This window comes from Kitasatospora sp. NPDC041917 (genome assembly GCF_055589745.1).
In genome coordinates this window covers 284,478-396,967 of the sequence record NZ_JBVJBI010000003.1, presented here as the reverse complement: position 1 = coordinate 396,967, position 112,490 = coordinate 284,478, and the positions used below count along the sequence as shown (strand labels likewise).

99 protein-coding genes (1 of these 99 only partly in view) are annotated in these 112,490 nt (G+C 74.2%); 37 read left to right on the top strand and 62 right to left on the bottom strand.

Annotated features, from left to right (window positions below; genetic code table 11):
- The first annotated feature begins 27 nt into the window (after positions 1-27).
- Positions 28-1,020 carry an aldo/keto reductase gene (locus tag ACZ6EM_RS05485; protein ID WP_465771753.1) on the top strand — a complete coding sequence of 331 codons (993 nt, stop codon included), beginning with the start codon at positions 28-30 and terminating at the stop codon, positions 1,018-1,020.
- Between the two features lie 184 nt (positions 1,021-1,204).
- Here ACZ6EM_RS05485 and ACZ6EM_RS05480 read toward each other — a convergent pair whose 3' ends face one another.
- The 6 genes from ACZ6EM_RS05480 to ACZ6EM_RS05455 all read right to left on the bottom strand — a co-directional run bounded on the left by ACZ6EM_RS05480 (position 1,205) and on the right by ACZ6EM_RS05455 (position 7,240).
- Positions 1,205-2,293 (bottom strand): LLM class flavin-dependent oxidoreductase, encoded by a 1,089-nt coding sequence (locus ACZ6EM_RS05480; RefSeq protein WP_465771752.1) that lies wholly within the window; start codon positions 2,291-2,293, stop codon positions 1,205-1,207.
- 3 nt (positions 2,294-2,296) lie between these two features.
- Positions 2,297-3,202, bottom strand: a complete 906-nt coding sequence (locus ACZ6EM_RS05475; protein WP_465771751.1) for an ABC transporter substrate-binding protein — start codon at positions 3,200-3,202, stop codon at positions 2,297-2,299.
- 139 nt (positions 3,203-3,341) lie between these two features.
- Positions 3,342-4,208 carry an ABC transporter ATP-binding protein gene (locus ACZ6EM_RS05470; RefSeq protein WP_465771750.1) on the bottom strand — a complete coding sequence of 289 codons (867 nt, stop codon included), beginning with the start codon at positions 4,206-4,208 and terminating at the stop codon, positions 3,342-3,344.
- Positions 4,205-5,071, bottom strand: a complete 867-nt coding sequence (locus tag ACZ6EM_RS05465; protein WP_465771749.1) for an ABC transporter permease — start codon at positions 5,069-5,071, stop codon at positions 4,205-4,207. Before ACZ6EM_RS05465 ends, ACZ6EM_RS05470 begins: the two co-directional genes overlap by 4 nt.
- Positions 5,068-6,096 carry an NrtA/SsuA/CpmA family ABC transporter substrate-binding protein gene (locus ACZ6EM_RS05460; protein ID WP_465771748.1) on the bottom strand — a complete coding sequence of 343 codons (1,029 nt, stop codon included), beginning with the start codon at positions 6,094-6,096 and terminating at the stop codon, positions 5,068-5,070. Before ACZ6EM_RS05460 ends, ACZ6EM_RS05465 begins: the two co-directional genes overlap by 4 nt.
- 70 nt (positions 6,097-6,166) lie before the next feature.
- A complete protein-coding gene (locus tag ACZ6EM_RS05455; protein ID WP_465771746.1) occupies positions 6,167-7,240 on the bottom strand; it encodes an ABC transporter substrate-binding protein in 1,074 nt (357 codons plus the stop codon).
- A gap of 446 nt (positions 7,241-7,686) precedes the next feature.
- Between ACZ6EM_RS05455 and ACZ6EM_RS05450 the strand changes: the two genes are divergently transcribed.
- Positions 7,687-8,469 (top strand): IclR family transcriptional regulator, encoded by a 783-nt coding sequence (locus tag ACZ6EM_RS05450; RefSeq protein WP_359898563.1) that lies wholly within the window; start codon positions 7,687-7,689, stop codon positions 8,467-8,469.
- A 134-nt stretch (positions 8,470-8,603) separates the two neighbouring features.
- Here the strand turns inward: ACZ6EM_RS05450 and ACZ6EM_RS05445 are convergent, their stop codons facing one another.
- The 6 genes from ACZ6EM_RS05445 to ACZ6EM_RS05420 all read right to left on the bottom strand — a co-directional run bounded on the left by ACZ6EM_RS05445 (position 8,604) and on the right by ACZ6EM_RS05420 (position 15,400).
- Entirely contained in the window at positions 8,604-9,476 is an 873-nt protein-coding gene (locus tag ACZ6EM_RS05445; RefSeq protein ID WP_465771792.1) for a winged helix-turn-helix domain-containing protein, read from the bottom strand.
- 532 nt (positions 9,477-10,008) lie between these two features.
- On the bottom strand, positions 10,009-10,167 hold the full coding sequence (locus ACZ6EM_RS05440) for a hypothetical protein (protein ID WP_359898564.1): 159 nt from the start codon (positions 10,165-10,167) through the stop codon (positions 10,009-10,011).
- Positions 10,168-10,568: 401 nt separating this feature from the next.
- On the bottom strand, positions 10,569-11,120 hold the full coding sequence (locus ACZ6EM_RS05435) for a GTP-binding protein (RefSeq protein ID WP_465771791.1): 552 nt from the start codon (positions 11,118-11,120) through the stop codon (positions 10,569-10,571).
- Positions 11,121-11,223: 103 nt separating this feature from the next.
- Complete coding sequence (locus tag ACZ6EM_RS05430; RefSeq protein ID WP_452180463.1) at positions 11,224-11,673, bottom strand: DUF742 domain-containing protein; 450 nt, start codon at positions 11,671-11,673, stop codon at positions 11,224-11,226.
- A gap of 179 nt (positions 11,674-11,852) precedes the next feature.
- Positions 11,853-12,272 (bottom strand): roadblock/LC7 domain-containing protein, encoded by a 420-nt coding sequence (locus ACZ6EM_RS05425; RefSeq protein WP_449788872.1) that lies wholly within the window; start codon positions 12,270-12,272, stop codon positions 11,853-11,855.
- Positions 12,269-15,400 carry a sensor histidine kinase gene (locus ACZ6EM_RS05420; RefSeq protein WP_465771745.1) on the bottom strand — a complete coding sequence of 1,044 codons (3,132 nt, stop codon included), beginning with the start codon at positions 15,398-15,400 and terminating at the stop codon, positions 12,269-12,271. Before ACZ6EM_RS05420 ends, ACZ6EM_RS05425 begins: the two co-directional genes overlap by 4 nt.
- Positions 15,401-15,799: 399 nt before the next feature.
- Between ACZ6EM_RS05420 and ACZ6EM_RS05415 the strand changes: the two genes are divergently transcribed.
- The 3 genes from ACZ6EM_RS05415 to ACZ6EM_RS05405 all read left to right on the top strand — a co-directional run bounded on the left by ACZ6EM_RS05415 (position 15,800) and on the right by ACZ6EM_RS05405 (position 20,724).
- Complete coding sequence (locus tag ACZ6EM_RS05415) at positions 15,800-17,626, top strand: AMP-dependent synthetase/ligase (protein WP_452180459.1); 1,827 nt, start codon at positions 15,800-15,802, stop codon at positions 17,624-17,626.
- 279 nt (positions 17,627-17,905) lie between these two features.
- Positions 17,906-19,069, top strand: a complete 1,164-nt coding sequence (locus tag ACZ6EM_RS05410; protein WP_465771790.1) for a polysaccharide deacetylase family protein — start codon at positions 17,906-17,908, stop codon at positions 19,067-19,069.
- A gap of 656 nt (positions 19,070-19,725) precedes the next feature.
- Positions 19,726-20,724, top strand: coding sequence for a nitroreductase/quinone reductase family protein (locus ACZ6EM_RS05405; RefSeq protein ID WP_465771744.1), 999 nt, complete (start codon positions 19,726-19,728; stop codon positions 20,722-20,724).
- Positions 20,725-20,813: 89 nt separating this feature from the next.
- Here ACZ6EM_RS05405 and ACZ6EM_RS05400 read toward each other — a convergent pair whose 3' ends face one another.
- The 3 genes from ACZ6EM_RS05400 to ACZ6EM_RS05390 form a co-directional block, all read right to left on the bottom strand.
- On the bottom strand, positions 20,814-21,611 hold the full coding sequence (locus tag ACZ6EM_RS05400; RefSeq protein ID WP_465771743.1) for an SGNH/GDSL hydrolase family protein: 798 nt from the start codon (positions 21,609-21,611) through the stop codon (positions 20,814-20,816).
- 515 nt (positions 21,612-22,126) lie between these two features.
- On the bottom strand, positions 22,127-22,798 hold the full coding sequence (locus tag ACZ6EM_RS05395; protein WP_465771742.1) for a hypothetical protein: 672 nt from the start codon (positions 22,796-22,798) through the stop codon (positions 22,127-22,129).
- 306 nt (positions 22,799-23,104) lie between these two features.
- Positions 23,105-24,313, bottom strand: a complete 1,209-nt coding sequence (locus ACZ6EM_RS05390) for a hypothetical protein (protein ID WP_465771741.1) — start codon at positions 24,311-24,313, stop codon at positions 23,105-23,107.
- Positions 24,314-24,573: 260 nt separating this feature from the next.
- On the opposite strand from ACZ6EM_RS05390, the gene ACZ6EM_RS05385 reads away from it, so the two are divergent.
- Together ACZ6EM_RS05385 and ACZ6EM_RS05380 are read left to right on the top strand one after the other, a co-directional pair.
- Positions 24,574-25,743 (top strand): exonuclease SbcCD subunit D, encoded by a 1,170-nt coding sequence (locus ACZ6EM_RS05385; RefSeq protein ID WP_465771740.1) that lies wholly within the window; start codon positions 24,574-24,576, stop codon positions 25,741-25,743.
- Positions 25,740-28,775: an AAA family ATPase gene (locus ACZ6EM_RS05380; RefSeq protein ID WP_465771739.1), complete on the top strand. Its 3,036-nt coding sequence runs from the start codon at positions 25,740-25,742 to the stop codon at positions 28,773-28,775. The genes ACZ6EM_RS05385 and ACZ6EM_RS05380 overlap by 4 nt, the downstream gene beginning before the upstream one ends.
- Positions 28,776-28,810: 35 nt before the next feature.
- Here ACZ6EM_RS05380 and ACZ6EM_RS05375 read toward each other — a convergent pair whose 3' ends face one another.
- Positions 28,811-29,029 (bottom strand): hypothetical protein, encoded by a 219-nt coding sequence (locus ACZ6EM_RS05375; protein WP_401052735.1) that lies wholly within the window; start codon positions 29,027-29,029, stop codon positions 28,811-28,813.
- Between the two features lie 212 nt (positions 29,030-29,241).
- Here ACZ6EM_RS05375 and ACZ6EM_RS05370 point away from each other — a divergent pair, with 212 nt between their 5' ends.
- On the top strand, positions 29,242-29,796 hold the full coding sequence (locus ACZ6EM_RS05370; protein ID WP_465771738.1) for a DUF1990 family protein: 555 nt from the start codon (positions 29,242-29,244) through the stop codon (positions 29,794-29,796).
- Positions 29,797-29,870: 74 nt separating this feature from the next.
- Here ACZ6EM_RS05370 and ACZ6EM_RS05365 read toward each other — a convergent pair whose 3' ends face one another.
- Together ACZ6EM_RS05365 and ACZ6EM_RS05360 are read right to left on the bottom strand one after the other, a co-directional pair.
- Positions 29,871-30,332, bottom strand: coding sequence for a YjbQ family protein (locus ACZ6EM_RS05365; protein WP_401055951.1), 462 nt, complete (start codon positions 30,330-30,332; stop codon positions 29,871-29,873).
- A 273-nt stretch (positions 30,333-30,605) separates the two neighbouring features.
- Entirely contained in the window at positions 30,606-30,872 is a 267-nt protein-coding gene (locus ACZ6EM_RS05360; RefSeq protein WP_049650625.1) for a hypothetical protein, read from the bottom strand.
- 875 nt (positions 30,873-31,747) lie between these two features.
- Here ACZ6EM_RS05360 and ACZ6EM_RS05355 point away from each other — a divergent pair.
- Positions 31,748-33,949 (top strand): bifunctional glycosyltransferase/CDP-glycerol:glycerophosphate glycerophosphotransferase, encoded by a 2,202-nt coding sequence (locus tag ACZ6EM_RS05355; protein ID WP_465771736.1) that lies wholly within the window; start codon positions 31,748-31,750, stop codon positions 33,947-33,949.
- 115 nt (positions 33,950-34,064) lie between these two features.
- On the opposite strand, the gene ACZ6EM_RS05350 is transcribed toward ACZ6EM_RS05355, so the two are convergent.
- Entirely contained in the window at positions 34,065-34,277 is a 213-nt protein-coding gene (locus ACZ6EM_RS05350) for an EF-hand domain-containing protein (protein ID WP_359898577.1), read from the bottom strand.
- Between the two features lie 175 nt (positions 34,278-34,452).
- Between ACZ6EM_RS05350 and ACZ6EM_RS05345 the strand changes: the two genes are divergently transcribed.
- The gene (locus ACZ6EM_RS05345; RefSeq protein WP_359898578.1) at positions 34,453-35,121 is read left to right on the top strand and encodes a lysophospholipid acyltransferase family protein; all 669 of its coding nucleotides are present in this window, start codon (positions 34,453-34,455) and stop codon (positions 35,119-35,121) included.
- A gap of 55 nt (positions 35,122-35,176) precedes the next feature.
- On the opposite strand, the gene ACZ6EM_RS05340 is transcribed toward ACZ6EM_RS05345, so the two are convergent.
- Positions 35,177-37,015, bottom strand: a complete 1,839-nt coding sequence (locus ACZ6EM_RS05340) for an ABC transporter ATP-binding protein (RefSeq protein ID WP_401053558.1) — start codon at positions 37,013-37,015, stop codon at positions 35,177-35,179.
- A gap of 258 nt (positions 37,016-37,273) precedes the next feature.
- Entirely contained in the window at positions 37,274-38,047 is a 774-nt protein-coding gene (locus tag ACZ6EM_RS05335) for an SDR family NAD(P)-dependent oxidoreductase (protein ID WP_401053556.1), read from the bottom strand.
- Positions 38,048-38,202: 155 nt separating this feature from the next.
- Between ACZ6EM_RS05335 and ACZ6EM_RS05330 the strand changes: the two genes are divergently transcribed.
- From ACZ6EM_RS05330 to ACZ6EM_RS05315, 4 genes are all read left to right on the top strand, one after another.
- Complete coding sequence (locus ACZ6EM_RS05330) at positions 38,203-38,406, top strand: hypothetical protein (protein ID WP_401053554.1); 204 nt, start codon at positions 38,203-38,205, stop codon at positions 38,404-38,406.
- A gap of 82 nt (positions 38,407-38,488) precedes the next feature.
- The gene (locus tag ACZ6EM_RS05325; RefSeq protein WP_465771735.1) at positions 38,489-39,202 is read left to right on the top strand and encodes a hypothetical protein; all 714 of its coding nucleotides are present in this window, start codon (positions 38,489-38,491) and stop codon (positions 39,200-39,202) included.
- The gene (locus ACZ6EM_RS05320; protein ID WP_465771734.1) at positions 39,199-40,152 is read left to right on the top strand and encodes a DUF6895 family protein; all 954 of its coding nucleotides are present in this window, start codon (positions 39,199-39,201) and stop codon (positions 40,150-40,152) included. Before ACZ6EM_RS05325 ends, ACZ6EM_RS05320 begins: the two co-directional genes overlap by 4 nt.
- Entirely contained in the window at positions 40,149-41,195 is a 1,047-nt protein-coding gene (locus ACZ6EM_RS05315) for a serine hydrolase domain-containing protein (RefSeq protein ID WP_465771733.1), read from the top strand. The genes ACZ6EM_RS05320 and ACZ6EM_RS05315 overlap by 4 nt, the downstream gene beginning before the upstream one ends.
- 33 nt (positions 41,196-41,228) lie before the next feature.
- Here ACZ6EM_RS05315 and ACZ6EM_RS05310 read toward each other — a convergent pair whose 3' ends face one another.
- Positions 41,229-41,891: a LysE family translocator gene (locus ACZ6EM_RS05310; protein ID WP_401049022.1), complete on the bottom strand. Its 663-nt coding sequence runs from the start codon at positions 41,889-41,891 to the stop codon at positions 41,229-41,231.
- Positions 41,892-42,058: 167 nt separating this feature from the next.
- On the opposite strand from ACZ6EM_RS05310, the gene ACZ6EM_RS05305 reads away from it, so the two are divergent.
- Entirely contained in the window at positions 42,059-43,405 is a 1,347-nt protein-coding gene (locus ACZ6EM_RS05305; RefSeq protein WP_465771732.1) for an aminotransferase-like domain-containing protein, read from the top strand.
- A gap of 114 nt (positions 43,406-43,519) precedes the next feature.
- Here ACZ6EM_RS05305 and ACZ6EM_RS05300 read toward each other — a convergent pair whose 3' ends face one another.
- Genes ACZ6EM_RS05300 through ACZ6EM_RS05290 form a run of 3 tightly spaced genes read right to left on the bottom strand, consistent with a single transcriptional unit; the run spans position 43,520 to position 47,000 of the window.
- Positions 43,520-44,425, bottom strand: coding sequence for an SDR family oxidoreductase (locus tag ACZ6EM_RS05300; protein WP_452177914.1), 906 nt, complete (start codon positions 44,423-44,425; stop codon positions 43,520-43,522).
- Positions 44,422-45,429, bottom strand: coding sequence for an alpha/beta fold hydrolase (locus ACZ6EM_RS05295; RefSeq protein ID WP_465771731.1), 1,008 nt, complete (start codon positions 45,427-45,429; stop codon positions 44,422-44,424). The genes ACZ6EM_RS05300 and ACZ6EM_RS05295 overlap by 4 nt, the downstream gene beginning before the upstream one ends.
- A complete protein-coding gene (locus ACZ6EM_RS05290; RefSeq protein ID WP_401049030.1) occupies positions 45,426-47,000 on the bottom strand; it encodes a flavin-containing monooxygenase in 1,575 nt (524 codons plus the stop codon). The genes ACZ6EM_RS05295 and ACZ6EM_RS05290 overlap by 4 nt, the downstream gene beginning before the upstream one ends.
- A 213-nt stretch (positions 47,001-47,213) precedes the next feature.
- On the opposite strand from ACZ6EM_RS05290, the gene ACZ6EM_RS05285 reads away from it, so the two are divergent.
- Positions 47,214-47,990 carry a MerR family transcriptional regulator gene (locus ACZ6EM_RS05285; RefSeq protein ID WP_465771730.1) on the top strand — a complete coding sequence of 259 codons (777 nt, stop codon included), beginning with the start codon at positions 47,214-47,216 and terminating at the stop codon, positions 47,988-47,990.
- Positions 47,991-48,049: 59 nt separating this feature from the next.
- A complete protein-coding gene (locus tag ACZ6EM_RS05280) occupies positions 48,050-49,054 on the top strand; it encodes an ABC transporter substrate-binding protein (protein WP_465771729.1) in 1,005 nt (334 codons plus the stop codon).
- 88 nt (positions 49,055-49,142) lie between these two features.
- Here ACZ6EM_RS05280 and ACZ6EM_RS05275 read toward each other — a convergent pair whose 3' ends face one another.
- The 5 genes from ACZ6EM_RS05275 to ACZ6EM_RS05255 form a co-directional block, all read right to left on the bottom strand.
- Positions 49,143-50,075 (bottom strand): CPBP family intramembrane glutamic endopeptidase, encoded by a 933-nt coding sequence (locus ACZ6EM_RS05275; RefSeq protein ID WP_401053321.1) that lies wholly within the window; start codon positions 50,073-50,075, stop codon positions 49,143-49,145.
- Between the two features lie 430 nt (positions 50,076-50,505).
- Entirely contained in the window at positions 50,506-52,143 is a 1,638-nt protein-coding gene (locus tag ACZ6EM_RS05270) for a M4 family metallopeptidase (protein ID WP_452177917.1), read from the bottom strand.
- A gap of 501 nt (positions 52,144-52,644) precedes the next feature.
- Entirely contained in the window at positions 52,645-54,714 is a 2,070-nt protein-coding gene (locus ACZ6EM_RS05265) for a serine/threonine-protein kinase (protein ID WP_465771728.1), read from the bottom strand.
- A 115-nt stretch (positions 54,715-54,829) separates the two neighbouring features.
- Positions 54,830-55,807: an alpha/beta fold hydrolase gene (locus tag ACZ6EM_RS05260; protein WP_452177919.1), complete on the bottom strand. Its 978-nt coding sequence runs from the start codon at positions 55,805-55,807 to the stop codon at positions 54,830-54,832.
- Between the two features lie 178 nt (positions 55,808-55,985).
- Entirely contained in the window at positions 55,986-56,747 is a 762-nt protein-coding gene (locus tag ACZ6EM_RS05255; protein WP_465771789.1) for a dienelactone hydrolase family protein, read from the bottom strand.
- 225 nt (positions 56,748-56,972) lie between these two features.
- Between ACZ6EM_RS05255 and ACZ6EM_RS05250 the strand changes: the two genes are divergently transcribed.
- Positions 56,973-57,386, top strand: coding sequence for a DUF6191 domain-containing protein (locus tag ACZ6EM_RS05250; protein WP_465771726.1), 414 nt, complete (start codon positions 56,973-56,975; stop codon positions 57,384-57,386).
- Here ACZ6EM_RS05250 and ACZ6EM_RS05245 read toward each other — a convergent pair.
- Positions 57,347-57,748, bottom strand: coding sequence for a VOC family protein (locus ACZ6EM_RS05245; RefSeq protein WP_452177921.1), 402 nt, complete (start codon positions 57,746-57,748; stop codon positions 57,347-57,349). The two genes, ACZ6EM_RS05250 and ACZ6EM_RS05245, sit on opposite strands and share 40 nt — an antisense overlap.
- Positions 57,749-57,814: 66 nt before the next feature.
- Complete coding sequence (locus ACZ6EM_RS05240; RefSeq protein ID WP_465771725.1) at positions 57,815-58,666, bottom strand: (2Fe-2S)-binding protein; 852 nt, start codon at positions 58,664-58,666, stop codon at positions 57,815-57,817.
- 176 nt (positions 58,667-58,842) lie between these two features.
- On the opposite strand from ACZ6EM_RS05240, the gene ACZ6EM_RS05235 reads away from it, so the two are divergent.
- From ACZ6EM_RS05235 to ACZ6EM_RS05225, 3 genes are all read left to right on the top strand, one after another.
- Entirely contained in the window at positions 58,843-60,567 is a 1,725-nt protein-coding gene (locus ACZ6EM_RS05235) for an IucA/IucC family protein (protein WP_465771788.1), read from the top strand.
- Positions 60,564-61,811 (top strand): type III PLP-dependent enzyme, encoded by a 1,248-nt coding sequence (locus tag ACZ6EM_RS05230; protein ID WP_465771724.1) that lies wholly within the window; start codon positions 60,564-60,566, stop codon positions 61,809-61,811. The genes ACZ6EM_RS05235 and ACZ6EM_RS05230 overlap by 4 nt, the downstream gene beginning before the upstream one ends.
- A gap of 217 nt (positions 61,812-62,028) precedes the next feature.
- Entirely contained in the window at positions 62,029-62,826 is a 798-nt protein-coding gene (locus ACZ6EM_RS05225) for an inositol monophosphatase family protein (protein WP_401049986.1), read from the top strand.
- A gap of 85 nt (positions 62,827-62,911) precedes the next feature.
- On the opposite strand, the gene ACZ6EM_RS05220 is transcribed toward ACZ6EM_RS05225, so the two are convergent.
- The 4 genes from ACZ6EM_RS05220 to ACZ6EM_RS05205 all read right to left on the bottom strand — a co-directional run bounded on the left by ACZ6EM_RS05220 (position 62,912) and on the right by ACZ6EM_RS05205 (position 68,850).
- Positions 62,912-64,366 (bottom strand): pyridoxal phosphate-dependent decarboxylase family protein, encoded by a 1,455-nt coding sequence (locus ACZ6EM_RS05220; protein WP_359898658.1) that lies wholly within the window; start codon positions 64,364-64,366, stop codon positions 62,912-62,914.
- Positions 64,367-64,458: 92 nt separating this feature from the next.
- A complete protein-coding gene (locus ACZ6EM_RS05215) occupies positions 64,459-65,940 on the bottom strand; it encodes a diaminobutyrate--2-oxoglutarate transaminase (protein ID WP_465771723.1) in 1,482 nt (493 codons plus the stop codon).
- 208 nt (positions 65,941-66,148) lie between these two features.
- On the bottom strand, positions 66,149-66,877 hold the full coding sequence (locus ACZ6EM_RS05210) for a response regulator (protein WP_380537997.1): 729 nt from the start codon (positions 66,875-66,877) through the stop codon (positions 66,149-66,151).
- Positions 66,874-68,850, bottom strand: a complete 1,977-nt coding sequence (locus ACZ6EM_RS05205; RefSeq protein WP_465771722.1) for a sensor histidine kinase — start codon at positions 68,848-68,850, stop codon at positions 66,874-66,876. The genes ACZ6EM_RS05210 and ACZ6EM_RS05205 overlap by 4 nt, the downstream gene beginning before the upstream one ends.
- A 197-nt stretch (positions 68,851-69,047) precedes the next feature.
- On the opposite strand from ACZ6EM_RS05205, the gene ACZ6EM_RS05200 reads away from it, so the two are divergent.
- Positions 69,048-70,505 (top strand): cation:dicarboxylate symporter family transporter, encoded by a 1,458-nt coding sequence (locus ACZ6EM_RS05200; protein WP_465771721.1) that lies wholly within the window; start codon positions 69,048-69,050, stop codon positions 70,503-70,505.
- A 154-nt stretch (positions 70,506-70,659) separates the two neighbouring features.
- Here the strand turns inward: ACZ6EM_RS05200 and ACZ6EM_RS05195 are convergent, their stop codons facing one another.
- Positions 70,660-71,688 (bottom strand): hypothetical protein, encoded by a 1,029-nt coding sequence (locus ACZ6EM_RS05195; RefSeq protein WP_465771720.1) that lies wholly within the window; start codon positions 71,686-71,688, stop codon positions 70,660-70,662.
- Between the two features lie 97 nt (positions 71,689-71,785).
- Complete coding sequence (locus tag ACZ6EM_RS05190) at positions 71,786-72,340, bottom strand: RNA polymerase sigma factor (RefSeq protein ID WP_401048663.1); 555 nt, start codon at positions 72,338-72,340, stop codon at positions 71,786-71,788.
- 361 nt (positions 72,341-72,701) lie between these two features.
- Here ACZ6EM_RS05190 and ACZ6EM_RS05185 point away from each other — a divergent pair, with 361 nt between their 5' ends.
- Positions 72,702-73,073, top strand: coding sequence for a hypothetical protein (locus ACZ6EM_RS05185; RefSeq protein WP_401048662.1), 372 nt, complete (start codon positions 72,702-72,704; stop codon positions 73,071-73,073).
- A gap of 130 nt (positions 73,074-73,203) precedes the next feature.
- Here the strand turns inward: ACZ6EM_RS05185 and ACZ6EM_RS05180 are convergent, their stop codons facing one another.
- From ACZ6EM_RS05180 to ACZ6EM_RS05150, 7 genes are all read right to left on the bottom strand, one after another.
- Entirely contained in the window at positions 73,204-73,776 is a 573-nt protein-coding gene (locus ACZ6EM_RS05180; RefSeq protein WP_401048668.1) for a GTP-binding protein, read from the bottom strand.
- Between the two features lie 133 nt (positions 73,777-73,909).
- Positions 73,910-74,257, bottom strand: coding sequence for a DUF742 domain-containing protein (locus ACZ6EM_RS05175; protein WP_465771786.1), 348 nt, complete (start codon positions 74,255-74,257; stop codon positions 73,910-73,912).
- A gap of 125 nt (positions 74,258-74,382) precedes the next feature.
- Positions 74,383-74,793 (bottom strand): roadblock/LC7 domain-containing protein, encoded by a 411-nt coding sequence (locus ACZ6EM_RS05170; protein ID WP_387684924.1) that lies wholly within the window; start codon positions 74,791-74,793, stop codon positions 74,383-74,385.
- Entirely contained in the window at positions 74,790-77,903 is a 3,114-nt protein-coding gene (locus tag ACZ6EM_RS05165) for a sensor histidine kinase (RefSeq protein WP_465771719.1), read from the bottom strand. Before ACZ6EM_RS05165 ends, ACZ6EM_RS05170 begins: the two co-directional genes overlap by 4 nt.
- A gap of 131 nt (positions 77,904-78,034) precedes the next feature.
- Positions 78,035-78,898, bottom strand: coding sequence for an MHYT domain-containing protein (locus ACZ6EM_RS05160; protein ID WP_401055078.1), 864 nt, complete (start codon positions 78,896-78,898; stop codon positions 78,035-78,037).
- Positions 78,899-79,267: 369 nt separating this feature from the next.
- Positions 79,268-80,674 (bottom strand): cytochrome P450, encoded by a 1,407-nt coding sequence (locus ACZ6EM_RS05155; RefSeq protein WP_359898621.1) that lies wholly within the window; start codon positions 80,672-80,674, stop codon positions 79,268-79,270.
- A gap of 119 nt (positions 80,675-80,793) precedes the next feature.
- The gene (locus ACZ6EM_RS05150; protein WP_452177930.1) at positions 80,794-81,861 is read right to left on the bottom strand and encodes an RNA ligase (ATP); all 1,068 of its coding nucleotides are present in this window, start codon (positions 81,859-81,861) and stop codon (positions 80,794-80,796) included.
- A gap of 397 nt (positions 81,862-82,258) precedes the next feature.
- On the opposite strand from ACZ6EM_RS05150, the gene modA reads away from it, so the two are divergent.
- The 3 genes from modA to ACZ6EM_RS05135 all read left to right on the top strand — a co-directional run bounded on the left by modA (position 82,259) and on the right by ACZ6EM_RS05135 (position 85,315).
- Positions 82,259-83,107 (top strand): molybdate ABC transporter substrate-binding protein, encoded by an 849-nt coding sequence (modA, locus tag ACZ6EM_RS05145; RefSeq protein ID WP_401047615.1) that lies wholly within the window; start codon positions 82,259-82,261, stop codon positions 83,105-83,107.
- Between the two features lie 152 nt (positions 83,108-83,259).
- Positions 83,260-84,075, top strand: a complete 816-nt coding sequence (locus ACZ6EM_RS05140) for an ABC transporter permease (protein ID WP_380349367.1) — start codon at positions 83,260-83,262, stop codon at positions 84,073-84,075.
- Positions 84,076-84,238: 163 nt separating this feature from the next.
- On the top strand, positions 84,239-85,315 hold the full coding sequence (locus ACZ6EM_RS05135) for an ABC transporter ATP-binding protein (RefSeq protein ID WP_465771718.1): 1,077 nt from the start codon (positions 84,239-84,241) through the stop codon (positions 85,313-85,315).
- A 96-nt stretch (positions 85,316-85,411) separates the two neighbouring features.
- Here the strand turns inward: ACZ6EM_RS05135 and ACZ6EM_RS05130 are convergent, their stop codons facing one another.
- Positions 85,412-86,071: a response regulator gene (locus ACZ6EM_RS05130; RefSeq protein WP_380349370.1), complete on the bottom strand. Its 660-nt coding sequence runs from the start codon at positions 86,069-86,071 to the stop codon at positions 85,412-85,414.
- 44 nt (positions 86,072-86,115) lie between these two features.
- Entirely contained in the window at positions 86,116-87,525 is a 1,410-nt protein-coding gene (locus tag ACZ6EM_RS05125) for a sensor histidine kinase (protein WP_465771717.1), read from the bottom strand.
- Positions 87,526-87,726: 201 nt separating this feature from the next.
- On the opposite strand from ACZ6EM_RS05125, the gene ACZ6EM_RS05120 reads away from it, so the two are divergent.
- From ACZ6EM_RS05120 to ACZ6EM_RS05110, 3 genes are all read left to right on the top strand, one after another.
- The gene (locus tag ACZ6EM_RS05120) at positions 87,727-88,644 is read left to right on the top strand and encodes an ATP-binding cassette domain-containing protein (protein WP_465771716.1); all 918 of its coding nucleotides are present in this window, start codon (positions 87,727-87,729) and stop codon (positions 88,642-88,644) included.
- Positions 88,645-88,709: 65 nt separating this feature from the next.
- The gene (locus ACZ6EM_RS05115) at positions 88,710-89,459 is read left to right on the top strand and encodes an ABC transporter permease (protein WP_401047626.1); all 750 of its coding nucleotides are present in this window, start codon (positions 88,710-88,712) and stop codon (positions 89,457-89,459) included.
- A gap of 43 nt (positions 89,460-89,502) precedes the next feature.
- On the top strand, positions 89,503-90,246 hold the full coding sequence (locus ACZ6EM_RS05110) for a hypothetical protein (protein WP_465771715.1): 744 nt from the start codon (positions 89,503-89,505) through the stop codon (positions 90,244-90,246).
- Positions 90,247-90,391: 145 nt separating this feature from the next.
- On the opposite strand, the gene ACZ6EM_RS05105 is transcribed toward ACZ6EM_RS05110, so the two are convergent.
- From ACZ6EM_RS05105 to ACZ6EM_RS05095, 3 genes are all read right to left on the bottom strand, one after another.
- Positions 90,392-91,138: a peptidyl-tRNA hydrolase gene (locus ACZ6EM_RS05105; protein ID WP_465771714.1), complete on the bottom strand. Its 747-nt coding sequence runs from the start codon at positions 91,136-91,138 to the stop codon at positions 90,392-90,394.
- Between the two features lie 148 nt (positions 91,139-91,286).
- A complete protein-coding gene (locus tag ACZ6EM_RS05100) occupies positions 91,287-91,868 on the bottom strand; it encodes a hypothetical protein (RefSeq protein WP_465771712.1) in 582 nt (193 codons plus the stop codon).
- A 190-nt stretch (positions 91,869-92,058) separates the two neighbouring features.
- The gene (locus ACZ6EM_RS05095; protein ID WP_452177936.1) at positions 92,059-92,988 is read right to left on the bottom strand and encodes a beta/alpha barrel domain-containing protein; all 930 of its coding nucleotides are present in this window, start codon (positions 92,986-92,988) and stop codon (positions 92,059-92,061) included.
- A gap of 124 nt (positions 92,989-93,112) precedes the next feature.
- Between ACZ6EM_RS05095 and ACZ6EM_RS05090 the strand changes: the two genes are divergently transcribed.
- Together ACZ6EM_RS05090 and ACZ6EM_RS05085 are read left to right on the top strand one after the other, a co-directional pair.
- The gene (locus ACZ6EM_RS05090) at positions 93,113-93,484 is read left to right on the top strand and encodes a YbjQ family protein (RefSeq protein ID WP_359900518.1); all 372 of its coding nucleotides are present in this window, start codon (positions 93,113-93,115) and stop codon (positions 93,482-93,484) included.
- A gap of 183 nt (positions 93,485-93,667) precedes the next feature.
- On the top strand, positions 93,668-94,801 hold the full coding sequence (locus ACZ6EM_RS05085; protein ID WP_465771711.1) for an NAD(P)-binding domain-containing protein: 1,134 nt from the start codon (positions 93,668-93,670) through the stop codon (positions 94,799-94,801).
- Between the two features lie 6 nt (positions 94,802-94,807).
- On the opposite strand, the gene paaE is transcribed toward ACZ6EM_RS05085, so the two are convergent.
- The 8 genes from paaE to ACZ6EM_RS05045 all read right to left on the bottom strand — a co-directional run bounded on the left by paaE (position 94,808) and on the right by ACZ6EM_RS05045 (position 104,007).
- Positions 94,808-96,031, bottom strand: a complete 1,224-nt coding sequence (gene paaE / locus ACZ6EM_RS05080; protein WP_452177938.1) for a 1,2-phenylacetyl-CoA epoxidase subunit PaaE — start codon at positions 96,029-96,031, stop codon at positions 94,808-94,810.
- Positions 96,032-96,688, bottom strand: a complete 657-nt coding sequence (gene paaD / locus ACZ6EM_RS05075) for a 1,2-phenylacetyl-CoA epoxidase subunit PaaD (protein WP_465771710.1) — start codon at positions 96,686-96,688, stop codon at positions 96,032-96,034.
- Complete coding sequence (paaC, locus tag ACZ6EM_RS05070; RefSeq protein WP_380537955.1) at positions 96,682-97,620, bottom strand: 1,2-phenylacetyl-CoA epoxidase subunit PaaC; 939 nt, start codon at positions 97,618-97,620, stop codon at positions 96,682-96,684. Before paaC ends, paaD begins: the two co-directional genes overlap by 7 nt.
- Before the next feature lie 13 nt (positions 97,621-97,633).
- Positions 97,634-97,951: a 1,2-phenylacetyl-CoA epoxidase subunit PaaB gene (paaB, locus tag ACZ6EM_RS05065; RefSeq protein ID WP_359900510.1), complete on the bottom strand. Its 318-nt coding sequence runs from the start codon at positions 97,949-97,951 to the stop codon at positions 97,634-97,636.
- Positions 97,948-99,105 carry a 1,2-phenylacetyl-CoA epoxidase subunit PaaA gene (paaA, locus tag ACZ6EM_RS05060; RefSeq protein ID WP_465771709.1) on the bottom strand — a complete coding sequence of 386 codons (1,158 nt, stop codon included), beginning with the start codon at positions 99,103-99,105 and terminating at the stop codon, positions 97,948-97,950. The genes paaB and paaA overlap by 4 nt, the downstream gene beginning before the upstream one ends.
- Before the next feature lie 210 nt (positions 99,106-99,315).
- The gene (locus tag ACZ6EM_RS05055; protein WP_465771708.1) at positions 99,316-100,995 is read right to left on the bottom strand and encodes a M20 family metallopeptidase; all 1,680 of its coding nucleotides are present in this window, start codon (positions 100,993-100,995) and stop codon (positions 99,316-99,318) included.
- Positions 100,996-101,851: 856 nt separating this feature from the next.
- Positions 101,852-102,511, bottom strand: coding sequence for a response regulator transcription factor (locus ACZ6EM_RS05050; RefSeq protein WP_359900504.1), 660 nt, complete (start codon positions 102,509-102,511; stop codon positions 101,852-101,854).
- Complete coding sequence (locus ACZ6EM_RS05045) at positions 102,508-104,007, bottom strand: sensor histidine kinase (protein ID WP_452177942.1); 1,500 nt, start codon at positions 104,005-104,007, stop codon at positions 102,508-102,510. Before ACZ6EM_RS05045 ends, ACZ6EM_RS05050 begins: the two co-directional genes overlap by 4 nt.
- 197 nt (positions 104,008-104,204) lie before the next feature.
- Between ACZ6EM_RS05045 and ACZ6EM_RS05040 the strand changes: the two genes are divergently transcribed.
- The 5 genes from ACZ6EM_RS05040 (at position 104,205) to ACZ6EM_RS05020 (ending at position 108,398) form a co-directional block, all read left to right on the top strand.
- Positions 104,205-105,137, top strand: a complete 933-nt coding sequence (locus tag ACZ6EM_RS05040; protein WP_465771707.1) for a class I SAM-dependent methyltransferase — start codon at positions 104,205-104,207, stop codon at positions 105,135-105,137.
- Between the two features lie 9 nt (positions 105,138-105,146).
- Positions 105,147-105,449, top strand: coding sequence for a GNAT family N-acetyltransferase (locus tag ACZ6EM_RS05035; protein WP_465771706.1), 303 nt, complete (start codon positions 105,147-105,149; stop codon positions 105,447-105,449).
- Positions 105,450-105,745: 296 nt separating this feature from the next.
- Positions 105,746-106,681, top strand: coding sequence for an aldo/keto reductase (locus ACZ6EM_RS05030; RefSeq protein WP_465771785.1), 936 nt, complete (start codon positions 105,746-105,748; stop codon positions 106,679-106,681).
- Between the two features lie 68 nt (positions 106,682-106,749).
- Positions 106,750-107,337: a TetR/AcrR family transcriptional regulator gene (locus tag ACZ6EM_RS05025; RefSeq protein ID WP_465771705.1), complete on the top strand. Its 588-nt coding sequence runs from the start codon at positions 106,750-106,752 to the stop codon at positions 107,335-107,337.
- Between the two features lie 107 nt (positions 107,338-107,444).
- Positions 107,445-108,398 carry an ADP-ribosylglycohydrolase family protein gene (locus tag ACZ6EM_RS05020; protein ID WP_465771704.1) on the top strand — a complete coding sequence of 318 codons (954 nt, stop codon included), beginning with the start codon at positions 107,445-107,447 and terminating at the stop codon, positions 108,396-108,398.
- Here the strand turns inward: ACZ6EM_RS05020 and ACZ6EM_RS05015 are convergent.
- Positions 108,385-108,648: a GlsB/YeaQ/YmgE family stress response membrane protein gene (locus tag ACZ6EM_RS05015; protein WP_465771703.1), complete on the bottom strand. Its 264-nt coding sequence runs from the start codon at positions 108,646-108,648 to the stop codon at positions 108,385-108,387. The genes ACZ6EM_RS05020 and ACZ6EM_RS05015 overlap by 14 nt on opposite strands.
- 206 nt (positions 108,649-108,854) lie before the next feature.
- Positions 108,855-109,121 carry a GlsB/YeaQ/YmgE family stress response membrane protein gene (locus tag ACZ6EM_RS05010; protein ID WP_355254305.1) on the bottom strand — a complete coding sequence of 89 codons (267 nt, stop codon included), beginning with the start codon at positions 109,119-109,121 and terminating at the stop codon, positions 108,855-108,857.
- Between the two features lie 257 nt (positions 109,122-109,378).
- On the opposite strand from ACZ6EM_RS05010, the gene ACZ6EM_RS05005 reads away from it, so the two are divergent.
- Entirely contained in the window at positions 109,379-110,626 is a 1,248-nt protein-coding gene (locus ACZ6EM_RS05005) for a glycosyltransferase (protein WP_465771702.1), read from the top strand.
- Between the two features lie 118 nt (positions 110,627-110,744).
- On the opposite strand, the gene ACZ6EM_RS05000 is transcribed toward ACZ6EM_RS05005, so the two are convergent.
- Both ACZ6EM_RS05000 and ACZ6EM_RS04995 read right to left on the bottom strand, forming a co-directional pair.
- Positions 110,745-112,301: an NCS1 family nucleobase:cation symporter-1 gene (locus tag ACZ6EM_RS05000; protein WP_465771701.1), complete on the bottom strand. Its 1,557-nt coding sequence runs from the start codon at positions 112,299-112,301 to the stop codon at positions 110,745-110,747.
- A gap of 162 nt (positions 112,302-112,463) precedes the next feature.
- On the bottom strand, positions 112,464-112,490 hold the 3' end of the coding sequence (locus ACZ6EM_RS04995; RefSeq protein WP_465771700.1) for a TIGR03842 family LLM class F420-dependent oxidoreductase. The gene runs 987 nt beyond the window's last position; only the last 27 of its 1,014 coding nucleotides appear in the window; its start codon lies off the right edge, out of view; the stop codon is at positions 112,464-112,466.

Here is a 112,490-nt window from a genome sequence, read left to right as displayed (position 1 = left end):
CCGCGACGGACTGGCAGGATGTCCGGCATGAGCTACCTCGCCGCGGATGACCGCTATGACTCGATGACCTATCGGAAGGCCGGCCGCAGCGGCGTCCAGCTGCCCGCCGTCTCGCTGGGGCTCTGGCACAACTTCGGTGACGCCCAGCCGCTGGACGTGCAGCGGGCGGTGCTGCGCCGGGCCTTCGACCGGGGCGTCACGCACTTCGACCTGGCGAACAACTACGGCCCGCCGTACGGCAGCGCCGAGCGCAACTTCGGCTACCTGTTCGCCCAGGACTTCCGGCCGTACCGGGACGAGCTGTTCATCGCCACCAAGGCCGGCTGGGACATGTGGCCCGGCCCGTACGGCAACGGCGGCAGCCGCAAGTACCTGCTGGCCAGCCTCGACCAGTCACTGGACCGGATGGGGCTGGACTACGTCGACGTCTTCTACTCGCACCGGTACGACCCGGACACCCCGATCGAGGAGACGATGGGCGCGCTCGACAGCGCGGTGCGCTCGGGCAGGGCGCTGTACGCGGCGATCTCCAACTACCCGGCGGAACAGCACCGGGAGGCGGTGACGATCCTGCGCGAGCTGGGGACGCCGGTGCTGATGAACCAGTCGGCGTACTCGATCCTCAACCGGCACGTGGAGGACGGCGGCGTGCTGGACGCGGTGGGCGACACCCAGAGCAGCCTCATCGCCTACTCGCCGCTGGCCCAGGGACTGCTGACCGACCGCTACCTGTCCGGCGCGGTTCCGGCGGGCTCGCGGATGTCGGTCGGGAAGTTCCTCACCGAGGAGGCGCTGACCGAACGGAAGCTGGAGCAGCTGCGGGCGCTGGCCGCCGTCGCCGAGCGGCGCGGGCAGACGCTGGCGCAGCTGGCGCTGTGCTGGGTGCTGCGGGACCCGCGGGTGGTCTCGGTGATCATCGGTGCGAGCAGCGTCGCCCAGCTGGACCAGAACCTCGACGCACTGGCGGGCGGGCCGCTGACGGCCGAGGAGTTGGCGGAGATCGACCGGCTGAGCCGCTGAGCCGGGCGGAGGCGCCGACCGGAGGCCGAGGCTGATCGCTGCGGCTGATGGCTACGGCTACGGCTACGGCTACGGCTACGGCTGACGCTGACAGCTGACGATCGACGGATGACAGCTGACAGATTTCGAAATCTGTCAGCTGTCATCCGTTATCCGTTATCCGTCACTTGCCAGCTGTCACCAGTCAGCTACCGGTGTGCGGCCGCTTGATGCCCAGAGCGGGCAGAACCGTTTCTGCAACCCGATGGGCCTCCTCCAGCAGCGGGTTGCCCGAGAGGATGAAGGTGTCGACACCCAGCGCCTCGAACTCTTGCAGGCGCTCGATCACCTGGGCCGTCGAGCCGACCACCGCCGTACCGGGCCCGGGGCGGAACAGGCTCATTCCCGGCCAGAGGTTGGGGTAGACCTCCAGCTCCCGGGCCCGCGCCGGCACCTTCCCGCCGTGCTGGCGGAACTGCCGTTGCCAGCCGACCCCGTCCTCCGCCGTCGCGCCACCCAGCTGGCGCGCGTAGGTGGCCTCACCGGTGACGTCCAGCAGCCGGTCGGCGGCGGCCCAGGCCTCGTCCTCGGTGTCGCGGACGATCAGGTGCAGCCGCAGCCCGATCCGCACCGACCGGCCGTGGGCGGCGGCCCGCTCGCGGACCAGGTCCAGCTTCTCCTTGAGCAGGTGCGGCGGCTCTCCCCAGGTCAGGTAGACGTCCACGTGTTCGGCGGCCATCTCGATGCCGGCCGCCGAGCTGCCGCCGAACCAGAGCGGGATGCCGCCGGGCTGCACCGGGGTCAGCTCGCGCAGGCTCGCGCCCGCGTTCTTCAGCTCGTAGAACTCGCCCTTGTGGTCGAAGACTTCACCCGCCGTGAGGCGCTTGACGATCGACCAGTACTCGCCGCTGAGCCGGTAGCGGTCGTCGTGCTCGACGTCCAAGCCGTACTCGCGCAGCTGCGCGGTCGAGCCGTTCACCACGTTGAAGCGCAGCCGGCCGCCGTGCAGGTGGTCGAAGCTGAGTGCCATCTTGGCCAGCAGGGTGGGTGAGACCAGCCCCGGGTGGACGGCCAGCAGCGGCTTGAAGGCCGGGGTGGTGGCGGCCGCGAGCGCGCTGCCGAGCGTCCAGACGTCGTACAGGTCGGTCGCGAGCAGCGCGCCGGTGTAGCCCAGTCGCTCGACACTGCCCGCCAGTTGCTGGAGGTAGCGGAGGTCCACCGGACGGCGGCCGGCCGGCTCCCAGGGGTAGTGCCCCTCGCGCGGAATGATGTACCAGAGGACTTCGGAGGCCACGGGTCAGACCGCCTTCGCGAGCGCGGCGGCCACCGGGGCCTCCAGGGCGGGGAGGTGGGCGTCGGCGACGGTCAGTGCCCGGTCGATGAAGCCCGCACCGTGGAAGATGTCCGCGGCCTCCTGCTGTTCGGCGACGAACCCGGCGGTGGCGGGCTCCAGCCGCCAGGGCAGCGCGACCAGCGCGGACTGCCAGTCGGCGGCCGTGCCGCCCAGTTCCTCGGCGGCGATCGCGGCGGCCTCGGCCGGATTGGCGGCCGCCCAGGCGTCCGCCCGGCGCAGCGCGGTCGCGATCGCGGCGACCACCTCGGGGCGGCTGGTCGCGAAGTCCCGGCGGGTGAAGAACACCGAACGGTCGGTGATGACGTCACCGGTGCGGATCAGCTCGCGGAACTCCCCGGTGCGGCGGGCGGCGGCGAGTTCGGCGCCCTGGGCGATCCAGCCGGCGATCTCGCCGTCGCGCAGCCGCCGGGCCTGGTCCTGGCCGGCCGCCGGGCGCTCCGGGGTGACGTCGTCGCCGTACGAAAGTCCCTGCGCGTGCAGGGCCTTGGCGAGCAGGTGGGTCTGCCAGGAGCCGACGGCGAGGACGACGGCGGCACCCTTGAGGTCCGCGACCGTCCGCACCGGGCCGGAGTCCAGCACCAGGAGGGCGCCGTGGTCGGGGCGGGGTGCGGAGACGGCCGCGTAGACCAGGTCGTGGCCGGCCGCCTGGGCGGTGATCGGCGGGGTGGAGCCGGTGCCGCCGAAGTCGATGACGCCCTCGGCGAGCAGCGCGCCGGTGCGGGTGCCGTCCGCGTAGTGGTGGAAGCCGCCGGTCTCGCCGTGCGGGGCCAGTTCCTCGTCCAGGTAGGGGAGTCGGGCGAGGTAGTAGAGCGACGGGTTGCTGGCGTGGACGCCGAGGGTGACGGTCATCTGGTCAACTCCGGTGGTGCGGGCTCGGTTGGTCGGAAGTCAGGGTGAATCGGGGGGAATCGGGAGGATAGCGGGGGGGTTCTCGGGGAACCGCGGGGAACTGCGGGGAATCGCGGTGCACCGTGGTGGATCGCGGGCGTCAGTGGACGCCGAGGTCGGCGAGCAGCCGTCGCCGCAGGTCGGCGAAGGCCGGATCGGCCGGGTCGCGCGGGCTCTCGACGGTGACGGCTTCGTCCCGGGCGAGCAGGCCGTCGCGCAGTACCACGATCCGGTCGGCGAGCCGCACGGCTTCGTCCACGTCGTGGGTGACCAGCAGTACCGCCGGGCGGTGGCGGCGCACCAGGTCGCCGACGAGGTCCTGCATGCGCAGCCGGGTGAGCGCGTCCAGGGCGGCGAACGGTTCGTCGAGCAGCAGGAGTTGCGGCTCCCGGACGAGCGCCCGGGCGAGTGCGACGCGCTGCGCCTCACCTCCCGACAGGGTGGCCGGCCAGGCCTCGGCGTGCCGCTCCAGGCCGACCTCGGCGAGCGCCTTCAGCCCGGTCTCCCGGGTCGCGGCGCCGCGCGGCAGGCCGACCGTGACGTTCGCCAGCACCCGCTTCGACGGCACCAGGCGGGGCTCCTGGAACACCACGGTTCGGACCGGCGGGACGAGCACGGTGCCCCCGTCCGCCTGGTCGAGCGCCCCGAGGATGCGCAGCAGCGTGGTCTTTCCGGTGCCGCTCGCACCCAGCAGGGCGACGAACTCCCCACGGGCGATGGAGAGGTCGACCCCGTCGAGCACCGCCCGGGTGCCGAACACCCGGCGCAGACCGCGCAGGTGGACGGCCGGGACCGTCTCCTCGGAGGCCGAGGAGGCCGAGGAGACCGAGGAGGCCGAGGAGACCGAGGAGGCCGAGGAGACCGAGGAGGCGGAGGAGACCGAGGAGACCGAGGAGGCGGAGGAGACCGACGGAGAGGACGGCGTGGAGGACGAGGACGTGGCGATGGTGAACGTGTCGGCGGTCATCGGGCCGCTCCCTGGACGACCTGGCGCCACGGCATCAGCACGCGCTCCAGGACCCGGACGACACCGTCCGCGGCGAGGCCGAGCAGCCCGTAGATCAGGATGCAGACGGCGAGGACGTCGGTGCGCGAGTAGTTCTGCGCCTGGGCCATCAAGTAGCCGATGCCTTCGGTGGAGTTGATCTCCTCGGCGGCGATCAGGGCGATCACGCTGAGCGTCATCGACAGGCGCAGTCCGGACAGCAGCGAGGGCAGGGCGCCGGGCAGCACGACCGTGCGCACGATCGCCCAGCGTCCGAGGCCGAAGCTGCGCATCGCCTCGACCAGCTTGCGGTCGGTGCTGCGGACCCCACCCGAGGCGGACACGTACATCGGGAAGCTGGTGGCGACCCCGATCAGGGCGACCTTCGCGGTCTCGGTGATGCCGAACCACACCATGAACAGCGGGACGAGGGCCAGGAAGGGCACGGTGCGCAGGACCTGGATCGCGGAGTCGAGCAACTCCTCGCCGAGGCGGGTGAATCCGGTGACCACGCCGAGCACCAGTCCGGTGGTCGCGCCGAAGAACAGTCCGAGTCCGGCGCGGGTGAGGGAGACCGACAGGGCGTCGGTCAGCTGGCCGTTGCCCCACAACTCCCCCACCGCCTGCGCGACCTGGGCGGGCGAGGCGAGCACGTCCTGGGTGAGCGCGCCGGTGGCCGAGGCGAGTGCCCAGCCGCCGAGCAGGGCGAGCGGACCGATGGTGCGCAGGGTCACGGCGAGTGCCCGGGGGCGGGGCCGGTGCCGCCAGCTCTGCGGGGCGACCAGGCCGGAGTCCAGTGCGGCCCGGGTGTCTTCCGGCGTGAACGGCCGGGCTGCGGTGGTCACTTGGCACCGTCCCCGAGCTTGTTGATGTCGATCAGGTACGGCTTGACGTCCACCAGCTGCTTGGTGACCTTCTGGTCGGCGAAGAACTGGGCGACCGTCCCGAAGCGGGCGATGTCGGCGTCGGAGATGGCGTCGGCCGGGGTGCCCTGCTTGCCGACGTTCACCGCGACGTCCTTCTCGGCGGGGGTGACGGCGGTCGGGCCGGCGTCGGTGAACACGTTGAGGTAGCCGGCCGGGTCGGCCTTCTCCTTGGCGCCGTTCTCCCGCAGATAGGCGTAGAAGGCCTTCACCACCTCGGGGTGCTTGTCGGCGAAGCCGTTGCGCACCGCCCAGACCGCGTAGTTGTCGGAGCCCACCTCCTGGCCGTTGACCAGGAAGTGCGCACCGGCGTTGGCGATGGCGGGGGTCGAGAAGGTGTTCCAGGTCGCCCAGGCGTCCACCTGGCCGGAGTTGAAGACGCCGGAGGTCTGGTCGGCGCGCAGGTAGACCCGCTCCACCTTGTCGGCCGGGACGCCGTTCTTCGCCAGTGCCTTGAGCAGCAGGTACTCGCTGGTGCCGCCCTGGGAGACGGCGACCTTCCTGCCGACCAGGTCCTGGACGGACTTGACGGGCGAGTCGTTCTTCACCAGGATCCCCTCGCCGACGCCGTCGGGCGCGGTCTGGGCGAACAGCTTGAAGCCGGGCTTCTGGGCGAGCGCGGCGACGGCCGAGGTGATCGAGCCCTGGGCGATGTCCAGTTGGTCGGCGGAGAGGGCCTGGGCGGCGGGGGCGAAGGGGCCGGCGCTGCCGGTCCAGGCGACCTTGGCGTGGACCGCGGCCAGGGTGCGGTCCAGTGAACCGTCCTTCTTGCCGCGGGCCAGGAAGCCGTTGTTGCCGGGATCGGGCAGGCGGAGCACCACGTCGGCCTTGCCGCCGGCCCCGCCGTCGGCGGAGGCCTTGGCCCCGTCGGCGGAGGAGCCGCAGGCGGTGAGGGCGGCGGAGGCGAGCAGAACGGTGGCGGCGAGCGCGGGACGAGGGGTCTTCACGGGGGTCTCCAAGGGGTGACAGATGACAGCCGACAGCTGACAACTTTCGAAATCTGTTAGCTGAACGCTGTTACCTGAAGTCTGCGATCCGAACGCCGCCGGCACCGGAACCCGCGCCCGCCGCCTCACCCGCACGCCGCACCCGCAACAACTCGCGCGCTGCACGCAGCGGCTCCGGGTCGGCCCAGGCCTGGACGTCCACCGGCGCGGCAAGGAAGCCCTGCTCCCTGAGGAATCGTTCCTGCAGCGCGAGTAGCTCCAGCCGCTCCGCCGACAGGTCGAGCCGCAGGGTCCGGTGGCTGCCCGGCGCATAGGCTCCGGCGACGCCCTCGGCACCGGCACCGGTCTCGGCCCGCAGGATCCGGACGACCTCCTCCGGACGCTCCGCCGCCCAGTCGGCGGCCTCCAGCAGCACGGCGAGGAACCGGGCCACCAGCTCGGGGTGTTCGTCCAGCAGCCGCTGGTGGACGGTGATCGGCCGGGGCGTGCCGTTGTTGACCCGGGCCCGGCGGTCCGGCGCCGCGTCCAGTTCCACGGCCACCTCCGCACCGACCCGGCGGGCCGCCTCGACGGCGAGCGCCCCCTTCACGTACACCGCGTCCACCGTGCCGTCCCGCAGCGCGGCCAGCTCGGCGGACCACTGCCCGCCGCCCTCGGAACCGGGGACGTCCACCAGCTCGGCGTCCGCCAGGGTGAGGCCCGCGAGCCCGAGGGCGCCCCGGAGGCCGGCCAGCGCCATCGCCCGCCAGAAGTCGATGCCGATGTCATGATGTGGCACCGCCAGCCGCAGTCCACGCAATTGTCCGGGTTCGGTGATGCCGCTGCCGGCCCGGACGAGTACCACCTGGCGCTCCTCGATCCAGGTGAGGCCGATCAGCCTGGTCGCCTCGCCGCGCGAACGGGCCCACAGCGCGGGGACGTTTCCGCCCTCCCGGAACAGACCGGTCAGCGCGTGGGTGTAGTGGTGGTCCGCGGCCACCTCGGGCGGTGCGTCCTGCAGCGAGCGGACCGCGATGCCGTCGGTGGCGAACTCGCGGGCGAGCCAACCCTGATCGGCGGCGATCCCGGTCGCGGTGGGCACCGGGCAACGGGTGAACCAGAGGGTGTCGGGAAGCGAGGAGGCGTTCTGGGTACGACTGGACAACGGAGTTGGTCCTCTACGGGGGCTCCGACGACGGCCGGAGGAGCTCGGGATCGATGACCGCACGGAGGCCCATGAGGCCTGGTGCGCAAAGAAGTTGTGCGCCACGATGCAGGACGGCAGGCGGTGCGGGAGGGTCGGGCGGCGCGGGAGGGGTCGTTCAGCGACAACACGCACGGGAGGGGAGACACCGGTGGGACGTCACGGCGCTTCTCCTTCCGTGGAAATCGGGACGGTCACCGCCGAGGCCGAGTGGCCGTTCGACGCGATGCGAGGAGCGTTCCACGGCAGACGAGCCCGAAGCAAGCTTTTGCCACATCGTGGGATCAGTTGTTCATCAATGCCATTCCATTGCAACGTCGTCGACACATTCCCGCAGCACTGGCTGCCCTACGCTGAGACCGCCTCCGGCCTTCCGTCCGGAGTTCCGAACCGAAACGCGAGGTGCCATGGCCGAGGCCGCCACCGCCGTCCAGAGTCCGCCGGCCGGTGCGCAGGCCGTCCAGCGCGCGCTCGGGCTGCTGCACTGCTTCCACGACAACGGCCCCGACCTGAGCGCCTCGGACCTCGCCCGCCGGATGGGCCTGTCGGTCTCCACGGCGCACCGGCTGGCCCGCACGCTGGTCAGCGCCGGATTCCTGGAGCAGGACGAACAGACCGCCCGCTACCGGCTCGGTCCTGCCGTCGCCGAACTCGGCCAACTCACCTTCCACCAGCGCGGGCTGCACCTGGCCGGGCCCGAGCTGGACCTGCTCTCCCGGCGCACCAAGGCGACCGCCGACCTGGCGATCCGCAGCGGCACCCACGCCGTGATCCTGGTCGGCGGTTCCGTCCGCCCGGACACCGGGCTGGGCCTGCGTCGGCCACTGCACTCCACGGCCCTCGGCAAGATCCTGCTGGCCTGGCCCCGCCCGGGCGAGACGGCGCCGGCGGCACTGGGACCGCTGCCCTCCTTCACGGACCGCACGATCACCGAACCAGCGCTCCTGGACGACGAGTTGGCGAAGGTTCGAGCGGCCGGGTACGCGCTCAACGACGGCGAGTCGGCCGCCGGGGTGCGGACGGTCGCCGTGCCCGTCCTCGACGGCGCCGGGCAGGCGCGGTTCGCCCTCGCGGTCCGCTCGACGCCCGCGCACCTCACCGACGACCGGCTGGACTGGTTCCTCGGTCACGCCCGCGGTTGCGCCGACGCGCTCGCCGTCCTGTTGCTGCCGCCGGATCAGCGTTCCTGACGGCCCATCGGGACACGACGAAGCGGCGGGCCGCCCGTCCACGTCCTGGACGAGCGGCCCGCCGCCGGGACCCGACGGTGGCGGCCGACCGGCGGGCGGCCCGCCGACGGGACCGGACCGGTGGCCGCCCGCCGTCAGACCGTGGCCGGGGTGTACTTGTAGCCGACCCGGCGGACCGTCACGATGGTGTCCCGGTAGGCCGGTCCGAGCTTGCGGCGCAGCCGAGCGACGTGCACGTCGACCGTCCGCCCGTCCCCGACGTGGCCGTAGCCCCAGACCGCGGAGACCAGGTGGTCCCGGGTGTGCACCCGCTGCGGGTGCTCGGTGAGGTGGGCCAGCAGCTCGAACTCCAGGTAGGTGAGATCGAGCAGCCGCCCGTCGACGTAGGCGTTGCGCCGCTCGCTGTCGACGGCGATACCGCGCTCGGCCGGGCGGACGTGACGGCCCCCCGCGACGGCGTGGGCGGCGGACCCACCGGTCGCCGTCGGCGTACCGGGAGCCGGGTGAGCCCCGGGGACCGGGTGCCCCCCGGAGAGCGCGGCGGCCCCGGAGACGGTGGCGGCGCCGGCCGGACCGCCGGGCAGCCCGACGGTCCCGGTCACCGGGCTCTCGGCCGGCACCAGCACCAGGTAGCCGACCATCGGGCTGCCGTTCACGCCGCCGAACTGCGCGCCGAACTGGGCGAGCACCCCCTGCGGCAGCACGCCCTGCGGCAGGGTGGCGACGACGGCCGCCCCCTCCGGCAGCGCGGCGAGCAGCGCCTGGGGCACCTGCGGGACCGTCGCACCGGGCTGCGCGGCGGCGGGGGCCGGGACGACGGCCGGGCGGACCGGGCCGGCGTGGGGCGGGCGGGTTTGGGTCGGGCGGGCCTGGGGCGTGCGGGTCGCCGCGCCGGGCCATCGGTCGGCCCCCGGCGCCGGGGGGACGGACGGTCCGGCGACCCCGGACGTGCCGGGACCGGCCGCGGGGACGGCGGTGACCGGCGGGACGGAGCGGACCGCGCGCAGGTGCGGGGTCGCGGTGGGCAGGGGCAGGGTGGCCGTGGAAGAAGAAGACATGGTGTGCCGCTCATTTCGCGCGTGACGGACGGGGTGGAGTCGTCTGCGCGTCGACCGGGCGTACTGCCTGGGCTGGACCGAACCGGATCAGCGGGCGGAGGGCCGGGACGCGCTGGGCGAGCCGGGACACGTCTGATCGAACAGGTGCGGCTGCCGGGACGGCCAGAACGGCTCGAGGTCGGGGCGACCCCGTCGGCTGTCCACGACGCGGCTCCCGCACCCGTTCCACCGTCCGATCCGTCCGTCCGCGCGCATCGCGGGGGCCGACCCGGTCGTTCGGGTACGGCCGACGACGTCGGGGGCGGTACTGGGGCAGACGATGTTCACTGGTGGTCTCTCCGCTGGGCGGGTCCGGATGGTCGGCCGCGGGCACGCCGGTAGGGCGGTCCGCTACGGCCTGGTCGACGGGTGTCGGCGGTGCGTCGGGCGGTGGGCCGGATGGGCCGTCAGCGCCGGGGACGCACCGGGAAGGTCAGGCCGGTCAGCGACAACACGCGCTGCAGGTCAGCGCGTGGTCGATGTAGCGGCGGACGGTGAGCGCCGGATCGGCGGCACCGGGCACGGCAGTGCCGGACACGAGGGCATCGGGCATCGGGGAGCCGGGCACGGCGGTGATGATGCGTCGTCGGCCGACGGTCATCCGGCTGCCCTCCCCCTTCGTTCTCCACACGGTGGCGCGCCGTCTCCGGCGCCCGCCGACGATGCCTCGCCGGTTCGTCGAAGGCCGTCCGCCGGTCGCAACGCCCGTGCGAACGGGGTGTTTCCAGCACCCCCGACGGCATGGCCGGGCGGCCTTCGTCCACAGAGCCTTCCACGGCCGGGCCGGTCTAGGCAACCTTCGGCACAGTGATCGTCCGGGATGCGGACGGTCGGGTGAGACAGCGGGCTGAACGGGCAGGTCGGCGCGCCCACCTGCCAAGTCCTCGCACCACCGCCGCCGCCCGCCCGATGCACCACCGCCGCACACCGATGCTCCACCGCCGCCGCCCGCCCGATGCACCGCCGCCGCGCGGCCGACGTCGGGCCGGAGCCGAGTCGCCCTCAGGCGCCGACCGGGGCGCGGCGATACGTGCGGGCGGCGGCGTGCTCGACCAGCGCGACGAGCAGGTCCTTGCCGTCCTGCCGCAGCCGCGCGTCGCAGAGCAGCACCGGGATGCCCGGGTCGAGGTCGAGCGCCTCGCGGACCTCGTCCGGCGAGAACCGCTCGGTGCCCTCGAAGCAGTTCACCGCGACCAGGAACGGAATGCCGCGCTGCTCGAAGAAGTCGACCGAGGGGAAGCAGTCGGCCAGCCGCCGGGTGTCCGCGAGCACCAGGGCGCCGAGCGCGCCGCGGGCCAGTTCGTCCCAGACGAACCAGAACCGGTCCTGCCCGGGCGTGCCGAACAGGTAGAGCGCGAGGCCCGGCCGCAGGTCGATCCGGCCGAAGTCCATCGCGACGGTGGTGGTGCGCTTCGCCTCCACCCCCGAGATGTCGTCCACCGGACGGCCCAGCTCGCTGAGCTCCTCCTCGGTGCGCAGCGGCCGGATCTCGCTGACCGAGCCGACCAGGGTGGTCTTGCCCGCGCCGAAGCCGCCCGCGACCAGGATCTTCACCGCGACGGACGGACCGCCGCGCCAGCGAGGGTCGTTGGCGTTCGCCGGGTGGGCCGCGGTGCCGTCCCGGTCGGGCGCGGTGCCGACCGGTCGGGGGTGGGGGTCAGAGCGCACGGAGTCCATTGATCACGTCTCGCAGCAGGCGCTCGTCCGGCAGCTCGGCGAGCGGAACGGGTCGGGTGACGCTGATCAGCTCGGCGTCGTAGAGGTCGCCGAGGAGGACCCGCACCACACTGACCGGCAGGTCGGTGTAGGAGCCGAGCTCGGCGACGGAGAGCGGCTCGCGGCGGCACAGGGTGAGCAGCGTCTGGTGCTCCGGGTCGAGGACGTGCGCGGGCACGGCCCCCGCGACCGGCCCGGGCTCGACGGCGGTGACCAGCGAGATCAGGTCGAACAGCCCCTCCTCGACCGGCCGGGTCCGGCCGCGGGTCATCGAGTAGAGCCGCACCACCGGGCCGGCCTCGTCGTCGAACCAGCGGTCGTCGACCGGGGTGCGCGGCCGGAAGAGGTCGACGTCGGGCCCGTCCGGGTCCGCCTGCCCGCCCTCCGCCACCGGGCCGTCCGGGCCGTCCGGGCCGTCGACACCGGACGGGCCATCGGCGCCGGCCGAACCCCCGGCACCGGCCGACCCTCCGACGCCGGACGGCCCGGCCGTGCCCACCGGCACCTGGGGGCCGTCCGACGTCTCCGGGCCGCCCGGCACATCCGCCATCGGATCCGCCATCGGACCGCTCATCTCACCGGCGGGGCGGTTTCGGTGCGCGGCTCGGCGGCCATGTGCTCGCCGACCCGCTTGACCAGCAGCGCCATCTCGTACGCGATCTGGCCGATGTCCGCCTCGGCCTCACTCAGCACGGCCAGACAGCTGCCGTCGCCGGCGGCCGTGATGAAGAGGAAGGCCTCGTCCAGCTCCACCATGGTCTGCCGGACGCCACCGACCTTGAAGTGCCCGCCGGCGCCCTTCGCCAGGCTGTGGAACCCGGCGGCGACGGCTGCCAGGTGCTCGGCGTCCTCGCGGCCGAGATCGCGGGAGGCACCGGTGGCCAGGCCGTCGTTGGAGAGGATCACCGCGTGCCGCAGGGCCGCGACGCGCCCCACCAGGTCGTCCAGGAGCCAGTTGAGGTCCCCTGACGACTGCATCGACGTGGTCATGAATCAGTTCCTTCCGCTGGAGCGGGTGGTGCGTGTGGAGCGGGTACAACGGGTGGCACGGGCGCGCCGGTGTCCGGGTTCCGGCGGACCGGCTGCCCGGGCGGCACCCGACGGGCGAGCGGTGCCCGGCCGGTGTCCTGCGGCGCGGGCAGCGCCGCCGGGGCGGGTGCCGGGGCGATCGCCCGTCGGGACCGGTCCGGCGGCTGCCAGGCCGGTACGGCGGTGGATCGCCCGTTCCCCCGTACGGCACGATCGTCGGGCGTGCCGGGACGATCCGTCAACGGAGCACCGGGGCGGTCCGCCGGCGCACCGGCGCGGCCGGGGGACGCGCCCGCACGGTCGGCCGGAACGGTGGCGCCGCGACCACGGGTGAAGCCGCGCTGGAACGAGGCGAAGGTGGCCCGGGCCTCCTCGGGCGAGCGCTCCCGGACCTCCCGGGTCTCCCCGCCGTCGCGGGGGCCCCGGCCGTCCCGGGTGTCCGCGGCCGACGCTTCCCCGGCCGCGCCGTCGGCTCCGGCCCCGTTGCGGAACCGTTCCTTCAGCTGCTCCGTGAGCTGATCCCTGAGTTGCGGTGCCAGGTTCGCCTGCCGGACCCGCCGGGGCAGGCCGCCGAGCGTGCGGGGTGCGGCGTCCACGGGCGCAGGCTCAGCCGGGTCGGCGGCCGGCTCGGCCCCGGCCGCGCCGGCGACCCCGGCGACCCCGGCCACACCGGCCACACCGGCCACACCGGCCGCCGCGACGGCCGCCTCGGCCGCCGCCACCGCGAGGTCCTCCCGCCGGTGGCGCCCCGTCCCCGGCGCGTCCTCGGTGTCCGCCACGGGCGCGGGGACCAGCACCGGCCCGCCCTTGCCCCGCGAGGCCCGGCGCGGCAGCCCGCCCGCCGTACGGCCCGCCTCCGGCACGGACGGCCTCGGGCCGCCCGTCGTCCCGCGGTGCTTGCCCGCCTCGTCACCGCCGGCGACGACGCCCGTACGGCCTCCGACCCCCGTCCCGGCCGAGGCACCCGCACCCGAACCAACACCAGCACCCGCACCCGCACCCGCACCCGCGGAGCCGACCGACCCGGACGCCGCCGAGGAGGCACCCCCCGACCCGGGCACGGCGACCAGGTCCCGCTGCCCGCGCCGGCCGCCCGCCGCGGCCCGCTGCCCGGCCGGGCCCGGCTCCGGCTTCCCGTCCGGCGCCTCCGCGAGCAGTTCGCGCGGGATCAGCACGACCGCCGTCGTCCCCCCGTAGGGGGACGGCCGCAGGTGCACCCGGATGCCGTGCCGCCGGGCCAGCCGACTGACCACGAACAGGCCCAGCCGGTCGGTGTCGGCGAGGTCGAACTCCTGCTCCACGGCGAGGCGTTCGTTGATCTCGGCGAGCATCTGCTCGCTCAGCCCGAGGCCGCGGTCGTCGATCTCCAGCGCGAAGCCGTGCGCGACCACCTCGCCCTGGACGGTGACCTGGGTGCTCGGCGGGGAGAACACCGCGGCGTTCTCGACGAGTTCGGCGACCAGGTGGGTGACGTCCGCGACGGCGCTGCCGAGCAGGCCGGTGCCGGGGAACGGCCGGACGATCACCCGGGCGTAGTCCTCGACCTCGCCGACGGCCGCCCGGACCACGTCCACCATCCGGACCGGCTTGCGCCAGGCCCGCCCGGGCGAACCACCGGCCAGGATGATCAGGCCCTCGGCATGGCGGCGCATGCGGGTGGTGAGGTGGTCGACCTTGAAGAGGTCCTCCAGCTCGGCCGGGTCCTCGGTGCGGCGCTCCATGGTGTCGAGCAGGGTGAGCTGCCGGTGCAACAGCACCTGGCTGCGCCGGGCCAGGTTGACGAACACCGCCGAGACCCCGCGCCGCAGTTCGGCCTGTTCGACGGCGGCCTCGACGGCGGCCCGCTGCACCGCGTTGAAGGCCTGGCCGACCTGGCCGATCTCGGCGTTCCCGAAGTGCAGCTCGGGGGCCTCGGTGGCCACGTCCACCGGCTCGCCGCGGCGCAGCCGCAGCATGACGGACGGCAGCCGGGTGCCGGCCAGCTCGTCGGCCGCGTTGCGCAGGCCGATCAGCTCGCGGGCCAGGCCCCGGCCGATCCGGAACGAGATCATGATGGACAGCACCACGGCGACCAGGCCGACCGCACCGGCGATGCCGCCGCGCCAGAGCATCCCGATCGCCGCGGACCGCGCGCGCTCGTCCAGCCCGGCGGAGATCCGGCTGTTGATCGAGGCGAGGTCGCCGAGCGCCCGGTCGGCGGTCTCCCGCCAGGAGTCGGTGTTGAGCGCCTGGACCACGCGGTCGGGGCCGCCGGCGCCGACGAAGTCCGCTTCGGCTCGGGCCAGTGCGCCCCAGGCCTCCCCGCCGCGCAGCGCGGCGTAGTCGGACTGGTCGGCGGGGTCGAGCTCGGCGACGTAGACGGTGAACAGCGCCTGCTGGTTGTGCAGGGCGTCCAGCGCGACCTGGTACTGCTCGGCGGTGGGCCTGGCGGCGCCGGTGCGCAGGCCCTCCATCGCCGCGTCCTCCTGCGACAGGTACTCCCGGGCACGCACCAGCTCGATCAGGATGGTGCCCTGACGGGGGAGTTGGCCGCTCTGCCGGGCGACGTAGGCGGACCGGAAGCCGAACACCGGCTTGACCAGGTCGCTGTACTGGCCCAGCGCGAACTCCCAGTTCAGCGCGGAACGGCCGACCTGGGCGCGCAGCGGTCCGAGCTGGTCGGCGGCGGCGATGATCTGGACGAAGCGACCGCGCTGGGGGGCGGAGAGCTTGCCGCCGGAGCCGTCCTTCTTCTGCCGCAGCACGTCCAGGCTTCGGTCGGTGGCGGCCTTGGACCGTTCGTAGGCCTCCCTGGCGGTCGGCGACCGCGGGTCGGCCAGCCGCTGGACGGCGGCGCGGCGCTCGTTCTGCAGGTCGCCGGTGTACTGGTCGACCGGGCCCGCGAACTCCTTGTACGTACGGCTGATCCCGAGCTGGTTCCAGACGTCCCCGGTGGTGGCGATGGTCGCGTACGCCCACAGGGCCGTGAGCGCGACGATGGGCACCAGGAGCAGCGCGATGATCTTCGCGCGGATCGAGCTGCTGCGCAGACGCATGGAGTCCTCGGTCGGGAAGTGCCGGGCGCGGACGGGGAGCGGAGGGGCGAACATGGCGGGTCTTGGGAACGCTGGAGGGGTCGGCGGAGGGGCTCCCGGCCACAGGTCTGCGAGACTCTACTACGCCCTGACCACTCGTTCGAGGGGTGAACCGGTCCACCGACCGGTCTCGTCCCGCACACGTCAGAAACCGGTCACCCGTCCTCCGCTACGCATCCGGAACATCCGTCGATGCCCGGAATGCGGCGCCGGCGCGGGACCCGCGGCCTCCGCGATTCCTTCCCGGCGCCTCCCCCTCGCCTCCCCCTGGCCTCCCCGGGCGCGACACCACCGGAGGGGAGCCGTGCCGATCTCGTCGTGTCACCGCCACAACCCTGGGCAGTGACAGGGCGATCCGATAGTTTCGGCGCACCCCGTACCACCCGTACGACCGGCACCGAACTGGGGAGGACCGTGCGCGAGTTCACCACCCCCGCCCCGGCCGCGCCCGAGGCCACCGGAGGACTCGCCGACTCCCTCTACGACACCGCCGAGCGCACCCCCGACCTGGTCCAGCTGTCCTGGCGGGCCGGGGACGGGCAGTGGCAGGACGTCACCGCCCGGGAGTTCCGGAACCAGGTGCTCGCCCTGGCCAAGGGCCTGCTCACCCACGGCGTGCGCTACGGCGACCGGGTCGCCCTGATGTCCCGCACCCGCTACGAATGGACGCTGTTCGACTACGCACTCTGGTCGATCGGCGCCATCACCGTCCCGGTCTACCCCACCGCCTCCCCCGAGCAGGTGCGCTGGATCCTCGCCGAGACCCAGGCCGTGGCCTGCCTGGTCGAGGACGAGGACGCCGCGATGACGGTCGGCGCGGTCTGCGACGCGCTGCCCGACCTCACCGGCATCTGGCAGCTCGACCGGGACTGCGTCGCCGCGATCACCGAGGACGGCCTCGGCGTGCCCGACTCCCTGGTGCACCGCCAGCGCCTCGGCGTCGCCACCGGGAACATCGCCACGGTCGTCTACACCTCCGGCACCACCGGCCGCCCCAAGGGCTGCCTGCTCACCCACGCCAACCTGGCCGCCGAGGCCGACGCCCTGCTCGCTGGCTGGGGGGACGTCCTGCGCGACACCGGCGGCGGCCGCCCCGCCACCCTGCTGTTCCTGCCGCTCGCGCACGTCTACGGGCGCGCCGTGCAGATCGCGGCGATCCGCGGCGGCTTCCGGATCGGGCACGTCCCCGAGGTCTCCACCGACGCGCTGCTGCCCGCCCTGGAGACCTTCCGCCCGACCTTCCTGCACGCCGTCCCGTACATCTTCGAGAAGATCTTCCAGCAGGCCCGGCGGGCCGCCGAGGACGCCGGCCGCGGCGAACTCTTCGAACAGGCCCGGCAGGTGGCCGTCGACTGGGCCGCCGCCCGGGAGCAGAAGGCCTTCGGCCGCGGCCCCGGCCCGGGCGCGGCCCTGCGGCTGCGCCACCTCGCGTACGAGCGGACCGTCTACCCGAGGCTGCGGGCGGTGCTCGGCGGCCGGGTGCGCAGCGTGATGAGCGGCGGCTCGACGCTCCGGCGCGAGCTGGGCCTGTTCTTCACCGGCGCCGGCCTTCAGCTGTACGAGGGCTACGGGCTGACCGAGACCACCGCCGCGATCACCGCCAACCCGGCCGGACGGCAGAAGCTCGGCACGGTCGGCCGACCGGTGCCGGGTGCCTCGGTGGCGATCGCCGACGACGGCGAGGTGTGGGTGCGCGGCGGCTCGGTCTTCGGCGGCTACCTCAACCATCCGCAGTGCACCGCCGAGTCCCTGGTCGACGGCTGGTTCGCGACCGGCGACCTGGGCCGGCTGGACGAGGACGGCTACCTCAGCATCACCGGCCGCAAGAAGGATCTGATCGTCACCAGCAGCGGCAAGAACCTGGCTCCGGCGGCCCTGGAGGAGCGGGTCGAGGCGCATCCGTTGGTCTCCCAGTGCCTGGTGGTGGGCGACGACCGCCCGTACGTCGCCGCACTGATCACGCTCGACCCGGCGGCACTGGCGCACTGGCTGAAGACCCACGGGCGGGAGCAGTCGGACCCGTGGACGGTGCTCGCGGACGAGGAACTGCACGTGGAGGTCCAGCGTGCGGTGGCGGCCGCGAACACGGCCGTCTCCAGGGCCGAGTCGATCCGCGCCTTCCGGCTGCTGCCGCGGGAGTTCAGCGAGGAGCAGGGGCTGCTGACCCCCTCGCTCAAGCTACGGCGGACGGCGATCGCCGAGTACTACGCGACGGACATCGAGGAGCTGTACCTGTCCTGAACCGGGCCCGTCCGCCGGGTCCCTGACGTGACGTCTTGTCCCGTGCTCCCCGGGCGTGGTGACCGCGAGTCGGCCGACCGGGACCGCCGGGTTCCACCCGCCGTTCCCTTGACGGCCCCATTGGTCTAGTCCATTGTTGCGACGATCCGGGGTTCCGCATCCCGGAGTTCCACGTTCAGAATTCCCCGCTCAGAGTTCCACGTTCAGAGTTCCACGGTCCGATTCCGCTCACGCTCTCCCCACGGGCGTGCCCCCACTTGCTGGAGTCCTCACGTGTCGATGTCCACGTGCCTGTCCTCGCGCCTGTCCACGCGCCTGTCCGTGCTGGCCGTCTCCGTCGCGCTGCTCACCGGTCTCGTTGCACCCGCGGCCTCCGCCGCCGCTTCCCCGGCCGGCGGCCCGGGCACCCAGGCCGCGCCGACCGTCAACCTCGCCACCAACCCCGGCTTCGAGCTGCCCTCCCCCGACCTCGCCGACTGGGGCAGCGTCCCCGGCTGGAGCTGCACCGGCGGACCGGCCGAAGCGTCCGTCAGCACCACCGCCCCGCACGCCGGCACCTCCGCGCTCACCGTCACCCCGGCGAACGCCGACTCCACCGGCGAGTGCGCGCAGGCCGTCGCGGTCCAGCCCAACACCACCTACACGGCCTCCGCGTGGGTCCGCGGCAGCTTCGTCCACCTGGGCGCCACCGGCACCGGCAAGGACGTCGCCCCCGCCTGGACGGAGACCACCGGCGGCGGCTGGCAGCGGCTGAGCACCCGGTTCACCACCGGCCCGAACGCGCGCAGCGTCCGGCTGTACGTGCACGGCTGGTACCAGCAGGGCCCGTTCTCCGTGGACGACGTCCGGGTGGACGGCCCCGCACCCGCCCCGGCCGTGGCCGCCGGCTCCGTCCCCACCAACGACAAGGTCGTCTTCTTCACCGTGGACGACGGCTGGCAGCGCACCCCCGAGGCGGAACGGTTCATCGCCGACCACCGGCTGCCGATCACCGCCTTCCCGCTGCCGATGCCCGCCACCGCCGACCCGGCCTTCTTCCAGCGGGTCACCGCCGTGCCCGGCTCCTCGATCCAGGACCACAGCGTCTCCCACGCCGACCTCAGCACGCTCCCGCTGGAGCGGCAGCAGGTCGAGATCTGCGACGCACGCGACTCGATGACCCGCCTCTTCGGCACCGCGCCGACGTTCTTCCGCCCGCCGTACTTCACCTGGAACGCCGACACCCTGCAGGCCGCCGCGAACTGCGGCATCCGCACCGTGCTCACCGCCGACGCGGACTTCAGCTGGGGTGCCGCCAACATCTGGCACCCGGGCCCGCTGCAGCCGGGCGACGTCGTGCTGATGCACTGGACCGACACCCTCGCCGCCGACCTCCAGCGCGCCCTCGCCGCCGCCGACGCCGCCGGGCTCAAGCCGGCCGGCCTGGTCGACTACCTGCACTGACGGGAACCGTCCGGAGCCGCCGACGCGCTCCGGACCCGACGTGCACCGGACCCGACGTGCACCGGACCACGCACTCCGGACCCGACGCGCCGCCGCCTCCGAGGGGAGCGGCGGCGCGTCGCCGCTCACGGCCGAGGTGGGGCTCCCACCCGGCTCGGGCCCGGTGGCAGCTCAGCCACCGAAGGCATCCCCCGTCCAACCGATCAGGCGCGCCTCGAAGTCGGCGGCGGAGGTGACGCCCTGGGCCGGTGATCCCGCTCGTTGACAGCGTGTCCGCGGCCTGGCTCTAATGGGGGCGTGCAGCGCGGCGTCGGCCAAAGAGCAGTGGGCCGGCCGGCAGCCGAGCCGGCACTTTCCGAAGGGACGATGCGCGATGAGCACTCTCTCCGCTTCCCTGATCTGACGCCGGGCGGTCACCGCGGTGCCCGCGTGCGCGAGCCGCGTCCCGCGACGGATGTCGCCGGACGGGCCAGCAGCCGTAGTACCGGACCGGGATCCGACCATCGGCGCCGATCGATCATCGGCCCCGATGACGGCCCCGTCTCCGGCCCCGATCTCCGGTAACGGCACAGGCACAGGCACAGGCAACGACGCAGGCACCGACACCGCTTGTGGCCGCAACTCCCCTTTCCCCTCTGGAGATCCATCACACACACATGTCCATGTCCTTCAATCTGAACGTCATCGAGGAGTTCCGCGCCAACGGCGGGCGGGTCGGCGGCCCGTTCGAGGGCGGCGACCTCTTGCTGCTGACCACCACCGGAGCCCGCTCAGGGCGGCCGCACACCGTGCCGCTCGGGTACGTCCGGGCGGAGGGGCTGCTCCTGGTCGTCGCCTCGGCCGCCGGGGCACCGGAGCACCCCCAGTGGTACCGCAACCTCCTCGCCCACCCGGTGGTCCGGGTCGAGCTCGGCACCGAGGCCTTCGACACCATCGCCGTACCCGCCGAGGGCGACCGCCGGGCGCGGCTGTTCGCCGCCGTGGTCCGGAAGGCTCCGGGCTACGGGGACTACCAGGCCCACACCGACCGGGAGTTGCCGGTCGTCGTCCTGGAACGGCTCGAACCGCCCGCCGACGGCCCAGCCCCGGTGGTGGTGCGCAGCCTCGCGGACAAGCTGCTGGAGGCGCACACCTGGCTGCGCGCGCAGCTGCGCCACGTACGGGAGGAGACGCACGCCCATGTCCCGGGCCGCCCGGCCGCGCTCGGACTGCAGCTGCGCCAGCACTGCCTGGCTTTCTGCGACGGGCTGACGCACCACCACACCGGGGAGGACTCCGCGATCTTCCCCGCCCTCGCGCGCAGCCATCCGGAGCTGGCCGAGGTCCTGGCGCGGCTCGACGAGCAGCACCGGGCCATCGGGCGGATCAAGGAGGAGCTGGTGGGCCTGCTGGCCGGGATCGCGATCACCGAACCGGAGCGGCTCCGGACGGAGCTGGACCGGATGTCCGCCGAGCTGGAGGCACATCTGGACTTCGAGGAGGCGGAACTGCTGCCGGTCCTCGCCGGCATTCCCTTCCCGCCGACCGGGCCCGCACCGGGGCCGTCCACACCGAACCCGTCCGCACCGGGCGGGTCAACGCAGGACGGGTCAACGCAGGACGGGTCAGCACCGGACCGGTCATCACCGGACCGGTCATCACCGGGCGGCGGCTGAAACGGCGTTGCCGCCGTCCCCTTCCCGAGCCGCGGGAGGGGGCGGCGGCACCGGCCCGTCCTTGAACGGGGCGCTCCGTTGCGGCAGTCCTACAGCCCCGAGAACACCGGGAGGTAGCCGCCGGACTGGCCGGCCGCCTTCGGGTGGTAGCTCTCGTCGACCGGCAGGGTGGTGCTGTTCAGCCAGGTGGTCAGCGAGCCGCAGATCTCGTGCTCGTTGAAGATGCTGCGGACGTCACCGAACGCGAAGCCGGCGTTGGCGGCCCGCTTGGCGAGGACGCCGTCCAGGGTGTCGGCGGCACCGTTGATGGCGGCGCGCTTGGTGTCACCGATGCCGAAGATGCAGCTGCCGCCGACCTTGTAGATGTGCGGGTAGCCCATCACCACGACGTGGGCGTTCGGGGACTTGGACTTGATCGCCGAGTACACCTTGTCCAGCTGGCCGGGCAGGGTGGTGGTGGCGTAGCTCTTGGCCGTGTTGACGGCGTTGACGCAGTCGGCGTCCGAGCCGAGGACACAGGTCTGCATGGTGTCGGCGAAGCCCGCGTCGTTGCCGCCGACCGAGATGCTGACCAGCGTGGTGCTGGCGTCCAGGGCGGAGATCTGGCTGTTCAGGATGTCGCCGGTCTTGGCGCCCGAACAGGCGACGAACTTGAAGGAGGACGGCGCGTGCGCGTTCTTCCAGAGGTACGCGTACGCGTTGGTGCTGCGCTTGCAGCTGCCGCTGTCGCTCAGGTAGCTGCCGGCGCCGACACCGGACGAGTACGAGTCGCCGAGGGCCACGTAGTTGACGCCGGCGGCGCTCGCGGACGTCGCGGCGAAGAGCGTCGTCATGGTGAGGCCCGCCGCTATGGCGGCGATGGACAGGGCGCGGGCAGGACGGATCATCACAGCTCCAGTGGGGTGGCGTGGTGAGGGTCACAGAAGTGATACCAGGCGGTAGCCAAACCCGGAAGCGGTCATGCCAAGGATATTGACGGGACGTCCGATAGCTCCGAGATGAACTGCCGCTGACGGTCCGTGATTTCACGCAGGTCAGCGGGGGTGCTCGGTGACGCGCGTAGCGCAGCGCGCGTAGACCGGCAACTTGCAGAAATTTCGTGCAAGACAAGCTCGGAGTTGCCGCCCGGCCATCGCCGGGTCGGATTCGAAGCGGGTGTCAGCCGCCCCAGGGGGGGCCGGTGACACCCGCGAAGGCAAGTCGTAGGTGGGTCAGAAGGGCATCGGCGGCACCACGAGAATTCACCGCTGTGGCCGATCGGAGGCACGTGGCCGATGTTGACGTCCCGCATGGCGGTGCGTCAGGGCATCGCGTCGACCCGGTCCGGCCCGGCCCGGTCAAGCCCCGCCCGGCCCGGCGCGCCCCGCAGGGACGTCGCTCGGGAGTACGGCGGCGCGCGAGGTCAGCCCCGCGCGCCGGGGCGGCCACCACCGGGGTGCATGGCACCCGTGAACCCGACACCCGGATACACGGTGCCCGGGGAGACCGTGCAGCCCTCGACCGGCAACTCCTCGATCGCCTCGTTCGCGGCCGCGGGCACGCCGAGCCAGCGGGCGGCAGTGGCGACCGCCGCCCGGGCCTGGCGCAACCCGGGCGCACCCCAGCCGAGCAGTTCGACGGCGAGGCCCGGTGCGACCAGCAGCCGCCGGTAGTGCCGGCCCGAGGCCGGGTCGGCCGTGCTCGGGCCGACCGACCGCAGCGCCGCCGCCATCCGGACCCGCGCGCACTCGTGCCCGCCGTTCGCCGAACCGACCCGGTCGTAGAGGTAGCCGAGGTAGTACGGCCGACCGATCCGGGCCTGCGCCTCCTCGGCCGCCTCCCGGGCCAGGGCGGCCGCCGGGTCCCCACCGTCCTCCGGCTCCAGCGAGCCGCCGGGCAGCGAGCAGACCCCGTCCCGGGGGTTCACCAGCGTCAGCACCCGCCCGTCGGGCACGAACAGCCACCCCCAGGACTGCTTGACCGGCAGCCCCTCCGGCACCGGCTCGCCCGGCCGCCACGGCCAGCCCGCCGTGGGGCGCCGCCGTACCTTCCCGAGCAGCTCCGCGATCTCCGCGCTGTACTCGATCGGGCTCATGCTCTCGCCCCGCGGCGCTCGACGGGGACGCTCGCCCCCGCGCACCCCCCGGCGCCGAGCTCGCTCCGCTCGCTCATCCGTCCCCCTCTCGCAGTCGGGCTTCGCCGGACCGGCGGTGCACGGGGAGGACCTGCAGGGCGCGGTACGGGGCGGAGCGGCCGGAACGGCGGCGTGGGGCACCGCGCGCTCCTGCTGTTGATCTTCTCCGAATCTTCCCCGAACACGCGGTCGATGAACAGTCCCCAGCGCCGCATGGTGGATGCGGAGACGGCGGAGTGGTGGACACGGAGGCGGTGAACGCCCTGATCACCCCAGCGGCCCACCCCCTTCCCCGGGATCGCGGAAGCCGGGCAGCGGGAACCCGGGCCGAGGGTCCACCCCGGGCGGGAAGGGCAGCCCGCGCGCGGCGTCGTCCACCAACTCGTCGAACACCTCGTGCGCGGTCATCGGCCGCAGCCGTCCGCCGGTCAGCGCCCAGCCGCGCACCGGCGGCCGGGGCCGGGCCTGCCCGGCCGGGGACGCGGGTGGACGGCCGTCCGGGGAGGCGGATGGACGGCCGTCCGGGCCGGACCGGTCGTCGCTCCGTCCGTCCACCCGTGCGCCCACCGACGGATCGCCGTGCAGCAGCAGCGCCCCCTCCCCGCCCAGGGCGACGCCCGCCGCGAGCGTGACGCAGAACGCCTCGGCGTCCCGCCCCGCGGGGTACAGCAACCCCTCCTCCACGCAGACGTCCACCGCCGAGGTGAGCTCCTCGCCGTCCTCCGGGCCGTGGCAGCGCAGCGTCAGCAGATGACACCCCTCCCCCGCGCCCTCGGCCAGCGCGAGGTAGACCGACGTCACGTACCGCATCACGGCGGCCATCCGGAGCTGGCCGGCCGGGTCGTCGCCGACGGCACCCAGCAGAGCCGCACAGGCCACGGACATGCGCACCCGTGCCCGGTGGTCGTCCAGCAGCACCGGGACCAGCTCGGCCAGCCGCTCCCCCGCGTAGACGAACGGCTCCCCGGCCAGCTCCGGATCGCCCGCGTAGGCGACCCGGGCGGCGGGCGCCCGGGGGTCGAGGCCGAGCGCCGCGCAGTAGTCCTCGAAGTCGCCCGCCTCCAGGACCCGCAGGTGCACCTCCAGCCCCTGCCGGTGCAGGGCCGTCAGGTGCTCCTCCGCCCGCCGCAGGTAGGCCTGGTGGCCGAGCCCGCCGAACAGCCCGTACTGCGCGAGCCCGGCGAAGTCCCCGGCGTCGACGGCCAGGGCCAGCGCCACCGGCTGGGGCGGCGGCGCGCCCCGGACCCGGCCGCCGCTCCCCCGGCCGGCGGCCCGCGCACCGTCCCCTCCCGCCCGGGCCCCCGGCGGCCGCCCGCCCCCGGGTGGCGCCGCCCCGCCGGGCCCGCCCGCCGACGCCCCACCGGCACCGCCACCCGGCCGCCGCCCGCCCAGCACCAGCACCCGCCGGCGCTCCCGCGGGGACCACCCCGCCGCAGCGCCCAGCACCTCGCGCACCGACTTCCGTACCGCAGCCATGGCTCCTCCTTCTCGCCCTCCGACACCGGATCGCGCCGACCACCCCGACCGGGAGCGGCCGACGCCGAGGAACATACACAGAGCCACTGACAATCCACCCGGAGTGATCGAACGGGCTCGGCGCCACCCCGCCCCGCCCACCGCCGCACGGCCCCGGGGCCCCGGACGCAAGGGGTGCCAAGGGTGCCAGGGGTGCCAGAGGCCAGTGGTTCCACCGGGTCGGGCGGGATTGTCAGTGCTGCGGGTTAGGGTCGGGAACCATGCGACTGCTGCATACCTCCGACTGGCATCTCGGGCGCTCGTTCCACCGGGAGAGCCTGCACGACGCCCAGCGCGCCTTCCTGGACCACCTGGTGGAGGTGGTCCGGTCCGAGGGCGTGGACGCCGTGCTGGTCGCCGGGGACGTGTACGACCGGGCGCTGCCCGGGCTGGAAGCGGTCGCGCTGTTCGACGACGTGCTGCACCGGCTGGCGGACCTCGGGGTGCCGACGGTCTTCATCAGCGGCAACCACGACTCGGCCCGCCGCCTCGGCGTCGGGGCGGGGCTGATCGGCCGGGCCGGCATCCACCTGCGGACCGACCCGGGCGAGTGCGCCGAGCCCGTCCTGCTGGCGGACGAGCACGGCCCGGTAGCGGTGTACGGGCTGCCGTACCTGGAGCCGACCCTGGTGCGCGAGCGGTTCGGGCTGACGAAGGGCGGGCACGCGGCGGTGCTCGGGGCGGCGATGGACCGGGTCCGGGAGGACCTCGCGGCACGCCCGGCCGGCACCCGGGCGGTGGTGCTGGCGCACGCCTTCGTCACCGGCGGCGCGCCGAGCGACAGCGAGCGGGACATCGCGGTCGGCGGCGTCGCCTCCGTTCCCGCGTCGGTCTTCGACGGCGTGCACTACGCCGCGCTCGGCCACCTGCACGGCTGCCAGACGCTCGCCCCGCACCTGCGCTACAGCGGCTCCCCGCTCGCCTACTCCTTCTCCGAGGTGCACCAGCGCAAGACCATGTGGCTGGTCGACCTGGCCGCCGACGGCTCGGTGACGGCCGACCGCGTTCCCTGTCCCGAGCCGCGCCGCCTGGCGACACTGCGCGACACCCTCGACGCGCTGCTCACCGACGAGCGGTACGCCGAGCACGAGCAGTCCTGGGTGCAGGCCACGCTCACCGACGCGGCGCGGCCGAGCGAGCCGATGGAGCGGCTGCGCCGCCGTTTCCCGCACACCCTCCAGCTGCTGTTCGACCCCGAGCGGAACGAGGCCGAGCCCTCGCAGTCGTACGCGGCGCGGGTCAGCGGCCGCGCGGACCTGGAGATCGCGGAGGGCTTCCTGCGGCACGTCCGCCCCGGCGCCGAGCCGGAGCCGGACGAACTCGGCTGGCTGCGGGAGGGCTTCGAGCGCGTCCGGGAGACCACGGACCGGAAGGCGGACCTGCCCCGATGAGGCTGCACCGGCTCACCGTCACCGCCTTCGGCCCCTTCGCGGGCAGCGAGACGGTGGACTTCGACGCGCTCGCCGCCGGCGGGCTGTTCCTGCTGCGCGGCGCGACGGGCGCGGGCAAGACCAGCGTGCTGGACGCGGTCTGCTTCGCCCTGTACGGCGAGACGCCGGGCGCGCGCCGGGCCAACCGGCTACGCAGCGACCACGCCGACCCGAAGCGGCTGACCTCGGTGGAGCTGGAGCTGACCCTCGGCGGGCGGCGGCTGCAGGTCACCCGGCTGCCCGAGCAGCGCCGGCCGAAGAAGGTCGGGAGCGGCACCACCGTCGAGCGGGCACAGACCCTGCTGCGCGAGTGGGTCCTCGACACGGGCGACGGCACGCCCGGCTGGCGCGGGATCAGCAAGTCGCACCAGGAGGCCGGGGAGGAGATCCACCGGCTGATCGGCATGAACCGGGAGCAGTTCTGCCAGGTGGTGCTGCTGCCGCAGGGCGACTTCGCCCGCTTCCTCAAGGCCGATTCGGAGGAGCGCGGCAAACTGCTGCGGCGACTGTTCGACACCGAGCGGTTCCAGCACGTGGAGGCCTGGCTGGCCGAGCAGCGCCGCGGCCAGGAGGCCGCCGTCCAGGCCGGCCGGCGCCGGCTTCGGGACCTCGCCAGCAAGGCCGAGCAGGCGGCCGGTCCGGGCGCCGAACCCGCCGCGGGCTGGGTGCCGGCCGAGGACGACGACGGTCTGGCCGCGGGGGTGCTCGGCTGGGCGGCGGTCCTGCGCAGCGGCGCGGCCGAGCAGCTCACCGTCACCGAGGCCGCCCTCGCGGGCGCCGGGGCCGCCCAGCGCGCCGCCCAGGAGCGCCGCGAGGCCGCCGAGGAGCTGGCCGGTCGCCAGCGCCGGCACCGCGAGGCGCTGGACCGGGCCGAGCGGCTGGCCGGTTTCGAGCCCGCAGCGACGGCGGACCGGCGGCGGCTCGCCGCCGCGCAGGAGGCCGTCGGGGTGGAGTCCGCCCTGCGACTGCGGGAGAGCGCGGCCGAGGCACTCGGGCGCGCGCGGCAGCTGGAGCGCCGGCACCGCGAGCTGCTGGCCGGATCCGGTGCCGGGGGCCGGGATCTCGCCGGGGCCGACACGGCCGGGCTGGCCGAGGCCGAGCTGCGGCTGCGGGCCGAGGTGGTCCGGCTGGAGGCGGCCCGGGCGGAGGAGCGGCGCTGCGCCGAACTCGCCCACGAGCAGGGCTCCCTGGCACAGGACCGGCGAGCCGCCGAGGAACTGGCCGAGGAGGCCGAGGACTGGCTCGCCGAGTTCGAGGGCGAACTGGGCCGTCTGGAGCAGCAGCACGCCGAGGCCCGGTCGGCGACCGCCCGGGTCGAGCAACTGGACGGGCAGCGCACCGAGTTGACCGGACGCCTCGGTGCGGCGCGGGAGCGCGACGGCCTGCGCGCCGAGATCGCCGCGGCCGAGCCCCGGGCGGTCGCGCTGCGCACCGCCGCGCTGGACGCCCGGGAGCACAGCCTGGACCTGCGGGACCGCCGGCTGAGCGGCATGGCCGCCGAGCTGGCCGAGCAGCTGCGCACGGGAGAGGCCTGCCGGGTCTGCGGCTCGCCGGAGCACCCGGCGCCCGCCGAGGCCGCGCCCGGCGGCCGGGTCGGCGCCGAGGACGAGGAGCGGGCGCGCCGGGCCCAGGCCGACGCCGAGCGGGTCTGGACGGAGGCCGACCAGGCGCTCACCGCACTGCGGGTGCGCGAGGCCACCGCCGCCGGCGCGGCCGGGCCGGACACGACGGAGGCGCTCGCGCAGGCCCTGGCCGGGCTGGAGGACCAGCATCGCGGGGCACGGCACGCGGCGGAGGCGCTCGGCCGGGTCGAGCAGGAGATCGCCCGGCTGTCGCGGGACCGCACCCGCCGGGTCGACGAGCTGCAGGAGGCCAAGGAGCGCGCCGCCGTCCTCTCCGACCGGCTGCTGGCGCTCGGCACCGAGCAGCAGACGCTGACCGCCCGGGTGGCGGCCGCCCGGGGCGACGCGCCCTCGGTCGCCGACCGGGCCGCGGCCCTCACCCGGCTCACCGAGGCGGTCGCCGCGGCGGCGAACTCCGTCCGGGCCCGGACGGAGGCGGCGGCCCGGCTCGACGAGGCCGAGGACGAACTGGGCAAGGCCGCCGCCGCGGCGGGCTTCCCCGACCCGGCGGCGGCCCTGTCGGTGCTGCTGCCGCGCGAGGAGCGCGAGCGGCTGGAGGCCCGGCTGGAGCGGCACCGCGCGGAGACCGCCGCCGTCCGCCGCGAGCTGGGGCTGCCGGAACTGGCCGAGGCCGCGGGCCGTCCGCCGGTGGACCTGCCCGCCGTCGCGGCCGAGCTCGGCGCCGCCACCGACCGGCTCGGCCGCTCGCACGCCGCCCATGCGGCGGCCCGCGAGCGCTGCGGGGCGCTGGCCGCGATCGGGCGGCAGCTGACCGGGCTCGCCGCCGAACTGGCCCCCGCGCTGGACCGGTACGGGCGGATCACCCGGCTCGCCGCACTCACGGCCGGCACCGCCGCCGACAACCGGCTGCGGATGCGCCTGGAGTCGTACGTCCTGGCGGCCCGGCTGGAGCAGGTCGCGGCGGCGGCCAGCGACCGGCTGGTCCGGATGTCCGGCGGGCGCTACACCCTGGTGCACAGCGACGACCGGGGCAGCGGCACCAAGCGCTCGGGCCTGGCCCTGCGGGTGGTCGACGCGTGGACGGGCACCGAGCGGGACACCGCGACCCTCTCCGGCGGCGAGAGCTTCTTCGCCTCGCTCTCCCTCGCGCTGGGACTGGCCGACGTGGTCACCGACGAGGCCGGCGGTATGCCGCTGGACACCCTCTTCATCGACGAGGGCTTCGGCACCCTCGACGAGCAGGCCCTGGAGGAGGTCATGGACGTCCTGGACGGTCTGCGCGAGCGGGACCGTGCGGTCGGCATCGTCAGCCACGTCGCCGACCTGCGCAGCCGCATCCCCGCCCAGCTGCTGGTCCGCAAGGGGCGGCACGGCTCGACCCTGGCGCTGGCCGGGCGGGAGGACGCGTAGGCCGATCCCGGGGGGAGTCCGGGGTCGGCCGTGGATCAGCCCGAGCAGGCGATCCGCTGCGCCTGCTGCCAGGCGCACACCGGGCAGAGGGTGCTGCCGGGCCGGTCGGCGGGCAGTTCGGTCGGTTCCCCGCACAGCACGCAGTCGGCGCGCGGCCCGGTCGCCTCCGGGTCGTGCCGCAGCGCCGCCTCCGCTTCGCCCTCGGACACGAGTTCGCAGACGGCCGCTTCCTGGTTCGTACCGGTGTCGCTCATGCCGCCTTCCTACTCCGCTCCCCGCTGAGCTGCAACAGGGTCGGTCCCGGCCGAGCCGGCCCGAGCGCCCCGGCGGACGAATGACAGCGAACAGATTTCAGAAAACGTTCGCTGAAATCCGTCATCTGAAATCTGTTCGCTGAAACCCGTCCGCTGAAACCCGCCCCGCCCCGCCGCCGGCCCCCTCCCACCCGGCGGCTACCGTGACCGGCATGCCCACCGACCTGCACCGACGTCTCCTCGCCGCCCGCGCCACCGCCCCGTCGTACCCCGAGGTGGGCGCCACCCGGGGCGGGGGCGGACGGCTGCCGGACGGCTACGCCCACCTGCGGCGGCGGGTCCACCTGGGACGCGGCGCGGAGGTTCTGGAGCGGGCCGGTCGGTACGTGCTCGGCTGGGGCAGCCAGTTGGGCACCGGCTTCGCGGTGTACCCCACCGGCCCGGCCCGGGAGGGCGGGACGGTGCTGCTGCGACTGAACCTGCCGGGGAGCCGGCGGCCGCGGCTGGTGATCCCCTGCCGGGTGGTGTGGACGGTGGACGAGCCGGACCGGATCGGGTTCGGGTACGGAACCCTCCCCGGGCACCCCGAGCGCGGCGAGGAGGCGTTCCTGGTGTCGATGGACGCCGACGGCGAGGTGTGGTTCGAGGTCACCGCGTTCTCCCGGCTGTCCGCCTGGTACGCCAGACTGGGCCGCCCGGTGGCCCTGCTCTGCCAGCACCTGGCGATCGAGCGCTACCTCGCCGCGGTGGCCTCGCACGTCCGCTGAGTCGCGAAGCCCGCCGACCCATCGAACCCGCCTGGCCCGGCGCGCGCGCAGGCCCCGCGCGCACCGCGCCGAGGTCAGCCGAGGAAGGACAGCCGGACGGTCCGGCGCGGGTTGTCCCCGTTGGTGTCGATCAGCACCACCGACTGCCAGACGCCGAGGGCCAGTTGGCCGCCGAGGACCGGCAGGGTGGCGTGCGGGGCGACCAGGCCGGGCACCACGTGGTCCCGGCCGTGGCCGGGGCTGCCGTGCCGGTGGCGCCAGCGGTCGTCGGCCGGGAGCAGGTCGCGCAGGATGGCGAGGAAGTCGTCGTCGCTGCCGGAGCCGGTCTCCAGCACCGCGATCCCCGCGGTGGCGTGCGGGACGAAGATGTTGAGCAGGCCGTCGCGCCCGGTGGCCCGTTCGTCGAGGAACGCGGCGCAGCGGTCGGTGATGTCGAGCGCGACCTCGCGGCTGCCGGTGGTGATCTCGATGGTGCCGCTCTGGAAGGTGGTGTCCGGGAAGGAGCCGGTCCGGGTGGAGTGGTTGTTGTCCGCCATGGCGCCATCCTGTCCCAGGTCAGCGGACCGGGCCTACTCCCTCGCCGAGTCGCCGCGCCGGGGAGGCGAACTCGCGTAGGGTGAAAGGTTCAGACCACATCACCCGGACAGCGCGGCACGCGCCGGAGCCCCCGCCCGGCGCCTTCACCGGAGCCCCCGCCGGGCCCGAACCCGGGACATCGTCCGGACACACCGAAGACCCGGTGGACCGGACGGTCCACCGGGTCGGTTCCCGACCGGGCGGCGGGGGGGACCCGTACCGCGCCGGTCGAACTAGCCGCGCCCGCCGAAGAGGCTCCGCCGCAGCCGACGCAGCGGCGTCAGCAGCGAGATCCTGGTGTGGCGACGACGGGTCGTCGGGGCCTCGGCGCCGCGCGGCGTGAGCTCCCTTATCAACCCGAGCGCTTCGGCGGTGTCCACCGCCGGGAGTGCGGGCGCGCCGAGCACGGCCAGGTGTCGGTCGATCCGGCGGCCGGTGGTGCCGACACCGCACTGGATCGCCGGCACGCGGGGCCGAGTCCGCACTTGCATGTGTTCCATCAGTTTTTCCCACCCCTACGAGGCGCCAGGGCCGTGAGGCGAAGACTATCCGTGAAGGACGGCCTTCGCGCAACCGTCCTTGGTGTTGTGCCACCGTATCGTGCGGCGTCAACTGACGAAGCACCAGGGGCCACCAGGCCGGTCACGACTAGGCATCAATGATGGTGCACGACCGGCCGTCCGTCACCCGGTCCGGCAGGCGCGGGTGCGGCAACCGTACGCACGGCACGCGCACGACACGTGCCCGGCGCACGGCGGACCCCTGCGGAACCGGGCCCCACCGCCCGCCCGCACCCCACCGGCGACCCACCCGCACCCAACCCGCACCCCGCTCGCGCCGCCATATAGGGGACAGCCGGGAGACAGCCGCCACATCGACAAAGCGATCATCGGGGGCGTTCGCCGCGCCCGATCCGTACCCGGCCCGGCCGAACCGGGCGCCGGCCGACACCGTGACCGATCGACTTCAGGAAGTGAACACATTCGAGGGATTGACTCCCGCCGAACCTCCAAGCAATATCTGATGCACACGCCAGTGCCCGCACCGCACTCAAGCGTGTGTTCGATTGATGAAGAACTCCGGCTCCCGCGAGCCACTGCCCGGCCGCCTCGACGCTGCGGCGGCCCGGCTCGCGCGGTGCCCGGACCGGCGGTCGGCCGTCGAGGGTCGGCCGGATCGCCACCTGACTGCCGGTGCCGCCCCGCAAGGGGCCCGGCACCGGCGGTTCCGGGTGCACCACGGCCCCTGCCGCGAGCCGCTCCGCCGCCGACGCCGCCCCGCCCCACCATCACCGCCGCCCCCGGCCACCGCCCCGGAACCCCCGCACCGGACGTCCGCGCAGGTGACACCCGGTGGATCGGTACACTCGGCCAGCGTGTCCCTCCTCCTCAGCATCGTGCTCCCGGTCCACGGCGTGGAGCGGTACCTCCCGCACTGCCTCGACTCGATCCTCGGCGACACCCCCGCCGCGGAGACCCGCTTCGAGGTGATCGCGGTCGACGACCTCTCCCCCGACGGCTCCGGCGCGATCCTGGACGCCTACGCGGCCCGCGACAGCAGGCTGCGGGTGCTGCACCTCACCGAGAACCAGGGCCTCGGCGGCGCCCGTACCGCCGCCCTGCCGCAGGCCCGCGGCGAGTACGTCTGGTTCGTGGACAGCGACGACTGGGTGCCCGAGGGGACGGTCGGCGCGCTGCTGGACGAGCTGACGCAGGAGCGCCGCCGGGAGGCCCCCGCCGACGTGCTGATCACCGACTTCACCCACGTCTACCCGGACGGCGGGACCGAGCCCAACCCCTGGCGCCACGTGCTGGCCGGCTCCCCGCTGGTCGAGGGCTGCACCCTGGCCGAGCACCCGGCGCTGTTCCAGACCGTGATGTCGGTGTGGAACAAGCTGTTCCGCCGCGCGTTCCTGGACGGCCTCGGCGTCTCCTTCGGCCGCGGCTACTACGAGGACATCTCGGTCACCTACCCGGCGCTGCTGGCCGCCGAGCGGCTGCGCTACCTCGACCGCCCCTGCTACTTCTACCGGCGCGGCCGGGACGGCGCGATCACCGCCACCTCCTCCCCCAAGCACGCGGACGTGTTCGCCCAGTACGACGCGATCTTCGCCTTCCTGGACCGCCCGGACCGCCCCGGCCGGCCGGTCCCGGACGCGCTGCGCACCCTGGTCTTCGACCGGACCGTCCGCCAGGCACTGAACGTCTACGACACCCCCGGGCTGGTCCCTGCCGACCTGCGCAAGGACTTCTTCCAGCGGATCGCCCGGCACTTCGACCGCCACCGCCCGGCCGGCTACCGCTTCCCCGGCGGGGTGCGCGGCGTGCAGTACCGGCTGGCCGCCCGCGGCGCCCGGATCGCCTACGCGGAGCTGCGCCGCACCGGGCGGCTGCCGCGCGAACTCAAGCGCGGGGCACGGGCGGTGGCGCCCGCGGTGAAGAAGGGGATGCGCAGCGGCGCCCGGTTCACCGCGTACAACGCGTTCCGCCGGCTGCCGCTGGACGAGAACCTCGCCGTCTACGCCGCCTACTGGCACCGGGGTTACGCGTGCAGCCCGGCGGCGATCTACGAGAAGGCGAAGGAACTCGCCCCGCGGATCCGGGGCGTGTGGGTGGTGGAGAACCGCGCCCAGGCCGCCGCGCTGCCGCCCGGGGTTCCGCACGTGATCGTCAACACACCCGCCTACCTCAGGGCGATGGCGACCGCCAAGTACTTCGTCAACAACGTCAACTTCCCCCGCACCATGACGAAGCGGCCGGGCACGGTGCACGTCCAGACCCAGCACGGCACCCCGCTCAAGGCGATGGGCATGGACCTGCGCGACCACCCGGCGGCGGCCGAGGGGATGGACTTCGAGCTGCTCCAGGAGGCCGTCGACCGCTGGGACTTCCTGGTCTCCCCCAACCCGCACACCAGCGGGCACTTCGCCCGTGCCTTCCCCGGCCGGTACGAGATGCTGGACACCGGATACCCGCGCAACGACCGGCTGGCGAACGCCGCTCCGGACGAGGTCCGCGCGATGCGCGAGCGGCTCGGGCTGCGGCCGGACACCCGGGCGGTGCTGTACGCGCCGACCCACCGCGGCAGCAAGGGCGGCTACGTGCCGCTGCTGGACGTGGCGGCGCTGGCCCGGCGGCTGGGCCCGGACTTCACGCTGCTGGTGCGCACCCACTACTTCCACACCGACGGTCCGGGCGACCTGTCGGCGGCCGGCGCGGAATCGGCGCGGATCGTGGACGTCTCGGCGCACCCGACCGTCGAGGACCTCTACCTCGCGGCGGACGTGCTGGTGACGGACTACTCGTCGATGATGTTCGACTACGCGGTGCTGGACCGGCCGGTGGTGATCTTCGCCCCGGACTGGGAGGAGTACCAGCGGGAACGCGGCGTCTACTTCGACCTGTTCGCGGAGCCGCCGGGCGCGGTCACGGTGGACGCGGACGGGCTGGCGCGGGCGCTGCTGGCGGGCGACCCGGAGCCGGCGGCGCGGGCGCGGTTCCGGGCGAAGTTCTGCGTCTGGGACGACGGCGGGGCCTCGGAGCGGGTGGTGCGCCGGGTGTTCCCGGTGGAGGAGTAGCGGCCCCTGCAGAGGGCCCAGCGGAGGGCCCAGCGGAGGACCCTGCGGAGAACAGCGGGGGCCTCCGGACGGGGCCGGTGCCGCCGGTACGGCGACCGGCCCCGTCGGCGCGGGTTCAGCGCCGGCGGGCGGCCAGGAACTCCTCGAAGGTCAGGACGCCGTCGTGGTTGGTGTCCATGCTGTGGATCAGCGCCTCGGCCATCGAGATGGTGACGTCGTGGTCGCCCATCTCGTTGGCGGCCAGGGCGTACTCGGCCGGGGTGATCCTGCCGTCGCCGTCCTTGTCGAAACGGTCGAAAAAGGCCTTGATCGCCTCGGTGGTCTCCATCGTGCCCTCCTGGGTACTGCGGGTGTCGCTCGGTTCGGACGGCCGTACCCTACCCGGCCGTGGCGCGCGCCACGGTCGCCGGGAGTGGACGTGCGCGGGGGTGGGTGTCGTAGTCTGCGGATCTGATTGCAGGCCCGGGCTCCTCCCGGGCGGTCGTTCGTCCAGGGAGGGAATCGTGCTCGACCTCGTCACCAAGTTGGTGCTGAAACCGGTCTCGCGGGGGATCTGGCGGCCGGCCATCGAGGGAATCGAGAACGTGCCGCGCAAGGGCGGGGTGATCCTGGCCAGCAACCACCTGTCCTTCATCGACAGCGTGGTGATCCCGCTGACCGCCCCGCGCCGGGTCCACTTCCTCGCGAAGGCCGAGTACTTCACCGGCACCGGACTCAAGGGCCGGCTCTCCAAGGACTTCTTCGAGGCCATCGGCGCCGTGCCGGTCGAGCGCGGCACCTACCGTTCCGCTCAGGCCTCGCTGGAGTCGGCGCTGGAGATCCTGGAGGACGGCAAGGCCTTCGGTATCTACCCCGAGGGCACCCGCTCGCTGGACGGCCGGCTCTACCGGGGCAAGACGGGCGTCGCCTGGCTCGCGCTGACCGCGGGCGTGCCGGTCGTGCCGGTGGCGCTGGAGGGTCCGGAGCAGATCCTGCCGGTGGGCAAGCGGATCCCGCGGTTGAAGAAGGTGACGGTCCGCTTCGGCGAGCCGCTGCACTTCGACGAGCTGCACGGGCAGGCCCGTTCGCTGAAGGCCCGTCGGCAGGTGACCGACGAGGTCATGGCGGCCATCCAGCGGCTCTCCGGCCAGGAGGTCGCGGAGAGCTACAACGAGGTGCCGAAGGCGGCCTGACCGCCGGGTCCGTCACCGGCGCGCACGCCCACGCTCGCACCCGCGCCGCGGGTCGTCACACGCGCCCGAGCACGGCCGGTTCGGGCTGCCCGGCGGCCTCCGGCACCTCCCGGCGCAGCAGCGCCGCGTACCGGCCGTCCAGCGCCACCAACTCCTCGTGGGTACCGAGTTCGACCACCTCGCCGCGGTCCAGGACGGCTATCTGGTCGGCGGCGCGGACGGTGGAGAGCCGGTGCGCGATGGTGATCGTGGTGCGGCCGGCGGCCAGGGTGTCCACGGCCTGCTGGACGGCGCGCTCGGTGCGGTTGTCGAGCGCGCTGGTGGCCTCGTCGAGGATCAGCACCGGCGGGTTGCGCAGGATCGTCCGGGCGAGCGCGAGGCGCTGCTTCTCGCCGCCGGAGAAGCGGTAGCCGCGCTCGCCGACCAGGGTGTCGTAGCCGTCCGGGAGGGCGGCGATGGTGTCGTGGATCTGCGCGGCCCGGGCGGCCTCGACCAGTTCCGCGTCGTCGGCGCCGGGCTTGGCGAAGCGCAGGTTCTCGGCGACCGAGGCGTGGAAGAGGTAGGTCTCCTGGGAGACCACGCCGACCGCTCCGGCCAGGGTGTCGAAGGACAGTTCGCGTACGTCCACGCCGTCCAGGGTGACCTGGCCGCCGGTGACGTCGTACAACCGCGGCACGAGGTAGCTGAGGGTGCTCTTGCCCGAGCCGGTCTCGCCGACCACGGCCAGTGAGCTCCCGGCCGGGACGGTGAGGTCGACGCCGGCCAGGGTCGGGCGCTCCTGCTCCGGGTCGTAGCGGAAGTCGACGTCCTTGAAGCGGACCTCGCCGCGGATGCCCGTCAGGGTGACCGGGTCGGCCGGCTCGTCGATCTCCACCGGCAGGTCGAGGTACTCGAAGATGCGCTGGAAGAGCGCCAGGGAGGTCTGCACGTCCACGCCGGTGGAGAGCAGGCTGACGGTCGGGCGGAAGAGGCCCTGCTGGAGGGTGACGAAGGCGACCAGGGTGCCGACCGAGACGATCGGCGCGCCGGCGGCGGAGGTCAGCCCGGCCGCCCAGTAGATCAGCGCGGGCATCGCGGCCATCACGATCATGATGGTGTTCATCCGCCAGCGCCCGGCCATGCTGGCCCGCACCTCCAGGTCCGCGAGCTGGTCGGACTGGTCGGTGAACTCCCGGGCCAGCGAACCGGAGCGGCCCATCGTGCGGCCGAGCAGGATGCCGCTGACCGACAGCGACTCCTGGACCGCCGAGCTCATCGCGGCCAGCTGCTTCTGCCGCTCGGTGGTGATCTTCTTGCGCTCCCGGCCGACCCGGCGGCTGATCCAGACGAACAGCGGGAGCAGCAGCAGCGAGACGACGGTCAGCCGCCAGTCGAGGGCGACCATGGCGACGACGGAGGCGACCACCGCGGTCAGGTTGGAGACCAGGCTGGTCGCGGTGGAGGTCACCGTGGACTGCATGCCGCCGATGTCGTTGGCGATCCGGGACTGCACCTCGCCGGTGCGCGTTCGGGTGAAGAAGGCCAGCGACTGCCGCTGGAGGTGGCCGTAGACGGAGGTGCGCAGGTCGTGCATCACGCGCTGGCCGACGGTGGTGGAGATCAGCGTCTGGAGGACGTTGAAGACGCTGTTCACCACGGCGGTCAGGATCATCCCGAGCGCGAGCAGGCTGAGCAGCCCGGTGCGGCCCTGCGGGATGGCGATGTCCAGGACGGCCCTGAGCAGGAACGGGGAGACGACCGAGACCACCGCGGAGGCGGCCACCAGCAGCCCGACGACGGTCAGGCGGCCCCGGTACGGGCGGAAGAGCGCGAGGATGCGGCGCCACTCGGCCGAGGGGCGGGGTTCGCCCTCGGCGCGCTCGGGCGGGGTCCAGTCGATGGCGGTGGGCCTCAAGGACGGGCCTCCCTGGGTGGGACGGTCGGGCGGACGGTCGGACTGGGGTCAGCATAGCGAGGATAGCTCATAGTTAGACAAGCTAATAGTGAGGGTTGCTCTATTCCTCGGCTCCCGCCGACCCGCCGACCCGCCGACCCGCGGACCGGCGGACCGGCCGACCGGCCGGGACCCGCGCCCGACCGCCCCGGCCAGCCGACCGCCCGGAGCCCGGCGGCCGCCCGGGACCCGCGCCCGACCGCCCGACCGCCCCGGCCGTCAGTTGGTCCGGTAGGTGCGCGCCGCCTTCGAGGAGAGCCCGCCGAGCTTGCCGGAGGGCAGCACCCGCGCGATGGCCACGGCGGCCTTGTACCGCTTGCCCGGCACGGACACGGACCGACCGCGGGCCAGGTCGCGCATCGCCTCGTCCACCACCCGCTCGGCGGAGAGCCAGGACCAGGACGGGATGTTGCCGGTGCCCATCCCGGCCCGCTGGTGGAACTCGGTCCGGGTGAAGCCCGGGCACAGCGCCATCATCCGCACGCCCGTACCGCCGAGGTCGCGCAGCACGCCCTGGGTGAAGCTCACCACCCAGGCCTTGCTCGCGCCGTACGTGCCGCGCGGCAGGAAGGCCGCCACCGAGGCGACATTGACGATCGCACCGCGGCCGCGCTCCCGCATGCCGGGCAGGGCGGCCGTGGTCAACCGCAGGATCGCCTCGATGTGCACCTTCAGCATGGCCAGCTCGTCCTGGAGCGGAACCGTGCCGAAGGCGCCCTTGTTGCCGAAGCCGGCGTTGTTGACCAGGAGGTCCACCGGGCGGGCGGCGTCGGCGAGCCGGGCCTCCACGGCGCCGATGCCCTCGTCCGTCGCGAGGTCGGCGGTCAGCACCTCCGCCTCGATGCCGTACCTGCCGTGCAGGTCGGCGGCTGCGCGCTCCAGGCGCTCGGTGTCCCGGGCCACCAGCACGAGCTGGTAGCCGCTGCGGGCGAGCCGGCGGGCGAAGGCGGCTCCGATGCCGGCGGTCGCGCCGGTGATCAAGGCTGTGGTCATGCCCCCGACCGTACCGACTCGCCGCGACAGGGCCCACATCCAGGGCAATGCCCCAGCTCAGCGGGCTGCGGATGCAGGTCACCGGAGGTGCTCGTACTGTCGAACGGGGGCATCGTCCGACCGGGCGGTGAAATCCAGACGAGGAGGCACTTCTGATGCTTACTCAGTTCCGGACCGGAACGTCAACGACGTCACGCAGCACGACGCTTGAGGCCGAGACACTCGCGAGCCTGATGGTGGAGGAAGAGGCCGTCGTGTCCGACGCGCCCACGTACTCGCCCGAGGCCGCGGGGCTCCTGCTCCTGCTTGGCCTGGTCCTGCTCTCCCCGAAGGGACCGAAGGAGAAGCCGATCAGGTAGCCGGGCCCCCCGCCCCGCCGGGCCGTACGCCCCTGGGGCCCCCGCGCCCATCCCGAGTCTCCTGAAGGAGTAGCTCACCACCATGCCGTTCGCCGAAACCCCTCTCCGTGACGAGTACGCCGCGGCGGTCGAGCGGGTGGCCGGCCGGACCCTCGACGCCCTCCGGGGCGCCGGGGGTGCGGCCGCACTCGCGGACCCGGACACCGCCGCGCCCCGCCCGCTGCTGGCCGCGGTGCGCGTGCTCGGCGCCGACCTCTTCACCCCGCAACTGCTCGCCGGGGCCGAGCCCGACGGACCCACCGCCGCGCTGCTCGCCGAGGCCCGACGGGCCTTCCCCGCCCCGGCACCGGCATCCGCCGAGGCCGCGTTGGTCATCGCCTGGCAGGACTGGGCGATCGACCGGCTGCTCGCCCGCACACCGTACGGGGACGCCGCACCGGCCTCACCCCCCTCTCCCATGCCCGGACCGGCCGACCTGGGCTGGCAGTCCTGGTCGGTACGGATGGCGCAGTTGTCCGTGCTCGCGCTGCCCGGACTGGACGGTCCGGTGCACGATGCCGCCCGCTCCGGCACCCTGCACCTCGCCCACGGCACAGTCCGCTCCATGCTCCGACGGGACTTCACCACCGCCGTACGGCTCGCCCGCTGGCTCGCCTGGACGAGCGCCGAGGGGCTCCCGCCACGGCTCGAGGTCGAACCGGTCCTGGACCGGACCCGCCTGGTCGGCATCGGAGCCGTCCGGACGCGCCTCGAACTCGCCGTCGCCCAGCGCCTGTTGGAGGGAATCCCGGCATGACCGACACCCAGACACTCACCATCGCCCAACAGCTCGGCACCCGCGCGCTGTCCTGGCTGCACACGTCGTACCAGGGCAGCTACGGCAAGTTCGCGGACAACAGCGTCATCAACCTCTCCGAACCGGACGACATCTACAAGCCGCTCTGCGAGGTCGCGATGGCCTCCTCCCTGGTGCTGCGCGACGGGGTCGCCGGACCGCACGACATCCATGCCGCGCGCGACCTCCTCACGACCGCCTGGGGCCAGCTGCGCGAGGGCGACATGCTCTACGAGCGCCAGCTGCGGTACGTCACCATCACGGACCCGCTGGAGACGTACGCCCACTTCGCCCGGCTCGGCCACCGGCACGCCGCACTGGAGGAGTTGCTCGAATCACTCAGCCGGCTGCGGGCCGTGCACGCCGTCGAGATCCAGGGCAGCCGACAGCTGGCCGTGGCCAACGCGCGTCGGATCATCGGACTCAGCCACCGGCCGGACTGGGCCGCGCTCGCCGCCCGCACCTGGCTCGGCGCGCTCCCCGAACCCTGGACCGTCTCCTGGTCCACCGCCTACCAGGTCACCCACACCGTCTTCCACCTCACCGACTGGGGCGCCCGACCCCAGGACCTGCCCGAACCGATGCGGGACTACCTGCACGACTGGCTGCCGGTCTGGCTCGACATCTGGCTGGAGATCGGCGAGTGGGACCTGGTCGGCGAGCTGCTGATCGTCGACTCCTGCATCGGGGAACCCATCACCGGGCGGTCCGGCTGGGAGGCCCTGGCCTCGGTGCAGCGGGCGGACGGCCTGGTGCCCCGGGACAACGAACCGATCGAGGACGACGAGGAGTTGGCCATCCGCGCACACGAACACACCGCCGTGGTCGCGGTCGTGGCCTCGACGGTCGCACTCTCCCGGGCACTCGGCGGCGCGGACGGCGCCGACACCGCCGACATCGCGGCCGCATGAACGAACTCGACACGGCCGTCCGTGCGGCAGTGCGGGCGGCCGCGCCGTACGCGACCGCGGTCACCGTGGCCGTCGCGCGCGAAGGGCAGGGCGAGGTGCGATGCTTCGGGCGCCTCGCGCGAGGGCGTGCGGCGGCATGCACCCCGGACACCGTCTTCGAACTCGGCTCGGTCAGCAAGACGTTCACCGCGCTGCTGCTCGCCGACCTGGCCACGCGCGGCGAACTCGCCCTCGACGACCCGGTCGAACACCGACTGCCGCCCGACTGGCGTCCGATGACCGTCCGCTCCGCCGAGCCGATCCAGCTGCTGCACCTCGCCACCCACACCTCGGGGCTGCCCGGGTTGCCACCCGGACTGCTCGCCGGAGCCGTGCCGACCTGGCAGACCAACCCGTACGCGGCGTTCGGCGACGATCGGTTGAGAGCCGCCCTGGCCCGAACCACCGTGCGCGGCAGGCCCGGCAGCATGTACCGGTACTCCAACTACGGGGTCGGACTGCTCGGGCGACTGCTGGCCGAGACGGGCGGACTGCCGTACGGGGAGTTGCTCGCCAAGCGGGTCCTGGTGCCGCTGGGACTCGATGCCACCACTTGCGCGCCGGACGAGCCGGACGCGCCGGACTCGCCGAGCCGGGCGACCGGCTACCGGCGTGGACGGGCGATGCCGACCTGGCGGATCCCCGGACTGCCGGGCGCGGGCGCGGTACGGGCCAGCGGAAGCGACCTGCTGCACTACCTCCAGGCCCATCTCGGCCTGGAGGAGGGCGAGTTGGGTACGCCGCTGGCCGAGGTCCAACGGGTCAGGCTGCGACTTCCGCACTCCCCCGACGAGCTGTGCCTGGTGTGGAACCACCGCCGCTCGGGCGGGCGCGAGCTGTACTTCCACACCGGCGCGACCCGGGGGTTCACCGCCTTCGTCGGGTTCTCTCCGACGGGCGCGACCGCCGTGGCGGCCCTCGCCAACACCGGCCCGAAGCGCGGCGGACGCTTCGTCCAGGCGGGGTACGAGGTGCTGCGGACCGCCACCGGCCGTAGCACCTAGCATCTCGCAGCTGGACCGCTACGGCCTCGGCTCTCAGACCGCCACGGCCTTGGCGCGGTCGGCGGCGATGTGCACGGCGAGGCCGGCGAGGACGGTGCCCATCGCGTAGCGCTGGATCCGCAGCCAGCCGGGGCGGCGGTTGAGGAAGGCGGCGATGCCGCCCGCGCTCACCGCGATCAGGCCGTTGACGGTGATCGCGATCGCGATCTGAACCAGGCCCAGCAGCAGGCTCTGCACCGCGACGTGGCCGCGCTCCGGGGCCACGAACTGGGGCAGCAGCGAGATGTACATGATGGCGATCTTGGGGTTGAGCAGGCAGGTCAGGAAGCCCATCGCGAACAGCCGGCGCGGCGGGTCCGGCGGCAGCTGCTGCGGGGCGAAGACCGCCGTGCCGCCCGGCTTGACCGCCTTCCAGGCCAGCCAGAGCAGGTACCCGGCGCCGGCCAGCTTGATCACGGTGTAGAGGGCGGGCACCACGGAGAACACCGCGGCCACTCCCGCCGTCACCGCGACCAGGTAGACCAGGAAGCCGGCCGCGACCCCGGTCAGCGAGATCAGCCCGGCGCGGCGGCCCTGCGCGATCGAGCGCGAGACCAGGTAGATCATGTTGGGCCCGGGCGACAGCACCATGCCCAGGGCCACGGCGGCGATCCCGAGTACGGCCCGGCCGTCCACGGCCGATGTCAACGCGTCCATGCGAGGAGGCTAGGACGGACCATCGGGTCGATGCAATGATGACTTTGCACTCGGTGCAATGTGGGCCGGGGCCCCGCGTGAGCCGGCGCATGGGCCGTCGCGTGGGCCGGCGCTTGGCCGGCGCGCGAGTCCGCGAGCAACGAGGGACCTCTGGAGGCCGACCGCCGATGGACGACTACCGCCTGATCGCCGACCGGATCGCCGCCGAGATCGCGGACGGGCGACTGCGGCCCGGCCAGCAGCTGCCCACCCAGCGCGCCTTCGCGCGCAGCCGGGGCATCGCCAACTCGACCGCCGGACGCGTCTACCGGGAACTGGCCCGGCGCGGGCTGACCGTCGGGGAGGTCGGGCGCGGGACGTTCGTCCGGGCCGGGCGCGCACCGGACGGCACCCGGGTGCCGCTCGCGGAGCCGGCCTCCGCCCCCGTGGACCTGGAGCTCAACTACCCCTCCGTCCCCGGGCAGGCCGAGCTGCTGGCGGGCGCCCTGGCGCCGCTGCTGCGTCCGGACGCGCTGGGCGACGCCTTGCGGCCGGTCGGCGCGGCCGGGACGGTCGCGGCCCGGCGGGCGTTCGCGGGCCTGGTGTCGGCCGGCTCCTGGGAGGTCGGGGCGGAGCGACTGCTGTTCGCCGGCAACGGGCGGCAGGCCATCGCCGGGGCCCTGTCCGCGCTGGTGCCGCCCGGGCAGCGGCTGGGCGTGGAGGAGCTGACCTATCCGGTGGTCAAGGCGGTGGCGGATCGGCTGGGCATCGTACTGGTGCCGCTGGCCGTGGACGAGCACGGACTGCTGCCGGAGGCCGTGGCCGCCGCCCACCGGGCCGGGCCGCTGCGCGCGGTGTACGTCCAGCCGCGCCTGCAGAACCCACTCGGCGCGAGCCTGCCGCAGGAGCGGGCGGTGGCACTCGTCGCGGTGCTGCGACGGCTCGACCTGCCGGTGGTCGAGGACGCCATCTGGTCCTTCCTGCGACCCGAGCTCGCGCCGCTGGCCGCGCTCGCGCCGGAGCGCACCGTACTCGTGGACAGCCTCTCCAAGCGGCTCGCCCCGGGGCTGACCACCGGGTTCGCGGTCCTCCCGGCGGCGTTGCGCGAGCGGGTGGCGGGGGCGCTGCGCTCGGGCGGGTGGACGCCGAGCGGTTTCGCGCTGGAGGCGGCGGTGCGCTGGATCGGGGACGGCACGCTGGCCGCGGTGGAGGCGGCGAAGCGGGCCGACGCGAGGGCCCGGCAGCTGCTGGCCCGCGAGGTGCTGACGGGACGACGGCTGCGGTCCGACCCCTGCTCGTACTACCTGTGGTGGGAGCTGCCGACGGGCCGACGGGCGGAGGCCTTCGTCGCGGAGGCGGCGCGTGCCGGGATCTCGGTGACGCCCGCGGCGGCCTTCGCCGTCGACCCCCGGCGCTCGCCCTCCGCCGTCCGGGTCGGGCTCGCGTCCCCGCCGCTGCCGGTGCTCGCGCGGGCGCTGGAGACGCTGGCGGGGATCGCGGAGGGGGCGGGTGAGCGGCGAACGGACGACAGCTGACAGATTTCAAAATCTGTCGGCTGTCAGCCGTCATCTGTTCGCTGTCGTCCGTCGGCTGTCAGCTGTCCGCCGTAGGCCCTTCGCCCTCAGTCCTCAGTCCTCAGTCCTCACCCGTCAGTCGCCCGCGCCGCTCCGGCTCCCCCGGACCGCGGTGTCCGCCGCGCCCCCGGCGCCGACGGCGCGCAGGCGGCTCGCCGCGGTGGCGGCGAGCTGGGGTGCGATCCGGGCCACGTCCCGGGAGCCGACCACCGCGATCAGGGACGGCAGCAGCCAGCGGACCGGCTGCATCCCGCGCAGCCAGGCCTGCGCGTAGACGTGGGCGGACCGGCGGGCGATCCCGGCGACGATCCGGTCCACCGCGGGCTCCAGCGGATACGTCTTGTTCGCCGGCCACGGCAGCCGGGAGCGCATCTGCTTCAGCACGGCGTCCTGGTCGGCCCCGCGCACCATGTCCGTGTCGGTCCAACTCAGGTACCCGACACCGACCTTGACCCCCTGGTAGGCCACCTCCGCACGGATCGAGTGGGCGAAGGCCTCCACCCCGGACTTGCTGGCGCAGTACGCGCTCATCAGCGGCGCAGGGGTCAGCGCCGCGAGCGAGGCGATCTGGAGCAGGTAGCCGCGGCTCTCGGCGAGCGCCGGCAGGAACGCCCGCGCGGTGGCCACGCTGCCGAGCAGGTTGACCTCGATGACCCGGCTGAACGCCTTGTGGTCGCTGTCGGCCAGCGGACCGCCGATGGCGATCCCGGCATTGGCGACGACGGCGTCGATCCGACCGTAGTGCTCCTTGATCCGCCGGGCGGTGTCCTCCAGCGCGTCGAGGTCGGTGACGTCCACCTCCCAGCTGCTCGCGGACGGCCCGCACTGCGCGGCGGCGGCCTTCAGCTCCTCCGGCTCCAGTCCCAGCAGGGCGACCTTGGCCCCGCGCCGGGCGAGCTTGCGGGCCAGCGACGCACCGACGCCGCGCGCGGCACCGGTGACGACGACGACCTGCGCGGACAACGGCGGGATGGCGTTCATGCGACGGCGGTCCTCTCATCGACGGAAGCGGAAGCAGCACCGGCGGGAGCACCACCGGCCGAAGCAGCACCGGCCGAAGCGGCACCGGCCGGCGCGGACGCCAGGTACGCGGCGGCCATCCGGTGGATCTCGGCGGCGACCTCGTCCGGGCGCTCCAGCGGCGACATGTGGCCGACCCCGGGCAGCAGCAACAGCCCCTGCGCGTCCTGGAGTTCGGCGACGATCCGGTGGGCGTGCACCGGCGGGGTCAGCCGGTCGCCGGTGCCGACCACCACCGCCGTGGGCGCGGCGAGCCGGGCGAGCCCGGCGTGGACGTCCAGCCGGTCCAGCACCGCGGCCCAGTTGGCGCGGACGGCGGTCGGGCAGGCGTGCACGATCCGGGCCGTCGCCTCGACCTGGCCGGCGGACGAACCGGGTCCCATGGTGGCGTACTTGAGCGCCACCCGGCTGACCGGCGAGACCGGCCCGAGCGGCATCCGGGAGCGCAGCAGCTGCCGGTGCAGGAAGCGCCGCAGGCCCCGGGGTCGTACGGCCGGTGGCAGGACGGTGAGTTCGGCCACGAGGTCGCCCGGCCCGGTGGAGATCAGGACGGCCGCCGCGGTGCGGTCGGCGACCTCGGGGCGGCCGCCGGCGGCCATGATGGTCATCCCGCCCATGCTGTGCCCGGCGAGCACGGCCCGCTCGCCCGCCGGAACGGTCCGCGCGAGTACGGCGGACAGGTCCTCGGCCAGCGCCCGGGTCGAGTAGCGGGCCCGGCTCGGCGGGATCTCGCTGTTCCCGTGGCCGCGCTGGTCGTAGGCCACCACCCGGTAGCGGTCGGACAGCTGGCGGATCACCGGGGCCCAGAAGGCGGTGGAGCAGGTCCAGCCGTGGGCGAGCACCACGGTGGGCGCTCCGGGCCGGCCGTGCACCTCGACGTGCAGCCGGATGCCGTCCGCCGACCGGACGCTCAACTCCTCCACCGGACGCGGCGGTTCGTAGTCCTCGGGCAGCCGGGCGCTCACGCGGAGACCTCCTGGGCGGTGGTGCGGGTGGCGGCCGGTGCGGCGCGCATGATCAGCTCGTACTCGCCGAGGTCGACCTTGCGGGTGGCCCGGCGGAACGAGGTGGTGGAGCCGGGCCAGAGCACGGTGTTCTTGCCGTTCGGGTCGAGGTACCAGCTGAGGCAGCCGCCGGTGGTCCAGACGGTGCGGTCCATCCGGTGCTGGAGTTCGAGGTTCCACTGCCGCTGGGCGCGCGCGGTGGGCTGCATCGCGGCGGCACCGATCGAGCCGAGTGTGGTCAACGCGTCGATCATGTAGTTCAGTTGGGACTCGATCATGAGGATCATCGAGCTGTTGCCGAGGCCGGTGTTGGGCCCGATGACGAAGAAGAGGTTCGGGAAGCCGTGCACGGTCGAGCCGCGCAGCGCCTCCATGCCGTCCTTCCACTCCTCGGCCAGGCTGGTGCCGTTGGCGCCGAACACCCGGGCGCCGATGGGCATGTCGGTGACGTGGAAGCCGGTGCCGAAGACGATGGCGTCCACTTCGTGCTCGCTGCCGTCGGCCGCGACCAGGGTGGAGCCGCGCAGTTCGCGCAGGCCGGAGGAGACGACCTCGGTGTTGGCCGCCGCGAGGGCCGGGTAGTAGGTGTTGCTGAGCAGGATGCGCTTGCAGCCGATCCGGTAGTCCGGGGTGAGTCTGGCGCGCAGCTCCGGGTCGCGGACGCCCTGGGCGATGTGCCGCTCGGCGAGCCGCTGGACCAGGCGCAGCAGCCCGGGGCGGCGCACGAAGGCGTCGACCTGGATCTCCCGGAGGGCGAAGAGCGTGCCGCGGCGGATCTTCGTGGTGACCGGCAGGCGGCCGTGCAGCCACCTCTCCAGCTGGGTGATCTCGCGGTCGCGACGGGGAAGCACCCACGCCGGGGTGCGCTGGAAGACCGTCAGCTTGCCGACCCCGGGCTGGATCGACGGGATGATCTGGGCGGCGGAGGCGCCGGTGCCGACCATCGCCACGCGCTTGCCGGTCAGGTCGAAGTCGTGGTCCCAGCGGGAGGAGTGGAAGACCTTGCCGGGGAAGCCGCTCAGTCCGGGCAGGTCGGGGATCTGCGGGTCGGCGAGCGGTCCGGCGGCGGAGACGACGGCGTCGGCGGTCCACTGGCCGGCCGAGGTGGTGATCCGCCAGCGGGTCTGCTCGCTCTCCCAGCGGGCTTCCAGTACTTCGGTGTTGAAGCGCAGGTGGGGGCGGAGACCGAAGACGGTGGCGACCTTTTCCAGGTAGGCGCGGATGTCCGGCTGGCCGGAGAAGCTGCGCGGCCAGTCGGGGTTGGGCGCGAAGGAGAAGGAGTAGAGGTGCGAGGGAACGTCGCAGGCGCAGCCGGGGTAGCTGTTGTCCCGCCAGGTGCCGCCGACGGAGTCCGCCCGTTCCAGCACCACGAAGTCGGTGATCCCGGCGCGACGCAGTCGGACCGCGGCGCCGAGGCCGCCGAAGCCGGAGCCGATCACCGCCACCCGGACGTGCGGGGCGGGCTCCTGCGCAGCGGCGGTGTCGGTCGCTGCGGACGCGCCGGAGCGGGGGCGCTTGCTGCTGGGTGCCATGCGGCAAACCTCCTGAGGGTGGGACGGTGATCGTCGCGCTCTCCCGGGGTCGCGGCCCCGGAACCTCCCGGGGGCTCGCCTCCGGGACCCTGCCAATCGCGCCAGTAATCACTGGCATGGTTGGCAGGGTAGCCCTTGCTGACACCGGATGGAAGAAGCACGACGGCTCCGGTTCGGGGAACCTTCCGGGCCGGCGGTCCTATGCTGATCGCCGTGGACAAGGTCAGAGCTGCTGCGGGCGACAGAAAACGCGAGTACCGGGTGGAGGAACTGGCCGAGGCCGCCGGCATCACCACCCGCACCCTGCGCTTCTACCGCGAGCGCAAACTGCTTCAGCCACCCCGCAGGGAGGGCCGCATCGCCTGGTACGGCGAGGAGCACCTGGCCCGGCTGCGGATGATCGGTGAACTGCTCGAACGCGGCCACACCCTGGGTGGCATCGCCGAGCTGATCGGTGCCGGCGAGAGCGGGCGGGACGTCGCCGAGCTGATCGGACTGGAGGCGGCGATCGTCGCGCCGTGGTCCGACGAGACCCCGGTGCGCCTGGACTGGGACGAACTGAAGACCGCGTTCGGCGACCAGCTCACCGAGGAGAACACCGCCGAGTCGATCGCCCAGGGCTACATCACCGTCGAGGAGGACGGCATCACCCACGTCAGCCGCCGGCTGATGGACGCCACCACCGAGCTCGTGGCGGAGGGGGTGCCGCTCTCGGCCGTACTGGAGGCCAGCCGGCGCACCCAGGAGCACGTGGACGCCATCGCCGAGATCTTCATCGAGGTGGTCGGCGAGCACCTGCTCAGCGCGCTGGCCGCCGACGCCCCGCTGCCGCCCGGAGCGGCGGCCCGGCTCACCGAGCGCATCCTGCGCGTCCGGCCGCTGGCGCGTACGGTCGCGGACGCCCAGTTCGCCCTCGCGATGGACCGTCGGGTGCACGTCGAGTACACCGAACTCCTGCGCCAGCGACGGGAGAACGGCTCCGAGGCGTAACCGGGCCACTGTCCGGGCAGGGATCCCCGCGTCCCGCCCGCACGTTGGAGGTACCGCCGATGCCCCGACCGCTCAGCCGCCGCGCCGCCCTCGGCCTCGCCGCCGGGCTCGCCCCCGGGGTCGTGCTCACCGCCTGCGGGTCCGGCTCCCCGGCGCCGGGTGCCGGCTCGGCGGGCTCGACCGGTTCGACCGGCGGCGGCTCGACAGGCGGAACGCGGACGGTCCGGCACGCGCGAGGCGAGAGCACCGTGCCGGCGCGGGCGAGCCGGGTGGTGGTCCTGGACACCGATGCGCTGGACTCGGTGGTCACCCTCGGCCTCAGCCCGGTCGGCGCCGCCACCGTCACCGCGGGCGCCCCCTTCCCCGCCTACCTGCCGGCGGAGCGGCTGTCCGGGACGAAGCCCGTCGGGGCGATCGGCCAGCCCGGCCTGGAGACGATCGCGGCACTGCGGCCGGACCTCATCCTGAGCAACCAGGTCCGCGACGACAAGCGCTACGACGAGCTCTCGAAGATCGCGCCGACGGTGCTCTCCAGGACCACCGGCCCGACCTGGAAGGAGAACGTCCGGCTGCACGCCGAGGCACTGGGCCGCCAGACCGAGGCCGAGGCCGCGGACGCGGCGTACCGGAGCAGGCTGCGGGACCTCGTGACCGCACTCGGCGGGCCGGCCAGGGCGGCGGCCACCCGGGTCGAGATGGCCCGCTTCCTGGCGGGCGCACCGACCAGGCTCTACCTCAACGACACCTTCGTCGGCTCGCTGTTCAAGGACCTCGGGCTCGGCCGGCCCGCCAACCAGGACAAGCCCGGCTTCTCGATGGAGATCAGCCCCGAGCAGGTGGACCAGGCGGCGGCCGACGTCATCTTCTATTCCGTGTACGGGGACGCGGCCAAGTCGGACCGGGGAAGGATCACCGAGGGCGCGCTCTGGAAGAGCCTGGACGCCGTACGCAGCGGGCGGGTGTTCGGCGTGGACGACAGCCTGTGGATGCTCGGCATCGGCTACACCGGGGCCGGGCTGATCCTGGACGAGATCCGCAGGGACCTGGCGCCAGCGGGCGGGTGACGGACGACAGATGCCTGATGACGGATAACAGATGATGAAATCTGTCATTCGTTATCCGTCGCCCGCCATCCACCCGCCGCCCGGGCGGTCACCACTGCCCGTACCGCTCCGGCCGCAGCCGCCCGGTGCATGCGAGGAAGGCCACGAACCCGCCGAGGACGATCCAGCCGGGCCAGCCGGCCAGCGACATGGTGAGCGGGTCCAGCTCGGCGCCCGGGGCGGCGAACTCCCGCACCATCGACACGCTCATGCTGCTCGCGAAGGCGTGCGCCAGCACCGCCGGGACCACCGACCCCGAACGCAGCCTCAGCCAGGTGAAGACCGGCAGGACGAGCACACAGCTCACCGTCAGCGCGGGCACCGCCAGGTACCAGGGCCGCCCCGGGTACTGGCCGCCCATCAGCAGCGTCGGCAGGTGCCAGAGCGCGAAGGCCGTTCCGGTGAGCACGTACGCCCGCACCAAGGCCGCCGTACCGCCACCGCCTCCGCCCTCGCCCCGGCCGAGTCGCAGCAACCGGGGGAAGAGGAAGCCCTGCCAGCCGATCTCCTCACCGAAGAACAGCGGCAGCGACAGCACCATCCCGATCGAGCCCTGGAGCGCCCACGATCCGATCCGCCCGGCGTCCAGCGATCCGAAGCCGGCGAACGGGTAGCCGCCCGCCACCGCACCGAGCACCAGCGTCGCGGCCGTCAGTCCGCCGAGCACCCCGAGCGGCAGCAGACAGGCCCGGACCGCGCGGGCCCGCGGTCGGGGCCACCGCAGCGCGAGCGCCTCCCGCACCCCGCCGCCGCGCTCGACGAAGCGGACCACGAGCAGGGCTGCCAGTGCCGGGGCCAGCATGGCGGCCCCGATGCAGAGTTGTTCCAGGGCGCCGACCTCCTCACGGGCGTCGGCGCGCCGGTAGCCGCCGGCGAGCAGTGGTGTCATGGCCGCCCACATCCCGGCGTAGGCGAGCACCAGGTAGACCAGCAGGCCGCGCCATCGGACGGCGCTCGGCGGGTTTTGCTTCAGTAGCGTCATGCCGGGGACGCTACGGACCCGGGGGTTCGCCCCGGAACCAAGTTCACTGCCGTTACCGAGGGTTGTCCACTACCACCGCGATGGTCGAGTTTTCTGGGTGTACGGAGGCCCGGTGGAGGTGCTACTTCGCGCCCCGCGCTCCGCCGCCCGCCACCGGCCGTTCCGCGAACCTCCTCCGAAGCTGCACGAGAAGGAAAATTGACGTATCGTCAGGCGCCATACAGCGGGAGCGACGGTGGTCCGCTCACCGTCGCTCCCGCCGTACTCCCCCGCCGTACTCCCCCGCCGGCCGGCACCCACGGCCCGGCGGGGCCTCGACTCCTTCCCGGGCCCGGGCCTGATCGGTCCAGGCCCGGGCCGGCCCGGTTCCGACCCGGTTCCGGGCTCGGCTCATGCCCGAGGTCTCACCGGAACCGGCGCCGGACTCGGCTCAGTTGACGTTGACGGCCGTCCAGGTGGCGGCGACGGCGTTGTACTCCGCGCTGCCCGATCCGTACAGGTCCGCCGCCGCGCTGAGGGTGCCCGCCCGGGCGCCCGCGTAGTCGGTGGTCGAGGTGAAGTAGGTGGTCAGCGCGCGGTACCAGATCTGCGCGGCCTTGTCCCGCCCGATGCCCGCGAGCGTGGAGTTGTCGTACGTCGGGCTGTTGTAGCTGAACCCGTTGACCGTCTTCGCGCCGCTGCCCTCGGACAGCAGGTAGAAGAAGTGGTTCGCCACTCCGGACGAGTAGTGCACGTCCAGGTTGCCGACGTTCGCGTCCCAGTAGTCCGCCGAGGCGCCGTCCTTGCTCGGCTGGTCCATGTAGCGCAGCGGGCTGCCGTCGCCGCGCAGGTTGATCAGCTCGCCGATCCAGTAGTTCGGCGGGTTGGAGGGCAGGTTGGCGTACCACTCGACCATCGTGCCCATGATGTCCGAGGTGGCCTCGTTGAGGCCGCCGGACTCACCGGAGTAGTTGAGGTTGGCGGTCGCGGCGGTGACGCCGTGGCTCATCTCGTGCCCGGCCACGTCGATCTCGGTGAGCGGCGCGGTGTCGTTGTTGCCGTCGCCGTACGACATGCAGAAGCAGCTGTCGTCCCAGAAGGCGTTGACGTAGTTGGAGCCGTAGTGCACCCGGCTCAGGGCGCCGACGCCGTCGTTGCGGATGCCGCTGCGGCCGAAGGTGTTCTTGTAGAAGTCCCAGGTGGTGGCGGCGCCGAACTGGGCGTCCACGGCGGCGGATTCGCGGCTGTTGACCGTTCCGTCACCGAAGTTGTTGCTGGTGTTGGCGAACAGCGATCCGGTTCCGTCGGTGCCGCCGTTGAGGTCGCTGGTGGACTGGTCGCCGCGGCTCGCGTCCTTGAGCGAGTAGCTCGAACCGCTCTGGGTGGTGGTCAGCGGGACCTGGCCGACGAAGACGCCGTTGCCGGTGCCGGCCGCGGTCTCGATCGTCTCGTGCGTGGCGAGGACCCGGCCGTCGGCGGCGTCGGTGACGAGGATCTGGCGGCTCGGGGTGCCGTCGGCGCGCAGGCCCTCGACCGTGGTGCGGTACGCCAGGCGCGGGGTGCCGTCGGTGGCCCAGACCACCAGCTCGGCCTGACCGGCCCGGTGGACCTCGGTGAGCGGCGACTCGTCGGCGTCGGCGCTCACCCCGACGGTGGCCTTGACTCCCGCGGTGACCTGGGCGACGGCCTGGTCGGCGGCGATCTTCGGGGTCAGGCTCGGCAGCGCGATCCGGGCGGCGACCGCCTTGTCGACCGACTTCACCGAGCCGTCGGCCTTCTGGTGGACGACCAGGTCTCCACCGATCACCGGCAGGCCGGCGTAGATGCGCTCGAAGCGCAGGTGGCGAGTGCCGTCCTTGTCCACCGCGGCGTCCTTGGCGACCAGTTGCTCCTTGTCGCCGAGCTTGAGCGCCTTGGCCAGCGGGCCGGCCTGACCGGCCGCCAGCTTGAGCGCGGTCGCGTGCTGCTGGGCGGCCTGCACCCGCAGCGAGGGGGTGGGAGCGGCCTGGGCGGCGGTGCTCACCTGGATCACACCGGTCAACAGGGCCGTGGCCGAGAGCACGGCGACGGCTGCGAGCTTACGCTTCACGAACGAGTCCTTCCGGGAAACCGCGTCAGGGCGCGGTCGCACCGCGTCCCGGGGGCCGGGTCGGCCCTGTGGGGCGGGACGGGTGCTGACGTGCGGGAACCCCGTGCAGTCGAGCGGCTCGCCACCAAGGGGTGGGGGTGGGGCTACCGCCAGGGGGTGACCAGAAGCATGACAATCCAGCAGATGAATTGACAGGTCTGCTTCATTGATTGGCCAGGTCCCGCCATTGGGTAAAGAGCGTCCAATCGGCAGATGAATCGGGGCAATCCACCGCATCCCGCCAAGGGCGTCGAGCAGAGCGACGGCCGATCGCCTGCACCTACGGGCACTCGCTCACCGAACGCGGGCCCGGAGCACCTGGCAGGCCGACCGTCGATCGACTTTTACATGTGTGTAGAAGATTCCATACAGTCCCTTGACACCCGGGTGGCGAGGTTCCGCCACCTGCCCCCCTTGCCCGCCGGAAGGGAGGCTGCTACCGGCCCGGGTCGGCCGGGGCCGTCACTGGAGCCGCCACTCCTGGGCGGCGTTGCCGGCGGTGCAGGCGACCATGGTGACCGCGCTGCCGGGGCCGTTGTTGGTCATGCAGACCTGGTTCTGGTAGTCGCCGAGCGTGTACGAGCCGGCCGAACTTCCGCTGCGGACCGTCCAGTTGGTGAGGAAGCTGAACCCGTTGCTCAGCACGACCTTCCCGTCCATCGTCTGGACCAGCTGCGGGCCGCCGTTGTTGCAGGCGTTGAAGAGGATCCACGCGCCGGGATTGGTCGAGCGCACCCAGCCGTACTGCGAGTGACCGCCGACCAGGATCGGGTTGTCCCCGCTCAGGTTGTCGTCGCGCATCCCGATCGTGCGGCCGTCCTTCACGCTGACGATGGTGCTCCAGCTGTTGCCGCCGCAGGACGGCGGCCTGTTCGCACCTGACGAGGTGTTGCCGGTGCCGCTCGTGGTCTGGGCCGGGGGCTGCGGATTCTGGTCGGCGGGCGGGTTGGGCGGGTTGCCACCGCCGGGCTTGTTCGCCTGATCGGCCGGTGTTCCGCCCGCAGCCGCACCCGTACCCGCGCCCGTACCACCGCTCCGGCCGCCGCCCGCACCGCTCGAACCGCCCGCACCGCCGCTGCCGCCCTGTCCGGCGGCCGGCACCGGGGGCACCGGGGCCTGCGGCTGGCCCTGGCCGGCGGCGGGAGCCGACTGGTCGGGGCCCGGGGTGGCCGCCGGAGTGTCGGTCGGCGCCGAGGTGACCGGCGCGGTGGTGGTCGCGGGCGCCGCGGTGGCGGTGCCCGGGTTCGCCGGCACGGTGACCACCACGGTCGGCTGGGCGCCGGGCGTCAGGGCCGCGTCGGAGCCGCCCGCCCTGCGGTCGACCAGCAGCACGGTCGCCGTGCCCATCGAGATGACGACGGGGATGACGATGGGCACCAGCAGGGCGCGCCGCGACCGCTTGCGGCCGGGCTCGGTGGGAGCCTGCGGCTCCACCTTCGCGACCTCGTCCGCCGCCGGGGCGCCGCCCGCGGCGGGGACCACCACGGCCCCCGCCTCGGCCGGGTCCGCCCCGGCGCCGCCCTTGATCAGTTCGACAGCACCGCCCTTGTCCGCCGCGCCGCCCTTGGCCCCCGCACCGCCATCGGCCGCCGCACCGTTCTTGTCCGCCGAGCCCGCGCCGGCCCCGAGCGGGATGGTCCCGCTGCCCTCGGGGCCTGCCTTCCCGGGTGCCTGCGCGCCGCCCGCGCCGCCGTCCCTCACGAGTGCCGCACGGGCCGCTCGGGCCGCCGCCGCCATCGCGGCGGCGTCCGCGTACCGTTCCTCGGGCTTCTTGGCGAGCGCCCTGGCCACCAGCGCCCGCACCGACACCGGGAAGGTGTCCGGCAGTTCCGGCACCGGCTGGTTGACGTGCTTGAGCGCGATCTGGAGCGGCCCGTCACCGGAGTACGGCGGCGCGCCGACCAGCAGCTCGTAGCAGACCACGCCGATCGAGTAGAGGTCGGTGGCCGGTCCGAGGTTCGCGCCCTCGGCCTGCTCGGGGGACATGTAGAGCGCGGTGCCGATGATCGCGAACGGGGCGGTCAGCTTGGTGCTGGCGAGCGCCCGGGCGATGCCGAAGTCGGTGATGGCCACCCGCCCGTCGACGCGCACCATCAGGTTGGACGGCTTGATGTCCCGGTGCACGATCTCCCGCCGGTGCGCGGCGTGCAGCGCGTCCAGGGCGCCGGCCACCAGGTCGAGGGTGCGCTCGACGCTCATCCGGCCGGTGTCCTTGAGCACCCTGTCCAGCGGACGGCCGTCGATCAGCTCCATGACGATGTAGGCGCAGCGTTCCTCGCCGTCCCCGCCGCTCTCGCCGTAGTCGTGGACGCCCACCACGCCGGGGTGGTCGACCGCGGCGACGAGCTGGGCCTCGCGGCGGAAGCGCTGGGCGGAGGTGTCGTCCTCCAGCAGCTCCGAGCGCAGGATCTTGACCGCGACCCGGCGTGCCAGCACGGTGTCCTCGGCCCTCCAGACCGAACCCATCGCGCCGCCGCCGATCTTCTCGACCAGCTCGTACCGCCCGCCGAGCACGGTGCCCGCCCCGCTCATACCCCTGCTCCCCCCGTGTTCCGTGCCCCGCCCCGACGGGTCATCGGCACACAGTGTGCCAGAGCGGGTTACAGGCTCAGTTGATCAGGTCAGGACAGGAATTGAGCACGAATCATCAGTCCATAAGGAAGTATCGGGCGTGATCCGAAACCTCTCGGACGGCCGCGACGACCGCCCGGGGCCGGTCGGCCTGAATGGCGTGACCGGCACCGTGGACCGTGCTGTGGGTTCCCCGGACGGCGTTCCTCGCGATGCCCGCCTGCAGGGCGGTCCAGCGGACGCGCATCGCACCGGGCAGTCCCCGGGTCGCGCTCAGGACCGTCACCGGCATCTCGAACGGTCGCGCGGTGGAGCGGCGTCGCCGGATCTCCGGAACGGCGACGGAGGTCAGCCGCTGCTCGGCGAGGACGGCCCGCCGCTGGTGCCGGTGCGCGATCACGGCCGCCTCGGCCCGGTCGAGCGACGTCGCCGGATCGAGCGGCGTCGCCCGATCGAGCGGCACCTCCGCATCGAGGGACGCCGGTGCCGACGCCGTCGGCGCCGATCCAGCCCGGTACAGCCACAGCCGGTTCAGCACCGCCTCGGCGGCCCGGATGGACCATGGCTGGAACTCCTCGTGCGCCGGGTCCACCAGGACCAGCCCGGCCACCAGCTCCGGCCGCTGCCAGGCGAGGAGTTGGGCCAGCTGGCCGCCCCAGCTGTGCCCGATCAGGAGCGCCGGTCCGGCTTCCAGGTGCTGAACGAGGGCGGCCAGGTCGGCGATCTGGCCGTCCAGCGTCGGGGCGGCGGCCCGACCGGGCTCGCTGGCGCCCAGCCCCGCCCGGTCGTACGCCACGACCCGCCCGTACCGGGCGAGTTCGGGCAGGACGGCCGACCAGCCGAGCGCCGTGGTGCCGCAACCCGCGATCAGGACCATCGGTGCGACACCGCCCCGACCGGCCTCCACCCAGCGCAACGCCCGCCCATCGCGGTCCAGTTCACCGCTGCGCACTCCGCCGGGCAGGTGCTCCCCGAGCGCCCGCGCGACGGCCTCCTGGACGCTCCGCAGATCCGGCCCGGCGGGCTTCGCCCGCTCTCCCTGGCTGGCGTTCATGTGCCGTCCCCCCTGGATCGTGGTGCGGCCCCTCCCCCGGGGCCGGTTCCGATGACCCGCGCGGGTCCGCGCGGACCTGTGCGGACTCGCGCGGACCTGTGCCGACCTGTGCCGACCTGTGCCGACCTGTGCCGACCTGTGCGTGGCCGAACGGGCGACCCGGTCAACAGGTACGGCCTCAGGCCGGCAGGACCCTCTTCAGCAGGCCGAGCAGCGCCTCCCAGTGCCGCTCGGCGGCCGCGGCGTCGTAGCGGCTGGTGTCCGCCTGGGTGTAGCCGTGCGGGGCGCCGGCGTAGACCTCGGCCCGGTACCGGACGCCGGCGGCGGTGAAGGCCGCGGCGAGCCGGTCGATCTGCTCGGGCGGCAGCGCGGGGTCGGCGTCCGCGTGGCCGAAGTACAGCTCGGCGGTGATCCGGTCGGCGCCCAGGTGCGGGCTGTCCGGGCTGTCGGTGGCGAGGCTGCCGCCGTGGAATCCGGCCGCGACGGCGATCCGGTCCGGGTGGCTGGCGGCCGTGCGCAGCGCCAGCAGGGCCCCGCGGCAGTAGCCGGTCAGGCCGACCGGGCCGTCCTGGACCAGCGGGGACTCGCCGAGCCAGCGCAGATACGCGTCCGCGTCGCGCGCGGTCGCCTCCGGGGTGAGCGTGTCGAGCAGCGGGACGATCCGGGCGAAGAGTTCGTCGGCCTGGTCCAGGTCGATGAGCTCCGGCAGTTCGACGACCGGCGCGCGCCCCGCCCGGTAGAAGGCGTTGGGGACGAGCACGGTGTACCCGGCCGCGGCCAGCCGGTCGGCCATGCGCTCAAGGTGCGGTCGGAGCCCGAAGGCGTCCATGTAGAGGATGACACCCGGGTGGGCCCGGCCGTCGTCGGGGTGGGCGAGGTAGGCGTCGGCGGTGCCGTCCGCCGTCGGAATGTCCACGAGAGTTCCGCGCACGGGCATGATCAGAGCGCTCCTTCCGGTTCGTCCGGCAGCGTATCCGGTGGGCCCGTCGCCCGCCCATGCGGTTTTCGCCACACTGCGCCCGCGCCTGCGCCCGCACTGCGCCACGGCGCGCCCGCGTCCTGGGCCCGGCCCGACCCGGCTCAGCCCGGCCCAGCCCGGCTCAGCCCGGCCCAGCCCGGCCCAGCCCCCGGGAACGCGACGGCCCTGCGGCCGCGTTGAGCGGGCATGGGGTGGATCGTGGGTGTGGCGGCGGCGGTGGTGGCGGTGCTGGGGATGGTGCTGCTGGCGGCGTGGCAGGTTCAGGACGAGTCCTCGTCGCGCCCGCGGCGCCGCGGGCCCGGGGCCGGGATGGGCGCCGGTGGGCTGGACGAGCTGCACGCCCTGTTCAGCCCGGGCAAGCAGGTGCAGATCGAGCAGAAGCGGGAGCAGCTCGTGCTGCGGGACGACGCGCAGGCCGGCGGGCCGCCGCACCTGGGCGTGGACCTGGACCGGGGCGTGGCGGTGATGCCGGGCGGGGCCGCGGGACGGACGTCCCCTCCCGCACCGCGCGAGGAGGGCCCGACGGCTACGGCCGGCCCGGCGCCCCGGACGCCGGGGGCTCAGGCGCCCCAGGTGCGGGAGCAGAGCACCAGCCGGTAGCCGTCCGGGTCGGCCACCGTCACGCCGTACTCGTCCCAGTACGGGTTGTGGGACTCGACCCGGGTGCCGCCGGCCTCCTCCAGCCGGGCGGCCAGGGCCTCGTCCACCGGGGCGCCGAGGTAGACGACGAACAGGTCGTCCACCGTCGGTGTGGGCTCCAGCGGCCGCTCCGGGTCGTGCGTCAGCTCGAAGTGCCAGCTGCCGCCGGACGGGCCGACCATCAGCAGGTCGTGCTCGCCGGACACCCGCTCGGTGCTGCGCCACAGCACGGCGAGGCCGAGGCCGCCGACGTAGAAGCGCTCGGCCGCCGCGAGGTCGCGCGAGGGGCGGGCGATCCGGACCCGCACGGTGGAATCGATCATGCCGGCGACCATAGCCCATGCCACTGACAGCGAACCCCGCGGTGCGACGGGTTCGCGGACGGACCGTCAGAACCGCCGCAGGCGTTCCTCGCCGGAGGTCCGGGGGCAGGTCAGGCAGGCGGTCGCCGCGGGCCCGACCGCGTAGTAGAGGCAGCAGCCGAGCCGGGTGCGGGTGTGGTGGGCGCGCCCGTCGGGGGTGTGCAGGCGGCGGAAGTCGGCGCCGCCGGGGAGCGGCAGGGTGCCACCGGGCAGGACGGCCTCGGCGGCGGCGACGGAGGCGTCCTCCTCGCCGAGCATCCGGCCGAGGTACCAGAGGGCGGAGGCCAGGTCGTCCGTCACCATGCCCCAGAGGGCGCGGTCGCGGCGCCGGGTGGGCCCGGCGAACGCGGCGAGCACCGGCCCGAGGTGCGCGACCACGGCGGCCCGCAGTTCGGCGCGCAGTTCGTCGTCGCCGGGCATGGTGACGTGGCCGGGCATGGTCACGTCGCCGGGCAGGGTCACGTCGCCGGGCAGGGCGACGTGACCGCGCGGGCGCAGGGCGAGCGCACCGGTGGGGGCGTGCAGCCAGAGGTCGGCGGGGTCGACGGCCGGCACTCGGCGGGAGAGGTGCCAGGGGCCGGCGATCAGCAGGCAGGCCGACCAGGCGTAGTGGTGGAGCAGCCGGGAGGCGGTGACGTGCGGTCGCGGGGCACTGCCGTGCTCGTCGGCGATGCGGGCCTCCGCTCCGGCCAGGACGGCGGCCAGCGCGCTTTCGTCGGCGGCGAGTTGGGCTCCGGAGTGCCAACCGTCGGCGGCGCGCGGGTCAGGCTCGCCGCTGCCCAGGAGGCGCAGCTCCAGCACTGGGCAGAGCTCCACCAGCCGCCGGTAGTCGGCGACGAGCGCCGGGGCCCCGGCACGCACCGAGGGCGCGACGGGCATGGGTGTTCCGGGAACCATTGGCACTCCCGAGATCGATTCTGCATGATCGACTAAGGTGAGGCTCACCTTACAACGCCTCACGGCACCCGGTGACCGCGGGCCGGCCTGCCGGTCGACCCGTCGACCCCATCGGCCGGCCCGGCGGCGGCGACGAATTTCCCACCGCCGACGAGGCGATGGTCCGCACCCTGCTGAACTGCCTGCTGCGCGAGGTCTCCGCGCCCGAGCACCAGACCGCCGCCGACAGCGGCCGCCTGCTGCTGCGGCTGCCGCGCCGCGGCGCCCTGCTGCGGGTCGCCCTGCGCCGCACCTCGCTGCTCGGCGCGCACCGCTTCACCGGGCCGGTCGAGGTCGAACAGGACGGAGACTGGGTCGAGTTGGGCTGGCAGGCGTTGGCCGAGTACGTCCAGCACGAACTGGAGCTGCGCACCGGCACGGTGAACGAGGAGTTCCTCGACCAGGTCGCGTCCAGCCACCAGGGCGTCCGCCAGGGCCTGGACGACCGGCCGGCCCCAGGCGCCGACCGCTACCTGGAGTCCGAGCAGGCACTGCTGTTCGGCCACCGCTTCCACCCGGCCCCCAAGTCCCGATCCGCCGCCCGCAGCGACTGGCGCGGCTACGCCCCCGAGTCCCGCGCCTCCTTCCCGCTGCGCCACCTCGCCGTCCGCGCGGACCTGCTGGCCGAGGAGTCGCTGGACGAGAGCGCGACCGCACTGCTGGACGGCCTCGGCGAGGTGCCGGACGGCTACCGGCTGCTGCCCGCGCACCCGTGGCAGTATCAACTCATCGGCGAACACCCACTGTTGCGCGCCGCCCTGGCCCGGGGCGACGTCCTCGACCTGGGCCCGCGCGGCGAGCGTTTCACCGCCACCGCCTCGGTGCGCACCCTGCACGGCGCCGACGCCTTCCTCAAGTTCAGCCTGAACGTTCGCATCACCAACTGCCTGCGCAAGAACGCCGCGTACGAGCTCACCGGCGCCGTCGCGCTCACCCGGCTGCTCGCCCTGGCCCTGGCCGACCTCGCCCGGCGCTTCCCGGCCTCGGCCGTGCTGCGCGAACCGGCCTTCCGCACCCTCGCGCTGCCCGGCACCGACGGCCGGCCCGACCGGACACTGTACGAGGGCTTCGGCCTGATCGTCCGGGAGGGCTTCGGCGGCGTGCTGCGGCCCGGCGTCACCCCGCTGCTCGCGGCCGCCGTCGCCGACGAGCACCCGACCAGTTCCGCGCACATCTCCCGCCTGCTGGGCGTGAGTCCGAACGGCGCGGCGGCGCTCGACTGGTGGCGCGACTACCTGCGGCTGCTCCTCCCGCCGGTCCTGTCCGCCTACTTCGACCACGGTGTGGTGCTCGAACCGCACCTGCAGAACGTGCTGATCGGCGTGGACGCCTCCGGTCACCCCGTCCAGGTGCTCTTCCGCGATCTGGAGGGCACCAAGCTCGTCCCCGAGCAGAACGCCGACATCCTCGCCGCACTCCCACCCGAGGTGGCCGGCCCGATGACCTACGACGCGGAACGCGGCTGGGACCGGGTGGTGTACTGCCTGCTGGTCAACCACGTCGCCGAACTGCTCGCCGCGCTCGCCGACCGCCACCCCGAGCTGGAGTGCGCGCTCTGGCAGGCCGTCCGGGACACCCTGGAGGAGTACGCCGCCGCGCACGGCTGCCCGCCCCGGCTGCGCGCTCTACTCGCCGGTGTGCCACTGCCCGCCAAGGCCAACCTGTTGACCCGCTGGGAGCGCAAGGCCGACCGCGAGGCCGGCTACGTCCGACTGCCCTCCCCGCTGGCCGGCTCCGTCCTCGCCGGGGCCGCCCGCATGCCCGCCCGCACATCGGACCGCGCGTCCGCCCACCGGCCGGCGCACACGCCCGTCCGCCTACCCGCCGGGAGCACCGCCCGATGACGACCGAGACCGCCCGGCCCGCCGAGGCCGTCCGCAGCTTCACCGCCGGCCTCACTCCCGACGAACTTCCCTCCTACATCTACGACTTGGCAGCCCTTCGGGAGCACGCCGCCGCCGTCCGGGCCGCGTTGCCCGAGCGGGTCGAGCTGTACTACGCCGCCAAGGCCAACCCGGAGGCGCCGCTGCTGACCGCGCTGCGCTCGGTGGTGGACGGCTACGAGGTCTCCAGCGGCGGGGAGTTGGCCCACGTCCGGGCCGTCGTGCCGGACGCTCCTCTGGCCTTCGGCGGGCCGGGCAAGACTCCGGCCGAGATCACCGCGGCGGTGGACGCCGGGGTGCACCGCTGGCACGTCGAGAGCGAGCAGGAGCTGCACCGGCTGGCCGCCGTCCTCGCGGACCGGCCCGGCGCGGTCGTGGACGTGCTGCTGCGGGTCAACCTCGCGGTCGAGGCGGCAGCGCTCGACGCGGTGCCGCTCGCGATGGGCGGCCGTCCGACGCCGTTCGGGCTGGACCCGGACCGGGCCGAGGAGTGCGTCCGGCTGCTCACCGGCGGCGGTCCGTCGGCGCGCCGGCTGCGGCTGCGCGGCGTGCACGCCCACCTGGCCAGCGGGCTCCCGGCGGCGGAGCAGCTGTCGGTCGCGGCGCGGATCGTCGCCTGGTCGGCCGCACTGGCCGAGCGGCACGGCTTCCGGCTGGCGGAGGTCAACATCGGCGGCGGAATGGCCGTGGACTACGCGGACCCCTCCTCCCGCTTCGACTGGACGGCCTTCGGCGAGGGCCTGGCCGAGCTGCTCGACGCCCACCCCGGGCTGACCCTGCGGATCGAGCCCGGCCGGGCGCTGACCGCCTACTGCGGCTGGTACGCGACCGAGGTGCTGGACGTGAAGGCGAGCCACGGCGAGGACTTCGCGGTGGTCCGCGGCGGCACCCACCACCTGCGCACGCCCGCGACCCGGGGGCACTCCCAGCCCTTCGCAGTGCTCCGGGTGGACGCCTGGCCGCACCCCTGGCCGCGCCCGGCCGTCACCGGCGGCCGGGCCACCCTGGCCGGACAGCTCTGCACCCCGAAGGACGTCCTCGCCCACGCGGCCGAGGGCGCGGACGGCCTGCGGACGGGCGATCGCGTGCTGTTCGCGATGGCGGGCGCGTACGCATGGAACATCTCGCACCACGAGTTCCTGATGCACCCTCGCCCGGGCTTCCACTACCTGGGCGGCGATGGACCGAGCCCGGCGGAGGGGTGACGGAGGACGAAAGACGGTCGACGCGTGACAGCCGACAGCTGACAGCTGACAGATTTCGAAATCTGTCAGCTGTCAGTTGTCAGTCGTGAGCTGTCGACCGTCGCCTCCCGGCCGTCGACTGCCGGCCGTCGGCCGTCCCACCGCCCCCGGTCCGCCGCCGCCCCGTTCCTCCACTCGTGGGAGAGTGGTATGCAGCGAAGGGAGCGCGAACGTGCTGATGGACAAGGTGGCGGAGATACTCGCCGAGGCGTCGGCCGAGGCGGTGGAGCCGCGCTTCCGGGCGCTGGCCGCCGGCGAGGTGATGGAGAAGGCCCCCGGCGAGGTCGTGACGGTCGCCGACCGCGAGGCCGAGACGATCATCGCCCGCCGACTGCACGAGCTGCTGCCCGTCCCCGTGGTCGGCGAGGAGGCGGTCTCCGCCGACCCGTCGCTCGCCCTGGCCCTTCGCGACGAGCCCGCCGCCTGGCTGGTCGACCCGGTGGACGGCACCGCCAACTTCGTCGCCGGTAGACCCGAGTACGCCGTGATGTGCTCCCTGGTCCGCTCCGGCCGGACCGTCGCCTCCTGGATCTGGCAGCCCTCCACCGCCACCGCCTACTGCGCCGAACTGGGCTCCGGCGCCTGGCGCGACGGCGAGCGCCTGACCCGTCCACCGGCACCCCAGGACGTCGCGAAGCTGCGCGGCTCGGTGAAGAGCCGCTACCTCGACGCCGAGCACCGCCGCCGGCTCCAGGACAACATCGCGTCCTTCGGCGAGATCTCCCCCGGCCGGCACGCCGCCGGGATCGAGTACCCGGACGTCGTCGAGGGCCGCTTCGACTTCATCCTCTACTGGCGCACCCTTCCCTGGGACCACGCCCCCGGCTCGCTCCTGGTCACCGAGGCCGGCGGCGTCTCCGCCCGCCCGGACGGCACCCCGTACCGCCCGGAGGCCCCCGGCTGCGAGGACGGTCTCCTGGTCGCCGCCGACCCCGACACCTGGGAGCTCACCCGGTCGATCCTCCTGGGCGGCTGATCCCGAGGCCCAGCCCGCCCGGAAACCCGGCCCGACCGGAAGGCCGACCCGCCCGGAGCGCCCGGCCCGCCCAGAGCCGTCCGCTCTACCCCGCCCGCTCGCCCGCCACCTTGCGCCCGGCGCCCACCACCTCACGCAGCAACGCGCCGACCTCCCCCACCGTGGCATGGGGGTTCAGCAGCGTGAGCTTCAGCCGGACCCGACCCGGGCCGTCGCCCGGGAGTTCGGTGCGGCCGACCACCGCCCGGCCGGTGCGCAGCAGCAGGCGCCGCAGCCGGCCGTTCACCTCGTCCAACGCCGCCTCGTCCGTCACCCCGGGCGGCCGGTAGCGGAAGAGGATGACGGTGAGCACGGGCTCGGCGTGGAGTTCGAGCGCCGGGTCGGCGCGCACGGCGTCGGCGGCGGTGCGGGCGAGGTCGTGGCAGGCGTCGACCAGCCGGCCCAGACCGTCGCGGCCGAGGGTGCGCAGGGTGACGGCGAGCTTGAAGGCGTCGGCCCTGCGGGTGGTGCGCAGCGAGCGGCCGAGCAGACTGGGGTACCCGGCCTGCTCGTCGTCGACCGGGTTGAGGTACTCGGCGCGGCGGGCGAGCGAGACGTAGGTCTCCGCGCGGCGGACCAGGAAGACCCCGGCCGCGGCCGGCTGCCAGCCGAGCTTGTGCCAGTCGAGCGAGACCGAGTCGGCGCGGGCGATGCCGTCGAGCAGCGGGGCGAGCCGGTCGGAGAGCAGCGCGCCGCCGCCGTACGCGGCGTCCACGTGCAGCCAGGCACCGTAGCGGCCGGCGAGGTCGGCGGCGGCGGACAACGGGTCGACGGCTCCGGTGTCGGTGGTGCCGGCGGTCGCGACCACGGCGATCGGGGTCCGGCCGGCCCAACTGGCCTCGGCCATCGCCCGTTCCAGTTCGTCCTCCCGCATCCGCAGCCCGCGGTCGACCGGGACGGGGATGACGGCCCGCTCGCCGAGGCCGAGCAGGGCGGCGGCGCGCTGGACGGAGAAGTGCGCGGCCTCGGAGGCGAGGATGCACGGCCGGACTCCGGCCGGGATGCCGTCCAGCTCCACGATGCCGTCGAGCTTCTGGTCGCGCGCCAGCATGAGCCCCATGAGGTTGGACTCGGTGCCGCCGGAGGTGAAGACGCCGGCGGCGCGCGCCGGGTCGTAGCCGACCAGTCCGGCGATCTCGGCGAGCAGTGCGCTCTCCAGGGCGGTGGCGGCGGGGGCCTGGTCCCAGGAGTCCTGGGAGGGGTTGAGGGCGCTGACCGCCAGGTCCGCCGCGGCGGCGACGGCGAGCGGCGGGCAGTGCAGGTGCGCGGCGCAGGCCGGGTCGGCGGGGTCGGCGGCGCCGTAGGCGAGCAGTTCGGTGAGCCGGGCGAGCGCGCCCGGTCCGTCGTCGCTGGCCAGCGCGTCGTCGACGAGTGCGGCGATCTCGGCCGGACTGCCGGCCGGCAGCGGTCCGGAGCGCATGGCGGTGCCCGTCTCCAGGGAGTCGAGGACGGTGGCCAGCAGCGGTCCGAGCGCGCCCGGCCCGGCGGCGCCGCCCGCCAGGGCGTCCGTCGCGACGCCGTCTCCGGGGAGCCCGACGGGGTCGGTGCCGGGGTCGGTTCCGGGGTCGGTTCCGGGGTCCGGTCCGGGGCCGCTCACCGCCGGCCCCGAGCCGCCGGCGCGCCCGCGGACGCACCTGCCACCGCCTGCCCCGACCCGCCCGCCGATCCGCCCGCCGACCCGCTCGCCGATCCACCTGGCCGCCCGGCCGTGGAGGCCGCCGCGATCGCCTCCGCCAGCCGCTCCAGGACCGCCGCCACCTGCTCGTCCGTGATGGTGAGCGGCGGAAGCAGTCGCAGCACCGCGTCGTGGCGTCCGCCGAGCTCGACGATCAGACCCCGCGCCAGGCAGGCCTCCCGGACCCGCACCGCGAGCGCCGGGTCGGCCGGCCGGGCGCCGCAGGCGTCGGGCTCGGCCGCCGGGTCGACCAGTTCGACGCCGAGCATCAGCCCCCGGCCGCGCACGTCGCCGATCACCGGCAGTTCGACGGCGAGTTCGTGCAGCCGGGCCGTCATCCGCTCGCCGACGGCGGCGGCCCGCTCGGCCAGCCCGTTCGCCGCGACGTGGCGCAGCGTCGCGGCCCCGGCGGCCATGGCGAGGGTGTTGCCGCGGAAGGTGCCGGTGTGGGCGCCGGGCCGCCAGCCGTCGTAGTCCTCGCGGTAGACGACGACGGCGAGCGGCAGGCTGCCGCCGATGGCCTTGGAGAGGACCATGGCGTCCGGGACGATGCCGCTGTGCTCGATCGCCCACATCGCGCCGGTGCGGCCGACTCCGGTCTGCACCTCGTCGACGATCAGCGGGATGCCGCGCTCGGCGGTGATCCGGCGCATCTCGCGCAGCCAGCCGTCGGGCGCGGGGACGACCCCGCCCTCGCCCTGGACGGCCTCCAGGATCATCGCGGCCGGCGCGACCACGCCGCCCGAGGGGTCGTCCAGCAGCCGCTCCACGTAGGTCGCGGCGAGGCCGGCGCCCGCGTCGCCGCCGACCCCGAACGGGCAGCGGTAGCCGTAGGGGAAGGGCAGCCGGGCGACTTCGCCGCCGCTCGGCAGCGGCTCCTTGACGGCCACGTTGCCGGTGAGTGCCAGGGCGCCGGCGGTCATGCCGTGGTACGCGCCGGTGAAGGCGAGCGCGCCGGAGCGGCCGGTGGCGGTCTGCATCAGCTTGAGGGCGGCCTCGACGGCGTCCGTCCCGGCCGGTCCGCAGAAGTGCACCCGGGCGCGGGCGGCGAACTCCGCGGGCAGGCTCTCGAACAGCGCGCTGGTGAAGTCGTCCTTCTCCGCGGTGGCGAGGTCGAGCAGGTGCAGCGGGGCACCGCTGTCGAGGGTGCGGCGGATCGCCTCCAGCACCACCGGGTGGTTGTGTCCGAGGGCGAGCGTGCCGGCGCCGGAGAGGCAGTCGAGGTAGCGCCTCCCGTCGGCGCCCTCGACGGTCATGCCGTGGGCGCGGACCGGGACGATCGGGAAGGAGCGGGCGTACGTTCTGGCGGCGGACTCGCGGACGCGCTGACGGCGCAGGATGGCTTCACCGGCGGCCGGGGCTCCGGAGGCGGCCTGGACGGGTACGGCAGCGAGTGACACGAGAAACCCCCAGGGGAAGTTAGGTTAGCCTAACTTTACTGCCCTTGGCCTGGAGGAACGCCCCGGGGCCTCCGGAACCACCCGAGTGAGTGAACCTCCCCCGGTTCATCCAACGAGCATCGCGCGGAAGGGTCACGGCCCGGGGCCGGGCCCTCGCCGACCGTCCGCCCCCGGCCACCGACCCATGCCGCCTCACCCCCGGCCGCCGTCAGGCCCGCCCCCTCCAGCGGTAGCAGAGCTCCGGCCGCCCGACACTCCCGTACTGGGGCTCCCGCACCGCGCACCCGGTCTCCACCAGGTGCTCCAGGTAGCGCCGCGCGGTGATCCGCGAGACCCCGGCGGCGGCGCCCGCGGCCGCGGCCGACAGCCCGGCGGCCGCCTCGCGCAGCACCGAGGCGACGGTGTCCAGGGTGGGCGCGCTCAGCCCCTTGGGCAGGGTGCTGCGCTCCGGCGTGCGGAGCAGGGCGAACGCCTGGTCGACCTCCTCCTGCCCGGTCGCCTCCCCGGTGCGCCCGAGGCTGTCGCGGTAGCGGGCGTAGCGCTCCAGGCGGTCGTGCAGGGCGGCCGCGCTGAACGGTTTCAGCAGGTACTGCACGACACCCGCGGAGACCGCCTGCCGGACCATGGCGAGGTCGCGGGCCGAGGTCACCGCGATGACGTCGGTGCTGTGACCGGCCGCGCGCAGCGTGCGGCAGAGCTGGAGCCCGTGGCCGTCCGGGAGGTAGAGGTCGAGCAGGGTGAGGTCGACGGGCGTGCCGGCGGCGCGGGCCCGGTCCAGGAAGCGCAGCGCGTCGGCGCAGCTGTGGACGGTCCCCGCGGCGTGGAAGCCGGGCTCGCGCCGGACGTACAGGGTGTGCGCGGCGGCGGCCACCGGGTCGTCCTCGACCACCAGGACCGAGATGCCCGCCGCGGCGGGGGTGTCGGCGGTACCGGTCACACCAGCGCCCCTTCCTGCTCCCGGCCGGGGGACTCCCCCGGCCGCCGGGTGGACTCCCCCCGGTCGCCGACGGCCTCTCCCGGCCGTCCTGCCAGCGGCAGTCGCACCGTGAGCACGGCGCCTCGCTCCCGCCCGACCTCGACGGTGCCGCCGTTGCGCCGGGCGGCCTGGGCGACCAGCGCCAGCCCGAGCCCGTGCCCGCGGCCGTCCTGCTTGGTGCTCCAGCCGCGCCGGAAGACGTCCTCGACCGCGCCCGGGTCGATGCCCGCACCGGTGTCGGCGACCCGCAGCAGCAGGAAGTCACCGGCCACCGCCGCCGCGCCATCGCCGCTGACGCCGTTGCCGTCCCCGCCCCCGTCCCCGCCCCCGTCCCCGCCCCCGTCGCCATGGACGCTGCGGCCCGGCCCTTCGCAGTCCCGGCCGCGGGCGACCCGCGCCGTGACGGTGACCTCCGGCGGGACGGGACTCTCGACCGCACCGGCGATGGCGGCGTCCACGGCGTTGTCGATCAGGTTGCCGAGCACGGTGATCAGGTCCCGTGCGGGGAGCCCGGGCGGCAGCACTCCGTCGTCGATCCGGCTGTCCTCGGTGAGGGTCAACTCCACTCCTCGTTCGGCGGCCTGCGCCGCCTTGCCGAGCAGCAGGGCGGCCAGGACCGGCTCGCTCACCGCCGCGACCACCCGGTCGGTGAGCTGCTGGGCGAGTTCGAGCTCGGCGGTGGCGAACTCCACCGCCTGTTCGTGGCGGCCGAGTTCGATCAGCGAGACCACCGCGTGCAGGCGGTTGGCGGCCTCGTGCGCCTGCGCGCCGAGCGCCTCGGTGAAATCGCGAACCGAGTCCAACTCACCGCTGAGCGCCTGGAGTTCGGTGTGGTCCCGGAGGGTGACCACCCGGCCGAGCCCGGTGCCGATGGTGGAGGTGTTCAGCACCACGACCCGCTCGGCGGTCAGGTGCACCTCGTCCCGGACCGGCTCCTCCCCCAGTACGGCCGCCACCAGAGCCTCAGGAAGCCCCAGCCCCGCCACCGGACGGCCGTCCAACTCGCCTGCCAGGCCGAGCAGTTCCCGGGCCGCGTCGTTGCACAGCACCACCCGGTGCGAGCGGTCCAGCAGCACCAGTCCCTCGCGCACCGCGTGCAGGGTGGCCTGGTGGTACTCGTAGAGGTGGCTCAGCTCGTCCGGCCCCATCCCGTGGGTGTGCCGCCGCAGCCGGGAGTTGGCGAGGTAGGTGCCGACGCCACCGACCGCGAGCGCGGCCACCGCCACGCCGACCAGGGCGAGCAGCGGGCCGCTCAGCTGCGCGGAGATCGACTCCACCGTGAGACCCGCGCTGACCAGCGCGACCACCCGGTGCCGGTCGTCCCACACCGGGGCGACCACCCGCACGGACGGGCCGAGCGTGCCCGTGTACGTCTCACTGCGGGTCTGCCCGGCGAGCGCCCAGTCGATGTGCCCGAGGTAGGTCCGCCCGATCTGCTCGGGCAGCGGGTGGGTCCAGCGCACGCCGTCGGTGTCCATGACGGTGATGAAGGAGACCCCGGTGTCCGCCCGCACCTGCTCCACGTACGGCTGGAGCACCGAGGTCGGGTCCGGACCGGCGACCGCGGCCCGGACGGACGGCGAGTCCGCGACGGCATGCGCGACCGCGGTGACCTGGCGGCGGGCGGCGTCCTCGGCGCGATCGGCGGTGAAGAGGTACGCGAGCACCGCGCCACCGGCGACCACGGCGGCGACGATCACCACCTGGACGACGAACAGCTGCCCGGCCAGACTGCGGACCAGGCGCCGGGGCAGGCGTCGGACCAGCCATCGGACCAGGTTCCGGGACAGCCCGCGGGACAGCCCGCGGGGCAGTCGGCGGGGCAGCCGGCGGGCTGGATGCCCGGGTGGACCCGGAGGCAGCCGCCGGGCTCCGCGGCCCGCCGGCCGGTGCGAGCGGCGGCGCGGGGCGGTGGGGGCGGTGCGCTCGGACATGCCTGCCAGTGTGCACCACGCCCCCGGACACCCCGGGGCCCCGCCCGGCCCGCACCGTTCGCGGGCCCGCCGTCCGGGCCGTCCGCCGCGTTCGTGAACTCTATGAACGCAAACGTGACCTCCGTCACTTCGGGGCCCATAGTCGGAGCGGCCCATCCCCCCGGGGCCACCAGGACTGCACGGCAAAGGAGCCGCAGATGTCGATCGCTGGAGCCGCCCCGGCGGCGGGACCCAGACGCAAGGACCGGACCCACTACCTCTACATCGCGGTGATCGCCGCGGTGATCGCGGGCGTCGTGGTCGGTCTGGCCGCCCCCGGGTTCGCCGTGGAGCTGAAGCCGGTCGGCACGGGCTTCGTCAACCTGATCAAGATGATGATCAGCCCGGTGATCTTCTGCACCATCGTCCTGGGCATCGGCTCGGTGACCAAGGCCGCGAAGGTCGGCAAGGTCGGCGGCCTCGCCATCGGCTACTTCCTCGCCATGTCGACCGTCGCGCTGGCCATCGGCATGGTCGTCGGCAACCTCCTGGAACCCGGCGGCGGCCTGCACCTGACCGCCGCACTCGCCAAGTCCGGCCACGCCCAGGCGGCCGCCGGCGGCGCCCAGTCGACCACCGACTTCCTGCTCGGGATGATCCCCGAGACCCTGTTCTCCGCCCTCACCCAGGGCAAGGTCCTCCAGACCCTGCTGGTCGCCCTGTTCACCGGCTTCGCGCTGCAGGCGATGGGCGCGGCCGGCGCGCCGGTGCTGCGCGGGATCGAGCACGTGCAGCGCCTGGTCTTCCGGGTCATGTCGATGATCATGTGGGTCGCGCCGGTCGGCGCCTTCGGGGCGATGGCCGCGGTCGTCGGCGCCACCGGCACCGCCGCGCTGAAGAGCCTGGCCGTCATCATGATCGGCTTCTACGTCACCTGCGTGCTGTTCGTCGTCGTGGTGCTGGGCACGCTGCTGCGCCTGGTCGCCGGGGTCAACGTCTTCGCGCTGCTGAAGTACCTCGGCCGCGAGTTCCTGCTGATCCTCTCCACCTCCTCGTCCGAGAGCGCGCTGCCCCGCCTGATCGCCAAGATGGAGCACCTGGGCGTCAGCCGCCCCGTCGTCGGCATCACCGTGCCGACCGGCTACAGCTTCAACCTCGACGGCACCGCCATCTACCTGACCATGGCCTCGATCTTCATCTCCGAGGCGATGGACAAGCCGATGTCGCTCGGCGAGCAGCTCTCACTGCTGGTCTTCATGGTGATCGCGAGCAAGGGCGCGGCCGGGGTCACCGGCGCCGGACTGGCCACCCTCGCGGGCGGACTCCAGTCGCACAAGCCCGCGCTGGTGGACGGCGTGGGACTGATCGTCGGCATCGACCGCTTCATGTCGGAGGCCCGCGCGCTCACCAACTTCGCGGGCAACGCCGTCGCGACCGTGCTCATCGGACACTGGACCGGCGAGCTCGACGCCGAACGTGCCCGGCGGGTGCTGGCCGGCGAGCTGCCGTTCGACGAGCTGACGCTGGTCGACGCCCACGCCCACGGTGCGCCTGCCGGGCCCGCCGGCGCGGCGGACGGCTCCACGACCGACGCCCCGGAGGACGTCCCCGCCCAGGGAACCGGCCACGGAACCCCGCAGGGAACCCCTCAGGGGACCTCCCCCGTCGGCGTCTGAGCCCGGCGGCACCCCCGCACTCCCTGGTCCGGCGCCTCCCACCAACCCCCGGAATCGGCGCCGGACCAGGGTTTCGTCTTTCCGCCCGGCTTTCGGTCCGGTTTTCCGTCCGACGGCTGTCCAGCAGCAGTCCGGTGGCAGTCCGGCCGGCGCGTCACAACTCCTGCGAGCCGCTGACCACCCAGGCCACCCCACGGGCCGGGTCCTCCAGCGCGATGTGCAGATGGTGCAGCCCGGCCGACGGTTCCTGCCAGGTGAAGCAGCGCATCCGGGCCACCAGCGCGTTCACCTCGTCCCGGTCCATCCCGCCCGCATGATCCTCGCCGTCCGCACCGTCCGTACGGCCCGCACCGCCCTGGCCATCCGCCCCGGCCATCGCCGCCAGCGCCCGCCACAGCCCCAGCCGCCCGTGCGCACAGCCCCGCGACCGCCCCACGGCGGCGGCCCGCACCAGCGCCGGATAGGCGAGCGCGAACGGCAGATAGCCTCCGACCACCCGCCGGTCGCGGGCCAGCAGGGCGGCCGCCGCCGGGGCCTGGCCGCGGACGCAGGCCGTCTGCGCCCACGGCGCGAGCGCGCCCAGCCCGGCCAGCGCCCGGGCGACCCGCGGTCCGGCCGGCCGGCCACCCGGCTGCGCCGCCGGGGGCAGTTCCACCTCGCCCAGGCCCTCCCGGCTGGCCGGCAGGGTCAGCAGCGCACTGCGCGCGCCCCCGCCGGGCAGGTACTCCCGCACCCGGGCCGTCTCGCCCCAGCCCGCCGCCTCCCACGGTTCCAGACGCAGTGGCACGCCCTCCGGATCGGGCTCGGCCGCGTACGAGAGATCCTCGCCGAGCAGCGCCCTGGTGTGTGCGACCAGTCGTCGCACCGGGGCCGGACCGAGCAGCGGGGCCAGCCGCAGCCAGGAATGTCTGGTCGCCAGCACCTCCCAGAGCGGACCGGCGTCGTGATCGGCCACCCCGGCGGCCGTCCCCGCGCCACCCTCCCGGTCGAACAGCCGGACGGCCAGCTCGGGCGGCGCCGCGTAGGCGATCAGGTGGCCGAGCGGAGCCGTCAGCGCCGCCGCGGTCTGCTCCCCCGCCTCCGCCACGGCAGCCGCGCGGCCCTGCCGGTAGGCGGCGAGCAGCTCGGGCCAGCGGCCGTCCTCGGCCAGTGCGCGCAGGCCGCCGTCCTCGTACGTGATCACGATTCGCAGGGTACGGGCCGGGGCAGCGCCCGAGCCGACTTGCCGACGGTTCGGTGCGTCGGGGTGGCGCGGCGGTCGCCCGCCCGCCGCCGCGCCCTCAGCTCCGCTCCCGCTCCCGCGCGTGTTCCCGATCGTGCTCCCGACCACGCTCCCCCTCACGCTCGCGCTCCCGCTGGACGACAGCGCGCAGCCGACCGTGGGCGCGGCGCCGGGTGACCGCCAGCGTGCTGCGGTGCAGCCCGAGCAGCTCGGCGGCCTCGTCGACGCTGTAGCCGTCGAGGTCGACCAGCACCACCGCACGGGCCTGCTTGACGGTCAGGAAGCCGAGCAGCCGCATCACCTCCCACCGCGCCTGCAACTCGGCCATCCCACCGGCCCGGAGGTCGGGCAGCCCCCGGTCCCGCTCGCCGATGTCGCCCGTCTCCGGCACCTCGGGCATCGACACCCGCCGGCGCTCCCGGCGCCACTGGTCGCGCAGGATGTTCACCATCGTGGTGAACGCGTAGGCGTACGGCTGTGGATGGCCGAGGAAGCGCTCCGGCCGACGGGCGATCCTGAGGTACGCGTCGTGGACGACGTCCCCCGCACCGGCCGGACCGCCGGCGAGCGAGGCCGCCGCCTGCTGGAGTCTGGGCAGCAGATCCGTGAACACCTGGTTGAATTCGGCCGATTGACCGCCGCTCCCGTTGGGACCGAAGTCCCTTTCCTGTCCGCCGCCGCCCTCATTCCGACCGCTGCAATCCGCCATGCCGCTCTCCCCGGAAATCGGCACCCCGAGAACCCGGTCGGTCCTGGCCGCAGGAACCATGAGCCAACCGGATTACTTGTGACACAGGTCACATCATAGTTCGTCGTCTCACTGTGCGCAGTCATTCGTGTGCAACACGTCACCAGTCGTACGGGAGGCGGGAATTCACCTTCGCTCGGACCGCGCGATCCGCGTTCGGACCGCGCGGACATCCCGACGGCCGGGACACCCGCCCGACGAGAACCCCTCAGCAAGGAGAACCACCGTGCGAGGCTGCATCGCCAGGAAGATCGCCACGTTCGGGCTGGCCGCCACGGCCGCCCTCGGCGCACTCGGGGCCACCGCCCTGCCGGCCGCCGCGGCGACGACCGGGACCCGCTCCGTCACCCCCGGGGCCGCCGAGGCCTGGAACACCATCACGTCCGAGGCCTACCACTGCGTCATCACGGGCAACTACGGCTGGCGCTGGGAGGGCTACTGCAACGTCTACTCCGGGCGACTGCGCACCATCACCTACTGCGCCGACGGCTCGCACACCACCGGCCTGTGGATCGGCGCGCGACCGGAGGCCTGGGCGGTCTGGGGCAAGTGTCCCGGGTCCACCTGGACGCGGATCGTGTTCCAGTGGCACAGCTGAGGCACGGTTGAACCGCTGACAGAACCGGCGGTCGACTGCTGACAGATGACGGCTGACAGATTTCGAAAGCTGTCATCTGTCATCCGTCATTTGTCCGTCGCCCGCCCATTGCACCTCCGCCGCCACCGTCTCAGCCCACCGGCGAGGCGTCCGCGAGCAGCCGGGCGGCGTGCACCCGGCCCGCGTGCTCGACCAGGTTGATCAGCACCTCCTTGCCCGAGGCCCGGCGGCGCGCGTCGCACAGCAGCACGGGCGTCCCGGCATCCAGGTCCAACGCGCGGGCGACGTCCTCCGGGCCGAACTCCCGCGTCCCGGCGAAACGATTCACCGCGACCACGAACGGGATGCCCCGGTGCTCGAAGAAGTCGACGGCCGGGAAGCAGTCGGTCAGCCGGCGGGTGTCGGCGAGCACCACCGCGCCGAGCGCCCCCTGGGCCAACTCGTCCCAGAGGAACCAGAACCGGTCCTGCCCGGGGGTGCCGAACAGGTAGACCGCCAGCCCCTCGCGGATGGTGATCCGCCCGAAGTCCATCGCCACCGTGGTGGTGGTCTTCCGCTCCACACCGTCCAGGTCGTCCACCTCGCGCCCGGCCTCGGTCAGCCGCTCCTCGGTGCGCAGCGGCCTAATCTCGCTGACCGCGCCGACCAGCGTCGTCTTGCCGACCCCGAAGCCGCCCGCCACCAGGATCTTGAGCGCGAGCACGGTGCCGTCGGGGTCCTCGGCGTCGAACGGATCCGACCCGCCGTACGGATCCGGCCCGCCGTACGGATCGGACAGGCCGAGGGGGTCGGACGGTCCGGACGGTACGCGCGGGGCGGACGATGCGGACGGGTGGTCAGAGTGCGCGGAGTCCACGGATGACCTCCTGGAGGATGCGCTCGTCGGGGAGCAGGGCGGGCGGGACGGGACGGCGGACCCGGATGAGCCCGGCCGTCAGCAGATCGCCGAGCAGCACCCGCACGACACCCACCGGCAGGTCGAGGTCGGCGGCCAGCTCGGCCACGGACAGCGGGGTACCCCGGCACAGCGCCAGGATGTGCGCCTGTTCCGGGCCGACCGGCGGCTCGGGCACGCCGGGCAGGACCGTCGGGTCGGGCGGCTCGGTGACCACCACGGCGATCAGGTCGAACTGCTGCTCCCCGGCCCCGGTGCGCCCCCGGGTCATCGCGTACGGGCGGACCATCGGCCCGGCCTCGTCGTCGTACCAGCGCGCCCGGTGGGCGGCGGCGAGCGGGTTGCGGGGCTGCCCGTCGGGGTCGGCCCTCGGGTGCTCCGGATGTCCCCCGCGGTACGGGCGGGGCACCGGATTCACCGGCCGCCCACCGCCCGCGGCGGGGCGCTCAGATGCTCCCCGACCCGGCGGACCAGCCTGGCCATCTCGTAGGCGATCAGGCCGAGGTCGGCCCGGGACGTGGCGAACACGGCGAGGCAGGTGCCCTCCCCGGCCGCCGCGACCAGCAGGTAGCCGCCCTCCAACTCGACCATGGTCTGGCGGACTTCGCCCGCACCGAAGTGCCGGCCGGCCCCCTTGGCCAGGCTGTGGAATCCGGAGGCGACGGCCGCCAGGTGCTCTCCGTCCTCCCGCGCCAGCCCGGCCGAGGTGCCCATGGCCAGGCCGTCGGCGGAGAGCATCACGGCGAAGCGGAGCTCGGGGGCGCGCTGGACCAGCTCGTCCAGGAGCCAGTTCAGCGCTCCCGCGCGGTGGGTGGTGGCGATCACGGACGCTCTCCTTCGGATCGGGACGGGGATTGGGGGTGGTGCGCCCGCGGCGGCTGCGGAGGGTCGGCGGGCTTCCCGTCCCGCCGGCCTTCCGGGTGCAGACCGCGCGCCCATCCGTTCTGGAACGCGGACATCGCCGCCCGCGCCTCCTCGGGGCTGCGGCCCGCCGCACCGAAGCCGTCGCCGGACCCGTCCCCGGAACCCGGCCCGGCGGAGGCGAAGACGGAGGAGGAGGCAGCCGTACGGCGCCTGTGCGCAGGCGGACGGGCCGGGGCCTCGCGCAGCTGCGGTGCGAGGCTCGCCTGGCGGGTCCGGCGCGGCAACTCCTCCGGCCCCTGACCGAGTTGGTGACCGCCCGAACGGACACCGTCCGAGCCGGGGCCGCGCGAGCGGACGCCGTCCGAGCCGGAACCGTCCGTGGCCGGTCCGGGTACCGGCTCCGCGGGGAAGCCCTGACCGTACGGTTCCGCGCCGTACGGCTGCGGCGGCCCGGACTGCGGACGGGCGGCCGCACCCGCGCGCCCGTCCGCAGCCGGACCGGCCTCCCGGGCGCCGGAGGCCCGGAAGGGGGTGCGGCGCACCGGCCCGGGGGCACTGCCCCGGACACCGAACGGCAGCAGCGCCCCACCCTCCGGCGGCGGCCCACCCGCCGCCGGAAGCCCGTCACTCGTCCCGCCCTGCGGGTGCTCCCGGTGCCCCGGGTCATCCCGGCGCCCGGGGTGCCCCGGGTGTCCCGAGACGCCGGTCGGGAGACCCGGTGAGCCACCGTTCGGGCCACCGCCCGGACCGCCCGCCGGCCGCTCCGCGTGGCCGTGCTCCGGGGTGAACTCCCGCTCCGGGACAGCGCGGTGATCCGCCGGATCGGCGAGCACCGGCTCCACCGGCCCCGGGCCGACCGCCGCGGCACCCGACGCGGCGGTCGGGGCAGCACCCGACGCCACCGCGCCACCCGACGCCGTGCCGCCCGACGCCATGTCACCCGACGTCGTGTCACCCGACGCCGCCGAGGGCAGCGGAGGCGCGACCGGCTCGAAGCCGTACCACACGTCCTCGGCCCCCACCGCCGCCTCGTCGGCCAGCAGCGCGGTCGACAGCAGGACCACCGCCGTGGTGCCGCCGTACGCGGAGGTGACCAGCGAGACCTTGACGTCCTGCCGCCGGGCGAGCCGGCTGACCACGAACAGGCCGAGCCGGTCGCTGTCGAAGAGGTCGGTCTGCTCGGCGGCGGCGATCCGGCGGTTGGCCGCGGCCAGCACCTCCGGGCCCATGCCGAGGCCGCGGTCCTCGATCTCCAGCGCGAAGCCGTTGCCGACCCGTTCGCCCCGGATGTGCACCCGGGTGTGCGGCGGCGAGAACCCGGTGGCGTTCTCGACCAGTTCGGCCACCAGGTGGGTGAGGTCGGCGACGGCGTGACCGACCACCGCGGCGCGCGGCAGCGGGTGGACCTCGACCCGGGCGTACTCCTCGACCTCCGAGACGGCCGCGCGCACCACGTCCACCAGGGGAACGGGACGGCGCCAGCCCCGACCGGGGGCGGCCCCGGAGAGGATGATCAGGCCCTCGGCGTGGCGGCGCATCCGGGTGGTGAGGTGGTCCAGCCGGAACAGGTCGGCGAGCTCGGACGGGTCGTCGGTGCGGCGCTCCATCGCGTCCAGCAGGGTGAGTTGGCGGTGCACCAGGACCTGGCTGCGGCGCGCGAGGTTGACGAACACCCCGGAGACTCCGGAGAGCACCTCGGCCCGTTCGACCGCCGCCGTGACCGCCGCCCGCTGGACGGTCCCCAGCGCCCGGTGCACCTGGCCGATCTCGTCGCCCCGCCCCACCGGCCGGGGCGCCTCGGCCTCGATGTCAACCTCCTCGCCCGCACGCAACTTCCGCATGGTCGCGGGGAGTTTGCGTCCGGCCAGCTCAAGTGCCGAGTTGCGCAGGCCGATCAGCTCGGTGACCAGCCCGCGCCCGATCTGCACCGAGATCACCAGCGAGGCCACCACGCCGACCAGACCGAGCAGCACGGCCATCCCGGCCGGAGTGAACAGGCCCAGCGCGTAAGGGTCCTGACGCTCGGCGGCGAGCCTTCCGGCCCGGTCCTCGACGCCCCGCAGCGCGCCGGCCACGTTGCCCGCGACCATCGCCCAGCGGTCGGCCGGCACCGCCGCGACCGCCGATCGACCGTCGGCGGCCGTCCGCATCCTGTCCTCGTACCCGGCCAGCTCGCGGTGGTCCTGGCCCCCGGTGACGGCGAGCAGCTCCGCCCGGTCGACGGAGCGCAGGTCGGCGGCGGCGCCCCGCTCGAACTCGCGTCGGGCGAAGGCCGCGCCGGAGAACTCCCGCAGCTGGTCGTCACCGAGCCCGCCCGACAGCTGGGCGGCGCGCAGCAACGCGTCCTCACGGGAGAGCAGTTCGCGGGACCGGGCCAGCTCCAGCAGCACCCGCGCGTCGGCGGCCGCCTGGCGCTCCTGGAAGGGAGCGACGGCTCCGGCGGCGGCGAGCGCCCGGTCCACCGCCTCGCCGTACGCCGCGTACGCCTCGGGCCAGCCGACGCTCCTGGCCAGGGCCCGGTCGCGCAGTGCGGGCAGGGCCGCGAGCGAACCGCCGAGGGCGTCCAGCCGGGCGGCCGCCTCATCGCCCAGGCCCTGGGCGTCGGCGCGGTTGTAGCCCCGGTCGGGTCGGCGGGGGTCCGGGAAGAGCGGGGCGAGCGCCCGGTCGGTGGCCGCCGCCGCCTCGCGCAGGGCGCTCTCCCGGGCGGCGCTGGGGGCGGTCGCCGGGGTCGCCGGGGTCGCCGCCGGGGCTGCTGGGGCCGCCAGCAGCTGACCGACGGCGGTGCGTTCGGCCTGCAGCCCGGCGACCGTCTCCGCGACCGGCGTGAGCAGCGTGCGCTGGGCGTCGCGCTGGCGCATCAGGCCCCAGACGCCCTGGGCGGTGGTGACGGTGGCGAACCCCCACAGGGCGATGACGGAGACGACCGGGACCATCAGCAGGGCGATGATCCGGGCGCGGACGGTCCGGGGGCGCAGCCCGCGCAACCACGGGCCGGGGCGCGGCGGACGGGCGGGCGGCCCGGCATGGGCACCCCGGCGGGTACCGGGGGCGGTACCGCGGTCTTCTCGCATGGGTGAGGAGCCTTTCGGGCGGGGAGGGCGGAGGCCGGGTGGGCGGAGGCCGGGTGGGCGGAGGCTGCGGGGCCGGACCGGGAGCGAGCGGGCGGGGAACGGGCGGGGAACGGGCGGGGAGCGAGCGCGGCTCAGGCTGCGCGGTCGTGCCGCTCGGCGTCGCGCCGCCCGTCCGCTGCCGGGGTGGGCTCGTGCCACGCGCGCTCGGGGTGCGGGGGCGCGGCGGGGGACTCCTCCACGGCCGGTTCGCCCGCCTCCCGGTAGCCGGCCCGCTCCTGGGCGGTCGGTGAGAGTGCCACGAAGGCCGAGGCGAGGAAGAGGAACGAGCCGAGGCCGACGGCGAGCGGGAAGACGAACTCCATCGGGCTGACCCCGCCGAGAACGGTCCGGGTCGGCTCCAGCCGGACGTGGACGGCGGCCATGCCGGTGTAGTGCATGCAGCTGACGGCGAGGCCCATGGCCATCGCGGCGGCCGCGGCCGTGTACACGTTGCGGATGGTGACGGCGGCCCAGAGCGCGGCGGTCGCGGCGCCGACCGCGATCAGCACGGACAGCGCGACCGTCCCGGCGTCGTAGTGCAGGCCCCCGTGCATCCGCAGGGCGGCCATGCCCAGGTAGTGCATCGCGGCGACGCCGAGACCGGTGGTGACGCCGCCGGAGAGCAGGGAGAGGCCGCGGTGCCGGCCGTAGCAGACCACGGTCAGGCCGAGGCCGGTGACCAGCACCGCGACCACGAGGCTGAGGACGGTCAGCGGCACGTTGTAGCGCAGCTCGGTGCCGTCGACGGTGAAGCCGAACATGGCGACGAAGTGCATGGTCCAGATGCCGGAGCCGATCGCGGCGGCGGCCGTGATCAGCCAGTTCCGCCGGGCCGGACCGCTCGCGGCCAGTCCCCGCAGCGTGCAGCGCAGGCCGAGGGCGGCGCCGGTGCAGGCCATCAGGTACGAGAGGGCGGGGGTCAGCCAGCCGAGGCTGAGATGGTTGAGAGTGCCCATGGGACCTCCGGTCGACCGGTCGGGCCCGGAGGCGGTACGCGGTGCGCCCGGGCGCCCCGGGCCGGGCGGACTGCACATGAATGGCATATGCCAACCGCATGTGCGCTTCCGGCCTGAGGTGCGTGGGACGCTACCGAGCAGCCGGAATCGGTCAGACAAAGATCTGAAAAGCTGCCCGCAGGAAGCGGGTGATGTGTTCCGATGGCCCTGTCGTGTACCCAGAGGACGGCCAGAGCGGCGGCCGGCGTGCGGGGGCTGCGCACAAACGACAGCGGACAGATGACAGAGTTTGAAATCTGTCATCTGTCCGCTGAACTCTGTCGGCTGTCGGCTGTCGGCTGTCGGCCGCACGCTGTCAGCCGCCGGCCGTCAGCGGCTCGCCGTCACCCGGATCCGCATCGGGCTCGCCGCCCGCAGCGTGATCCCCTGGGCGAGCGCCACCCGCCGGTCCACCGCCTCCACCTCGAAGTCCCGCAGGAGCACCCCCAGCGCCAGCACCGCCTCCAGCATCGAGAAGTGCTGCCCGATGCAGGCCCGCGGTCCGCCCCCGAACGGGAACCAGGCGTAGCGGTGCCGGGCCCGTTCCGCCTCCGGGAGGAAGCGGTCCGGGTCGAAGCGCTCCGGGTCCACCCAGTGGTCCGGGTGCCGGTGGGTGACCAGCGGCGCGACCACGACCTGCGCCCCGGCCGGGATCACGTACCCGTCGATGACGGTCTCCGCGACCGCCCGCCGCCCGCCCAGGGCCGCCGACGGGTAGAGCCGCATCGCCTCCTTCAGCACCCGGGTGATGTAGGGCAGCGCCTCCAGGTCCGCCGCCGTCGGCGCCCGCCCCGCCAGGACGGTCCGCGCCTCCTCCCGGGCGAGCCGCCGCTGCTCGGGGTGCATCGCCAGCAGGTGCAGCGCGAAGGCCAGCGCGGTGGCCGTGGTCTCGTGCCCGGCGAGCAGGAACACCAGGACCTGGTCGCGGAGTTCGGCCGGGTCCAGCCGCCCGCCGTCCTCGTCGCGGGCCCGTCCGAGCAGGGTGAGCAGGTCGTCCGCGTCCTCGTCGCCGCCGCCCCGCGCGGCCCGTTCGGCGATGATCCGGTCGCAGACCCCGTACAGCGCCCGCTGGGCCTCGGCACCGCGCCGGTTGGCCGGGGTCGGCCAGGTGCGTGGGAGGCGGACCGGGGCGTAGCCGCGCTCCTTCACGTACTCGCCGAGCACCGGGAAGCTGCGGTGCACCACCGCTATCGCCTCCTCCACGTCGGCGCCGAAGAGGATCCGCGCGACCGCCCGCAGGGCGAACCGGGACGTCTCCTCCGCCGCGTCCACCACCCCGCCGGGCACCGCCCGCCAGCGCTCGGCGAGCGACTGCGCCTCCTGCGCGAGCGCGTCCGCGTAGCCGTCCACCCGGCGCCGGGTGAACAGCGGCTGCACCATGCGGCGTTGGCGCTGGTACTCGGCATCCTGGCTGGTCAGCAGCCCGTTGCCGACACTGGTCCGCAACTCGTCGTAGAAGGGGTCCTCCTTGCGGAAGTTGGCCGCCTCGACGGCCAGCACCTGCCGGACGCCCTCCGGCGAGAACACCCCGTAGAAGTCGGCGCGCAGCCCGGGCGGCCCGGCCTGGAAGCGCACCACGTCGCCGTGGTCGCGGCGGGCCGCGAGGTAGCTGCGCAGCGGGCGGCGGGTGAGGTCGAACAGCGAGCCGACCAGGCGGTTCCCCGCCGGGACGGGTATCGCGGAGGTGGGGGCGGGCGCGAGCCCGGGGGCCCGAACGGGGACGAGTTCGATGGTCATCGGCACTCCTTCTGTACAGGGGTGTGCCCGCCGCCGCTTCCGACGGGCGGTCAGCACCGAAAGGAGCCGCGCCCGGACCCACCGACGGGCCGACCTGCCCGGCCGGATCCGGACCCGTCTCACTCGTATTCGGTGCCCCCCTTGCGGGTCAGGTAAGCGTCGCTGACCACCTTGGCGATCGCCCGCCCGCCGAGCACCGGGCTCCAGCGCTCGGTGACCGGCCGCACCACCACGCCCTCGCGCAGGTGCAGTTCACGCCCGGAGACGCTCTCCTTGCCCCGGGCGAACCCCAGGACGGTCTCCGGGTCGAACGGCCCGCGCCACAGCTCCGGCACCAACGGAAGCTCGCCGTCCAGCAGTTCGGCCGCCGAGAACCAGTTCAGCTGCCCGTCCACCACGGCCGAGACGTCGAAGGCGGCGTAGCCGGGCCGCTCGGTGCGCGCCGAGGAGCCGTAGCCCAGGTCCTGCACGCCCTCGCCGAAGACCTCGCCGAAGACGCCGACCCGCTCGGCCCCGAGGCGCTCCGCCAGCCGGGCGGCGGCCGCCGGGATGCCGTAGGCGCGCACCGCCCGCCAGTAGAGGTTTCGCTCGTCCTCGACCAGCGCCAGCCCCTGCGCGCCGATGCCCTTGGACGACACCTGCACCTCGCCGGTGGCGGCGACGTACGTGACCAGGCAGCAGCTGCCGTGCAGCTTCTCGGTCAGCACCACCGGCTCGCCCGGCTCGAAGGCGTCGGGGTAGCGCTTGAGGTTCTCGATGTCCACCCAGGGCAGCAGGTCGGGCGCGCTGACCACGTCGCCGCTCATCGACGTGGGCACCGGCGGCTGCCACTTGACGACCCCGAGCAGTTCGGCGAAGTCCTCGCCGCGCTCGGCCGCGGCGGCCAGGTCGGTGCCGGCGAGCGCGGCGGGCCGGCAGACGATGCCCTGGGACAGCTCGCCGCGCAGCCGTACCGCCTTCACCCGGTTCGCCCGGGCGCCGGCCAGCTTGCCGGTCAGGCCGAGCTCATCGATCAACTCATCGGGCAGGACGGACTGTTCGGGGATGTAGACGGCGTGGTCCCCGGTCCGGTACATGCCCTTGGCGACCACCGCCCGGTAGAGGCCGACCTGCGCGAGCTCCAGGGCATCGGCGTTCGGGTGCTCCAGGACGGTCAGCTTCTCCGCGGTGACGCGCAGCGTGGACATGGAAGGACTCCTCCCCTTGGTTCGGCCGCGGCGGTGCTTGCGACCAACCCGGCCGCGTGTACGGACGGCCACCACTCTGTCCGTTCGACCACCTACGGCGCGACGCAATTTCCGCGCGCCCCTTCCGGCCCCGCCGACATGACCCGCGCGACCCGCCCCACCCGCACGACCCGCCTCCTCACCCGCACGACCCGCCCCGCCAAGTGCCCTCGCCATGTGGCCCCCGGACCTGTTTGAGCCATCCCACAGCGGTCCGGAGGCCCGCGCCGGCTCCCGCCTGTGCAAACCGACAGGGGATTTATCGCTCGCATATGCGGCACTATGATCGCCGTAATGGCCGCAGCTGCGGCCAGTCCCTCGCGCCCCTTCCGGCGCGCACCCTGGAGGGGAACCACCGATGAGCACCCGCACGCCCACCACCCGCAGGCTCGCCGTCGCCGCCGCCGCGGCCCTCGCGCTCACCCTCGGAGTCACCGCCTGCGGCAGCGACGGCGGCAAGTCCTCCGGTTCCACGGCCTCCTCGGCCACCTCCCCGGACGCCTCCGCCGCCGGCAGCGGCGTCCCGAAGGCCTCCGGCACCGTCACCGTCTTCGCCGCCGCGTCGCTCAAGGAGACCTTCACCGAGCTCGGCAAGAAGTTCGAGGCCGCCAACCCGGGCGCCAAGGTCACCTTCAACTTCGGCGGCAGCTCCAGCCTCGCCACCAGCATCAACTCCGGCGCCCCGGCCGACGTGTTCGCCGCCGCCAGCCCGGCCACCATGAAGACCGTCACGGACGCGGGCGGCGCGAGCGGACAGCCGACGGCCTTCGTCAAGAACACGCTCACCATCGCCGTCCCCAAGGGCAATCCCAAGCACATCGCGGGCCTCAAGGACCTCACCGCCTCCGGCGTGAAGGTCGCCCTGTGCGCAAAGGAGGTGCCGTGCGGCGCCGCCGCCCAGACCGCGCTCAAGGCTGCCGGCCTCGACCTCACCCCGGTCACCCTGGAGCAGGACGTCAAGGGCGCGCTCACCAAGGTCGAACTCGGCGAGGTCGACGCGTCCCTGGTGTACCGGACCGATGTCCAGGCCGATGCTGCGAAGATCGACGGCGTGGACTTCCCCGAGGCCGCCAAGGCCGTGAACGACTACCCGATCGCCGCCCTCGCCAAGGCCCCGAACAAGGACGGCGCCGCCGCCTTCGTCGCGTACGTCCAGTCGCCCGAGGCCAAGCAGGTGCTGACCGCGGCGGGCTTCCAGGCGCCGTGAGCGACCGCACCACCGGCTCCGGGCCGAACCGCCCGGACCAGGACCACCCGGAGCAGGACCACCCGGAGCAGGACCACCCGGCCCGTACCGCCGACGGCGACCCGGCGGAGTCCGCACAGGCAGGACCCGCGCAGGCAGCACCCGCGCAGGCCCTGCCGCGGCGGCGCCCGCGAAGCCGCCGGCCACGCACGCACCGCGTCCCGGTCACCCTGCTGCTCCCGGCGCTGCTCGGACTGGCCTTCCTGATCCTGCCGCTGGTCGGTCTGCTGATCCGGGCCCCCTGGAGCGGCCTGTCCGAGCAGCTCACCAGCCCCGCCGTCTGGGACGCGCTGCGCCTGTCGCTGATCAGCGCGACCGCGGCCACCGCGGTGTCGCTGGTCCTCGGCGTCCCGCTGGCCTGGCTGCTCGCCCGCACCGAGCTGCCGGGCCGCCGGATCATCCGGGCGCTGGTCACCCTGCCACTGGTGCTGCCGCCGGTGGTCGGCGGTGTGGCGCTGCTGCTGGTGCTCGGGCGGCGCGGCATCGTCGGCTCCTGGCTGGACTCGGCCTTCGGCATCACGCTGCCGTTCACCACCACCGGGGTCGTGATCGCCGAGGCGTTCGTGGCGATGCCGTTCCTGGTGATCAGCGTCGAGGGCGCGCTGCGGGCCGCCGACCCCCGCTACGAGGAGGCGGCCGCGACCCTGGGTGCCTCCCGGCTGACCGCGTTCCGGCGGGTCACCCTGCCACTGATCGCCCCTGGGATCGCCGCCGGTGCCGTCCTGGCCTGGGCCCGGGCGCTCGGCGAGTTCGGCGCGACGATCACCTTCGCGGGCAACTTCCCGGGCCGCACCCAGACCATGCCGCTGGCCGTCTACCTGGCCATGGAGTCCGACCCGCAGGCGGCGATCGCGCTGTCGCTGGTGCTGCTGGTGGTCTCCGTCGCCGTCCTGGTCGGCCTGCGCGACCGCTGGCTTTCGACTCCGTGACCCGGCCCGCGCGCACGGCCTCGGACACCGTTGCGGACGCTTCCCCGCACACCTCCTGCGACACTCCCCCGGACCCAGTGGACCCAGCGGACACAATGGACCCGAGGGACCCGAGGGACCCGCTCGACCTCCCGGGCACTCTGGACACCTGGACGTCATCCCGATGAACACCGACAGCCGCCCCGGCCCCGCCCTGGACGCCCGCCTGCGGGTCGAGCGCGCCGCGTTCTCCCTCGACCTCGCGCTCACCGCCGCCCGCGGCGAGGTGGTCGCGCTGCTCGGCCCCAACGGCGCCGGCAAGTCCACCGCCCTGCGCGCCCTCGCCGGACTGCTCCCGCTCACCGGCGGCCATCTGCGCCTGGACGGCCGCCTCCTGGAGGACCCGGCGCAGCGTGTGCACACCCCGGCCGAGGAGCGTCCGGTCGGGGTGGTGTTCCAGGACTACCTGCTGTTCCCGCACCTCAGCGCGCTCGACAACGTCGCGTTCGGCCCGCGCTGCCAGGGCCGCCCCAAGCGCGAGGCGCGCGCGGAGGCGGCCGGCTGGCTGGAGCGGATGGGCCTGGCCGACCACGCCTCGGCCCGTCCCGGCCTGCTCTCGGGCGGCCAGGCCCAGCGGGTGGCGCTCGCCCGCGCTCTCGCCGTGCGCCCCCGGCTGCTCCTGCTGGACGAGCCGCTGGCCGCCCTGGACGCCCGCACCAGGCTCGACGTACGGTCCCAACTGCGGCGCCATCTGGCCGAGTTCGAGGCGGTGGCGGTGCTGGTGACGCACGACCCGCTGGACGCCATGGTGCTGGCCGACCGGCTGGTGGTGATCGAGGACGGCCGGCAGGTGCAGTCCGGCAGCCCGGCGGAGGTCGCCCGGCACCCGCGCACCGACTACATCGCCCGGCTGGTCGGGCTGAACCTGTACCAGGGCCGGGCCGAGGGCACCCGGGTCACGCTCCCGGACGGGGCGGTCCTGGCCACCGCCGAGGAGCTGGACGGCCCGGCCTTCGTCGCCTTCCCGCCCTCGGCCGTGACGCTGTACCGGGAGCGCCCGCAGACCAGCGCGCGCAACCTGTGGAAGGCCGAGGTCACCGGGCTGGAACTGCACGGCGACCGGGTCCGCGTCGAGCTCGCCGGCGACCTGCCGATGGCCGCCGACCTCACCCCGGCCGCCGTCGCCGAGCTGGAGCTGACGCCCGGCGCCGCGGTCTGGGCCTCGGTCAAGGCCACCCAGACGCACGCCTACCCGGCCTGACGCCCCACGGCGGTCTCACCCCGGCGCCCCCGGCGCGATCCCCCCGGCGCGGCCACCCCGACGCAGTCACTCCGGCGCGGTCTCACCCCGACGCGATCACTCCGCCGGCTCGACGAACCCCGACTCGTACGCCGCGATCACCGCCTGGGTGCGGTCCCGCGCGCCCAGCTTCGCCAGCACGCTGCTGACGTGCGTCTTCACGGTCTGCACGCCGAGGAACAGCCGCTCGGCGATCTCCCCGTTGCTGAGGCCGCGCGCGACCAGTCGCAGCACCTCCGCCTCGCGCTCGGTCAGCGCCGCCCGCTCCATCGCCGCACGGGCGGTCGGGTTGCCGTGCCCGGCCGCCAGGCGGCGGATCGCGGCCGGGAACAGCAGCGACTCGCCCGCCGCCACCAGCCGTACCGCCTGGGCGATCTCGGCCGGGCGGGTGCGCTTGAGCAGGAAGCCGTCCGCGCCCGCGCGAAGCGCCTGGTAGACGTAGTCGTCGTTCTCGAAGGTGGTCACGACCAGGATCCGCGGCGGGCGCTCACCCGGTGCGCCGGGGCGCAGCAGCTCGCGGGTGGCGGCCAGGCCGTCCAGCACCGGCATCCGGACGTCCATCAGCACGACGTGCGGACGCAACGCGCGGGCCAGGGCGACCGCTTCCGCGCCGTCGGACGCCTCGCCGACCACCCGCAGGTCCCCTTGCGCCTCCAGGACGGCCCGCAGACCGGCCCGGACCAGTTCCTCGTCGTCGGCGAGCAGGATGTCCGTCATCCCGGCGGCTCCTCCGGCCGGACCTGCCATCGCAAGATCGTTCGTCACGAGCCCAAGCGTAGGGGCAGGCGCACGGCAAGCACCCACTCCCCGCTCCCCTCCTCGATCGACCCGGTCGCCCCCGTCGCGGCCCCCGTCCCTGTCACCGTTCCCGCCGCTGCCGTTCCCGCCGCTGCCGTGCCCATCGCCGCCGTTCCCGCCCCTGCCGCCGTGCCCGCCGCCGAAGGCCCCGTCTCCGCCTCCCCGCCGAGCAGCGTGGCGCGTTCGCGGATTCCGCGCAGTCCCTTTCCGCCCTTGCGCGTTGCACCCCTGCCCGCCCCGCCCGCCCCGCCCGCCGGAGGCCGCGCCGCTCCGTTCGCTGAACGTCCGGCGCCGGGCAGCCGGTTGGCGCAGCGCAGCTCCAACCGGCCGTCCCGCACGGCGATCCGGATGTCGATCGGCTCGCCCGGTGCGTACTTGAGCGCGTTGGTGACGCCCTCCTGGACGATCCGGTACGACTCGCGGGAGAGCACCCCTGGCAGGGTGCCGGGCTTCACGTCGACCCGCGCCTCCACCGGGCTGCCGGCCGCCCTGGCGGTGTCGAACAGCGTGGGCAGCTGGTCGATCCCGGGCTGTTCGGTGGCCACGCCGTTCGCCCCGGCCGGGGTCTCGCGCAGCAGCACGAGGGTGCGTTCGAGGTCCTCCATGGCCTGCCGGCCGGTCTCCTCGATGACTTCGAGCGCCTTGGCGACGAAGTCCCGGTCCCCGACCTCGCGCGCCGCGCCCGCCTGAAGGACGGTCACCGTCAGGGCGTGGCCGATCGAGTCGTGCAGCTCGCGGGCCAAGCGGTTGCGTTCCAGGAGCCGTTCGGCCCGCAGCTCCGCCTCGGCCAGCCGCTCGGCCGGGGAGGGGCCCAGCAGCCGTATGGCCATGGCAAGTTGGAGGCGGCCGGCGCACACCAGGAACCAGCCGAAGCCGAGGACTGCCAACGGTACGAGCGGGAGGTACCAGAGAGCGTCCGGGCCGGTCAGCCGGTCGAAGGCCCCGGTGATTCCGAAGACCAGCGGGAACCCGACCGCCGAACCCAGCGCGACCCGCCCGATCAGCCAGCCCGCCGTCCGCCGCCGGTCGGCCCAGGTGCGGGAGGGCTCGGCGGCGATGTCCTCCTCGCGGTCGGGCACCAGCAGCAGCCGCGCCTGCACTCCCTCGGCCCGGCGCGCGGCCGGTATGAGCGCCGCCAGCGCGAGCAGCACGACGTCCACCGAGACGCCCGCCATCAGGATCTCGCCGAGGCCCTTGTGGTACGTCCCCGGATAGACCATCAGCACGATGCCCGCGAAGAACCACCCCACCAGCAGGTGCAGCATCCGTGCGTACGTGGCGCCGGCCACCAGCGGCGCGAAGAGCCCGGACACCGCGCTCAGCGGCGCCGCGGTCACGGGCACCGCGCTCTTCAGCACTGCGATCTTGGACATTGGGCCATCCTGCCAGTCCGCCCCCGGCTCCCGGCTCCCGCGCCGGTCGCCCGCGATCTCCCTCCCGGGAGGGAGGCGGCTCCCCGCCCCGGCGGGATCCGCCGCACCGGCCCGCTCCGGTCGAATGGAGCCACCGCCCGGGGCCGACCACAGCGAGCACCGGCGGAGACCGCCAAGACGACGAGACGAGGGGAGCGGGCCGTGATCGAGATCCAGGGCCTGACCAAGGAGTACGACGGCCGGCGCGTCGTCGACGACCTGACCTTCGAGGTGCGACCCGGCGTGGTGACCGGCTTCCTCGGCCCGAACGGCGCCGGCAAGAGCACCACCATGCGCCTGGTCCTCGGCCTCGACCGGCCGACCGCCGGGCACGCCCTGGTCGACGGCCGCCCCTACGTCGAACTGCCCGACCCGCTGAGGACGGTCGGAGCGCTGCTGGACGCCCAGGCACTGCACGGCGGCCGGACCGCGCACGGCCACCTGCGCTGGCTCGCCGCGAGCAACGGGCTGCCGGCCCGCCGGGTGGACGAGGTGCTCGGCCAGGTCGGTCTGGCGGACGCGGCCGGACGGCGGATCCGGGGCTTCTCGCTCGGCATGCGCCAGCGTCTCGGGGTGGCCGCCGCACTGCTCGGCGACCCGCCGGTGCTGCTGCTGGACGAGCCCGTGAACGGCCTGGACCCGGAAGGCATCCGCTGGATCCGCACCCTGCTCCGCGATCTGGCCACCGAGGGCCGGGCGGTGCTGGTCTCCTCCCACCTGATGACCGAAATGGCGCTCACCGCCGACCACTTGGTGGTGATCGGGCGCGGCCGGCTGCTGGCCGACGCCGCCGCCTCCGAGTTCATCGACCGCCACGGCCGGACCCGGATCAGGGTCCGCGCCGTCGACCCGACCAAGCTCGCCGCCCTGCTCCGCGACCCCGGACACGGCCTCGACGCCACCGAAGTCGACGGCGGCGCCTGGGAGGTGAGCGGCGCCGAACCCGAGCGGATCGCCGCGCTCGCCGCCGCCGACGGCGTGGTGCTGTACGAGATCGCCGTGCAACAGGACTCCCTGGAGGAAGCGTTCATGCGGATGACGGCCGACAGCGTCGAGTACCGTGCGGAGTCCGCCGCGTGAACGCTTCGCCCCCTGCCGTGACGTCCGCCGCGACATCCGCGGTGGCATCCGCCGCGACATCCGTCGTGACGTCCTCCGGGTCCCCTGCCGTCAACGCCCTACGCGCCGAGTGGATCAAGCTCACCACGCTCCGCTCGCTCTGGATCACCCCACTGCTCGCCCTGGTACTCACCGCGGGCGTCACCGCCGCCGTCGGCGCGGCCCTCGGCGGCAAGGACCACAACATCACCGACGACCCAGGTGTCGGCGTCTTCTACGGCCTCAACTTCGGCCAGGCGGCGCTGACCTGCTTCGGCATCCTGCTGATCGGGCAGGAGTTCAACACCCGCATGATCGGCACCTCGCTCACCGCCGTCCCGCGACGCGGCCGGCTCTACGGCACCAAGCTCACGCTCGGGGCACTGGTCGGCCTGGCGGTCGGCGCCGTCGGCACGGCGGGCGCCTTCGCCGGGTACGCGGCCTCCGTCCCCGCCGACTGGGACGGGCCCGCCTTCGTCCGCACCGCCGTCTCCGGGGTGCTCTACCAGACGCTGGTGGTGGTGCTCTGCCTCGGAACGACCGCCATGCTGGGCAACCTCACCGCCGCCATGGGACTGCTGGTCCCGACCCTCTTCCTGCTCTCACCACTGCTCGGCGGCGTCCCGGGGGTACGCCGGGTGGTCCAGTTCCTGCCCGACCGGGCCGGCCAGTACGCCCTGCGGTATGTCGACGACCCGCAGATCGCCTACGGCCACTGGACCGGGCTGCTGATCATGGCGCTCTGGACCGCCCTGGCGGCGTACGGCGGCCTGCGGGCGATGCGGCGCGCCAAGTGACCACGGGCGAAAAGGACATGGGAGACGGGACATGGGAGCGACGATGAGCACGATGGCCGACGCGGTACGCGCCGAACGGGTCAAGTTCACCACCCTGCCGTCGCAGTGGGCGGCCCCGCTGGTCGCCCTGGCGCTGACGGTCGGCGTCACGGCGGCCGTCAACGCCGCCTACGGGGCGAAGGACCACACGGCCGGCGAGGACCCGGCCGGGGGGATCTTCTACGGACTGCTCTTCGGGCACGTCGCGGTGGCCTGCCTCGGGATCCTGCTGATGGGGCAGGAGTTCAACACCCGCATGATGGGCACCTCGCTCACCGCCGTCCCCCGGCGCGGCCGGCTGTACGGCGCCAAGCTCGCGCTCGGCACCGGGCTGGGCCTGCTGCTCGGGCTGGCCTCAACGGCGGGTTCGTTCCTGGTCGTCGGCGCCACCGTCGGCCTGGACCTCTCCGCCCCGGGCCTGACCCGCAGCTTCCTGGCCGGTGTGCTGTACCACCCGATGATGGTGCTGATCTGCCTCGGACTGACCGCGATGCTGGGCAACTTCAGCGCCGCGCTCGGCCTGCTGACCCCGATGGTGTTCCTGGGCACCACCTGGCTGGCCGCCATTCCCGGTGTCCGCGAACTCGGCCAGTTCCTACCCGACCGGGCCGGCCTGTACGCGATGCGCACCCAGCCCGAGCCGGGCGTCCACTACGGCCACTGGACCGGGCTGCTGATCATGGCGCTCTGGACCGCCCTGGCGGTCTACGGCGGGCTGCGGGCGATGCGGCGGTACGAGCCGAGCTGACGGGCGACGGGGAACAGCGGACGGATGACAGATTTCAAACTCTGTCATCCGTCCGCTGTTATCTGTTAGCCGTCATCTGTTCGCCGTCGTTCGTCGCCGCCACCCGTCGCCCGACAGCCGCCCGACAGCCGCCCGGCCCCCGCCGTCACCGCAGCGCCGGGTGCTCCGCGATCACCGTGCAGCTGCCCGGCGCGATCTCGGTGAAGCCCGCGTCCTGGACCACCGGCAGCCCGCTGCGGACGAGTTCCTCCCACGCCTGCGGCGAGGCCGTTCGGACCGCGAGCGCGAAGCCGGCCTCGGCCCACTCCTTGCGCTGCGCCTCGTCCAGCCGCCACCACGCGAGCTGAGCGGCGTGCCCGGTCTGCGCCATCGTCTTGCCCGCGCTCATCTCCAGCTCGGGGTTGAGCCACAGCACCGGCAGCCCCGGCTCGGGCGCCGTGACCTCGACCGTCTCCTCAAGGTCCGTCCCGGACACCTGGAGCTTGGCGAGGTCCTTCGGCCACCCGTCCAGCGGGACCGGCGGGAACACCCGCACCTCGGCCTCCCGGCCGTGCACCGTGAGGCCCGGCAGCTCGCCCGCCCGACGCCACTCCCCACCCCGGGCCCGCCGGACCACCTTGCGGATCCGGGCGTCCTCCCAGGCCGCGACCCGCTCCGCCCACTCGCCGTCCGCCCCGGTCACCCGGGGGTCGGCGAGCAGGGTGAGCACCGCCCGGGCCGAGGTCTCCAGCGCGTCCGTCCGGCCCGGCGGAGTGGCCCGCTCCATCCGGACGACCAGCGGCAGCACGTACTGCGGCCGCTCGTCGCGGTCCTCGCGGTCCTCTCGCTCCGGGGCCTCGCCGGGGTCGGCCGCAGGGGCCGGGGGCTCGGAGACCGGAGCCGGAGGAACCACAGCCGGAGTCGGAGCAGTGGGGGTCGAAGCAGTGGGGGTCGGGGCAGTGGGGGTCGGGGCATCGGAAGGATCAGTCACCCGTCCAGGATGCCAGCCCCACTCCGGACGACTCGGCCCGGCCCGACCGCCGCAGCGTCCACCTCCGCGCTCACCGCAGCCGCTGCCGCAGCTCGTCCACCGCCGTCCGGATGCTCGCGCTGTACGCGTCCTCCGGCAGCGCGTCCAGACTGCGCACGGCGCGTTCGAGCTGCTCACGGGCGAGGTCCGGCTCGCCGAGCTTGAGGTGGTCCGAGGCCAGGTTGAGGCGCAAAGAGGGGTAGAAGGCGCGCACCTGGAGGGCCGACTCGTACGTCCGGGCACGCTCGGCGCTCAGCGAGTCGGCGGCGGCCAGGGCCCGCCGGTCCCACGCCAGCTCCGCGCGCGGGTCGTCCTGCAGGTCGGCCAGGTAGTGGGCGACGAGGCAGCGGTGGAAGACGTCCCGTTCCCCCAGCGCCTCCCAGAGCGCCTCGAAGCCGGCCCGGGCCTCGGCCGTCCGGCCGCGCTGCGCCGCCCTTGCCCCGTCCAGCCCGAGCGCGATCCGGGCCAGTGCCGGTTCGTCCTCATCGCCCGGCTCATGGCCCGGCTCGCCGCCCGTCCCTTCGCCCCCTTCGGGACCACCCGGATCGTCGGGACCGTCGAGATCGAGAGGATCGTCGGGGGACGGACCTCGCATGCCACGCACATCGGACATGCCCGCAGCCTAACCACCCACCCATCGGACCGCCCGGCCCGAGCGACAGCCACGGAACCGGCGGCCGACACCCTGCGCCCGACGTCCAACGCCTCGACGTCCGATGCGCCGGCGTCCAATGCGCCGGTGTCCGACGCCCCGGTGCCCGACGCCCCGGTGCCCGACGCCCGCCCTACGGCGCAGCGCCCCGTCAGCGCCGGTAGCCGCGCTGCGGGTCCCGCTCCTCGGCGTCCTCGTACATCAGGAACCAGCCCTCCGGGTGGGTGGCCGCCAGCAGCACCTCCGTGCGCTGCTCCGCCCCCAGCTCCGGATCGCCGTCGTCCGGCCCGTAGACCCCGAACAGTTCGTCGTGGCAGCCGTCCCAGTCGTAGTCGTACAGGTCGGCCGGGAGGTCGCCCATCATGTCCGCCACCGACTCGGGCTGGGCGCCGAGCAGCGTCCGGGCGTCCACCAGGGCCATCCGCAGCGCCACGTCCTCGGCCAGGCAGCGTGGCAGCGGCCACTCGCCGAGCGCGAGGTCGTCGGCGAGGTCGTCGAAGGCCCGGGCCATCGCGCGGCGCCAGCTCCGGTGCATCCGCCAGGTGCGTTCGGGGAGCCGGGCGAAGACCGTCCAGTCCGCGTCCTCGCCGTCGACGATCGCCTCGTCCCCGTGCTCGTCGAAGTCGTCGTACGCGGCGTCGGCCAGGCCTATCAGCTGGGCGTGGAGCAGGCAGGCGGTGCGCGGGGTGAGCGTCCAGTCCGCGCCCGCGCCGCCGTCCTCCTCGTCGCCCTCCAGCGGGAACAGGTCGGCGAAGTCCGGTGTGAAGTCCTCCGTGACGCTGATCTCCAGCGTCCCGCCCATCGCCTCGACCCCGGGGATGGCGGCCACCAGCCGGTCCGGATGCAGCAGCGCGCCGAGCGCCGCGTTGGCGTCCTCGGCGATCTCGCGCAGCAGTTCGCGACGCTGGCCGGCCGGGTCGATGCCGTCGAAGTCCAGTTCCTCGACGGCCCTGATCGCGGCCGCGCGCAGGGCCGGCCAGTCGGTGATCCGCAGGCCCAGCACCACCGTCGCCTCGATCTCCTGCGCGCCGGAGTCCTCCGCCGCGCCCGGCCCCTGTGGATGATCGCTTCGCTCGCCCATGGGGCTAACGGTACGGCCTTTCGGCCCCCCGATCACCGGTCCGGACCAGCTTCCGGAAGCGTTCTCGGCCACCGCCCGGCCACGCCTCGGTCACTCGGACGCAGGAACTGGCAGGATGCGTCCCATGGCTGACATCAACGAGTACGGCGGCGGGCAGGGCCCGAACGCCGACGTCCTGGTCGTGACCACCAACGACATCCCCGGCTTCCGGGTCGACCACGTGATCGGCGAGGTCTTCGGGCTGACCGTGCGCAGCCGCCACCTCGGGAGCCAGATCGGTGCCGGTCTGAAGTCGCTGATCGGCGGCGAGCTGCGCGGTCTGACGAAGACCCTGGTCGAGAGCCGCAACGAGGCCATGCAGCGGCTGGTCGAGCAGACCAAGGCGCGCGGCGGCAACGCCGTCCTGATGATGCGCTTCGACGTCACGGAGGCGGCCGACGTCGGCACCGAGGTCTGCGCCTACGGCACCGCCGCGGTCATCTCCCCGCTCTCCTGACGCTCCTCAGCGCCTGCTCCTGCTCCTCCACATCCACGCCTTCGCACCTCCGCGCCTTCGCGCCTCCGCCCGCGCACTCCCGTTCGCGACCACCGTTCGCTCCTCCACGGACGCCGGCGGAGCCCCGGCGGGACGACGGCGGGACGACGGGAACAGCCGTCGACCCCCTGATGTTTCAGCGGCGTGACTGTTTACGGTGCAACGAACAGCGTTCCGGAACGCGTGGACGTCCTGGTGGTGGGTGCCGGGCAGGCAGGCCTTTCCGCCGCCTACCACCTGGGCCGCCGCGGTTTCGCCCCGTACCGGGCGGGCGTCGACGGCGGTTTCGTCGTCCTCGACGCCAACGCCGTCCCCGGGGGCGCCTGGGCGCACCGCTCGCCGTCCCTGCGGATGGCCACCGTGCACGGCGTCCACGACCTCCCCGACGCCGAACTCCCGCCGCCGGACCCCGGGGCCCCCGCGCGCGAGGTGGTGCCGGAGTACTTCGCAGCGTACGAGGTCCGGCACGCGCTCCCGGTCGTACGCCCGGTCGCGGTGCGTGCCGTTCGCGCCGAGTCCGAACGACCGGACGCCCGGCTGCTGGTCGAGACCGACCACGGTGTCTGGTCCACCCGCGCACTGATCAACGCCACCGGCACCTGGACCCGGCCCTTCCTCCCGCACTACCCCGGTCACTTCGCGGGCCGCCAGCTGCACTACGCCGAGTACCGCGGTCCCGAGGAGTTCGCGGGCCGGCGCGTGCTGGTGGTCGGTGGTGGCGCCTCGGCCGTGCAGGTGCTGTCGGAGGTCGCCGCCGTCGGCGAGACGGTGTGGGTCACCCGCGCCGAACCCCTGTACCACGACGGACCGTTCACCCCGGAGTACGGGCGCGCGGTGGTCGCCAAGGTCGAGGAGCGGGTCCGGCAGGGCCTGCCGGTGCGCAGCGTGGTCAGCGTGACCGGGCTCGGCCCGTCCGTCGCCCTCCGGCGTGCCCAGGAGCTGGGCGCGCTGCGCCGCCGCCCGATGTTCGACCGCCTGACCGAGCACGGGGTCGCCTGGGGCGACGAGGAGCTGGCGGTGGACGCGATCGTCTGGGCCACCGGCTTCCGGCCCGAGGTCGGGCACCTCGCCCCGCTCGGGCTGCGCTCCCCCGGCGGCGGGATCGCCCTCACCGGCACCCGCGCCACTGCCGACCCGCGCGTCCACCTGGTCGGCTACGGTCCGTCCGCCAGTACCGTCGGCGCCAACCGGGCCGGCCGCGCGGCCGTCAACGACCTGGTCAAGCTGCTCGGGGACCCGGCGCTCGCGGACCGGGTCGCGGAGCCCGCCGCCGTCTGAGCTCGCTCAGCGGTCGTAGTCGACGGTCACCCGGTCGGTGAGCGGGCGGGCCTGGCAGGTCAGGACGTACCCGGCGGCCAGCTCCTTCTCCTCCAGGGCGAAGTTGCGGCGCATCTCCACCTCGCCCTCGGTGACCAGGGCGCGGCAGGTGCCGCAGACTCCGCCCTTGCAGGCGAACGGCAGGTCGGGCCGGGAGCGCTGGGCGCCGTCCAGGATCGAGCGGTCGCGCGGGAGGCAGAGCGTGCTGCCGCGGCCGTCGAGCACGACGGTCACCTCGCTCTGCGGGCCCGACCCGCCGTCGGCCGAGGCGTCCGTCCGTTCCCAGTCCTCGTCGCGCTCCGGGAGCGGCTCGTCCTCGGCGTGGAACAGCTCCTGGTGCACCCGCTCGCCCGGCACGTCCAGTTCGGCGAGCAGGTCCTTGGCCCCGGTGACCATGCCGAACGGGCCGCACAGCCACCAGTGCCCGACGCTCCCGACGTCCACCAGCGCCGCCAGCAGCGCGCGTACCCGCTCCGGGTCCAGCCGGCCGCTGAGCAGCTCGGCGTCCCTGGTCTCCCGGGAGAGCACGTGGACCAGCTGGAAGCGGCCGAGGTAGCGGTCCTTGAGGTCGGCCAGCTCGTCCGCGAACATCACGGTGTCGCTGCGCCGGTTGCCGTAGAGCAGGGTGACGGTGGAGCTGAGGTCGGCGGCCAGCACGGAGGCGGCGATCGACAGCATCGGGGTGATGCCGGAGCCCGCCGCGAGCAGCACGTGGTCGGCCGGGACCCCGAGCTCGGGGGTGAACAGGCCGGACGGCGTCAGCACCTCCACCTCCTCGCCGGGCTTCGCCTCGCGCACCAGCCAGCGCGAGAACAACCCGCCGGGCACCTCCCGGACGGCGATCCGCAGCGGCCCGCCGACCGGGGCGCAGATCGAGTACGAGCGGCGCTCGTCGGCGCCGTCCACCAGCTTGCGCAGGGTCAGGGTCTGCCCGGGGCGGAAGGCGTACTCCTCCGCCAGCCCGTCCGGCACCGCGAAGGTCACCGCGACGGCGTCCTCGCAGAGCCGCTCGACCCGGTCGATCCGCAACCGGTGGAAGGTCGGACGGCGGGCGGGGCGGATGCCGGTCGCGGACCCGGTGTCGACGGACGCGGAGACCACGGACCCGGTGTCGACGGACCCGGTGTCGACGGGCGTGGGAACAGCGGCGGCGGGAACGGCGGAGCCGGCGGCGGCGGAAGCGGCGGGCATTCAGATCTCCTTGACGCGTTCGAACGGCTCGCGGCAGGCCCGGCAGCGCCAGAGCGCCTTGCAGGCGGTGGAACCGAAGCGGGACAGCTCCTCCGTGTCGGTCCCGCCGCACTGCGGGCACGGCACGGGGGGAACGGTGCCCGGCCCGGCCGTGGTCGGGGCTCCGGAGCGGGTCGGGCCCAGCGTGAGCGCCACCGGTCCGGCCGCGGCCGCGACGGCGGCGGTCGGGCGCGGTGGGGCGATGCCCGCCTCGGCGAGCTTGCGGCGGCCCTCGGCGGTGATCAGGTCGGTGGACCACGGCGGGTCCAGCCGCAGCCGCACCCGGACGTCCGGGTAGCCGGCCGCGCGCAGCCGGCGGTCCACGTCGGTGGCCATCTCGGCGACGGCGGGGCAGCCCGAGTAGGTCGGGGTCAGCCAGGCGGTGACGGTACCGCTGCCGCCGTCCACCTCGACCCCGGCCAGGACGCCCAGGTCGGCCAGGGTGAGCATGGGCAGCTCCGGGTCCGGGACGGCCGCGGCGACGACCCAGGCCACGTCGCGGGTCGTCGGTTCCGCCGCACCCGCCTTGCCCGCCGTACCCGCCGTACCCGCCGCGACCTCGTCGGTCACGATGCCGTCGGTCGCCACGTCATTGGTCACCACGTCGTTGGTCACCATGTCGCCCCCGGGTGGGCTCGGGCCAGCACCTGGAGCTCGGCGAGCAGCGGGCCGAGCGCCTCGGTGTGCACGCCGTCCCGGCCGGCCCGGCCGAGGACGGTGGCCAGCGGCGGCGCGTCCGGCAGGGTCAGCCCGGCCTCGGCGAGGACGGCGGTGAGCGAGCGCAGCACCGGTTCGCGCAGGGTCGCCGGGTCGACACCCGCCCGCAGCTCCACCGGGTGCGCCGTGAACAGCTCCTCCAGCAGCGGCCAGACCGCGTCCAGCCCGGCCTGCATCCGCTCGGCCGAGTACGGCGTGCCGTCACCGAGACGAAGCGTCCAGGCCGTCGCGTACTCCCGGTGGTAGGCGAGCTCCTTGACACCCCGGGTCGCGACCGCGGCCAGCACCGGATCGGGGTGCGCGCTCAGCGCCTCGTACAGGGCGCCGCGCGCGGTGGCGAACAGCAACAGCCGGGCGATCGAGTACGCGAAGTCGCCGTTCGACGTCTCCACCAGGCGGACGTTGCGGAACTCGTGCTCCTCGCGCCAGTACGCCAGGTCGTCCTCGGTGCGGCCGGTGCCGTCCGCCTGCCCGGCCCGGGTGAGCAGCAGACGGGCCTGGCCGAGCAGGTCGAGGCCCAGGTTGGCGAGCGCGACCTCCTCCTCCAGCTCGGGCGCCCGGGTGCACCACTCGATCAGCCGCTGTGCGAGGACCAGGGCGTCGTCGCCCAGCATCTGGCAGTAGGCGGCGAGGTCGGCGCCGTCCAGACCGGCGGGCAGCGTGGTGTCCACGCCGAGCAGCGGGTCGGCGAAGCCCGTCCCGTACGCCCAGCGGCCCTCGCCCTCGGGTCCGGGGGCGGCGTCGGCGAGGCTGAGGTAGACGTGGTCGTCCTGGCCGCCGCCCGGGCCGGCGCCGGTGGTGGTTCCGGTGGTGGAGGTGGTGTGGTCGTGCACGGTGGCTCCCCCGTCAGATGTGCGGGACATCCTCGGGGATGTCGTAGAAGGTCGGGTGGCGGTAGACCTTGTCGCCGCTGGGATCGAAGAACGGGTCGCGCTCGTCCGGGGTGGAGGCGGTGATCGCGTCCGAGCGGACCACCCAGAGGCTCACGCCCTCGTTGCGCCGGGTGTACAGGTCGCGGGCGGCGAGCAGCGCCATCCGGTCGTCGGCGGCGTGCAGCGAACCGACGTGGACGTGGTTCAGCCCCCGCCGGGGGCGCACGAACACCTCGTACAGCGGCCAGCCGGCCTTGGACCCGGCCGGGGAGCCAACCTGGGGCTCGGTCACTTTCCGTTCTCCTGTTCGGTGGCTTCGGTGAGTCCGGGGGCTTGGTCGGCTCCGGCGGCTCCGGCGGCCTCGGCGGCTCCGGCGGCCTCGGCGGCTCCGGCGGTTTCGGCAGCCTCGGCGGCGCGCTTGGCCGCGTAGGCGACGGCGGCCTCGCGCACCCAGGCGCCGTCCTCGTGGGCGGCACGGCGGCGTTCGATCCGCTGGGCGTTGCAGGGGCCCTGGCCGTGGATGACCCTGGTCAGCTCGGACCAGTCCGGCTCACCGAAGTCCCAACCGCCACGCTCCTCGTTCCAGCGCAGCTCCGGGTCCGGGAGCGTGACCCCCAGGTGCTCGGCCTGCGGGACGGTCATGTCGACGAACCGCCGGCGCAGCTCGTCGTTGCTGTGCCGTTTGATCCGCCAGGCCATCGAGCGGGCGCTGTTCGGCGAGTCGGAGTCCGAGGGGCCGAACATCATCAGCGACGGCCACCACCAGCGGTCCACCGCGTCCTGGACCATCCGGCGCTGGGCCTCGGTGCCGCGCATCAGCGTCATCAGGAGCTCGTAGCCCTGGCGCTGGTGGAAGGACTCCTCCTTGCAGATCCGCACCATCGCGCGGGCGTACGGGCCGTAGCTGCACCGGCAGAGCGGGACCTGGTTGCAGATCGCGGCGCCGTCCACCAGCCAGCCGATCACCCCGACGTCGGCGAAGCTGAGGGTCGGGTAGTTGAAGATCGAGGAGTACTTCTGGCGGCCGGAGATCAGCTTCTCGGTGAGCTCGGCGCGGTCGACGCCGAGGGTCTCGGCGGCGGCGTAGAGGTAGAGGCCGTGACCGGCCTCGTCCTGGGCCTTGGCGAGCAGGATGGCCTTGCGGCGCAGGGACGGCGCCCGGGTCAGCCAGTTGCCCTCGGGCTGCATGCCGATGATCTCGGAGTGTGCGTGCTGGGCGATCTGGCGGATCAGGGTGGCCCGGTAGGCGTCGGGCATCCAGTCCCTGGGCTCGATCCGCTGCTCAGCGGCGACGACCGCCTCGAACCGGTCCTCCGGCGTCTGCGCGGGGACCGCCTCGGCCACCTCTGCTGTCACCACAGTCCCCTCTCGTGTCCTGCCCGTCCTGCCCGGTCGGTTGCCGGAGCGCCCGATCAACCAACCGACTGACCGTTCGGTCGGTACCATTCTGCGCAGCGGGGCGGAGGGATGGCAAGGTGCGAAACAGATAACAGCTGACAGATTCTGAAATCTGTCAGCTGTTATCTGTCGGCTGTCATCTGTTCGCCGGCGTCCGTCTACTGCATACCGTCCACTACTGTCGGCCGTCCGCTGTCAGCTGTCAGCTGTCTGCTTCCGGCTGTCAGCTGCCGACCGTCAGCGGCTCACCGCAACGCCTCACCCCTCCGCGCGGTCACGCAGTCGCGGCAGCGGAACGGCGAGCAGCGCCGCCAGCAGGGCGATCCGGGGGGCGATCTGGTCGAGCCGGATGTATTCGTGCCGGGCATGGGCCCCGGCACCGACCGCCCCGAAGCCGTCCAGGGTCGGAAGCCCGCGCGAGCCCGGCAGGTTGGTGTCCCCCGCCCCGCCCGCCGGACCGCCGTCCAGCTGCTGACCGAGAACCGCGGCGAGCGAACGCACGTGCCGCAGCAGCGGGTTGCCGGTCCGCTCGGGCCAGGCCGGACGACTGGACAGCACCTCCGTACGAACCCGGGCACCCGGACGCAACGGGGCGAGCCGGGCAAGGTCGTCGAGCGTGCGGCGCTGCGCCTCGACGGTGGCGAAGCGCAGCCCCAACTCGGCCTCGGCCCGACCGGCGACCACGTTGGCACGCGAACCACCACTGATCCGACCGGCGTTCAGCTCGGTGCCGGGCTGGCCGGCGAGGTCCCGCACCACCACGAGCTGGTCCACCAGCTCGTCGACCGCGGACACCCCGTCGTGGGCGTCGTTGCCCGCATGCGCCTCGCGACCGGTCACGGTGAGCCGCACCCGGGTGCTGCCGCGCCGCGCGGTCTTCAACCGACCGTCGGGGTGCGGTGGTTCGAGCCCCAGGACCGCCGCGGCGCCGCGCAACTGGCGCTCGACCAGGCGCCGCCCGTCCGGGCTGCCCACCTCCTCGTCGGACACCACGACCAGGCGGACGGTCCGGTGCGGGCGCTCGCCCAGGTCCACGAGCAGCGACAACGCGCTCTCCAGGACGGCGAGTCCACCCTTCATATCGACCACGCCGGGGCCGGTGAGCCGGCCGTCCTGCTCGGTCACCGGCCAGTCCGCGAGGGTGCCGACCGGCCAGACGGTGTCGTGGTGCCCGACGATCAGCAGGTGCGGCAGGGACTCGTCCCGGCCCTCCCACTCCAGCACGAGGTGGTCCCCGGCCGGTCCGGGCTCACGCCGGGCGGTGGCACCGGTGGCACGGAAGCCGGCCGCCAACTCCTCGGCGAGGGCGTCGAGTCTGGGCGCGTCCCCGCTGGGGGACTCGATCCGCGCCAGATCGGCACAGCGCCGCCGGACTGCTCCGGCGAGGGTACGGGCCCGGGCGCTGAGCGCCTGCGGCACACCGGGAAGCGCCGTGATGACGGTGGAGGCCCCGGGGGTGGCGGTGGCGGCCGGGCCCGCCGTGGGCTTTCCGGCCGTGCTCCTCGGCACCGCGGTCGTCGCCACCGCGTTCTTCGCGACGACGGCCTTGGCAAGGGACGACTTCGTGAGGGCGGACTTGGCCACCGCGGCCTTGGCTGCCGTGGTCTTGGCCGCTGCGGTCTTGGTCGCTGCGGTCTTGGCGCCGGCTGCCGTGGTCACGGCGGTCTTCGCCGCGCCGGTCGCTACCGCGGCGGCCTGAGCCGAGGCGGCCGGAAGCGCAGTGGCCTGAGCCGCAGTGGCCTGAGCCGCAGCGGCAGTTGCGGTGCCGGTGGTGGCGCCCGCAGCGGTGGCGGTACCGGTGGTGGCGGCAGTGGTGGTGGTCGCGGTGGTCGCGGCGAGGGCCTCGCCGTCGGTGGCGGCCGGGACGGTGACCGGCGTCGGGTCGGGTTCCACGGCGGCGCCCGGCACGGCGGGCGCCCCGACGATCTGGGGACTCAACGCTCGCCTCCGCGACCACCGCCGGTATACAGCGGCCGTACCGGCCGACCGCTCCCACCCGGGTACCAGGCCCGGCCGGACCGCACCGGTCGGCCGGGGTGATGGGCGGCCCACCGGATCGGCCCGTCTGGCCCAAGTACGGTGGAACGGCTGGGCGGCGTGCTTGGCATGTGCGTCCTCCTCGCTCGATCCGGGGGCCCCGGTCCGCCCGGAGCCCCCGTGGACGGTGGCCTCCCGGCAGCGGGCGCAATGGCCGGACCGCCGCAGGGAAGCCGAGATGTGAGCCTAGAAGAACCGTTCGGTTTCCTGCGAGGTGGCCCTGCTCCCAGCGTGCCGGTACCGGGCCCCGCTTCGGAGGCCGCCCGTCCACGATCGGCGCGGGCGCTCGGCGCGCGGGCCTGGATCGGCGCGCGGACGCGGTCGCCGGATCGCGCCCATCTCCACCATGGACCCGCCGCCCGAGTTCGGCAGCGCAAACGGCCAAGGCACGGCAATTCCACGCCGGATGGGTGACAGCGGCTCAGCATGCGATACGAACCGGGAGCACGCGGCGGCTCAGGGAAGCCCGCTGCCCCGCCCACCCCGACTCCGGGGGAACGTCCGGGGAACACCCGCGTGAACACCGGCCGGTGCCGTGCCCCGGTGTGCCCCTCCGAGCCTCGACGTGCCTCGGTTGCCCGCCCGGACACGACAGGGCGGCGCCCCTGCACGGCGGGAGGGCGCCGGGGTGGGCGGAGAGCTCCGGGTACGGCGGGAGCAGGCCCGGCACGGACGTGCACGAATGTGTGCGAGCGTGCGCGACCGACCGGAACCCCGGTGCGCGGTCCCGGCCGCAGTCGCTCTCCGCCGTTCGTCCTCAGCCACCGTCGCCCACCAGCCCGGCGTCGCGTGCGAGCAGCGCCGCCTGGACCCGGTTGCCGACACCGAGCCCGGTCAGGATCCGGCTGACATGCGCCTTGACGGTGCTCTCGCGCATTCCGAGCACGCCCGCGATCTCGGCATTGGAGAGGCCGTCGGCGAGTTCGCGCAGCACGTCGGTCTCCCGCGGGGTGAGTCCGGCGACCCGGTGACGGGCGGCCACCGATCGGGGTGCCCCGACCCGGTGGTAGCGGTCGATCAGCCGCCGCGCGGCCGCCGGGTGCAGCATCCCCTGACCGCCCGCGACGACGTGGACGGCCCGGGCGATCTCCGCGGGCGGGGTGTCCTTGAGCAGGAAGCCGTCCGCCCCGGCCGCGAGTGCCTGGTACACGTACTCGTCCAGATCGAAGGTGGTGAGGGCGATGACCCGCGGGCCGTCCGGGAGTTCGCGCAGCCGCCGAGTGGCGGCGATCCCGTCGAGCCGGGGCATCCGGATGTCCATCAGCGCGACGTCGATCCGCCGGCTTCCGGCGATTTCGACGGCCTGCAGCCCGTCGGCGGCCTCGGCGACCACGGTGAGTGCCGGGTCCTGGGCCAGGAGGTCGACCAGGCCGAGGCGAACCAGCGCGTCGTCGTCGACCACCATTGTTCGGATCATGCGGCACCCTTCGGCTGCTGCTTCGGTTCCTGCTCCGGTTCCATCGAACGCTCCGGTTCCATCGGCTGCTCCGGTCCCGTCGATCGCTCCGGTCCCGTGGATCGCTCCGGGTGGTGCGCCCCTTGCACCCGTTCCTGCGACTGCCGTGCCCCTCGTATTCCTTGCCCGGGTCTCCCCTGTCCGGATCCCCCCTGCCTCGGCCCCGGCCCCGGAGACGCCCGCGCCGGGTCCGACGGCGCGCGCCCCGGTGGTGGCGGCGAACCCTCGCCCGGGGCGGGAGCCGGGTCGGGCACCAGCTGCGGCGGGCGGTCCGGCGCGGGCAACCGGGCGGAGAGCCGGAAGCCGCCGCCACCCTCCGGACCGGCGTCTAGGTGGCCACCGAGGGCCTCGACCCGTTCGGCCAGCCCGACCAGCCCGTACCCGCCGCCGGCACCCGGCCCGTCCGGCATCGCCTCGCCCGGGCCGTTGCGGACCTCGACCGTCGTCGCCGGCGCCCCGTAGCCGACCCGGACGGTGACGGGCGCGGCGTGCGCGTACTTGCGGGCGTTGGTCAGCGCCTCCTGGACCAGCCTGTGCACGGCCAGCCGGTGGGTGGTCGGGATGGTCTCCGGGTCTCCCGAGAGGGCGAGTTCGACCCGTTGGCCGGCCTGGTTCGCCTCGCCGACGAGTTCGGTGAGGTCGCGCAGGGCGGGCGCCGGGACGCTCCCGGCCTCGGCCGGCACGGGCGGATCGCCTCCCGCTGCGTGCGGGGCCGGAGGGTCGGCCCGCAGCGCGCCCAGGACGTCGCGCAGATCGTCGAGCGATCGGGCGGCGGTGGTGCGCAGCAGTTCGAGTCGGTGGGTGAGGCGGTCGGTGTCCGCGGCGACGGTGCCGGCCCTGGCCTGGTCGCGCAGCACCCCGGCGTGCAGCACCAGGAGGCTGAGCCGGTGGGCCAGCACGTCGTGCATCTCCCGGGCGATCCGGGCGCGTTCGGCGGCTCGGGCCTGGTCGGCACGCAGCTCGCGCTCGCGGCGCAGCGCGTCGACCTGCTCGTGCAGGGTGCGGATCAGCACCCGTCTGCCGTGCAGCCACAGGGCGACCGCCAGGACGGCGGCCTGGACGAGGAGTTGGGACCCGGCGGTGCCGGCCCAGCCGATCAGCGAATTCGCACCCGCCGCACTGCCCACCACGATGGCCGCGCCGCCCGCCACCGCCGGGCCGGTCCGGCCCAGGTAGGCGAGGTGGAAGACGCTGAACAGGCCGGGGAAGGCCCGGTTGAACGACCCGCCGGTGAGCACCGGCAGCACGGCCGAGGCCACCGGGTAGCGGCGGGCGAAGACGAGCGAGAGCGCGGCGAGCGCGGCAACGACCGTGCGCGGCAGGCGCAGTGGACCGTCGGAGCGCGTCCACTGGGCCAACGCCTCCTCGATGCCCAGGCCGAGCACTCCGAGCAGCAACAAGGTATCGGTCCCGGCCCGGTGGTCCGGCCCGTACCAGCCGAGCACACTCCTGCGCATGACGCTCCTCCTTTCCTCTTCCCCCGCCCCGAAAGCTCTCCGCACGTTCGGTGTTCGGTACCTCGGGCTCGATGCTAGGGGCGCTCGACCGTGGAGCACCTCTGTCTTCCGGGTAACCGCACCCTCGACTTTCGTCGGGGGTCGGCGCCACTGACCGGCCGATTCGCGGCGGCCCCGTGCCGCCTAGCGTCGAGGGCATGACCAGTGAACGGCTCCACCACGGCCCCAAGTCCCTTTCCCCCCGGTACGGTTCGTCCGCCGGCGGGGACCGCCTGCTGTTCCTCGCCGAGGCCCTGCGCACCTTCCACGACACCGGCGCGCTGGCCCCGAGCGGCCCTGAGCTGGTGAACGCGCTGGTGGTACCGGTCACCAGCCGCCCGAACCGTCCGATCTCGGTGCTGGAGGTCGGCGCCGGAACGGGCGTGGTGACCCGCCGGCTCGCCCGAGTGCTGCGCCCGGGCGACCGGTTGCACGTCGTCGAGGCCAACCCGCGGTTCGCGGAGCGGCTCCGGGAGGACCCCGTCCTGGCCGCGCGCCACCCCGGCATCGGGCTGCGGCTGTCGGCCTGCCGGGTCGAGGAGCTTCCGGAGTCCCGTACGGCGGAGCCGGAGGGGGCCCGGCCGGAGGACTGCACGCAGCGGTACGACGCGATCGTGTCCGGGCTGCCGTTCACCAACTTCGAGCCCGCGCAGGTGCGCGACATCCTCGACCTCTACCTGCGGCTGCTGGCGCCCGGCGGCGAGCTGACGTACTTCGGGTACCTCGGCACGACGACGGCGCGCACCCTCACCTCGGGCCCCCGCCGGGGCGCCCGCCACCGGGCGGTGGTGCGGCTGCTGCGGGGGTTCGAGGCGGCGTACGGCCTGGGCGAGCGCACGGTGTGGCGCAACGTGCCGCCCGCCCGTGCCTACCTGCTGCGGGCGCCGGGCGGACGCGAGGCCTGGGCGCCGGTCGGGAGCGCGGCCGGTGAGCCGACGGCCGCCGCGAAGAAGACATGGACGGAGCGGGCGGAGGCGGAGACGGAGACGGAGGGGACGGGTACGGGGACGACCGGCGATCGACGGGCGGGGCGGCCCCGGTCGCCCGATGACGGACCGGGGCCGGGCCCGGCCGCGGCTCTCCGGCGGTGAGGAGCCTCGATGACCCTCTCGGTACGTGACGTGGAAGCCCGCAACCGCTTCGAGGCCTGGGAGGACGACCGGCCGACGGGCTTCGCCGAGTACCTGCGCGGCGACCAGCTGGTGGTCTATCCGCACACCGTGGTCGAGCCCGCCTTCGAGGGCCGGGGCATCGGCAGTGCGCTGGCCCGCGCGGCCCTGGACGACGCCCGCGCCCGAGGCCTGGCCGTGCTGGCGACCTGCCCCTTCATCAAGGGCTGGATGCTCCGCCACCCCGAGTTCACCGATTTCGCGTACGAGACCCGCAGCCGGGTCGCCCGCTGACGGCCGGCGGGCAGCCGTGCCGCGACCGTTCGGGCAGCTGCGGCGGGGTGGCTGATCCGGGGGGCGTTCGTCCGAACAAATGACAACAGACAGAGTTCAACTTTCAGATAACAGACGACAGCGAACAGATTTTGAAATCTGTTCGCTGTCGTGCCACAGTGGCATCCGGGCCACCCTGCCCCCGCCTCCCGGCGCCGCACCCGCCCCTTGGAGTCCCCGTGTCCCCGCACACCCGCCCCGCCCAGCGCACCCTCGGCACCACCGGGCCGGTCACCTCGGCCCTCGGCCTCGGCTGCATGGGCATGTCCGACCTGTACGGCCCGGCCGACGAGGCCGAGAGCATCGCCACCATCCACGCGGCCCTCGACGCCGGAATCACCCTCCTCGACACCGGCGACTTCTACGGCATGGGCCACAACGAGCTGCTGATCCACGAAGCGCTGCGCGGCCGCGACCGCGAGAGCGTGCAGATCAGCGTGAAGTTCGGCGCCCAGCGCGGCCCCGACGGCCAGTGGCTCGGCTACAGCACGAGCCCCGCCGCCACCAAGACCGCGCTCTCCTACACCCTGCGCCGCCTGCGCACCGACCACATCGACGTCTACCGCCCGGCCCGTCTGGACCCGGACGTCCCGATCGAGGAGACCGTCGGCGCCATCGCCGACCTGGTGAAGGCCGGCTACGTCCGCCACATCGGACTCTCCGAGGTCGGCGCCGACACCCTGCGCCGGGCCGCCGCCGTCCACCCGATCAGCGACCTCCAGATCGAGTACTCGCTGCTCTCCCGCTCGATCGAGGCCGCCGTCCTGCCCGCCGCCCGCGAGCTCGGCATCGGCATCACCGCGTACGGCGTGCTCTCCCGCGGCCTGCTCAGCGGCCACTGGGACCGGGAACGCGCCCTCGCCGGCACCGACTTCCGCAGCCACAGTCCGCGCTTCCAGGGCGAGAACCTGGCCCACAACCTGGCGCTGGTCGAGGCCCTGCGCGAGATCGCCGCCGCGCGGGGCGCGACCGTCGCCCAGGTCGCCATCGCCTGGGTGGCCTCGCGCGGGCAGGACGTCGTCCCGCTGGTCGGCGCCCGCCGCCGGGACCGTCTGGCCGAGGCCCTCGGCGCGCTCGACGTCACGCTGACCGGGCCCGACCTCGCCGCCGTCGAGGCCGCCGTACCCGCCGGCGCCGCCGCAGGTGACCGGTACGCCGCCGCACAGATGGCCCACCTGGACAGCGAGCACTGACCGCACCACCGACGCCGCACGACCCAACCGCACGACCCGACCGCACGACCCAAAGGACGGACCTCCCCGTGACCACGGACACCACACTCACCGCCGAGCAGATCCTGATCGCGGCGGAGGACGTCCTCCGGCGGTTCGGCCCGGCCAAGGCCACCGTCGTGGACGTCGCCCGCATCCTCGGCGTCAGCCACAGCAGCGTCTACCGGCACTTCCCCAGCAAGGCCGCGCTGCGCGAGGCGGTCACCCAGCGCTGGCTGGACCAGGCGCACCACGAGCTGGCGACCGTCTCCAGCGAGGGCGGCCCCGCCTCCGAGCGGCTGCACCGCTGGCTGAGGACGCTGTTCACGGCCAAGCGGAAGAAGGCGCTGGACGACCCGGAGCTGTTCGCCACCTACATGGTGCTGGTCGAGGAGAACAGCGGCCTGGTGGACGCCCATGTCGACACCCTGGTCGACCAGATCGCGCAGATCGTCACGGACGGCACGGAGCGCAAGGAGTTCAAGCTCACCCACATCCGCAACACCGCCCGCGCCGTCTTCGACGCCACCAGCCCCTTCCACGACCCGGCCTACGCGTCCACCTGGTCCACGCCCGGGGTCGACGACCGGTTCGAGGCCGTCTGGAAGCTCGTCCTCGGTGGCCTGAAGGTGAAGTGACGGTACGTCAGCACGCGGGGCGCCGGCGAGCGACGGGAAGCCCGTTCGCCGGCGCCCCGCCCGTCCGGCAGACTGCCGCGCACAGTTGATCTCACTCGGAGGATGACATGCGTACGGCCCGCCCGGTCCTGGACAGCCTGGAGGGGCTCGCCCTCGGCGATGCCTTCGGCGACCGCTGGTTCTCGGTCCCGCCGGACGAGGCAGCCGCCGCGCTGGCCGCCCGTCTGGTCCGGCGCGCGCCCTGGCACTGGACCGACGACACCGCCATGGCGCTCGTGCTGGTCCGCCACCTGCTCGGTGCGGGAGAGGTCCGGCCGGACGCGCTCGCCCGGGAGTTCGCCTCCGAGTACGCCCGCGAGTACGGCCGCAAGTACGGCCCGTCGATGCACCGGGTACTGCGCGGGATCGGCACCGGCGGGGACTGGCGCGCCATCACCGCGGGCCAGTTCGAGGGCCAGGGCTCGCACGGGAACGGCGCCGCGATGCGGGTCGCCCCGCTGGGGGCCTGGTTCGCCGACAACCTCGACACGGTGGTCCGGCAGGCCGAACTGCAGGCGCTCACCACCCACTTCCACCCGGAGGCGGTCGCCGGCGCGGTGGCGGTCGCCCTCGCGGCGGCGCTGGCGGTCCGGAGCCGGGGCGGAAGCCCGCCCGGCCGGGCCGAGTTGCTGACCGAGGTCGCCGGACGGCTGCCGGACTGCGAGGTCCGTTCCGGGCTGCGGATCGCCGCCCGGCTGCCCGGGCACACCAGCGTCCGGCACGCCGCCAGCGTGCTCGGCTCGGGGACCCTGATCTCCGCCCCGGACACCGTGCCGTTCGCCCTCTGGTCCGCGGCCGGGCACCTGGACTCGCTGCCCGAGGCCGTCTGGCACACCCTGGAGGGCTGGGGCGACAAGGACACCACCTGCGCCATCGCCGCCGGCGTGGTCGCCGCCCGGACCGGACTCGCGGACGTGCCGCCCGGCTGGCTCGCCGCCCGCGAGCCCCTCCCGGACTGGGTCGCCGAGGCGTCCGGGGCGTCCGGGGCCGCCGGCCACGGGCCGGTGGTCAGCGGCGGATGATGAAGCGGAACACCTTGTAGGCGAGGAGCAGGACCATCGCGCCGCCGATCGCCGACACCCAGGTCGTGATGTCGAGGAAGCTCACCTTCACCGCCCCGTGCATCCAGTTCGAGACGATCCAGGTGCCGATGTAGGAGCCGGTGATCCCGATCAGGGTGCTGCCGATCAGGCCGCGCTCACCCCTCGACATCGCCATCCTGGCCAGCGTCCCCGACACCAGGCCCAGCACGATCCACGCCATCCAGCTCATCCGCCGCCCCTTGCGTCATCGGTGTGACGACCCCGTCGAGCCCCCGGGTCCGACCGGAAGGACGTACGAGAGCCCCGCACCGTTCCAGCGCCCGGAAGGACCGGTGCGAACCGGCCATCCGGGCGCGGCCGCTCCGGGCGGCGGAACCCCTCACGGCAGGCCGTCCCATGGCCTCCCGGGTACCGACGCCGGAACGAACCCGGCCGTCAGCGGCGCGAGTTGCCGAACAGCAGCCGGTAGACGATCAGCAGCACCAGGGCGCCGCCGATCGCCGACACCCAGGTCGCGGCGTCGAAGAAGTGCGCGGTGACCGAGCGGTGCAGGAAGTGCGACGCGATCCAGCCGCCGACGAACGATCCGGCGATGCCGATCAGGGTGGTCACGATCAGGCCGCCCGGGTCCTTCCCCGGCAGCAGCAGCTTGGCCAGCGCACCCGCCAGCAGGCCCAGCACGATCCACGCGACGATGCTCATTCCGACATCCCCTCCCGTCTGCGGCGCCCCGGGCCCCGTCCCGTGCGCTCTGCCCGGAAGGACGCCTCCGCCCGCCCCCCGGTTCCGCCGCCCGGTTCGGCCGCCCGGCCCACCGCAGGGATCAGACGGGGTCAGCCACGTGGTCAGTCACGGCGCCCGCCACCTGCAGGCCGGCGTTCGATACCGGTCGACGGGGCCGGACCGCCCCCGCGCGTGGCGCCCTTCCTGCCCGCCGCCGACGCCGAAATACTGCGACCATGCGCATCCTGATCGCCACCGCCGGCTCCCGGGGCGACGTGGCCCCCTTCACCGGGCTCGGCGTCCGCCTGCGGGCGGCCGGACATCAGGTGGCCGTCGCGACCCACGACACCTTCGCCGGGCCCGTCCGGGCCGCCGGGCTGGAGTTCCGCCCGCTACCGGTCGACCCGCGCGCCGAACTCGCCTCCGCCGAGGGCCGGCGCCTGCTGCGGGCCGGCAGCGGACCGGGTGGAATCCTGCAACTCCTGCGGCTCGCCAGGAGGTTCATGCCGGCACTCGGCGAGGGCATCGCCGATGCCACGGCGCTCGGCACCGATCTGCTGCTGACCACCAGCACCACCAGCGCGCTCGGCCAGGTCGCCGCCGAGGCGGTCGGCATCCCCAGCATCGGGCTGTACCTCCAGCCCCTCTCCCCCACCCGGGAGTTCGCGCCCGCCGTCACCGGCACCCGGTCGCTCGGCCGGTCCGGCAACCTGCTGGCGGGGCACGCCGTCCAGGCCGCGACGGACCAGCTCTTCGGGCCGGCCGTCCGCGGGCTGCGGCAGCGGCTCGGCCTGCCGCCGCTCGGCGTCGCCCGGGCCCGTCGCAACCACCCCGTCCTGCACGGCTTCTCGCCGCTGGTGGTGCCCCGGCCCGCCGACTGGCACCCCCGGCTGGACGTGGCGGGCTACTGGTGGCCGCCCGAGCGGCCGGACTGGACACCCCCGGCCCGGCTACTCGACTTCCTCGCCGCCGGACCGCCGCCGGTCTTCGTCGGCTTCGGCAGCCTGGTCGTCCCCGACCCCGAGCGGCTCACCGCCACCGTCCTCGCCGCCGCCCGCGCCGCCCGGGTGCGCCTCCTCCTCCAGTCCGGCTGGAGCGAACTGGCCGCCGAGGACTCGGACTCCGTCCTGACCATCGGCGACACCCCGCACGACTGGCTCTTCCCCCGCACCGCCGCCGTGGTCCACCACGCGGGCGCCGGAACCACGGCGGCCGCCCTCCGCTCCGGGACTCCCACCGTCCCCGTGCCCGCCCAGCTCGACGCACCGTTCTGGTCCGCCCGGCTGGCCCTGCTCGGCGTCTCCCCCGGGCCCGTCCCGCTGCGCACCCTGACCCCGGCCCGCCTCGCCACCGCCCTCCGCCTGACCCTCGACGACCCCCGCTACCGCACCCGCGCCCGGGCCGTCGCGGCGGCCCTGACCGTCGAGGACGGCACCGCGAAGGTCCTCGCCGCCGTCGGCCGGGCGGCGGCAGCGACCGGGTGAGGAGCGAACGGCAGGCGGCAGACGGCAGGCGACGGACGACGGACGACGGACGACAGCGAACAACCGACCACCAACGGCTGACAGATTTCAAAATCTGTCAGCCGTTCGCCGTCATCCGTCAGCCCTCCCCCGCCCGCGCAGCTCCCCTCCCGAACAGCCCGCTCAGCCCCAGGTACACCACGGCCGCCGCCGCGAGCCCAACGGCCCAGCCGTAATCGGCGAGCGGCTTGAGGACGGGGATCAGGCCGTCCGCCGGGAACGGACCCTGCTTCGCCCCATCGGCGTCAAGGGTGGAGTACGAGCCGCCGACCGCCAGCACGCCGCCCACCAGGAGCGCCGTGACGGCCCTCCAGTTCCAACCGGCCGCGTACCAGTACGCCCCGCCCGGCCGGTACAGCTCGGCGAGCCGGAGGCGGGTGCGACGCAGCACCCAGTAGTCGGCGATCAGCACTCCGCCGACGGTGCCGAGCAGGCCGCCGACCACGCCCAGCCAGGTGAAGATGTACACGTGCGGGTCGGAGATCAGCCGCCACGGGAGGATCGCGATCCCGACCACCCCCGTGATCAGCGCCCCGGTCCGGAAACCGACGAGGCGGGGCAGCAGGTTGGCGAGGTCGTAGGCGGGCGACACGACGTTGGCGGCGATGTTCACCGACAGCGTCGCGACCAGCACGGTCAGCAGCGCGAACAGGATGCCGACCGGGTTCTCCATCTTGGCGGCCAGCTGGATCGGATCCCACACCGGCACCCCGTAGACCGCCTCGGAGCCAGAGGTGACCAGCACGGACAGGAACGCGAAGAGCGTCATCGTGGTCGGCAGGCCGAGCGCCTGCCCGCGTATCTGGGCCCGCTGACTGCCGCCGAAGCGGGTGAAGTCGGGGATGTTCAGCGCGAGCGTGGACCAGAACCCGATCATGCCCATCAGCGCCGGGAAGAAGACCTTCCAGAAGCCGCCGCCCCACCCCAGCCTGGACGGCTGGTCGAGCAGCGGCCCGACCCCGCCCGCCTTGACGGTGATCCACACCAGCAGCGCGAGCGCGCCGACGATGACGAACGGCGCCGCCCAGTTCTCGAACCGCCGCAGGGCCTCCATCCCCCGCGCGATGATGACCATCTCGATCAGCCAGAACAGCAGGAACGAGAGCCACTGGGTCCACGGGTGTCCGCCGAACTCCCCCGCGGTGCGCCAGGATTCACCGAGCAGTTTGCCGGCCAGCAGAAAGATGCCCTCGCCGCCGATCCAGGTCTGGATGCCGAACCAGGCGCAGGCCACCGCCGCCCGCAGCAGGGCCGGCAGGTTGGCGCCGCGCAGCCCGAACGAGGCGCGGGCGAAGACCGGGAACGGGATGCCGTACTTGGTGCCGGCGTGCCCGGTGAGCAGCATCGGGACCAGCACGACGAGGTTGGCGAGTGCGATGGTCAGCACCGCCTGCTTCCAGTCCATGCCGAGCGCGACCAGGCCCGAAGCCAGGGTCCAGGACGGGATGTTGTGGGCCATGCCGACCCAGAGCGCGAGGAAGTTGTACGTGGTCCAGGTGCGCCGCGCCACCGGGACCGGCCGGAGGTCGTCGCTGGTGAATCCGTTGGGGGGCAACTGTCCGTCGGCCGGGCCCAGTTCGACCCGGCCGTCGGGGTGATGCAGCTGTCTGCTGCCACTGGTTTCGGTTCCGGACACGGACAACTCCCGTCCGCCACGGCCGAATCCGCGGCCGGGCTCAGGTTGGGGTCAGGGGCGGGTTCACAGGCAGCTTCACGGCCGGGTTCACAGACAGGCGCACAGGATGGTTCGCGATCGGCGGCACGGGCAGGAGGTCACACGGAACTGCGCGGGCCGGCGTCACAGGTGCGGGATGACGTCCGTCCC

What these genes read in the sequence shown, in the direction of transcription:
- ACZ6EM_RS05300 (WP_452177914.1), bottom strand. Translation starts at nt 44,425, where the DNA reads ATGAACGCCATCCCGCCGTTGTCCGCGCAGGTCGTCGTCGTCACCGGT.
- ACZ6EM_RS05110 (WP_465771715.1), top strand. Translation starts at nt 89,503, where the DNA reads ATGAGCACGATGGCCGACGCGGTACGCGCCGAACGGGTCAAGTTCACC.
- ACZ6EM_RS05135 (WP_465771718.1), top strand. Translation starts at nt 84,239, where the DNA reads ATGAACACCGACAGCCGCCCCGGCCCCGCCCTGGACGCCCGCCTGCGG.
- ACZ6EM_RS05130 (WP_380349370.1), bottom strand. Translation starts at nt 86,071, where the DNA reads ATGACGGACATCCTGCTCGCCGACGACGAGGAACTGGTCCGGGCCGGT.
- ACZ6EM_RS05440 (WP_359898564.1), bottom strand. Translation starts at nt 10,167, where the DNA reads ATGACCGTCGGCCGACGACGCATCATCACCGCCGTGCCCGGCTCCCCG.
- ACZ6EM_RS05100 (WP_465771712.1), bottom strand. Translation starts at nt 91,868, where the DNA reads ATGTCCGATGTGCGTGGCATGCGAGGTCCGTCCCCCGACGATCCTCTC.
- ACZ6EM_RS05005 (WP_465771702.1), top strand. Translation starts at nt 109,379, where the DNA reads ATGCGCATCCTGATCGCCACCGCCGGCTCCCGGGGCGACGTGGCCCCC.
- ACZ6EM_RS05200 (WP_465771721.1), top strand. Translation starts at nt 69,048, where the DNA reads ATGTCGATCGCTGGAGCCGCCCCGGCGGCGGGACCCAGACGCAAGGAC.
- ACZ6EM_RS05020 (WP_465771704.1), top strand. Translation starts at nt 107,445, where the DNA reads ATGCGTACGGCCCGCCCGGTCCTGGACAGCCTGGAGGGGCTCGCCCTC.
- ACZ6EM_RS05010 (WP_355254305.1), bottom strand. Translation starts at nt 109,121, where the DNA reads ATGAGCATCGTCGCGTGGATCGTGCTGGGCCTGCTGGCGGGTGCGCTG.
- ACZ6EM_RS05040 (WP_465771707.1), top strand. Translation starts at nt 104,205, where the DNA reads ATGACCAGTGAACGGCTCCACCACGGCCCCAAGTCCCTTTCCCCCCGG.
- ACZ6EM_RS05095 (WP_452177936.1), bottom strand. Translation starts at nt 92,988, where the DNA reads ATGGGCGAGCGAAGCGATCATCCACAGGGGCCGGGCGCGGCGGAGGAC.
- ACZ6EM_RS05225 (WP_401049986.1), top strand. Translation starts at nt 62,029, where the DNA reads ATGGACAAGGTGGCGGAGATACTCGCCGAGGCGTCGGCCGAGGCGGTG.
- ACZ6EM_RS05280 (WP_465771729.1), top strand. Translation starts at nt 48,050, where the DNA reads ATGCCCCGACCGCTCAGCCGCCGCGCCGCCCTCGGCCTCGCCGCCGGG.
- ACZ6EM_RS05425 (WP_449788872.1), bottom strand. Translation starts at nt 12,272, where the DNA reads ATGACCACGTCGATGCAGTCGTCAGGGGACCTCAACTGGCTCCTGGAC.
- ACZ6EM_RS05470 (WP_465771750.1), bottom strand. Translation starts at nt 4,208, where the DNA reads ATGACCGCCGACACGTTCACCATCGCCACGTCCTCGTCCTCCACGCCG.
- ACZ6EM_RS05375 (WP_401052735.1), bottom strand. Translation starts at nt 29,029, where the DNA reads ATGAGCGACACCGGTACGAACCAGGAAGCGGCCGTCTGCGAACTCGTG.
- ACZ6EM_RS05175 (WP_465771786.1), bottom strand. Translation starts at nt 74,257, where the DNA reads ATGGTCCGCCCGTACGCGATGACCCGGGGGCGCACCGGGGCCGGGGAG.
- ACZ6EM_RS05045 (WP_452177942.1), bottom strand. Translation starts at nt 104,007, where the DNA reads ATGCGCAGGAGTGTGCTCGGCTGGTACGGGCCGGACCACCGGGCCGGG.
- ACZ6EM_RS05305 (WP_465771732.1), top strand. Translation starts at nt 42,059, where the DNA reads ATGGACGACTACCGCCTGATCGCCGACCGGATCGCCGCCGAGATCGCG.
- ACZ6EM_RS05030 (WP_465771785.1), top strand. Translation starts at nt 105,746, where the DNA reads ATGGGCATGTCCGACCTGTACGGCCCGGCCGACGAGGCCGAGAGCATC.
- ACZ6EM_RS05325 (WP_465771735.1), top strand. Translation starts at nt 38,489, where the DNA reads ATGCCGTTCGCCGAAACCCCTCTCCGTGACGAGTACGCCGCGGCGGTC.
- ACZ6EM_RS05385 (WP_465771740.1), top strand. Translation starts at nt 24,574, where the DNA reads ATGCGACTGCTGCATACCTCCGACTGGCATCTCGGGCGCTCGTTCCAC.
- ACZ6EM_RS05450 (WP_359898563.1), top strand. Translation starts at nt 7,687, where the DNA reads ATGGCCGAGGCCGCCACCGCCGTCCAGAGTCCGCCGGCCGGTGCGCAG.
- ACZ6EM_RS05265 (WP_465771728.1), bottom strand. Translation starts at nt 54,714, where the DNA reads ATGAGCGGGGCGGGCACCGTGCTCGGCGGGCGGTACGAGCTGGTCGAG.
- ACZ6EM_RS05245 (WP_452177921.1), bottom strand. Translation starts at nt 57,748, where the DNA reads ATGATCGATTCCACCGTGCGGGTCCGGATCGCCCGCCCCTCGCGCGAC.
- ACZ6EM_RS05290 (WP_401049030.1), bottom strand. Translation starts at nt 47,000, where the DNA reads ATGGCACCCAGCAGCAAGCGCCCCCGCTCCGGCGCGTCCGCAGCGACC.
- ACZ6EM_RS05370 (WP_465771738.1), top strand. Translation starts at nt 29,242, where the DNA reads ATGCCCACCGACCTGCACCGACGTCTCCTCGCCGCCCGCGCCACCGCC.
- modA (WP_401047615.1), top strand. Translation starts at nt 82,259, where the DNA reads ATGAGCACCCGCACGCCCACCACCCGCAGGCTCGCCGTCGCCGCCGCC.
- ACZ6EM_RS05155 (WP_359898621.1), bottom strand. Translation starts at nt 80,674, where the DNA reads ATGACCATCGAACTCGTCCCCGTTCGGGCCCCCGGGCTCGCGCCCGCC.
- ACZ6EM_RS05485 (WP_465771753.1), top strand. Translation starts at nt 28, where the DNA reads ATGAGCTACCTCGCCGCGGATGACCGCTATGACTCGATGACCTATCGG.
- ACZ6EM_RS05390 (WP_465771741.1), bottom strand. Translation starts at nt 24,313, where the DNA reads ATGGCTGCGGTACGGAAGTCGGTGCGCGAGGTGCTGGGCGCTGCGGCG.
- ACZ6EM_RS05230 (WP_465771724.1), top strand. Translation starts at nt 60,564, where the DNA reads ATGACGACCGAGACCGCCCGGCCCGCCGAGGCCGTCCGCAGCTTCACC.
- ACZ6EM_RS05420 (WP_465771745.1), bottom strand. Translation starts at nt 15,400, where the DNA reads ATGTTCGCCCCTCCGCTCCCCGTCCGCGCCCGGCACTTCCCGACCGAG.
- ACZ6EM_RS05160 (WP_401055078.1), bottom strand. Translation starts at nt 78,898, where the DNA reads ATGGGCACTCTCAACCATCTCAGCCTCGGCTGGCTGACCCCCGCCCTC.
- paaA (WP_465771709.1), bottom strand. Translation starts at nt 99,105, where the DNA reads ATGGTACCGACCGAACGGTCAGTCGGTTGGTTGATCGGGCGCTCCGGC.
- ACZ6EM_RS05165 (WP_465771719.1), bottom strand. Translation starts at nt 77,903, where the DNA reads ATGCGAGAAGACCGCGGTACCGCCCCCGGTACCCGCCGGGGTGCCCAT.
- ACZ6EM_RS05335 (WP_401053556.1), bottom strand. Translation starts at nt 38,047, where the DNA reads ATGACCACAGCCTTGATCACCGGCGCGACCGCCGGCATCGGAGCCGCC.
- ACZ6EM_RS05360 (WP_049650625.1), bottom strand. Translation starts at nt 30,872, where the DNA reads ATGGAACACATGCAAGTGCGGACTCGGCCCCGCGTGCCGGCGATCCAG.
- ACZ6EM_RS05400 (WP_465771743.1), bottom strand. Translation starts at nt 21,611, where the DNA reads ATGATCCGTCCTGCCCGCGCCCTGTCCATCGCCGCCATAGCGGCGGGC.
- ACZ6EM_RS05250 (WP_465771726.1), top strand. Translation starts at nt 56,973, where the DNA reads ATGGGGTGGATCGTGGGTGTGGCGGCGGCGGTGGTGGCGGTGCTGGGG.
- ACZ6EM_RS05405 (WP_465771744.1), top strand. Translation starts at nt 19,726, where the DNA reads ATGTCCATGTCCTTCAATCTGAACGTCATCGAGGAGTTCCGCGCCAAC.
- ACZ6EM_RS05125 (WP_465771717.1), bottom strand. Translation starts at nt 87,525, where the DNA reads ATGTCCAAGATCGCAGTGCTGAAGAGCGCGGTGCCCGTGACCGCGGCG.
- ACZ6EM_RS05240 (WP_465771725.1), bottom strand. Translation starts at nt 58,666, where the DNA reads ATGCCCGTCGCGCCCTCGGTGCGTGCCGGGGCCCCGGCGCTCGTCGCC.
- ACZ6EM_RS05235 (WP_465771788.1), top strand. Translation starts at nt 58,843, where the DNA reads ATGGTCCGCACCCTGCTGAACTGCCTGCTGCGCGAGGTCTCCGCGCCC.
- ACZ6EM_RS05395 (WP_465771742.1), bottom strand. Translation starts at nt 22,798, where the DNA reads ATGAGCCCGATCGAGTACAGCGCGGAGATCGCGGAGCTGCTCGGGAAG.
- ACZ6EM_RS05350 (WP_359898577.1), bottom strand. Translation starts at nt 34,277, where the DNA reads ATGGAGACCACCGAGGCGATCAAGGCCTTTTTCGACCGTTTCGACAAG.
- ACZ6EM_RS05315 (WP_465771733.1), top strand. Translation starts at nt 40,149, where the DNA reads ATGAACGAACTCGACACGGCCGTCCGTGCGGCAGTGCGGGCGGCCGCG.
- ACZ6EM_RS05380 (WP_465771739.1), top strand. Translation starts at nt 25,740, where the DNA reads ATGAGGCTGCACCGGCTCACCGTCACCGCCTTCGGCCCCTTCGCGGGC.
- ACZ6EM_RS05260 (WP_452177919.1), bottom strand. Translation starts at nt 55,807, where the DNA reads ATGAACGCCAGCCAGGGAGAGCGGGCGAAGCCCGCCGGGCCGGATCTG.
- ACZ6EM_RS05310 (WP_401049022.1), bottom strand. Translation starts at nt 41,891, where the DNA reads ATGGACGCGTTGACATCGGCCGTGGACGGCCGGGCCGTACTCGGGATC.
- ACZ6EM_RS05205 (WP_465771722.1), bottom strand. Translation starts at nt 68,850, where the DNA reads ATGTCCGAGCGCACCGCCCCCACCGCCCCGCGCCGCCGCTCGCACCGG.
- ACZ6EM_RS05015 (WP_465771703.1), bottom strand. Translation starts at nt 108,648, where the DNA reads ATGAGCTGGATGGCGTGGATCGTGCTGGGCCTGGTGTCGGGGACGCTG.
- ACZ6EM_RS05050 (WP_359900504.1), bottom strand. Translation starts at nt 102,511, where the DNA reads ATGATCCGAACAATGGTGGTCGACGACGACGCGCTGGTTCGCCTCGGC.
- ACZ6EM_RS05035 (WP_465771706.1), top strand. Translation starts at nt 105,147, where the DNA reads ATGACCCTCTCGGTACGTGACGTGGAAGCCCGCAACCGCTTCGAGGCC.
- paaD (WP_465771710.1), bottom strand. Translation starts at nt 96,688, where the DNA reads ATGGTGACCAACGACGTGGTGACCAATGACGTGGCGACCGACGGCATC.
- ACZ6EM_RS05475 (WP_465771751.1), bottom strand. Translation starts at nt 3,202, where the DNA reads ATGACCGTCACCCTCGGCGTCCACGCCAGCAACCCGTCGCTCTACTAC.
- ACZ6EM_RS05410 (WP_465771790.1), top strand. Translation starts at nt 17,906, where the DNA reads ATGTCCACGTGCCTGTCCTCGCGCCTGTCCACGCGCCTGTCCGTGCTG.
- ACZ6EM_RS05365 (WP_401055951.1), bottom strand. Translation starts at nt 30,332, where the DNA reads ATGGCGGACAACAACCACTCCACCCGGACCGGCTCCTTCCCGGACACC.
- ACZ6EM_RS05150 (WP_452177930.1), bottom strand. Translation starts at nt 81,861, where the DNA reads ATGTCCACGCTGCGCGTCACCGCGGAGAAGCTGACCGTCCTGGAGCAC.
- ACZ6EM_RS05330 (WP_401053554.1), top strand. Translation starts at nt 38,203, where the DNA reads ATGCTTACTCAGTTCCGGACCGGAACGTCAACGACGTCACGCAGCACG.
- ACZ6EM_RS05090 (WP_359900518.1), top strand. Translation starts at nt 93,113, where the DNA reads ATGGCTGACATCAACGAGTACGGCGGCGGGCAGGGCCCGAACGCCGAC.
- ACZ6EM_RS05320 (WP_465771734.1), top strand. Translation starts at nt 39,199, where the DNA reads ATGACCGACACCCAGACACTCACCATCGCCCAACAGCTCGGCACCCGC.
- paaE (WP_452177938.1), bottom strand. Translation starts at nt 96,031, where the DNA reads ATGCCCGCCGCTTCCGCCGCCGCCGGCTCCGCCGTTCCCGCCGCCGCT.
- ACZ6EM_RS05275 (WP_401053321.1), bottom strand. Translation starts at nt 50,075, where the DNA reads ATGACGCTACTGAAGCAAAACCCGCCGAGCGCCGTCCGATGGCGCGGC.